Here is a 115,343-nt window from a genome sequence, read left to right as displayed (position 1 = left end):
CCGAAGAAGCAGAACGTGCCACCCGTGCGCTTGGACACGAATTATCTGACGTACTTGAAGCTGAAAACGATGCCGCTCTTGGTAACGGCGGCTTGGGCCGCTTGGCTGCATGCTTCCTTGACTCTGCTGTCACCCAAGATTATCCAGTAACCGGCTATGGCATTTTGTACCGTTACGGTCTGTTCAAGCAAAATTTCGATAACGGTTTCCAAACAGAAGAACCTGATGCTTGGAAAGAAGACGGCTATCCATTCGTCGTGCGTCGCGAAGATCAGCAGCGCATTGTAACTTTCGACGACATGGTTGTTCGCGCAACACCATACGACATGCCAATCACAGGTTATGGCACCGACAATGTTGGTACGTTGCGTCTGTGGAAATCTGAGCCACTTTCAGAATTCGACTACGATGCTTTCAACTCGCAGCGCTTTACCGACGCTATCGTCGAGCGCGAGCGGGTCATGGACTTGTGCCGTGTGCTGTATCCAAATGACACCACCTATGCCGGCAAGGTGCTTCGCGTTCGCCAGCAGTATTTCTTCGTATCTGCTTCCCTGCAGGCCATGATCGATAATTACATTGCGCATCATGGTAAAGATCTTGCTGATTTTGGCAAGTACAACTCCATTCAGCTCAACGATACGCACCCAGTGTTGGCAGTTCCTGAGTTGATGCGTCTGTTGATGGACGAGCATGGTCTTGGCTGGGATGAAGCCTGGAAGATTGTGACTGAAACCTTCGCTTATACCAACCACACTGTGTTGGCTGAAGCCCTTGAGCAGTGGCCAACTTCGATTTTCCAGCAGCTGTTCCACCGTGTCTTCGAGATCGTCGTTGAGATCGACCGTCGTTTCCGTGAAGATATGCGTGCTCGCGGCATCGATGAAGGCCAAATTCATTACATGTCACCTGTGCGTGATGGTGTTGTGCATATGGCTTGGTTGGCTTGCTACGCTGCATATTCCATCAATGGTGTGGCAGCATTGCACACTGAAATTATTAAGGCAGAAACCTTAAAAGAGTGGTACGGCATTTGGCCAGAGAAGTTCAACAACAAAACCAATGGTGTCACCCCACGTCGTTGGTTGAAGATGTGCAACCCACGCCTGTCTGATCTGCTGACTCGCTTGACTGGTTCCGATGCTTGGGTCACCAACCTCGACGAGCTTAAGGCACTGTTGCCATATGCAAACGATGACGCAGTTATGCAAGAACTGTTGGACATTAAAGATGCCAACAAGCAGGACTTTGCAACCTGGATCAAGCAGCGTCAAGACATTGATGTTGATCCAACTTCCATTTTCGACGTCCAAATCAAGCGTTTGCATGAGTACAAGCGTCAGCTGATGAATGCACTCTACGTGCTTGATCTGTACTTCCGTATTAAGGAAGATGGCGAAACTGATATTGCACCTCGTACCTTCATTTTCGGTGCGAAGGCAGCTCCAGGCTATGTTCGCGCAAAGGCAATTATTAAGTTCATCAACGAAATTGCAACGCTGATCAATAACGATCCTGTGGTTTCCAAGACCTTGCGCGTTGTATTCGTTGAAAACTACAACGTCTCCCCTGCCGAGCACATTATTCCAGCTGCTGATGTTTCCGAGCAGATTTCTACCGCTGGTAAGGAAGCATCCGGTACTTCGAATATGAAGTTCATGATGAACGGTGCATTAACCTTGGGCACACTCGACGGCGCCAATGTTGAGATTCTGGATTCCGTTGGTGACGAAAACGCTTATATCTTCGGCGCGAAGGTTGAGCAGTTGCCTGAATTGCGCGCACATTACAACCCTTACCACGAGTATGAGACCGTTCCTGGCCTCAAGCGTGTGCTTGATGCGCTTGTCGACGGTCACCTCAACGACAACAATTCTGGTATGTTCCACGATTTGCGTTCCTCACTGCTTGATGGCGGCGGCTGGGAAACTCCAGATGTGTACTATGTTCTCGGTGATTTCGCTTCTTACCGCGAGACTCGCGACAAGATGGCGCATGACTTCTACGCAGATCGTCTGCACTGGGCACGCATGTGCTGGGTGAATATCTGTGAATCTGGTCGTTTCTCCTCCGACCGCACCATTAGCGACTATGCTCGCGAAGTGTGGAAGCTTGAAGCAACCAAGATCTAAACATTCAATCGCCTAGCGATATCAAGCGCGAAGTCCTTGGAAGGATTCTTCTTCCAAGGACTTCGCGCTTATTTCTTTACCTTTGTGCTGATGTGGGCTGTGCAGGCCACTATGCTCCATCACTCTGGTTGCTCCGATCAAAGAGCTGTCATGCACGCATGAACCTGCCTACGTGCAAGCATTGCGCCTACGTGCGCCACCTTTAAGGCAACAGTACTGTTTCTCTCACAGGCAATTCATGAGCATGTAATTCCGACAACAAACGCCAGTTTGTTATCGGATGTGTCATAAACACTGACACACCTTTTACAAACTGGCGTTGCTCTGCGTACGGATACGTTTATTCCGCGATTGTGGCCACTTCACCAAGCAAGTGCACGTGAATCATATTGGTATTACCGGATACTCCAGGAGGGGTACCAGCAACAACAACCATCAAATCATCATTATTGTAGCTATCCATAGCCAACAAGTGTGCGTTGATCTGGTGCAACATTTCATCAGTGTTGTGCATAAACGGCGTCAGGAAGGTTTCTACACCCCAGGTCAGTGCCAACTGGCTACGAACCTCTGGAAATGGAGTAAACACCAGCAGCGATTGGTGTGGGCGCAAACGTGCAACACGCTTTGCGGTATCACCAGAAGATGTGAAGGCAACCATTGCCTTTGCATTCAAACGGTCTGCAATATCGCGTGCAGAATAGGAAATAACACCACGCTTGGTACGTGGAATATGTGCCAGTGGTGGTACTTGGCCATCATGTTCTGCGGAAGCAACAATGCGGCTCATGGTGCGAACCACGTTGTGTGGATCAATACCAACAGAGGTTTCACCGGAAAGCATCACAGCATCGGCACCGTCAAGCACAGCATTCGCCACGTCTGATGCTTCTGCACGGGTTGGGCGGGAATTATCAATCATGGAATCGAGCATCTGGGTTGCCACGATTACAGGCTTTGCATTTTCACGGGCAATTTGAATTGCGCGCTTCTGCACCAATGGGACCTGCTCAAGTGGGCATTCAACACCAAGGTCGCCACGAGCAACCATGATGCCGTCGAATGCAAGCACGATAGATTCCAAAGCGTCGACTGCTTCTGGCTTCTCCAGCTTTGCAATCACTGGAATACGACGTCCCTCTTCGTCCATAATTGCATGGACAAGTTCCACATCCTGTGGGGAACGAACGAAAGACAATGCAATGAAGTCAACGCCAAGCTTGAGTGCGAAACGCAAGTCGATGATGTCTTTTTCAGAAAGTGCAGGTACCGAAATATCCATACCTGGCAATGAAACACCCTTGTTATTTGAAACCGGTCCGCCTTCGACGACTTCACAAACAACATCATTGCCGTCTACTTCTTTACACACGAGTGCAACCTTGCCGTCGTCGACAAGCAGGCGGTCGCCAGGCTTCGCATCACGTGCGAGGTTCTTGTAGGTGGTGGACACGCGATCGTGCGTGCCTTCGACATCATCAACGGTGATACGAACGATCTCGCCGTTTTCCCACACAGTCTTGCCTTCGATGAAGCGACCAAGACGAATCTTTGGGCCTTGGAGGTCAGCCAGAATGCCAACTGCGCGACCAGTTTCATCAGTCGCTTCACGAACCCAACGATAGTTTTGTTCATGGTCGGAATGGTCACCGTGGGAGAAGTTCATGCGGGCGACATCCATGCCATCTTCAACCAAGCGGCGAATGGCATCTTTACTTGCAACTGCAGGGCCTAGAGTACAAACAATTTTTGTGCGACGATTCATGCCCTTAAGATTAATCCGATCGAGGCAGCAATGCGAACAACACTACCTAGATCACACTTTTTCATCAGAAAAGTCCATGTATCTTTCACCTTCAGGCAAAGATACATGGACTTTTCTGATCCGGCTCCCTCAAATAAGAGAACTATGTCACAACAGTACCGGCGGTGCTAAGTTTCCCACCTTGTACGGCACTTGCGTCTTCTCTGCCTTTTGGCAATCGGAAAAAGACCAATGTGGCTACCGAACAGACAACAACTGCAACAATGGCGTTAATGCGCATGCCATAAATCATGGTGGCTTCATCAACTCGCATATTCTCGATGAAGAACCTTCCTAAGGTATAGCAGGCAACATACAACGCAAACACGCGGCCATAGCCCAGGCGTAAGATCGCATCGAGTCGAATAATGACCACGCATACCAGCACATTCCAGAGCAATTCGTATAAGAACGTCGGATGCACGGTCAAGAGAATCTCGCCGGTGGAATGACCCGTAATCGGTGCAAAGTTACCCTGCTCATCGACGCGACGATAAATCTCTAATGCCCACGGCACAGTAGTTTCTGCACCATAGAGTTCTTGATTAAACCAGTTGCCCAGCCGCCCAATGCCTTGAGCTAAGACCACACCAGGTGCAAGTGCATCTGCAAATGGTGCAAATGGCACACCTTTGAATCGCAAATATCCCCAAACGGCAAGGCTACCAAGGACTACTGCACCCCAGATGCCTAAACCACCGTTGGTAATTTTGAAAACGTCAATAGGATTGCAATCACTACAGAAGTATTTTTGCCAGTCAGTCATCACATGGTAGGCGCGCCCGCCAATAATACCTGCAGGAATAGCAACGATTGCAGCATCTAAAATCAGTTCAGGGTTACCACCTCGTGCTGCGTATCGACGCCGGCCTAACCAGATAGCAGCGAAGATTCCACAAATAATGCTTAAGGCGTATCCGCGAATTGGAACATAACCTAAAAACCACACGCCTTGTGGTGGTGACGGAATTGCGGCAAGGGTTGTGATGAGCACAAAAACTCCAATACAAGAAAAATTATCGACATTGCTGCCTATAAGTGTGCCGAAGAATGAGAGGTTTTGCTACCTACGTGGGCAAGCTGGATGCTGACCTGCTGAAACCAAGGAACGCGTAAACATTTGTGGCGAATGTGCAGTCATGAGCGATTCTCCCATCACCACGGCATCGGCACCAGCAGCTGCGTAATCATAAAGCTCTTTGGCCGTGCGCACGCCAGAAAGTGCAATTTTAATAATATGGCTAGGAATACCAGGAGCAATATCGCCAAACGCACTGCGGTTTAAGCGCATCGTTTCAAAATCACGAGCATTGACACCGATCACGCGTGCACCTGCTTCAATGGCAAGGGAGGCTTCTTGCTCATTGCGTACTTCAGATAAGGCAACCATCCCCAGTGATTGAATCCGATCGAGCAGGCTCACATATTGCGAAGGTTCTAATACCCCTACTCGAAGTGGCACCATATCGGCTCCATAACAGCGAGCTTCGTGAATTTGGTATGGATCAATAATAAAATCGCGGCATAAAATTGGCACACTGACATTGCGGCGAATTTCAGCCATTTCCTCTAACGATCCATGAAAATTGCGCTGATCAGTATGGCAGGCAATCAGTGCTGCTCCACCGGCTTCAAACTGACGAGCAAGATTCACAGCAGAATCAATTGCTGCAATCACGCCCTTATCAGGAGCAGCTTTTTTAACTTCAGCAATCAGTTGACATCCAGGCCTGGAAAGCACCTCGATGACGTCGCGAAGCTGCGGTGCACTGGTACGCGAGCGGTGCTTAATCTCTTGAAACGACACCACCGCTTCACGCGCTTGGACGTCTTGCTGCACGCCAGCAATAATGTCATCGAAAACTGCGCCCACGTAATTGTCCCTTTACTGCTGAACTAACGATCGGAAGATATGTGTAAAAGTATTACTACTCTTTAAGGCTAACGGTTGAAATTTTGATTAAAAAATTCGCGGGGGTAATTATATTCTTCCGTCCTGATCAGTTGGATCAATATCAGCGTCTAATGCATCCCACAGCACCCGCTCAGATTCAGGATCAGTCCGTAAATCTTCAGTTATATGATCTCGACTCACCGCGGCACGCTGATATTTATCGCGACGTCGTGTTTGTTCACGTTGTGCAGTTTGGTTTGTGCTTGCAAGACCTACTAATGCTGCACCAAAGCCAATCAGCGCGCAGATCACTGTCAGAATTGGTGGCGCACTCTGGACTTCTAGCTGCTCGATTGTCGCCCATGCCGACAGTCGATGCGTGAACTGCGAAGATGTCAAAAACGTTAAAATCTGGGCTTGATCTGGCTCATTGACAACACTCAACGCGCTGATAGCTGCCACCGCACCTGCACCCAGTCCTGCACACACGCCACTGATGCGTCGCAAGATAACCGCGCGCGAAAGCCCAATCACTCCAGCAACCATCAGCAACATGCCAATAGCCACAATTTCTGGATGCCATTGTCCACCGGTGAGGCTTAATTGTTTTGCACCGGATTTATCATCAAAGGCTGCAACAGTAAGCCATTGCATGCGCGTGAGCACCCATAATGCAACTCCACTCAGTCCAAGCACAATTGCGGCTTGCGCGTGTTTCATCCGATTACGACCTCTCTGTTTCCCACAACCTTGATAATCACCAGTCTGACAATTGCTGCAGGCGTATTCAACGGCCCGTTCCTCCTAGCAACAGCCACACGCTCATCTTCTCGTATGAAGCTTATCGACGCGCACCTGCACCACCTAGCTTCGTAATGCTTGCAAAATGCTGCGATGAATTGCAGGGCGGGCAACAATACTGCCACGAGAATCAAGTTGCCACGGGTTACCATATAAATCTGTCACTGTTAATCCTGCTGCTTGTGCAAGGACGACGCCTGCAGCATTATCCCACAAATGCGGACTAAAACTTACAGCACCGGTATAAATACCAGCGGCAGCATACGCAAGGTCAATGCCTACTGAACCTATCATGCGCACACGTAAATGCTCATGTTTGAGCAGTGGTTCTAAGCCATGCTCTAAGATTTCAGGCATTGGGGAATCATAGGTGGCAATGAGCGATGAAAGTCCGATGTGGTTACTGGTATCTGCTCGATCGGGGAATAACCTGGTGGCAGTGGTGCATGCCAATAATGGCGAATCAGTATAGGCTGCAAAACGCTGGCCGGTAGCTGGAATACTCGTGATGCCAAGGACAGGTTTGCCAGCATGAATCAAACTGATCAAGATTGCTGACATTGGATTGCCGACCGCGTAATTTGCAGTGCCGTCGATTGGATCAATCACCCACATTGATTGAGCTTGATCGCCGCCAAATTCTTCACCGTAGACAGGAATATTGGTGCGCTCGAACAAACTTTGCCGCAGGTAGCGTTCAATATTCAGATCTACTTGGGTGGCAAAATCGCCAGTTTCTTTCATCACCAGTGGATCTGCCCCCATACCGGCTGAAAACATGGTTTCAGCTTCGGTAAGGATCTCGGTGGCAATGTGATAGTACTGCTCGAGTTGCGAGATTGGTATACACATCATAGGCACGCGAACGCTTCTACGAGATTCACTTGCTGATTCGACCAATTTTGGCGCAGCAGTGCCGCTCGCACACCTTCGTGCGCATAGGATGCGACTTGTTGGATGTCTGCCACATTTGTCATTCCACTGCCAGCAACAATTGTGGCCTCTGTTGCAGCAGCTGCATCGCGTAATAGATCGCAATAGTCATTGGTGATGCCACCTGAATGCTCTGGTTCGGTGAGAATAAACCGCCGACATCCATAAGCATCCAGGCGTTCGAGTACCTCCCAGAGGTCACCACCATCGGGTAATACAGCAGTGCTGCTGGTTCGCCACTGTCCATCGCGCTGATGCACGGCTAATGCAACGGCGAGTTTGTCTGCGTGTCGCTGAAAAATACCAGGTAACCAGTGCGGATTTTCTAGCGCAACCGCACCAATGACAATTTGGTGTACGCCAAGTGCTAGCCCGTTGTGTATCGCTGCTTCATTGTCGATGCCGCCAGTGAGTTCTACCTGAACATTGAGTTCTTGCATGATTTTGGTCAGCAGCTTAGCGTTATTGCCGCGATGCTTGGCTGCATCGTGATCAACAATGTGCAGCCAGGTTGTTCCTTGTGCTTGCAACTGTGATGCGGTGGCAAATGCGCAAGCAGATTCTTGGTTTAAGTCTGCTGTACCACGCTGCAGATCTAGGGTGTGACCTTGCGAAACATCAACTACAGGAAGAAGAGTAAACGTCATGCACACCAGTGTATCAATGTCTTATCACCCACGGGCAAGATTGTTCTTCCGTCGCTTCTTTCATGGGGTATTCACGCGTAGTTAAATATCCGCATCGTCGTATGAAACTTCAAGTGCCGGCACTCCCCTTGCTTGCGTCACGTTGCCCGCATCACTTCGGCAGGGACAGGTTGCCCGCCCCCTTGCCGGCACTCCCCTTGCTCGCGACATCTTACCCGTGACTCCGATTGCCTGTGCCACCAGCTGTCCGCAACTCGCATCGACCTCAACTGCACCCTGCAGGTTTGAAACTACTGAACAATCCCCACTTATCCCTACCGATGATCCGGATTCCGCACTCGATCACTAATTTCTGCGACCAGACCTATCAGCACCAATCCCGCCGCCACACTAAAAGCCATGTTATAGCCACTAGCTGCGGCAACAATACCAAGTGCAATTGCGCCAACACCCGTACCAGCATCAAATGAAGCATTCCAGATCGTTGAAGCATGGCCAATTTTGCCACGTGAGACGCGCATAAACATTTCGAGCAGAGCTTCATTGGCAACCGCACCAAAACCAGCCCCGAATAAAAAGGCTGGCACAACCAACCACCACAAATTCAGCTGATACGACAACACCACTACAATGCCCGCAAAGCCCACCATCGCAGCGCATAAACCAGGCAGCATCATGCCTCCTGGTCGATTGCGTCGATCAGCAAGTGCGCCTGAGAAGTAGCGGAAGATCATCTGTGCTCCGCCGCCAATGGCTAATAAGATGCCGGCAATCGAAGCGCCTTGGACAGGGTCGACGTCGCGTAGTGCTGCTGGTAGAAAACTTTGCACGGCACCAAAACCCATCGACACACTCGAAATCGCGATCGCAGGAACAATAGTCACTGCTAATCCGCGCGTACGTGGTCTGCGATAAATCCGTGACGTAACGTTTGCAAAGATTCCTTCATCGCTCGGTGGCAGTGGTGCTGGTTCATAGGAGGATGCAGCATTATCATCCTCCCACTGCTCTTGTTCGAGCGGGGGCGACGGCAAGAAATACGCCAAGCCTGCTGCGAGTAAGGAAATCGCGGTGCCTAATATGAACACCAACGTGTAGCTTCCGGTGATATCTACTAGCCATAAGCCAATTGGCACGGCAATCATTTGAGAAGCGCCAGTGAAAAATCCGATAATGCCACTTGCTCGTCCGAGTTGCCCGGGTGGGCTTAATTGCGCGATTAAGGCGAATTGTGCGACACAGAGCGCGCCGAAGCCGCAGCCGCGAATTGCAGCAATTCCTAGCAAAGGCGCCGGTGTCATTGTGATGAGGTAGCCCAAGGTGGGAAGGCCGAGCAGAGCTGATGACGCAATCATCACACTGCGATAGCCGAATCGGAGGATGAGCTTCGTGGTAATGAGCTGTGTCAAAACTGTCGCAACCATAAACACTGTGGTGGTTGCTCCGGCAAGAGTTTTACTTCCGCCTTCAGCGATAACTGCCAGTGGAATCACCGGTAGCATGAGTGCTAAGGCGCCGAATGCTGCAGCGGTTGCGAGCGCAAGTGGGAATAGTTCTGGAGCTTGTGAAAAAAATGATTGCGAACGTGCCATAAAATCTAGTGCATTTCTCCTACTAGCCACATGATTCCGGCAAGTAGTGCCATGAGTGCAAGTACTGCGAAAATGGCAGCCATCATGGTGTTTTCGTTTTTATACAGTGACCATGCGCCGCCGAAAAATAGCCCAGCGATTGGAAATAATGCGTAGGCGAAGACACCAAATGTGGTTGTGATCACTGAAGTACTCCTTTGATACTTAACCAGCGAGACATTTTTCATTGCATGCGATTGCCAGCCTAACACGATTCCAGCAGTGTAGAAGCAAGAAGCATGCCCGTTGCTGCGAACTTAGCGTCGAAAAGCTTGACGACGCCGCATCAACCGCGTGATACAACACTTCGCACCTTATCCTGACACAACCTAAGCGCCGTACCCATCCAGCGCTTGCCGAAGTGCGCGCCCTACGGCGCAGAACTCAGCTTCAGTAATATGCTCCGGTTCGTGACCATAGCGACAGTTCAAATGCAAGGTCATGTGTGCATGCATTGCCAAGCATTCAAAGAACGATTCATTCACAGCAGTTGCATAATGGCTCATAACAACGGCAGTCGCCATCCACTCTGGTTCACCGTTGACCACAGATATAGGAATACCGAAAAGATCCACAACTGCTTCACAAAGCGCTTCGCCTATCGGCACCAGCGCAGAGCCGAGCTGCTTGATGTTTCGCCGTACGGTGACTGCCTCAGCAATCGCTTCGCCAAGCGCAATACCTACGTCTTCGATTACGTTATGCTCATCCACATCTGGTGCCCCGACGGCATGAATCTCGAGATCAAACTCGCCACGGCGAGCAAACAAGGTCAGCACATGATTAAAGAAAAACACGCCAGTTTCAATATTGACGTTGCCAGTACCGTCAAGATTAATGGTGACTGAAACATCAGATTCTTGTGTATTGCGAGTTATTGTGCCGATTCGCGGCTGCATCTGATCCTGCCCTTTCATCTCAAACACGTGCGATTTCGTAAGTGATACTGATAGTAAGTGTACGTCGCCAAGCATAGCGACTCTACTCAGCAGCCTCCTGTACCCGCTGCCTTGGTGGCTACGCGCTCAAGTTTTGGCTTGACGACGCACACCTCGTTCCTAAAAATGCCGCATCGTTGCAGAATTTCGACGCAGTACTATACCAGCACTTCCCTGCTAAAACATCAATGTTTTGGAGCTATAAAAATTCTTCAATCAAGCATCACTGAGCCAAACGTTTGTACGAATTTTTTACAGTTTTTATACCTTTGGAGTTTAGAAGCATTCTTGTGATAGTGCAAGAGATATACGCCACCAATTTTGAGATGCTTACCAACGTTCACGTGATTGTTTAATGCTCACATACAGCACTTTTGGCGATAGTAATCATGCGGATACTCGAGCCAATTTGTAAATTTCAACGCCGAAGTTTCACCGGAATATTGACCAATACCACATGCAATGCACGCTTTTTTGTTCGTACATATTTTTGATTGGATGCAAAATGAGAGCGAATAGGAAAACTGAAGTTCTATAGTCATGCTGACACAACAGTTACATCTGTGTGAGCGTCTGGCACAGATCACATATGAAGATATTGCGCAGAAAGGAGCTGCTCATGTTCAGTCAAGTATCAGTAGAGGCGATGCTGTACCGTTTATCGGGAGAGATTCCAAGTAAAGAAGCAGTGAACCAAAGGTATCGCGATTTGTTGGAACTGAGGGAATCTTTAGTAAAAAAGCACTATCGGCGCTTGATAAAAACCCAGCCCCATGCCGATACAACAGCGAAGATAGCGTTGTATAAGTGGTCAGAGGAGTTCGTGGATGAGCAAATGACCGAACAGTACATCAATGGGCTAGTACGCGTTGCTGTAGGAAAACCGTCAGAATGGTGGGAATCACAAGCGCTGACCTTTTCGCTTCAGGAAATTTATGCGATGACAGATAAGGAAGTCGCCGCGACGGGAAAGACTAGGGCGCAGCTGATCGAAGAAGATATAGTTGGGCCACTGCGAGAAGATCCGATACAGGAGCTTCTCGAGAGAGATCCGATGATGCCAGAGGATCCCTATCATTATACGGATCCGGATGAGATGGATGATGATTTTTTCGAGGACTATATAACCGACGAAGATCTCACTGAAGAAGAATATAAAGCAGAGTTAGAGTGGGCTCGCAACTGTTATGAGCTCACACAACTTAAGTCTAGTTTCCAAATCAATGTTTTGATTCCTTCACCATTAAAAAGGGTATTGCATTTTATACAGACTACCGAGAATCGGTCTGAACGAGATGTTGTTACTGAAGCTCTGGCACATTATTTGCGAGAGCATTTCACAGAGGATGAAATTTGGTACTTAGGGACATTTATTCCGAATTACTCCAAAAATCAACAGAAGTAATTGCCTCGCTGAGATTGAATCTGAACGTTCAATTCTTGAATCTTGGTGAGAGCATCACAGCAGAATCATAAAAATGAACATCCGTTTCAGCTGTTCACAGCTCTAGCGGAGGCTACGTGGAAGAATAATACGGAAGAAAGGCATTAGCCATGATTAGTCCAGTATCAGTGCGAGCAATGATGTACAAGTTGTACGGGGAGCTGCCGAGCGAGGAGGAAGTGAGCAAGAAGTATCATCAGATGTTGGAGATGGTGGACTCTTTGGCACAGACTTACTATCAAACTTGGATGCGCAACGATCCTCCAGCCGACGAGAAGGCGGCAGCGGCGTTGTTGAATCAAGCAACGGAATTAGCGACCGAGGAAGTCATGGAATCGGAGATCAGCGAGCCGATTCGACGCTATATGGAACATCCGATGTCGTGGGACGATCCGATTCAGGAGATTCTTCGGATGGACGACGACGAACTCGAGATGATGGGAACAACTCGCGCGCAGCTGATTACCGAAGCGATCGAGGAGGATATCAAGGTCGAGACGATGACGAACGAGGAATACAAGGAGTATCTGAACGAGATACTAGTTTCAGTGGACAAGACACTTCTGCGGTATTACCTAGCGCAGCAACCGGAGACGAACTTCGGATGCGAGGATCTTCTAGAACAGACGGTGGAAACCTTTTGGGAGATGATTCAGAAGGATCCGTCGTTGGATCCACGTCCAAAACGTTGGTTGAAAAACCGTTAAGATTTGACCCAAATCTTAAGCCGCCAGCGCCAACGACTGCGTTAAAACGTGCAGAAGCTAATATTGAAGCTTTAGAGTTGTTGAATGCTCTTGAAGACGCACAGCGTTGGCCGACTGCTGCTGAGCAGCAGATTCTTGCAGGTTATCGTAGTTGGGGTGGTGCGGCGCAAATTTTCGATCGTACTCGACCTGAGTGGGCACCACTTCGACAGCGATTAGAAGCAGCAGTGTCTGCTGATGTTTATCATCAGTTAGAAGAAACCACACTGACTGCATTTTTTACAGGTGATGACATCATCAAACCTGTATGGGATGCATTAGGACAGGCGGGATTAACTACTGGAACTGTGCTTGAACCTGGCAGCGGTACAGGCAATTTCTTTGCGCATGCGCCAGAAGATGTCCAGATGGTTGGTGTCGAGCAAGATGAAATTTCTGCTCGTATTAGTCGGCTGCTATATCCAGATGCAACAGTGATACAGCAAGGTTTTGAAGATGTAGCTACCCCACCGGATACGTTTACCGCCGCTATTGGAAATGTGCCCTTGACAGTTCCAATTGCATGTTTTACAAACATCCTATCACTGGAATGCCGTGGAAAAGCGATCTGATCGAGCTTACCTCTACCCACATACGTATCTTGTCAGCGTTGTGCTCAATGAAATGATGTACCCGATGATACAACCGAGACTCCACAGCAGATTATGGATGCGTACATATAAAACGTTCTGACTCAGTAATTTATTATACTCAAATGGCCATTAAGATCGATAAGCCGTTCTCAGTCATAAAAAACGCATCACAGGGAAATGTGTGCAACAAATAGTCAACGTTCCTTCCAAATCTCGATCGAACTTAATACTGACATATACATCCATTTTCGTAATTACAAACGCAAACTTTTACACTCCTCAACGCTCTGCGCAAACGCCACAAGACGTTTCATTTGTACAGCACTAAGCTTATTTTTATGTTGCTTCCTCCACTTACTCTCATCACTAACAAAATCTTAAATATCTTTTGCCATCTGCCGTTACAAACTCAATCCGCAGATGACGATGAGAAATGATGCTCAGTAGGAAGTATCAAATACTTCTTCTGCACAACATCTTGAGCAGAATATACACCCCATCGAGTAACAACCAACGAATTGCCTTAAAGCAAATACCACCCAAATCATGTTGTTTATAACTCAGCAGTCATGGTTTCAAGGCAAAGGACAGTTTCGCCTAACTTCACGCCACGTTGATCAGAATCAATTCGCATACCAAGTCTTTATTGTTCTAACTACAAATACAAATTTTCAAGCTCTGACACGATTTTCTACTGCAACACAGTAGAATCAAAAACAATCTCACATAAGTAGTCATGATGAATACAAGACCCTTATCAAGCAGAAAGTAACCAGTCGATCGAAAAACTGCTGTTGAAAAGTACTCAGCCTATTCAGCGCAGCTCTAAATGACAGAGTTAAAGCGAAAATACTGCGTTGTTCTTACGAAGTCCATTCGTCGATACAGAACTGTATCAGTCAGTTTTCATACACAGCAATATCTAGATCCCGGCTGTATATCCCAAATCGACAATTGCAATAGTTGGCTGATCCTTCATTCCTAGATTCTAAACGGTATCAAGGACCAACCAACTGCATAACTAACGATCAGAGACAACCTCCTAATTATCAGATGCCCGTCGAGGCTTCGAAGGTTTCTCGGAATTCGCTAATCCGTATTTCATGGTTGTAAAAAGGCAAACCAATGATGCGATAGTCGGTGTTGTCTACGTAGATAGTGTGTGGGACGGCATTCTCTTGAAGCGCGAGCAAAAAGTCTTGCTTCCACTTGTCGGGTTCAAGCAAATGTTCACCTTTCGGTTCCACATAGATCTGTTGTTGTTTATGCACCTGACCCTTCTTGCGTAAAAAGAGAAGATAGTCAGGCTCGAACCGCTCACCAGTTTCAAACGAGTAGATGGCAAGTGGGGCCAGTCGTTCGTTACGCACCAGATAAACCTCGTCGTAGCGTTGTTTCAAGTCGTCGACAACACTTGAGAAGTACTTGACAAAAAACTTTTCTTCACTGGTGCCATAGTTATCGTTATAAACGTACCAGTCTGCGATTTCGAGGTTAATACGGCGGTTAACGTCGGGGTCGTGGGTTTGGCTTGTGCCAAACCCACCCTCGATCGGATTCGCGATCTTGAGGCGCTTGTCACGAAGCACCTCACTCAGTCTCCTGGCTTCGAATTCATGCGTACCACGATATGCGACCGTAATACCTAACAAGTGGCTGGCTACGGTTCGGAACACCTTGTCCAGGCCTTTCCGCAATTTGTTCGCTGTAAGATCTTCATTGTAACTTTGGAAGATAATCTCGGTTTCACCGAGATAGTCTTTCGATGTGATGAACTCCCGTGACGATTTCAAATGCGGAAAATAGTGCTTCAGTGCCTCGAACCGTAGCGCGTCGTAACAAGCCAACGTCCCCAAGACCACATTTAACGGCATCGATCCGATCTTGCGGCGAATCGTATAAACCTTCTGATTCTCAGCCACGCCTATGTGCTTAGTGTCTGTATCAAACAGATTGATAAGCTGTGCGGGTGTATCGCGAACATCGAGTTGGTAAATTGCCGATTTTATTCGATTGTCGAGCTGGGTAACTTCATCACGACTAACTTCCTCGCGACTGTTACTGAACACCATCGCATTATGGTAAAAATCAGTCTGCCTGAACGACGGCTTCAGTTCGTAGATAACTTCAGTGACCTTATCAGGCAAAAGACCGGATTCTCGCAATGCCGTGCGGAGCTCAGTGATATATTTTGAGTCCTGCTTAGAGTGGTAGAGCAGGGTTTCAAGGAGCCGGTTTGGGCTGTCAAGGTCGTGATCGTATTTGCGGACAAACTTATCCTCTTGATCTCTGTACACGGAATCTTCGTTGAGCAGAAACGGAAAGTAGCGTGCTCCGCGTCCAATCAGCTGTGCTTCTTTGATTGTGTACGCACCAGGCTTTCCGGCCTTGCCACTTTGACGTGTTTCATAGAGTCGAACGATATCATAAAGGTTAAGGACATCCCAGCCCTCATTCAGCATGTCGACCGTAAAAATAATCCGATACGGGTTGGAGGGATCCTCAAGAGAATTTACCGCCAACTGCTTCTCAATCGAGTTATCGGTCTTGCCATTCATGATGATGGCGTTTTCTTCCGCAAACCCTTGCTGAATACTCGAACGCAGTGAGCGCAGACTCGGATCCTTCATTTTAAAATACTCGACGGCTTGTTTCATCAGACCATCGCTGGCTATATCTAGGATTTCAGACTCAGAGAGTCTTCGGAGTCGTTGAAAAAACTCGTTGTAGAAAGCTTTCGAATCTTCAATCCTTTGCGACTTCAAGAGCACAACGGGTTTCGAGTAGACACCACCATCTGCAAACAACGCACGCCGATATTCAGATAGGATCAGTGCTTGAAGGGTTCTTCTCCACGGTTCAAAAACTGACTGAAAGTTCTGAAAATCTTTCGTAAACCCTGACTCACGGAATCGAGCCAACGGGTACTCAAATACAATCTTATCTTTGTACTTATTGTGAATCTTTTCGTCGCGCAGATCGACAGTCGCCGTGAACTCTAGCAGAACATTGTCTTGATTACCCGAGAAGGCTCTGGCGACCGTATATTCCCACGAGCAGTCTTCGTCGTACTCAGCTTGCGTTGCTCTCTTAGTTCGTGTATTCACGTGGTGTGATTCATCAGAAATCATCACCAGCCGTGTGTCATGGAAGTCATCCTCTGTGAGCGCATTCTCCTTTGACTCGAGGAAGTCCATGTGTAACTTTTGCGTCGTTGAGAAGCAAAGGTTGATTGCGTTTGGATCCGCGGCTGAAAAATTACTGACTTCGTTGACAGAAACCCGCATACCATTGATCTCGATTGATTCAGCGAACAAATACTTCGCCGAATTTGAGTCCAAGAAGTTAGCTTTGGTTTTCTCGACAATGTTCGTCTGATTCACAAAGAAAAGGAAGTTACGGTAACCGAGCGAATAGTAATGAAGGATAAGACTAGCCATCATCACTGTCTTTCCTGAACCAGTCGCCATGTGATAAAGCAAGTGCGTTTTGCGATTCTTCGAGAGCTTTTTATTACTCAGATATTCAAGCGTGTTTAAGAAAGCATGCTTTTGATACTCACGCAAGACAATGTTCGGTGCCAAATTCTGCACAACATGAGGCGGTAAATTTTGCCGCTGACCAAGCTCATACAACGTGTCAAGTTGCTCGAACAAGAACATATCTTGGGTAGAGGATGTACTCATCATTCACCCTTCCGGTAGAACGACTTCGTAAACGCTATATCAGCTTCCGACAAGCCAAAGTTGATGTCTTCCACATCTGAAGCGTTCACGTACAGCCGGTTTTTATCGATCAGCTCAGCCACAGCCTGCTTCTGGTCATCTAGGGAGAGCTGTACAAACTCCAATGAAGCGGCCTCAAGTTGGTCAGGCAGAACCGAAGGCCGTAATAACCCACCTTCAGTAGCACGATCAAGTACCTTCTGAACTTCATAAGCAGTCGTTGCGTATTGCAAACTCCGCATCAACTTCTCACTTTGTTCGGCAAGTTCTACATAAACGAATGAACCACCACCCTCCCATTTTTGAGCTTTCGAGACACCACCTTGTTCTCCTGCAATGACTTGCTGTAAACGTGGGATCGTCACGGATGAGACATAATCCATTTGCTCAATTCCGACGTAACGACGCCCCATCTTGTGAGCTACCGCAGCAGTAGTTCCAGAACCAAGGAAAAAATCAAGAACGAGATCTCCGCTCTGTGTGGCAAATTCAAGAACTAGCTCAAGAAGAGCTTCGTTCTTCGGGTTATTGAACTGTAATTCCAGCTTTTTGTTTAGCTCCGAACTTGCACTTGAGGTCAACAGACCTTCATCCCACCATGTCGTAATAGTTTGTCGCTGACCCTCCGCCTTTGATTTGTAGTACTTTTGCTGAAGAGATTTGCCTTGCTTGACGATCAATCCATCATCATACATTTCTTGCATGGTTGACTTGGAGAATCTCCAGTAACCTTCCACACCTAAGAATTCATAATAAGGATTTCCTTTTCGCGCACCTCCGGGACCATCCACAGGCACAAGCTTGTAATACCCACGGTCATCCTTCAAAGAAAACGTAGAAGTATCTTTGGTTATCCCATATTTTTGCCGCTTGGCATAAACTTGTCGCTCATTCTTTGCAAACATAAGCAAGTGATTGTGACTGACTGAAATAATCTTGTCGTTTGAGACAGAAGCGCGCGCTTTGTGGCAAATATCGGCTACAAAGTTCTCTCTACCGAAAACTTCATCCATAAGAACCTTGCAGTAGTGCGCTTCTTTATCGTCAAGACTGACGAAGATTACACCATCGTCAGCCAGCAGCCGCCGAGCAAACAGCAATCGATTCTTAATAAAAGTCAACCACGTGGAGTGGTTGAACTTGTCATTATAATTAAAACCGTCATTACCAGTGTTATACGGTGGATCAATGTAAATGCACTTGACCTGCCCCTCATAATGCTCTAGCAGTGAGCTTAAAGCAAGCAGATTGTTGCCTTTGATAATCAGATTATCCTGTTCATCGAACTCAGTGACTTTTTCCTCTCCATTTGAGGTATATCGAGTAGCTTTACTGAAGGCTTTTGCGGCAAGGAGTCTGCCTATTTCATCAGGAGCGAGTGTTTCGTTGTAAAAAATTTCGACACGCTTTTGGTCTTCTTTGTCCTGTCCACCTTCGAGTACGCAGTCTTTGTATGGCCAGACAAGGGAAACTTCACTTGACGAAACGAGAAGATCGTGGTTGTTTGGAGACAACCCTATTTTGTTACGATAGATGGTGTAGTTGTCGGGTAGAAACTCTCTTGAGTTAACGACCCACATAAACCTTTCTTTGTCGAAAATTGTGATGCCTTCGATGTTCTTGAAGAAGTTTTCTTTCAGAATTGGCGAGTTCATGAGGTTACGAATTAACTGTGCATCGAGCTCGTTTACAGCATCCTGGACTCGTGGTTTAAGTAGTTGCCCATCGTCTGAGAGGAAGCGGTTATCACTTTTTAAGACTTTTTCGAATTCTTGAAGGAATCTCAAATTCTGGCCTCTTTCTTGATAGTTCGGCTATTATCTTGAACGCACTCATCTGTAATTCAAGCATAAATAGGAATGCACCAAATCTGCGACCTCTAAATGATGGAGGCGGGTCGATTGCTCAAGTAATTACAGTTTGAGTTGAACTGCTCACACAAAATCTTAGCAGCGTCACCCAACAAAGTTCCCTGGGCTCGCTTACACGTCTTCTTTCTTTTCTCTGAAAAATAAAACTCCGAAGATTGCTGCCGCCTAGAATCCAAGTGCCCTGTATATTCGAGTGAACACTTGTGTCGTCACGGTCCCATCATGCCTCTACCCGCTAGATAACGGTGACACTTGAGACTCTAGCCACCTTGTGTCGGTCTTGTTCAATCATGCATTTCTCAATGAGGTATTTTTGAAGAGACTTTTAGCTTCCCAATATTATGGCCATTCGAAATCGTCCTGTTTTACGAAGTTTAAATATCTTTAATATAACTGTAAAAACCTTTTTAATGCCTGTGGTGAATTCAATCAGATTGGTTTTAAGGATGCGATTAACTTAAGGTTTTATCGACGCTTTCTAAGATGGTACTTGCTGCCGGCCGATTGTTTGATCAAATAAATGACGAATCCTTTACACAGGTCTTTCAGCCTTCGCTCAGTCAGAGACGAAACCCTTCAGTGAGCACTAAATGACTAGGACAGCCAGGTAGGGGGTGCGTGCCGCAGTAGACAACTCTGCAAAGGCCACATGCGCACTGTGTTGAAGTAGGTTGAATATCCATTATCTTGCTCATCCTCCTTCATGTAACCGGCACCCTCGATATTAACGGTTTCTTTATCGAAGTAAACTCTGACAATTTACATGAAGTGCGCCGTCTGCAGAGTATATCTGTCATAATCTTTGTAGATTTTAGAAAAAGTCCAGTCGAACAAGAACTGCTTTCCATTAGTTGGACTGAGAAATCAGATACTAAATTTCGGGAGCAGTTCTGTGCATTTACGAAATTCTTTGAGTCAACGACAGCGTGAGTTGCTGCATTACCCAAACTTCCTCATCCGGGATCTATTTGTTGGTCGACATGATCACATAAAAGTCAGTGTGTAATCTGACTGTGAAAAGGGCCGATCGTATACTCCCCGTTGCGCGACAAGATCGAGAATCTGTGGCGTTTCTTGGTTCTATATTTTCAAACTGATCGAGTTTACTGTAGATAAAGCATCTGCTGCACGCCTACGGACACTGCGTTAAGCAAATGTTTACGACGATATCCTTTTCCAATTCCACGACGCCAGCAATCACGTAATCACCATCAAACTCTTAGACTACATCTATTTCTGTGCAACTATATCTGATAGGTGTCTCTCATATTCTCCAACACCTCGCGCAACGCAGCATTTGAAAGCTGCACGGTATCGATATATGTCGTAGCACTTGGCAAAAACAAATCCGCTGAAGAATCATGATCAACATTGAACAGGGTAAGCAACAACTGCAAACACTGATACAAATGTGGCCCTGCCGTGCTCGTCCTGAAACAGGTGAAGGAAGAAGTTGGTCTCGTAAGCAACTCCCCCATAGCCTTCGTCATGTTCTCTCGTGCTTGCTGGTAATATTTGCGACTCAGGAGAATGCTCGGCAAGCAACAAAACAAAATACCGCAACGACTGTTTCGCTAACTCATCACCAAGACTTAATACGCGGTGGCGTTGTAAAACATCATTGCCGATAGTCTCAGTAGATTGTGGAATGAAATGACGTAATTCAGTAGCCACATCCACTGCATGCCCACGAGACTGGGCAATAGTATCGAAGCACAAAATTGTATCATCTGTGTCTCTGTCAATCCTCAGACACTGCTACTTCCATCACCACTCGTAGCACGCATATCCTCAGCGCTCTCAGCACTCTCCCCTACCTGTTGCTCCGATCGCACTGCTGATTGCTCCGGTTGCATTGCCGCCAGCCGCTCAAAAGAATAGGCAACCATACTCATCAAAACCACTGCTAAACCTGGCACAACAAAATACCCCACCTGCGGATGCAAGCTTGGTAATAAGGTCAAAATTTCACCTTGCGCAGCCTGCTCTAAAACTTCTTCGGAAGCAGATCGCAGCGGTGTCATCCACGTACCGATAATAAAAAACACAATCGTTGCAATAACGCTCCACCCTGCAAGCCACACAATAAACCGTCTCGGATGCGTCACGCGTTCAGAATGAAATAACATCGGCACTATCACTGTTGCCAAAATGGTCGTTGCCAGCACAAAGCTTGCAAATCCAGCAAACTCCACACTTTCGCCACCCACCACAGCTACTTGATCAGCGCTCACACGTTGCACACGGTAGCCAGGGCGCAAGATTCCCCACAGCACTCCCCCAATGCTGTAGAGACTCACGATCACCACAACTGCTTGTGCCCAATAGCGAACTTGTTGTGATTGTCTGAGCATCCTTATATCCCTTTGCCACCAAAATATTCTTAAGTAAATTCTGCCACCGCATCCGCCTATGTGCCTGTTACAAAACTTTCCATACATCGGCACCAACGCACAAAGCACTACGTCGTAAAGCAATATACGCTGCTATCAGCGTTTGCAAGCGTTCATGCGCCTTGCTGGTTATGCACCCCTGCGTATGCTGCATTCAAGAGCACATGCTCCACAAGCACCTGCTTATCCTCTGCCCTCAACCTATTGCGGAGCATCGAGGCTCTCAATCAGCTGATCAAGCTAGGAACAAACAGATTTGAGAAGCCTTCTCGCGCGCTTGCGAGAAGGCTTCTCAAATTACACAAATGCTGTATCGCTGCTTGTATCAAACAAGATCATTAGTTACAGAACAACCAACGACCGTTTTCACGAGCGAAGCGCTGCACTGCGACTTCTTGCTTACCATCAACGTTGGTGGTCACATTTGCGCTGGCAGTTTCGCCATCGACAACAACGTCACCAACACCAACAATCAAGTTCTTTGCTTTTGCAAACTCTGGGTTTGCATCCAAAGGAATATCTGGAATCTGGTTGTAATCTAAACCTGAAACATCAACTTCAGCCAATGCCTTCGAACAAGCATTATCTGGAACATATCGCATATATGCACGCAAGGTTTGTGCATTGTTCAGCCCCATCACCAAGTTCGAAATTGCTGCTGTATCTTCTGGTGAAGCTGGCTGACCACCTTGGACAGGTGCTTGTGGAGTAACCACGATCTCTGGCAGTGGCGGCAAGGTTTCAGGAGCTGGTTCAGGCGCTGGAGCCGGTTGCTCAGGAGTTGCTTCTGGAATAGAAGACTTCGTGACCTCACTGCTTGGAGCTTCAGTGGTCGTCGTTTCTTTGGTCATCGCAGCAGTGGTTTTCTCCACAGTGGTGGCCTTTAGTGCAGCAGAAGGCGCACCAGAAGTTGCAGCAGTTTCAGCTTCAGAGCCACACGCAGCTAACACCAGAGCACTTGCTGCCACAATAGCGACCGCGGTCTTTTTCAAAGCGGTGGTACGGGACAGAACATTCATGAAATATGGCTCCTTATTAAAACATTGTCTTTCGCAAATTAAATTCAAGCTTAACACCTCAACAAACAAATACAACGCTTCACAGCCTTTTCCCAGCAACTTACCAGTGAGCACCGAAGATCACGCAGCTACTTTCCGACTTCCAAATTACCCACACGCACGCGGTATTCCTGTCGTAGAATAAAACATGTGCAATTGAGTAAGGACACCATCGTTAAAGCCAGCCTCGAACTTCTCGATGTTTTCGGTCTCGCAGATATGACCATGCGTCGCTTATCGAATCATCTTGAAGTTGCGCCAGCTGCAATCTATTGGCACTTTAAGAATAAACAAGTACTTATTGAAGCAACCGCTCGCGGTATGCTGGAAAAATTTTTAACCGCAAATCATACAGATTTCGCATGCGCGTGCCGGCACTTACGTCGAAGTTTGCTTCTATATCGCGATGGTGCCGAATTACTCTCAGCTGCATTGTTATCGACAAGCCTTCGCGAAGATATTATACGAGTACTTGGCGCCGATTTGGCCCCCGCACTACGCCACGATGCAGCCACCACTGCGTTGCATTTTATTGTGGGAGTAACGGTCTACGATCAACTCGAATACCAGCTTCATGCAGACGTCTTTGGATCTGTTTCCGACGACACCTTCGATCGGGGCCTTGACCTTTTAACTACCGGCATTCAACACATATCAGGCTAGAATAGGTCATCATGACTGTTTTCACACCTTCGACGACTCGTAAAATCTGGCCTGGCGATGCATATCCGCTCGGCTCTACCTATGACGGCGCTGGTACCAATTTTGCTATTTTTTCTGACGTCGCCGAAAAAGTGGAACTCTGCCTCATCGATGCCGATGGCAACGAAGAACGCATCCCGCTCGAAGAAGTAGACGCACAAACGTGGCACTGTTACCTGCCAGGTATTTTGCCTGGGCAACGCTACGGTTACCGCGTTCACGGCCCATATGATCCTGCCAACGGTAAGCGCTGCGATCCCAACAAATTACTAGTCGATCCATATGCGCGGGCATTTGATGGCGAGTTTGACGGCCACCCATCGCTTTTTAGCTACGACATCACCAAGCCGTATGACATGCACACGCGAAATACGGAAGATTCTTTAGGTCATACCATGACCTCTGTCGTGGTCAATCCATTCTTCGACTGGGGTTCAGATCGTTCGCCGCGTACCAGCTACCAGGACACTGTGATCTACGAAGCGCATGTCAAAGGCATGACCATGACGCATCCGGATATCCCTGAAGAACTCCGCGGCACCTATGCAGGTCTGGCCCACCCGGTCATTATCAAGTACTTAAAAGAACTTGGTGTTACCGCAATCGAATTAATGCCAGTACACCAGTTCCTGCAAGATGATCGTTTGCGCGATCTCGGCCTGCGCAACTATTGGGGCTATAACACGTTCGGCTTTTTTGCACCTCAAAAAGATTATGCTGCCGCCAAACAACCAGGCGCAGCCGTGAGCGAATTCAAAGGCATGGTTCGTGCCTTCCACGAAGCTGATATTGAGGTTATTCTTGACGTCGTCTATAACCACACGGCGGAAGGCAATCACCTCGGCCCAACCATTGCATTCCGTGGCATCGATAACGAGGCATATTACCGCCTTGTCGATCATGACAAGGCACATTATATGGATTACACCGGTACCGGCAATTCTTTAAATGTGCGCGACCCTCACCCACTGCAGCTCATTATGGACTCGCTGCGCTATTGGGTCACCGAAATGCATGTCGATGGATTCCGCTTTGATCTCGCTTCGACGCTTGCACGCGAGCTTCACGACGTCGACAAGCTCGCAACCTTCTTCGATTTAGTCCAGCAAGATCCAGTTGTGTCTCGAGTGAAACTTATTGCCGAGCCATGGGATGTTGGCGAAGGTGGCTATCAAGTTGGTAACTTCCCATCGTTATGGACCGAATGGAATGGTAAATACCGCGATACCGTGCGTGATTTCTGGCGCGGCGAGCCTAAAACATTGGGTGAATTCGCATCGCGTTTAACAGGTTCATCGGATCTCTACGCGCATAACGGTCGCCGGCCTTCAGCGTCGATTAACTTTGTCACCGCCCATGATGGCTTCACGCTGCACGATCTAGTCAGCTATAACGAAAAGCACAACAGTGCCAATGGCGAAGATAATCGCGACGGCGAATCGCATAACCGTTCGTGGAACTGCGGTGTTGAAGGCCCAACCGATGATCCTGAGATTAACCAGTTACGCGCCCAGCAACGTCGTAATTTCTTAACCACCTTGCTGTTAAGCCAAGGTACGCCGATGATTGCGCATGGTGATGAAATCGCGCGTACGCAACATGGTAATAACAACGTATATTGCCAAGATAACGAACTTGCATGGATGGACTGGGATCTTACACAAACGAATCGAGAGCTGCTTGAATTTACCAAACGGCTGATTCGTATCCGCAGGAATCACCCAGTATTTCGTCGTCGCTGCTTCTTAGCTGGCGGGCCGCTTGGCGAAGATGCTCCAAACCGCGATATTGCATGGCTGGTGCCAAGTGGCAAGTTGATGACGCAATGTGACTGGGAGTTTGCCTTCGGCAAGTCCTTAATGGTGTATCTCAACGGCAACTCTATTAAGGAACCTGATCGTCGCGGCCAAAAGGTCGAAGACGATTCCTTCTTAATGATGTTCAACGCGCATTACGACGACATCGAATTCACCTTGCCGGACGAAACATTTGGAACGAGTTGGAAGTTGATCGTAGATACCAGCGAATCGACTGGTTATCCAGTAGATGAGAAGCACCTTTCAGCTGGTGGTACCGTGACGGTTTCGGCACGCTCGATTATGATTTTCAGGCAGAAACTCCCACGTGAGATTGATCCGCTTGAATCATCTTCACAGCAGCCAGCGCAGATAACTGTGCAACCGCATGATGATTACGCCTGTGCCAATTTCGGTGTAGCGTAGGGAACTTCAAATACGTTTTGGGAGAGCTTCGTGACCACAACTTTTGCCATTCACGGCGGCCAAATTGAGCTTGCAAGCCATAGGATTCACATTATCCCTTCCCTGCTGCAACAATCATTGGGCGCGCAACCGCATACCATTGCATATGCAGCACCGGTTGTGCGGACAACCCCAACTGCGTATTTGGGCGGCAAAATCGAAATTAGTGGCGAAATCTTACAATTCCCACCAACGAGCATCACACTATTCGAGCAATGCGTTGCCGCTTTAGATGCGCGTTTTCACGGCACGCCAATAGCAGCTGTACCAGGGCTTCATTGCGTTGGTATCGACGTTGAAACTGCGAATGAACAATGGGGCTCTATTTGCCAAATTGGTGTCAGCAGAATACGCGATGGCGAAGTTGTGGCGCAGCAATCCTGGTTGTGCCAACCACCAATTCCTGGCTTTGATGAGTTCAATAAAAACTTTCATGGCATCACAGAAGCAACGGTTGCTGATGCCCCAACTTTTGTTGAAGTCTTAACCGAAGTGCAAGCATGGGTCGGCAACGATACTGTTGTGGCGCATAATGCACAATTCGATATGACAGCCTTTCGAGATGCCTGTGTAGCAGCGAACATCCCCACCCCGCGATGGCGTTTCGCATGTTCTCTGGCCGCATCGCGAGCAGCAAAACTCCCAGTTTCATCGCATCGCCTCAATAACATGGCCGAGTTTTTAGATGTCCCATTAGAACATCATCATCATGCGCAAGACGATGCAAACGCAAGCGCGCTTATTTTAGTCAAGCTTGCCCAACGCATTCATGCAGTCGGCAATATTGAACAAGTATTTCACGCACTTGGGTTTTCTCTTGGCACGCTCAGTGACGCTTCAGTCTTTCCAGTTACGGCGTTGCCGCCTTCGCATACTGCGACGCAAGCATTTCAGCAGAACTTAACTCCTACGACAAGCACGGCGGCAGTGCTCTCGAATGCTGCACCCGCTGATATAACAACAACGGCTGGTGCAACAACGACACAGACGCAGCCGCAGCGACGCTTCCGGAAATGGAGCAACGAGCCAACTCAGCTCCCAAGTCCGAATGAACAAGCTGATCCCACCAATGCATTATTTGGGAAAGTGGTGGTGATGACTGGCGATTTTGATCCTTATGACAAAGTTGATCTTTGGCAAAAAATTGCTGATCTTGGTGGCACGATTGCAAAAAATGTCACGAAAAAGACAACGCTCATCATCATTGGGCCGTGGGATTCTGTGACTACCAAGCAAAAACGCGCCGAAGAACTCAAAGAGAAGGGTCAAGATATTACGTTTTGGTCACGCGAAGATCTTTATCAGGCACTTGGTCTACAAGCCGCCGACGAACAGCCGCCTTTTTAACGCTTCTCCTTGGAGTATTGTAGGCGAGTTTGTGTCCAGCCCCGGCGCGGGAACTCGGTTGCTTTTCATTCTCGATCGTTGTGTCTGGCTCGTTGTGTCTGGCTCGTTGTGTCTGGCCAGGAAATTGTGGAGCTGATAGGCGTCGTCAAGCATCGTGTTTACCCCCGTTATTCCCCCACGGGAACCGTTTGTGCAATGTAAGCGTCTAATACACCAATGGAAGTTTTAAGGTGTAAGGGGGATTTGCGGTGGTTATCGGGAACACGAGTCTTGCAGTGGTGTTGCGTGCAAGAAGGCATTGCTTTGGTGAATGTAGCACCGGAGCACATATGCCGGCGACGCTTGCGTTAAGTTCGCATCTCGAGGTGGGGTTTACGGCGCGTGGTGAAATACTCAGCTGTGATGCATTGATGCATTTGGGAGTATCAATTCGAGAGATCTGGGATGGTGTTGCTACAAGTATGCTTGCTGCTGCGCGTGATGCCGATGGTCTTGTGCTACGTACTCGACCAGCAAGTGTGACATTGCCGCATGAAGGTCCAGGTGTGGAAGTGGATATGCGAGGCGCTTTGCCTGCCTCGTGGTTAGCGCATCCGCGTACGGCTACGGTTTTGTTGCAACATTTTGAAGTGAAGTTTCATCAACCGGTGCGATTTTTTAGCCCGGATGCAAAGCGCTTATTTGTGTTCCCGGCAAGTGTTGCGACCAAACATCTCACACGCTGGGCAGAAGCTACGTATGCGGCGCCGTTTGGGTTGGCGTATCCGTGTGAGATTGAACGTGGATTTCCAACGCATCATTATCTTCATCGTGTGGTTCACATGCCAACACGATATTCACAGCAGACGAAACAACCGTTGTACTCGTAGAATAGAAATCGTGAATTCATTACAAGAACTGCATCGAAAGTATCAAGAACTACTGCGTAGTCATCCTCAGCTGATTGCAGTATTTACTGATGCAATCAAAGACGCTTTGGACGATTCTGGTTTGTCGTACGATCAAATTAGTGTGCGCGTAAAATCCTGGCGTTCGTTGCGGACAAAAGCTCGCAAGCGTCGCAGTAGTGGTGAATTGATCTATCCAGATCCTTGGAACAATATTCACGACATTATTGGGGTGCGCATTACGACGTATCATTCTACGGAGATTCCGCAGATTGTTCATGCGTTAAAAGATGTGTTTCATATTGTCAAAAGTATTGATAAGACTGCAGAAACAAAGATCTCGGGGTCATTCGGGTATGGCTCACATCATTTACATGCAACAGCCCCAATTTTGGTTGGGTACGAGGATTTTCATTTCGAGATTCAGATTCGTACTGTTTTACAGCATGCGTGGGCCGAGTTCGAGCATGATATCCGCTATAAGCGGCCAAGTGGCAAACTCTCGCCAGAAGTCGATCGCGCTTTTACCCTAGCAGCAGGGTTGATTGAATTAGCGGATCAGCAGTTCGATAAAATCGCAGCGCTCGAGCAACCTGTTGAAACTACCGATGAGCAGCACGAGTTCACAGCCAATACGTTACCTGGCATTATCACCATGCTGCAGGGGACGAAGATTCCGCCATCGCGATTAGAAAGCTATTCCTGGATCGAAGAGTTGCTGCACGCGCATAATATCACCACAATTCAGCAGCTTCGAGCGCTTGTGACTGATAGCAATATCGCGCGCCTGCAACAGGCTATAAACTATCAGTTCCAACCAGGTCATGCGCGTATTCTCGACGATTTATTGTTGGCGAAGTTTGGGCAGGTGCATATTGAGAAAACTGGTGAGAATGATTCCAACCCGCATCGTCGTCGCAATCGCTTGCGCCGTCGCTTAGAACTTATTGAAGCCAGCCTAGAAACGCCCAAGTAGGCGGTCGATTTCGCGGCGTTCTTTTTTCGTCGGTCGTCCCGCGCCACGATCACGACGCGGTAATGACATGAGTACTTCTTTTGGTGGTGGCGGTGGTGAATGATCAATATAGCTGGTTGCAGCTATAGCAGCACCAACCCGCTTGCTGAAGGTAGTCACGACCTCAACTTTGCGTTCGCGATGCTCAATCCAAGCGCTCACCATATCGCCTGGTACTACCTGTGCAGATGGTTTGACACTGGCACCATTGAGTTTCACATGTCCGGCTTTAATGGCTTGTGCGGCAAGGCTGCGGGTTTTATAGAGCCGCACCGCCCAAATCCAAGAGTCGATGCGAACTGCATCAGCCATTAATATTGATCCTTATGGTTAATCACCCGACGCAGCTTCACCGCGTTGACAGCACCGACTGCGGTTGCAACTAAAAAGGTGATCATGAACAGCATTGATGTGGAAACAAAGCCTAAAATCACCAAGCTGACAAGAGCAATTGGGGTAGAAATTGCAATTGCACGTACATGCTCGCGGACTTGTTGTTTCCGTAATTCAATAGGATTAGTAGGACGAGGTTGCATAGTCATAATGCACCAAAGTTTACTCTACCCATTGCGTTCCTGCAGCAAGTACACGAGCCCCACCGGCAGTTAATGCTGCCAATGTGCCTGCCAGCTGTTCATAGGTGCCGGGATCAATACCAATTGTCAGTGTCACCCGATTGCTGTAGCTGACATCCACAATTTGGTAGCCGCGGCCACGCAATTCTGCCTCGATTCGCCCCGCATCACCGTGTTGTAAGGACACCGAATAGAGCTCTTTTTCCGCGCGCGTAACACTTTTCACTAGTGTTAAGCATTGCGAAACTGAGTCTGAGTAGGCATGTACTAACCCGCCTGCACCAAGTTTGATCCCGCCAAAATAGCGAACTGTTACTGCCGCAATATCTAACAAGCCACTGCCCCGCAGGACATCAAGCATGGGGGTACCTGCCGTACCCGATGGTTCGCCATCATCGGAGGAACGTTCAACCGGGTTTGCCCCTTCGACATGGTAGATGTAAGCAGAGCAATGATGCCGCGCATCGGGATAGCGCGATTTTAAGGAACCAATAAATGCCCGCGCTTGTTCTTCATTTTCCACACGGGTGATAAAGGTTAAAAACTTACTGCGCTTAATGTCAATTTCGTTGAAAAATTCAATATCGGCAACTGGACGGTTATACATAGTACGAATTAGTGTATGTCAAAGCTAGACTCAAACGCATGTCATTATTTTCAGTGTGGGCTCCGTATGCTCAATCTTGCGAGCTGGTAACCGGTTCTACCAGAATTGCCATGCAACGATTTCATGAATACTTCTTCGTGCGCACGAACGTCGACAAGCCCTATGGCTTTAGCCTCGATCACGGACCGGTTCGCCCCGATCCGCGCGGGCGAGAACTTGTTGGTGGCTTGGCTGGTTTAACGGCTCCACCAATTCCAAAGAAATCCGTTGATATAAGTTTGATCTATCAGCTTCATGTTGGCGCGTTCGGCGGGGATTTTTATGGATGCGCGGAAAAGCTTCCCTACCTGCACGCATTAGGGGTAACCGCTATTCAACTCATGCCGATTCAGCCTTTTCCAGGCGATCGAAACTGGGGTTACGACGGGCTCTATTGGCACGCGGTTGCTGAAAGTTATGGTGGTGTGCAGGGCTTGCGCGATTTCGTTGCGGCTTGCCACAGTTATGGCATTGCGGTGCTTGTCGACGTGGTCTATAACCACTTTGGCCCTGAGGATAATTATTTCCACGAGTTTGGGCCATACAACATAAAAAAGCGCACCCCATGGGGACGGGCAATTGCGATTAAGCATCATGAAGTGCGTTCCTATATTCTCGACAGTGCTCGCATACTGCTCGAAGATTACGGGGTAGATGGTTTACGGTTTGATTCCACCCATGCCTTTGCGGATGAATCACTGCTGATGGATTTTGCACGTTTACCAGGTGTGATGATTGCAGAAGATTTACGAAATCGAACTGATCTGCCATTTGACTATCAGTGGAATGATTCTTTGCACCATGCGATACACGCGCTGGTCACAGGTGAACGGTATCATCATTTTCAGCAGTATGGCGAAATTGCGCAGCTGAAGCATGAATTGCAGTTGCGGTATCCATCGATTGTGTATACCACCACCCATGATCAGGTTGGGAATCGTCCTCGTGGCGACAGGCCGGCTGCCTCATTAACGGTTGCCCAGCAATTATTTAAACTTGCCCTGGTGGCTGCTACCGGTGCACCACTGATGTTATTTATGGGTGAAGAGTATGGTGCTACTACCCCATTTCCGTTTTTTGTGGATCATCAATATGCAAGTACCAAGCGCGGCACTATTAAGGGACGTGCTCGGATGCTAGCCGAGTATGGGTTTACAGAAACCCAATTCGACCCAACTGCGGCAGATACTTTTGCGAAAGCGCGTCTTGATTGGCGCGAAAACCCTGAAGTAGTAGCTGGGTATCGCCAGATTTTGCAGTTGCGGAAAACCAAACCGCTTGGTGAATATCACGTAGAAACTGGTGAAAACTGGATTGCACTGCGCGGGCAGCACTACAGTGTGATTGCAAATTGCAGCGATCATGAGCTGCCGCTGCCGTTTGCAACCACAGTTGTCTATAGTTCTACGCCGACGCCAATGCAGGCGTGGGGTGTCGTGTGGTGTGAGAATATGTAACGCGTGCGCTCGGGTGCGGCAGAAAACGATAAGCCGGTGCTCGGTGCATGCCAAGGCGTATTCTCTCGCACACAGCGTAACGGCTTACAATATGCCAGCTAACACCGCACTAGCTCACCACAAATTCGTATTCAGGTGTGCCAGGTTCAAGGCGACGACAATCAATTCGTGATGCAGCCATGCGTTGCATCAAACCTTCAAGATCGCTGGCACGGCCAAGTTGCAAGCCAACTAGTGCTGTGCCAGTTTCGCGGTTATTGCGCTTGAGATATTCGAATAAGGTGATGTCGTCTTCTGGACCTAAAATATCTGACAAGAATATGCGTAACTGACCTGGTTCTTGCGGGAAATTGACCAAGAAATAATGCTTGAGCCCGCGGTGTACCAAGGAACGCTCTACTACTTCGGCATAGCGCAGTACATCATTATTGCCACCGGAGATAATGCAAACGATAACTTCACCTGGGCGAACATTAAGCTCGTGCAACGCGGTTGCCGATAATGCACCGGCTGGCTCAGCGATAATGCCTTCGTTTTGGTACAGTTCGATCATTTCTGTGCAAACGGCACCTTCGCTCACCGTTAATGGATGCAATCGACCCAGGTTTGCAGCAATGATGTCGTAGTTGATATCGCCGATGCGTTTGACCGCTGCACCATCAACGAATGGATCAACGCTGTCTAAAGTGACAGGTTTTTCAGCAGCCAAAGCAGCATGCAGGCTAGCTGCTCCTGCTGGTTCAACGCCGACGACTGCAGTGCGTGGTGATAATTCTGCCAAATAACTTAAAATGCCTGAGATGAGACCGCCACCACCGACTGGCACGACCACCGTATCTGGGCTTTTACCTTGGGCAGAAAGCTGCGCCAAAATTTCGGCTGCAACGGTGCCTTGGCCAATAATCGTATCTCGAGCAGCAAATGGCTCCACGATCGTGGCACCTGTTCGTTGAGCATATTCATGTGCTGCAGCATTGGCTTCATCAAAGTTTGCACCGGTAACAACCAATTCGACGTGATCGCCGCCATGCACCATAATTCGATCGCGTTTTTGTTTTGGCGTTGCCGCTGGAACAAAAATGCATCCCTTAATATTCATTGTGCGACACGCAAATGCCACACCTTGTGCATGGTTACCTGCAGATGCTGCAACAATTCCAGCTTTTTTCTGCTCAGCGCTTAATTGTGAAATTGAATTCACTGCACCACGAATCTTATACGAGCGAACGTCTTGTAAATCCTCACGCTTGACGTACACTTCTGCCCCAGTTACCTGTGACAGGCGCGCACAATATTGCAATGGGGTCGGTGCAATCGTGGCAGAAATTCGTGCTTGTGCAAGTTGAATGTCTGCTGCGTGAATCTGCTTCGACGCCATGCTAGAAGTGTGAGCTGCCTGTTTATCCATAACCAACAAGCATAGTCTGAAACTTATTAAAGTATTAAAACTTCTTTTATTCCTGCTTCTTTTTACCTCCAGTATTCTGCCTATTTTTCGCCAACAGCCTTCTCCCTTCTTTTGCCTACAGTATTTTCCTGATACGCTGATGGTCACTATTGATGACATTCCGTTAGCAGTTTTGTTGGTGCTAACACAAACTATCAGGAGAGTCCCTTGCGCCCATCCCGCATTCTTTATACAAGCTTGTGCGCCGCTACAATTCTTGCTGGTACGTCTGCTACAACTGTGTTAGCTGACGAACCAACAAGTACTACCACCACGGCTGCAACCACCAACGCTGCACCAGCGCCAACCACCACCGCGGCTGCAACCACCCCAGCGCCATTGCCAAATCCTCCTAAGGATAAGAGCAGCGCAAATGGCTGGATTCAGTTTGAAGAATCAGGCGCTGTCAAAGCAATTGGTTCCGTTGATTCAGATGTCGTGGGCTTAATTGCCGCAGTGTTTGCCCTGTTTGCCTCCATGTCCTCTGTTATTTTGGCATTAGTGAAAACCAATCCTTTCGTGACACAGTTCTTCCGTGATGTAATCAAGCGAGTAAAGTAGCATGGCAAAGCCTCACCGTCTTCTCACCGTTGCGTGCACCTGTCTGCTGCTGGTCACGCCACATACCGTGGCAGCACCACAAACACCTGTAGTGGTACAGACATTGCCTGCGCAAGGAGCAACCTTTCCGAGCCCAGAAAGCAATCCCCCTGTACAAAACGCCACCTCTACCGAACGCGGCTGGTCGTCTACAGGTAGCACCTCTTTGGATTTATTCGCCATCGGTGCAGGTTTCACACTTCTCGCTGCGGTGATGTATCGCGCGTTTACCGGTGGTGTGGAAGCCGTGAAGCAGCTGTTGTGGAACCTCTTTGGTTCCCAAACCAGCTCGCAAGGTTACACCTGGCTGACCAACCAGTTCCCAGCCTTGGGTTCCTAAACACATACCAGACAAGCGTCGTCAAGCAGTGGTGTTTGCTTGACGACGCTTGTCTGTTTCCTTAATAGGCTAAAAACTACCCGAGAATGCCCGGGCCCATCGTCGCCTTGAGATCACCCATGAGATTGGAAGATTTATTCACGCGCAGATGTTCGCCAAGAATCATCATGCGAGAGTGCTCCCCATCAACGAGGTTGAGGTACACATCAGAATCTCCGGCGTTGGCTTGGAGTACCTGCTTAAGCAGCGCAATATTTTCCATGGTGCATTGATCAGTGCGCATAGTCAGCCGCAACGGAAGCCCTGATCCATTGCCAGGGCCAAGATCTGGTACTTTCAGATCATCGCAGAATACACCGATGCGTTCATCGCGGATCGAAATATGTGCTTTCGCTACCACAATGGTGTCTTCGACAATTTGTGGACCAACGATGCTATAAAGCTTGCTAAAGATCAGCAGTTCTGCTTGCACACCGTGATGATCTTCGATCGTGACAATTGCCCAAGGCGCACCGTCTTTTTTACTTACGCGGCGATCAACTGCAGAGATAATGCCACCAATCGTAACTTGTTGATTACTGGTGACATCGCCTGCAGAAATCACTGATAATGGTGTATCGATATACTGCTCTAAGGCATCTTCATAGCCATCGAGCGGATGCCCTGAAACGTAGAGGCCAAGCATGTCGCGTTCGAGGGCGAGTTTATGCTTTTTATCCCATTCTTGATCCGGTACCGTCACGCTAAAGACTTGTGTCGCAGTATCATCTTCTTGCCCTAAGCTTGCAAAAAGGTCGAACTGGCCACGATCGCGGGCCTTTTTCGGATTCGTCGCTGCGTCAACAGCTTCTTCAAACACCAAGGTTAAGCCTTTTCGAGGGTGTCCTAATGAATCGAACGCGCCGGCTTTAATCAGTGATTCAGTGACGCGCTTATTGCACGCAATTAAATCAATTTTGTCTAAATAATCCGTGAAGTTTTGGAAGGTGCCTTTCGTTTGACGCGAAGCCACAATTGAATGCACAACGTCTTCGCCAACATTGCGAACCGCACCTAAACCAAAGCGAATATCCGTACCGACTGGCACGAAATTATAAAATGATTCATTCACATCTGGCGAGAGCACTTGAATGCCCTGGTGGCGACAATCGGCCAAGTAGATCGCCATTTTGTCTTTTTTATCTGACACAGAGGTTAAGAGTGCCGCCATATATTCAGCCGTGTAATTGGCCTTCAAATAAGCAGTCCAATAGGACACCAAACCATAACCTGCTGCGTGTGATTTGTTAAAGGCGTAGGCAGCAAATGGCTCGATCACGTTCCAAAGCGCATCAACGGCTTCTTTTGAGAAACCATTGGAAAAACATCCTTGCGAGAACTTTTCATACTCTGCGGCAAGCACTTCTGGTTTCTTTTTACCCATGGCTTTACGGAAACCATCAGCTTCACCAGCAGTATAGTTTGCCAATTTACGAGAAATCGCCATGATCTGCTCTTGGTACACAATCAAGCCATAGGTTTCATCCAGAATATCTTTTAAGGCGTCTTCCAACTCTGGGTGAATTGGGGTAATTGGCTTCTTGCCGTTTTTACGGTCTGCGTAATCAAGGTGAGCACCCACGCCCATTGGTCCTGGGCGATACAGTGCCAGCGAAGCGACGATATCATTAAAGCCGGTTGGCTGCATACGTTTGAGCAGTTCCTGCATACCACCAGAGTCAAGCTGGAACACACCTAGAGTTTCAGCTCGTGAAAGTAACTCATACACCTTTGGATCATCGGTGGTTAAGGCTTCCAGATCAATTTCTTCATTGCGGTTGAGCTTGATATTTTCTAGCGCGTCGCCAATAACAGTCAGGTTGCGAAGACCCAAGAAGTCCATCTTCAGCAAGCCGATTGCTTCACAAGCTGGATATGGCCAACCGGTAATTAGGGCACCATCGGCAGGGCGCTTCCACATTGGAATGCAATCGAGCAATGGCACCGACGCCATAATCACTGCACATGCGTGCACACCGGCTTGGCGTACCACACCTTCAAGCCCACGCGCGGTGTCGTAGATCTTTTTAACATCCGGATCAATTTCGATTAATTGTCTTACTTCACCGGCTTCGGCATAGCGTGGATGTGATTCATCCATGATACCAGCTAACGGAATATCCTTTGCCATAATTGCAGGTGGGAGCACTTTAGTAATTCGATCGGCAATCTGATAGCCAGGTTGTCCGTAAAGTGCACGCGCAGCATCTTTGAGTGCTTGCTTTGTTTTAACCGTACCGAAAGTAATCACCTGTGCAATTTTGTCCTCACCCCAGCGTTCGCTGGCATAGCGAATCATCTCACCACGACGGCGATCGTCGAAGTCAATATCGATATCAGGTGCGGATGGGCGCTCTGGATTCAAAAACCTCTCAAAGAGCAAGCCATGTTCCATTGGATCAATATTGGTAATGGTTAACGCATATGCCACGAGTGCACCTGCGGCTGAACCACGACCGGGTCCAACACGAATGCCAATAGAACGCGCATGCTTGACCAATTCCGCCACGATCAAAAAGTATGAAGGATAGCCCTTCATATCAATGACATTAATTTCAAATTCCGCACGTTCAATATATTCACGCGGTACTTCTTTGCCGCGGAAGCGCTCAGCAAGGCCTTCCATGACTTCATGATGCAACCACGATGTTGGGGTGTGACCTTCTGGCACATCAGCAATTGGCATTCGATCATGCGGATGTTCTTCCCACACCGAAGAATAATCTTGCACGCGCTCAGCAATCCATAAGGTGTTATCGCATCCGTCTGGAACCATGTGATCCCACAGTTCACGCATTTGTTCAGCGGATTTCACATAATAGCCAGAACCATCAAATTTAAAGCGATCTGGATCTTGCATGGTTTTTCCAGTTTGCACGCAGAGCATCACCTCATGCGGATGCGCCTGGGCTTCGACAACATAATGGCAGTCGTTGGTGACCAGCGGTGGCAAGTTGAGTTTGCGGCCAATTTCAAGCAGTTCTGACCGCACTCGGTTTTCGATATCAAGGCCATGATCCATCAGCTCAAGGAAATAATTATCCTTGCCATAAATGTCTTGCCACATTGCCGCAGCTTCCAAGGCTTTATCAAATTGCCCCAAGCGCAACCGCGTTTGCACATCCCCTGATGGGCAGCCGGTGGTGCCAATAATGCCAGTTGCATGTTCTGCAATTAATTCGGCATCCATACGTGCCCATTTACCCAATTGTCCTTCATACGATGCCATCGAGGACAAATAAAAGAGATTCTTGAGTCCTTCAGCGGTTTCTGCAATCAACGTTTGATGCAAATATGCGCCAGAGGCTGAAACGTCATCACTTTTTTGGTGTTCTTCACCCCAGCGCTGGCGCTTGAGATCAAAGCGGCTCCCTGGTGCAATATAGGCTTCGATACCAATAATTGGTTTAATATCGGCTTTGGTCATTGCGCGATAAAACGCATCGGAACCAAACATATTGCCATGGTCGGTCATTCCTACTGCTGGCATCTCTAAGCGCTTTGCTTCAGCTGCCAGCAGATCCACCTTCGCCATGCCATCGAGCATGGAATACTCAGTATGATTATGCAGGTGCACGAACGAAGATGATTTAGCCATAACTCACCATAGTACTAAGTTCCATCACGAGCCGCATACGTGGTGAACAATACTCAAAAACATTACTGTCGGTTTTCGTTTTCAGCATCACTTCAGTAGTATTTTCCCATGATCTTTGCACTCGGCGCCTACCTGCTGTGGGGATTATTCCCAGCGTTCTTCCCTTTGCTAGAACCTGCAACGCCTCTCGAAATTATCGCCCACCGAATTATCTGGACTGGCGTATTTATGGCCGCAGTGTTACTAGTACAAGGCAACTGGCGTCAGCTCCGCAGCATTTCTTTAGCTGTGTGGGTACGAGTTACATTTGCCGCAGTACTCATTGCTGCAAACTGGCTGATTTATGTCATTGCAGTCAATACTGATCATGTCGCCGATGCCGCCTTGGGATACTTTATTAATCCACTCGTCAACGTGGCATTAGGCTTTCTCTTTTTATCCGAGCGCTTAAGCAAATTGCAGCTTCTCTCATTAACCATTGCTCTTTTAGCTGTTCTCTGGTTAACAGTGCTTGCAGGCCAACCGCCTATTGTTGCATTGGGATTGGCATTGAGTTTTGGGTTCTATGGACTGATTAAAAAACGAATTCCATTGCCCGCAACAGTTTCACTGACTGCAGAAACACTGTGCTTAGCGCCACTTGCGCTCGGCTACCTCGTCTTTTTAGAAGCCACTGGTACTGGTAGCTTTGGGCATATCAGTATCGCGCACACGTGCTTGTTACTTTCCGCAGGTGTGGTCACCGCGATCCCACTTTTACTCTTTGGAGTAGCCGCCCAACGCATTCACTTATCGACGATTGGCATGTTGCAATATATGACGCCAACCATGCAATTGTTATGGGCAGTCTTCATTGTCCACGAAACCTTAAGTCCTGCACGCTGGCTGGGCTTTAGTTTCATTTGGGTGGCAGTGGCACTATTTTTCTTTGATATTTTCCGCAGGTACCGCAAACCTGCCGTTTGCAAGTAAGTACCACTGTTGGCACTCATGCATCTGCCGTAACTAGCACCAATCCCCTACAAAGGGCATAAAAATGCTCACTGCCTCAAACACGAGACAGTGAGCAGATATGTATTACTTGTTCAGTTTGCAGGTGTTAATGCCAAAGATTTGATAGAGCGGGCAGAACCCAAGTGCTGCTGTAAGTGCAAGAATTGCACCAACAACCCAAAATACGATAGAAATCGCACCAGTGGTCAAGAAACCAGCGATAATCAACAAAACACCAGCAACAGCGCGCAGCGCGCGGTCAATTTGACCTTCATTTTTCTTCATACCCTCCATGGTATGCGAAATGACTCGTTTAGACCACAAAACTGTCACTAAAGTGATTCATATTACACATCTGTGGCCACTACTGATTCCCGGCGCGCAAAACCTCTAATGCATGCGCTAAATCAGGAGAATACGGAGAGGTAATCTCCATCCAGCGACCATCAGCAGGATGGGTAAATCCAAGGTTCACAGCATGAAGCCACTGTCGCTGCAAGCCCAGACGTTGAGATAACGTTGGATCAGAACCATACATTGGATCGCCACAGCAAGGATGATGCATCGCAGCCATATGCACACGAATTTGGTGGGTGCGGCCAGTTTCTAAGTGGATTTCCAGCAACGATGCCTCCGCGAACGCTTCCAAAGTAGAATAATGCGTCACTGCATGCTTACCATCCGTGGTCACAGCGAATTTCCAACCAGCTGAAGGATGACGCCCAATTGGAGCTTCAATAGTACCTTGCAAAGGATCCATATGACCTTGCACTAACGCATGATAGGTTTTGGTCACAGAACGCTCTTTGAACGCACGCTTGAGCACTGAATAACCGCGTTCTGATGCTGCAACCACCATAACACCCGAGGTGCCAACATCTAAGCGCTGGACAATACCCTTGCGCTCTGGTGGGCCAGAAGTTGAAATGCGAAAACCTGCGGCAGCAAGTCCACCAACAACTGTTGGGCCTTCCCAACCAACGGTTGGATGCGCAGCGACACCAACAGGTTTATTCACCGCGATGACATCATCATCGGAATATAAAATATCCAGGCCTTCTACCAGCTCTTCTGTAGGCATTAAGGGCTTTTTCGGTTCCGGTAGAGTAACTTCCAACCAGGCGCCGTCGTGAAGCCTATCGGATTTGCCGACGGTGACGCCATCGACGCTGACGTCGCCAAGCATGGCAAGCTCGGCGGCAACAGTGCGTGAGATGCCAAATAGCTTGGATAAGGCGGCATCAACACGCATACCACTTAAGCCTTCTGGTACAGCTAATGAACGAGTATCTCGACTCATGCGCGCACCCCTTTAGCTTCACGTTGTTCTTCCTTGAACATAGCAAGAAGATAGACCACAACACCGATGGTAATGGCTGAATCTGCAACATTAAAAACTGCGAAGTTACCGACTGAAATAAAATCGACCACGTGGCCGAGGAAAAACTGTGGTGGACGGAAAAGGCGATCGATGAGATTTCCGAATGCACCGCCTGCTAGTAAAGCTAAGCCAAGTGCACTGGCACGATCGCGGACCTTGGGTGAATAGACCATGATGCCTAGGAAGAAGCCAAGCTGGAGGCAGGTAAAGATCCAGGTAGAGCCGGTTCCAAAGGAAAATGCGGCACCAGGATTAAATAGGAGTCGGAAGCGAAACCAGTCACCGATAAGGTACCAGGTACTGCCGTCGCTAAGTTTTGCCAGTATCCATGTTTTGGTTGCTTGATCGCACACGCCCACCGCGAAGATAATCGCGATCATGAATCCTACAAACCGTTGAGTCTTACTCCTATCTTGTTCAGTCACGCTTCCTATCTTTTCAAAATATTTCGCAATTGTGTTACTTGCCACGCATGGAGGTTCTAATTCCTAGCGGCTAAGCTTAGAATCTATGGTTGCTCATTTACAGTTTCGGCGTCGATTCGTGCTTGTTCTCGCACTCAATCTCGGCCTGATCACTAGCTGCGGCATTACTGATTCCACCCCGAAAGTACCAATTGAACAAGCCATTGGTGTAGAAGTTGTTGCACCACGGCTGACAGTTACGAATCCAGGTACCGCCCCCCTCCAAGTTTTGAAATTTGCCGATATTGAGCAAAGCCGGCAAAAACTTGAAGTGCGCATTGGCGAAAGTTTCACCCAAGAAGTCACCGATGTGGCGACAAGTCAACAACCACCTGTGCTAAACCCTGACGCCATGGAAGTTTTCCGCACCACGCTCACGGCCATGACAAAACCTGCAGCAGACCCAACTGTATCGTCGCGTTCGGTGTTCCTTGAGCTCGATACACCGAGCCATAGCAAGCCAAGCGTGAATCATGAATTAGCCTCCGCTCGCGGGTTCGCCTTTGGTTGGTTTGCCAATGAATCTGGCAAGATTTCCTCAGTGAATTTCTCTGCTCCGCAACAAGCAACTGACGACGCGCGGACCACAGTCGAGCAACATATGCTCACGCTCACCAGCTTGCCTGTAGTGTTTCCCGATACACCAATTGGAGTCGGTGCAAGCTGGACTGTGGAATCACGAGTGCAAACGGTTGCCCAAACCTTTTTACAAACGCTGACCTACTCTGTCGAAAACATTGCAGATATGGCTGTGACGTTGAAAGTTGATCTTTCACAACGCCCAACACTAGGGGCATTACGCACTGAAGAAGGCACCGATTTAGAAGTGCTCGAGACTTCCAGTACCACAACAGGTACTTTGGAAATTGATATGCGCCATCCCCTGCCAACTGCTGGCGAGTTATATTCAGTCAGTCGAGTGGCATATGGCACACAAGATTCTGAGACACGTGTGGTGCAAGACGTGGGTACGTCGTTAGTCTTTCAGAGCCAATAACAGCTGGTGATCGCAGGGTTTAAGAGCCTAAAAAACTGGTGTAGCTTCGTTGAGCCGCTACACCAGTTTTTGTTTTGTTATGGCGTTGTGCAACGCAATTATTTCGACGCAGCTTTCAGTGGTTCTACGGTTGCGTTCGTAATAATTACTGGCTGCTTTGGTGGACCATCAGGTTCACCTTGCGCAGTACCTGGATCCGTTACTTTTGCTAATACTTCTAAACCAGGTTCCTGAACTGTGCCAAATACTGTGTAATACGGTGGCAATGGAGAATCTTTGTAATTAAAGAAGAATTGCGAACCATTCGTATTTGCACCAGCGTTAGCCATGGCAACGCTTCCCTTTGGATAAAACGATCCACTTTCCTTCCCAACTGGGAATTCATCTGTAAAGCTAAAGCCAGGTCCACCAGTACCAGAACCAGTTGGATCACCGCATTGCAGAATGTAAATACCTTCATTCGTCATGCGATGGCACTGGGTATTGTTATAAAAGCCTTCGGTGGCCAGTTTTGCCAAAATTGCGGTAGTACATGGCGCTTGCTCAGTATGCAGAGTAATTGGAATATCCCCTGCATCCGTTGTCAATACCAATACCGCATCTTTTTCTAATACGTCTTCTGGCAAAGTCGCGACATCTTCTTTTGTGCTCTCAAATGTCACACCGCATTTTTCAATAAAAGCATCATTGGTCACTTCTGAGGTTGTGGCTGGTGCTCCTGTAGTGGTTTCACTGACAGGAGCAGTGACAGTACACGATGCCAAAACGCATACAGAAGATAATCCGACTAACGTCCGTAAAACAGCATTCATAGCGTTTAGCCTAGTCGCCAGTTGCACGCACGCGGTAATGCCACGGCGCCAGATTTGGGAAGTTCATTTGAATGTCGAATCCTGGCAAGTCTACGAACAGTGAGACTACAACCAAGATTTTCACAATGCATGTGCAGGCGACGCTTCGTGGAACAGATGACGTCGAAAAGCAAAAACCTTGGAATCTGCCATTTGATCCGGCAAGATACCAAGGTTCATACATATATGTTTGCGTAGCAATTAGCTTGCTGGCTTTTCAACTTCTTCCGCAGGTGGCGCTGGCGGCACTGATGCACCACACATTGCAGGTACTTGCTCTGGGGTCACCGTATTGGTAATCAACGTACATGCCCATGACTGGGAGAGCTTCCAAGTGCCATCTTCAAAGACGAATTCGACATTTTCCGCTAATTCAGCCTCTCGGTCTGGCAACATAACGTTCACCGTTGCAAGCAGCGACTCGTTAGTATAACCAGGCAAAATTGGCTGAACAACTTGGAAATTCGCACCAGATTCAATCTTCGCAGCTGTCATGACTTCAAAAAGTTCTGGAGCAGTTTCGCCACCTTGAACGGTACGAATCTTTTCTTCAATTGGCGCTTGTGGATCTGCAGCAAGCATCAGAATCTGATTGAGTTCTTCAGCTGTTGGCAATGCCACCTGAACAGCTTCGGTTGTAGGCGCTGCTGTTTGGGTGGAAGTCATCACTGGTGCAGCTTCCTCGGTTGCCGCGCAGCCAGTGGTCAAAAGCGCTACAGCGGCTGCAGCGAGTGAAAGCTGAATTTTGTTCACAACATTCTCCTTGTAACAGTGCACCTGAACGTACGAGGGGTTACCACCAACACCAAGTTTTCTGACATGAATGCCACTTAGTGCTAATACAATGTCGAGACAAGAGCACATTTTTATTAATCTAAAAAATACAGTTTACCTAATTGTTATGAATACGTCATCTTATAGCTTGATTCATCAGTTTATTACCAGCTGTAGGCAACGGTTGACACAGAGACGTACCTGGGTTTCGAGGTTTGGATGATAGGCGGTGTTCTCGGGGACGGTTGGGAGGGCTGAGAGGCGTCGCCTTTCATACGTACCGCTGGCGTAGATGAGTGGCTCTCCCCTGAATGCATGCCTCGCACACCAACGTTAGCCCTATATTTCTGACCTGTAAAGAAACGGTATACTCAACACCAAACTTTGCATGTTGATGATATACAGGCGATAACCGCTCCCCTTTGACCATGACATCGTGTGTATAAGCATGTATCTCTACACCAACACATTCAAAAGAATAAGGACATTGCATATGCACGCTGATGCAGCACCAAAAGTTGTTGTTATTACCACCGGCGGTACCATTTCTTGCACCACAGATGCCAGCGGTGCGTTAGTTCCAACGGTCACCGGTGAAGCACTCGTTGCAGCAATTCAACCACGGCTTGCTTCAACACTGCGTGTTGAAATTAACGAATTACAACAACTTGATTCTTCGTCTATGACATTTGCCGATATTGATGACATCGTCACAGCATGCCATCAAGCACTTGCAGATCCTGCAACAATCGGCGTGGTTGTCACACATGGCACTGACTCTTTAGAAGAAACTGCCATCGCATTGGATACCTTTCATCACGATTCTCGTCCGGTTATCCTCACCGGTGCGCAATTGCCATTTGATCATCCAACGTCTGATGGCCTCACCAATCTTCTCGAAGCCATCACCATTGCAACCGAACCAGCGGCACAAGACATTGGCGTGTTAATCGTTTTCGGCCATGCAGTGCTACCAGCACGAGGAGCTTTGAAGTGGCACACCACCGACGAGCTTGCCTTTGCGACGAATGGCCCAGAGGAACCAACACGCGCTGAACCAGTGCCTGTCGCTCCCCTTGCAGCAGTTCGAGTGGATATTATTCCAGGCTACCCAGGCGCACCGCGTACCCTGCTTGATGCTGCACTTGCCGCAGGCGCACAAGGATTAGTTATTGAAGGCATGGGCAGCGGCAATATCGGCACCGAACTGGCAGCTGCAGTTGCAGAAACTCTTGCTGCAGGTATTCCAGTAGTGATCTCAACCAGGGTGCCGCGCGGAAATGTCTCAGGCACTTATGGTGGTGCTGGTGGTGGAGCTACCTTGCATAGTCTAGGAGCCATTGGATCAACATATTTCCGTGCCGGGCAAGCTCGAGTTTTATTGGCGATCGCAATTGCAACAGGCGTACATCCACAAACATTGTTCTAGTCTTTAAAAACGGTGATTGATCTGGAAATATTCTCACAGTAGCGCTAATATTCTCATTTTTCGCATACGTGAAGCATATGCATTTCACGTCACGGATCAACTGAGATAGTGATGATGTTGCCGACCAGAATCAACCGCTGGTATCAGACGAATAATATATATTGAAAAGTCTTCTACCAGGTTATAGCTAAAGAAGAGTTCTTTCTATCATTAGCCTTTCTTGTTTGCTACTTTAGTTATCTAAAGGTTTTAACATTTGTAATACCGAAAAAGGAACTAAAAAACAATGAGCCAAGGACTCAAAGAATTCATAAAAGTTATTGCGCTAGGCTGCATTGTTGCAGCTGTGATTATTGCTTCGCGCTTCATTTCATTATCAAACGTAATTTCGCTGCAAACTGAGGGCACATCTGTAACCACAGCAGCAAGCCCAGGAGACACATCTGCCGCACCACAACCCGGCAGCGACGCAGATGTCAAAACAGAGCCTTCACAGGACACAGCTGCCGCACCACGACTCGGCAGCGACGCAGAGATCGCGGCAGAACTCGCAAGCAGAATTGCCAATATGACTCCTGAGGAAAGACAAGAAGCAGAAAGGCCACCACATCCAGGAGAAGATAAAGCGCAATTAGTCAATCCCAATGGAGAAACGCTCTATCAACAATATCGTGGCAGCTATTTCCCAGAAACAGGACTCACCCGTTACGGAAATCTCTTTAGCAGTGACAATCTTCCAACACGACATAGCTTTGAAGGAATTGTTCCTGCTCCACAAGTGGTTCCGCTTCCTGGCTCACTTGAGGATCCCGATCTCCACAAAAAAGCAGCTGAAGTGGTCACAAATATGTTTTCAATCCGGACCCAAAACTATGCTAGTTACCAATGCGGAGTAGCAAGCTTCAAATCAGAAGATACAGTGCCTTACGTCACTAGTAAATATAGTTTCCAATGCGATCTTGATCCGAATCCATATTCAAATTGGATTGAGCTCATGGAACAAGATGCTTACGTTCGTATCGAGAACTTACGTGAAGTACCCAAAGCGCCAGACTCTCCTTTTAATGTTGCAGCCGATTTTGATAATGAGCACGTGGTCATAACCTACAACTTTGACTTCGTTTTTTATGACAAAAACAATGTAGTTATTGATCGTTCCAATCTTGAAGAGTTCTCTACTTACTGGAAGAAAATAGATAATGATTGGAAATTGAGTTATATGATCCCGATATACTTATAGCTAATCGAATCTCATGTATAAAGTGCAACGATCTTATTTCTTCTACATAACGCTACTTGTAGTGCTGTAATTGCGTTGAACTAACACCATCAAATTATTTGTCGGCTTGCTTCACAAGGATTATTGAAGATAGAACCATCACCATTAAACTTCGAGGTGATGTATCTCAGGCCTACTCATGACGCCTTATTCAATTACCAGTAGCTACACAGTTCACAGTACTTTTACAAGCACATTCTTTAAACGACGCTCCACTGCTCTTCTTGATGGCAGTGGAGCGTCTTTGCTAAAACAAGATCCAATGTGAGCCGTTCGCATCATAATCACCCTCACCAACATTGATGACAACTTTACAATAGCGAAGTATGTGTGTGGAAGGCTTGGACAGCTACGGTGACACTGACTACAGAGCTATCTTACATAGGTTTAGGAACCATCGGACCAACATTTTCCTAGCATGGCACGCCAGAGTGTTATTCGCAATTGCAACAGGCGTACATCCACAAACATTGTTCTAGCCTTTAAAAACAGTGTTGTATCTGCGTATATTCTCGCATTAGCACAAATACTCTCATCTTTCGTATACGCGAAGCATACAAATATCACGTCACGGATCAACTGAGATAGTGATAATGTTGCCGACCAGAATCAACCGCTGGTATCAGACAAATAATATATATTGAAAAGTCTTCTACCAGGTTATGGCTAAAGAAGAGTCTTTTCTATCATTAGCCTTTCTTGTTTGCTACTTTAATTATCTAAAGGCTTAACATTTGTAATACCGAAAAAGGAACTAAAAAACAATGAGCCAAGGACTCAAAGAATTCATAAAAGTTATTGCGCTAGGCTGCATTGTTGCAGCTGTGATTATCGCTTCGCGCTTCATTTCATTATCAAACGTAATTTCGCTGCAAACTGAGGGCACATCTGTAACCACAGCGGCAAGCCCGGCAGACCCCTCAAGCGGCGCAGCCGCCGCACCACAACCTAGCAGTGACACAGTTGCCGCTCGACAACTCGGCAGCAATGCAGAGATCGCAGCAGAAATCGCGAGCAGAATTGCCAATATGACTCCGGAAGAAAGGCAAGAAGCAGAAAGGCCACCACTTCCCGATGAAAACAAAGCCCAATTAATTTATCCTGAAGGAGAAACACTCTATCAACAATATCTCGGCAACTACTCCTCAAAAACAGGACTACCTCTTTACGGAAACGTTTTTAGCGCTGACAATCTTCTCACACGGCGCAGTTTTGAAGGAGAGGTCCCCAATCCAAGCGTATTCCTACTTGCTGACTCGACTGCGGATCCTGGTCTCCACAAAAAAGCAGCTGAAGTTATTACAAATATGTTTTCATTCCGAACCCAAAATTATGCTAGTTTCACATGCGGAGTAGGAAGCTTTAAATCAGAAGATATAATGTATGAGTCAGCCAATAGCAAACAACGCTACCACTGTAGTATTCATCCGGATCCACTTGAATACTGGCTTGATTTCATGAAACAAGATGCTTATATTCGTGTAGATAGTTTACGTGAAGTAATCAAAGATCCAGAGCCGTATTATTTTGAGACACTCAATCCTAATGACGATCGTGAAGTAATAACCTACGATTTAGTCTTAGGCGTTTATGACAAAAATAATGTACTTCTTGATAGTATCAGCTTCAAGCAATTCGCTACTTACTGGAAGCAAATAGATAACGATTGGAAATTGAATTATATGATCCCACTGTACATATGAGATCTATAGCTAATCGAATCTCATGTATAAAGTGCAACGATCTTATTTCTTCTACATAATGCTACTTGTAGTGCTGTAATTGCGTTGAACTAGCACCATCAAATATTTGTCGGCTTGTTCAATTACCAGCAGATACACAGTTCACGGTACTTTTGCAAGCAAATTCTTTAAAAAGACGCTCCACTGCTCTTCTTGATGGCAGTGGAGCGTCTTTGCTAAAACAAGATCCAGCATGAGCCGTTCATATCATAATCACCCTCACCAACATTGATGGCAATTTTACAATAGTGAAGTATATGCGTGGAAGGCTTGGACAGTTACGGTGATACTGACTGCAGAGCTTTCTTACATAGGTTTAGGAATCATCGGATCAAAATTTTCTTAGCATGGTACGCCAGAGTGTTATTCACAATCGCAATAGGCGCACATTCACAAACATTGTTCTAGACTCTAAAACAGTCTTCTACTTGTGCACTTTTGCATATCAGCAGATTTATTCTCATCATTCGTATACGTGGAGCATACGAATTCCATGTCACGTATCAACTGACATGTTGTACTCCATGCAGCACTTGTATGATGTTGATGTTGGCGGTCAGAAATAATCTCTAACATCGTACCAATAATATATATTGAAGAGTTTTCTACCCGGTTATGGCTAAAGAAGAGTCCTTTCTATCATCAGCCTTTTTTGTTTGCTACTTTATATATTTAAAGGTTTTAACATCTGCAATAACAAACAAGGAACAAAACAATGAACCATAGACAAAAAGAAATAATGAAATTTATTACACTAGGTTGCATTGTTGCAGTAGTGGTTATCACTTCACGATTCATTCCATTATCAAAAATATTTTCTCTCTATACTGGCGGCACATCTGTAAGCACAGAAGCAAACTTCGCAGAACTCGGCAGTAATGCTGAAATAGCGACAGAAATCACCAGCAGAATTGCCAATATGACTCCGGAAGAAAGAAAAGAAGCAGAAAGACCACCACTTCCCGATGAAAACAAAGCCCAATTAGTCAACCCTGAAGGAGAAACACTCTTCCAACAGTATCGCGGCAACTACGATTCTAGATATGACGTAACTCTTTACGGAGATGTCTTTATACATCCTCCAACACGGCACAGTTTTGAAGGAGAAGTTCCTAATCCACAAGTATTCCCGCTTGCTGGTCCACCTACGGATCTTAGTCTCACAAAAAAGGCAGCTGAAGTTATCACAAATATGTTTTCATTCCGAACCCAAAATTATGCGAGTTTAGGATGCGCACTGGTAAGTTTTGAACCAGAAGATCTAGTACCTAGTCTCAATAATGAAGGCAAACACGTATGTGCTCTTGATGGGACTCCACAACCAATCTGGATTAAGCTCATGGAACAAGATGCTTATGCTCGCGTAGATACATTATCTGAAAGTTTCCAAGGGCAATCTATAATTTATGATGATTCAAAGCCATCTCACAATGGTACCCTCGGGAGAGCCTATACTTTAGAATTAGGTTTTTACGATAAAAACAATGTACGTATTGGGCATGTCAGATTTCCTTATATTGTTACTAGCTGGCGGAAAACAGGGGATGATTGGAAAATGGTTAGCAGGGACATACACTGGCCACTAGAAAATATAGAGTTACTCTCTCCGCAACCATAAATCCCACAATCTCACTTCGTAAACGAGCACTACAAGTATTGCTGTAATCACCTTGCATCATCAGAATCAAGTATGCGATGCCACTCCTGCACGAACTTGCAAGCAGCGCACAGATGCTCATTACTGTCTGCACCATAGATCACATGTCTATGGTGCAGACAGTAACTCACAATCCGGCATTTACTCGAACCATAATGTGCATATGGTAATTTCCAATCCCCTATCTTTGCCAACATCAGGCTTCAACGCTATGTGTCTCGCGCCAACGCTGGGATTTTATTAATAACCAGCAGATACACAGTTTGTCGTAGTTTTTGTATACTCGTTCTCAAAAAACAAGACGCTCCACTGCTCTTCTTCATAGCAGCGGAGCGTCTGGTGATAGTTCAAATTCTATGTGTCAGTCCATCGTTTCGTGATCGCCTTCGCCAACGTTGGTGGCAACATTTGTAACCACCGCATCAGCAGAATCAGTGCTTGAACGTATAGCTAAATAATCGTCCCATTCTAAGCTGGCAACAGGATCTGCTGGCACTAATTGGTCAGTATCAATCGGAAAGGTGCGAGAAAAACTTTTCTCGGTAGTTCTTGTTTCAAACCGGACTGTCACAATGCCATGTCCAGAGCCTTGCACCCAGCCATGACCATATTCTGCGTGATACACGTCTTCGGTGTTACGCCAATTCCTCAGCTCCCGGTGCTCTCGGTGCTCCCGGTCTTCCTGATGTTCCTGGTCTTCCTGATCTTTGCCAGAAATCCCTAACAAAGGATTTGCCTGAACAGGATCTCCCAAGTTCGGCACCTCTGATTCAACCTGGAGTGGTAAGAATTGATCGACCTGCTGATCTTCGGTCACAATATTGTGCCGAATCAACGTTTCAGGGAATAACGTAGTTTGGCTTGGCATTTCCAAGTTGCTAAACGAAACGCCAACTAACCGAATCGCACCTAAATCTGCAGGTGATTGCACCAGTGCATCAGCCAGCGCCTTTAATACGTTCGCATCATCACTGGCATACAGCAAGGTTTGACTTCTAGTATTCACCCGAAAATCAGCGGTTTTTAGCTTCACACTCACAGTTCGCGCACCACGACCATCTTTGCGCAACCGCTGTATCGCCGCTTCAAATGCCTTCTCAAGCGCTTGCTGCACTTCGCTGGCAAGGAGCAGATCGTGACTATAGGTAAATTCTGCACCAACGGATTTCGCTTCACTTCTTGGCTCTACTGCTGCAGTATCAAAACCATTGGCCACCAACCATAATCCCACGCCAACCGTTTTGCCGAGTAGTTGTTCAACTTCACCGCGTTGCAAATTCGCAAACTCTGCAATTGTTTCGACTCCGTAGCGATGCAGTTTCGTTTCAGCAACTGGCCCAACGCCCCACAGTTTTCGCACTGGCAGCGGCCCTAGAATTTCCGCTTCACGTTCCTTCGGAATTACATACACACCATTTGGTTTGGCAAGACCAGAACCAATTTTGGCAGCTTGCTTGCCACCTCCTGCACCAATCGAGCTCATTAAACCAGTCACAGCAGCAATTTCTTGTCGCAGGTGTTCTGCCCAATCGTTCACCTCAGTAACAGAGGCCCCTTGTAAACCATCGGGTTCCAAAAACGCCTCATCAATACTGACTTGTTCAATCAGGCCTGCATATTTCCGCACGATTTCAAACACGCGTCGTGAAGCAACGGCATACACGCTATGGCGCGGAGCAACGATAATGCCGCGGTAGCCAACCAGTTTTTTCGCCTGATGCATGGGCATCGCAGAGTGGGCGCCAAGTTTACGCGCCTGATACGACGCTCCTGCGACAACTCCTCGCCCACTCGTGCCTCCCACAAGCACCGGCCGTTCGCGCAGGGTTGGGCGGGTGAGTTGTTCCACGGATGCGAAAAATGCATCCATATCTAAATGTAGAACCCAGCGCCTTTCCATGATCTCTCAGTCTAATCGATTGCACTGAGATGCAATCATGCTTCACGACGCAGCAACACAGCACCTACGATCAACAACGTGCCTGCAACTTCGATGCCAGAGAGCACTTGCCCTAACATCACTGCCCCGCACAAGGTTGCCACCAGTGGCATTAAGGCGGTCAGGATTGCATACAGCTGAGGAGACGCTAAACGCATGGCGTTGAAATCGCAAATACTTGGCACAACTGTAGCCAGTAACGCGAGCGTTAATGCAAGGCCTACAACACTCATTGGTGCAGTACCAAAACTGTCAGGACGCACTAGGTAGGCAATTGGTGTTGCGGCAAGCGCGCCAATACATAACGCGAGTCCTAAGATCTGGCGAGTTTGTTGTTGGGTGCCGTTCATATGCTGCGCTAAACGCAAACCAATTGCAATATATACTGCCCACCCTGTTGCTGCCCCTAAGGCAAAAAGAATGCCTGATGCGTTTTGCGTCCACTGCGCGCCAGAAATACACAGCACACCACCTGCAGAACAGGCCAGCGCAATCAAATGCTTGGGAGTCCGCGATGCTATCGCACCGACGACAATTGGGCCAAGAAACTCAATGGCAACTGCGGTTCCTAATGGGATTGAGTCAATGGCGTTATAAAAACACACGTTCATAGACACCATCGAGATGCCGTAGGCGATAATATATTTCGCTTGCGGACCACGTAACAGTTGCGGTTTGAATCCAGAAATCAGAATCAGAATCAACCCTGCACACAGTACTCGTAACCATGCCACAAAACTTGGTTCGAATAAGGCAAATAAGCTTAATGCCAAAGCAGCACCGGTATAGGTACTTAAGCCAGAACCGATGGTATACAGTGCAGGCGCGATCACTTGAGGACGCTGTTTCAAAGTCACTAAATTAGTGTAAACGCAATTGCCCTAAATCAGCATATTCCCTTAGCCTGCATTCCAATTATGCAGTTCAAGGTGAGTATTGCTGAATGTTTTTCTCCGTCATGCTTCACTCTTGTTGGCACAACCAATGCGGCAAAGCTGTAGGACCCGACACGTACAAAGTAACGTCGACAAGCGTCTCGATTGACCACAAATGCGAGGATTACCTCTGTTTTTTATAGCCTCTAGCTGCGCAGAAATCTCCCATGACTACTAAAATCATGCTAGTATTAAGACAGTAGCCGCATTCATCAGAAATAGTTATCGTTCTGAATTATTTTATAAGGATTGATTGAAATGAAAAAGTTACGTTCTTACGTTGTGGCGATCATGGTGATACTCGCCAGCATGACGAACGTTGCTCCAGCAACTGCTATTCATTTCTTAGGCGCAGAAAATATTCCTGCTGGCGGTGCAGAATACGTTGCACTGGGCGATTCTTATGCCGGTAACCCCACTACGAAACAGCAATACGAGCAACTCCCGACGGATCAAAAATGTCGTCATGGAGAAAACTCATATCCAGTTCACATCGCCCCTTATTTCCGTTCATTCGCTAATTACACCTGCTCTGGCGCTGTCATTGAAAAAGACACCGACGCGCAACCACGCATTTCTAATATGGCAATGCTGCTCGATGCCGCCGAACGCGACGGTGCCCTTGGCCCGCAAACGAAAATTGTCACCTTAACGATTGGAGGCAATGAAGCCTGGATCGGTTTCCGCGATTACGGCTTGTTCGGTTCCCCTGAAATTGTCACGCCCGATGAATACCAACGTCGTTTAGCTGCATCAATGGATCGCATCCATCAATTGGCACCACATGCTCGGGTGCTCTTAGTTGGGTATCCAGAATATGTTGGCGCAGATAATTTGAACTGTCTTGTCGATACCAATCGCTTTGGCTTCCCAATTCGCATCGCCGTACCAGCAGCTGGACAGCGTATCTATCTTCTTGCGCTGAACGACGCAATGAAAATCACTGCACCTCTGATGGGAGCAGAATATGTTGATATTTATACCGGATCTATTGGGCATGGCTCCTGTGCCCCAGATTCCATGCGCTATATTAAAACAATCCTTGACGCGCCTGAGCGCGATAAATACTTGCCGTTGCACTTAAACGAAGCAGGTACCAAATATCAAGCTGAAACCATTTTGAAATTCTTAGGTATACAGCAACGTTAAGTTTTTCAATATCGCTGAAGACATAGCACAACGCCGGTCCTGACAAAAAGTTCAGGACCGGCGTTTTAATGCCTCAACGACGTAGAGTGTTATGCCTTCTTCAGTGTTGCGGTCACACCAGCGATGATTGCAACGTCGAGGACTTCGTCTACGACAACGTCAAATGCAGTTGCCAAGACTTCTTGGGCAATCAGGCTTGCATGGCGCAGTGCCCATTCTTGCTTCTCAGCTGGAACGCTTAAGACCACAGTAATGCGATCGGAAACTTCCAATTCAGCTGCCTTACGTGCGTCTTGCAAACCACGAATGACATCGGCAGCCCAACCTTCAGCTTCAAGTTCCTCGGTTACCTTGGTATCGAGCACAACCAAGCCACCAACACCATCAATTTGGGCGGTGGACTTTGGATCAGCTGCGACCAGACGCTCGCTGAATTCCTCTGACTGCAGCTCAATGCCGTCGGCAAGCACGGTGCCATGGTCGGTACGCTCATAGTTACCAGCCTTGACTGCTTTAATGACACGCTGTACGTCGCCGCCAAGACGAGGGCCAGCAACCTTTGCATTGACCACAACTTCGAAGCGGCCAACGGAATCAACGTCATCGGTAAACTGAACGTCTTTGACATTAACTTCATCGCGCAGAATTGCCGCAAATTCGTTCAATCGTGCTGCTTCTGGCAATGCAACGGTCAGCTTTGGCAGTGGCAAACGGTTACGCAGCTTATGTGCTTTACGCAAGCTGGAAGCCGAGGAGCATACGCCGCGTAAATCGTCCATGGTGCGTACCAGTGCATCGTCAGCTGGGAATGCTGCTGCATCAGGGAAATCTGCCAAGTGAACGGAACGCTCACCTGTCAGGCCACGCCAGATCACTTCAGAGATCATTGGCAACAGTGGAGCGGTCACACGCGTGAGGGTTTCTAATACGGTGTAGAGCGTATTAAAGGCCTCAGGGTGCTGATCGTCACCAGCCCAGAAACGATCGCGGGAACGACGCACATACCAGTTGGTCAGCGCATCGCAGAAGCTACGAACCTCATCACAAGCACGTGCAATATCGGTACCGGTTAATGCTTCGTTGGTATTGGCAACCAAGTTATGCAGCTTTGCCAAGATATAACGATCGAGTGGATCGGTGGAATCAACTGACCAGGTTGCTGGCTTGGAGGAATACAGCTGCAAGAAGGAATATGCATTCCACATTGGCAGCAATGCTTGACGTACACCTTCACGAATACCTTGCTCGGTGACAATCAAGTTACCGCCGCGCAAGATTGGTGAAGACATCAAGAACCAACGCATCGCATCGGAACCATCGCGATTAAAGACTTCATTGACGTTTGGATAATTGCCCTTAGACTTACTCATCTTCAGGCCGTCGTCGCCAAGCACGATGCCGTGGGCTACAACCTTCTTATAGGAAGGTCGATCGAACAGTGCCGTTGCCAGCACGTGCATGGTATAGAACCAGCCACGCGACTGGCCGGAGTATTCCACGATGAAGTCTGATGGCGAGTGGGTATCGAACCACTCTTTGTTCTCGAATGGGTAGTGCTTCTGCGCGAATGGCATCGAGCCTGACTCGAACCAGCAGTCCAATACTTCTGGAACACGACGCATCATGGACTTTCCTGTTGGATCGTCTGGATTTGGTCGTACCAAGGAGTCAATATATGGACGGTGCAACGAGGTTGGGCGCACACCAAAATCGGCTTCTAATTCATCGAGGGAGCCATAGACATCCACACGTGGGTAGTTTTCATCATCGGATACCCATACTGGGATTGGGGAACCCCAATAGCGGTTACGGGAGATATTCCAGTCGCGGGCGCCTTCGAGCCACTTGCCGAACTGACCATCACGAATATGCGCTGGCATCCACTCGATCTCGTTATGGTTCAGTTCAACCATGCGATCACGGAATTTCGTCACTGCCACGAACCACGATGGCAATGCCATATAGATCAGTGGCTGGCCAGAACGCCAAGAGTGTGGATAGGAGTGCTCGATGGTTTGATGGCGGACCACACGCTGCTTGGCTTTGAGATCACGAATGATGTCTTTATTGGCGTCAAAGACCAGCTGGCCTTCATATTCTGGAACCAAGCTGGTGAATTTACCATCCATATCAACTGGGATCACAACGTCGATACCAGCTGCTTGGCACGCGATCATATCGTCTTCACCGAATGCTGGTGCCTGGTGCACGATACCAGTACCGTCTTCGGTGGTGACGTAATCAGCAGCGATGATTTGGAATGCATTTGGATGGTCCAAGAAATACTCGAACACTGGCTGATACGTCAGGCCGACGAGTTCGGTACCAACGTGGGTGGACACAACCGTGTACTCACCAAGTTCTTTCGCATAGGCACCCAGGAGATTCTCGGCGAGCAAGAAACGCTGTCCGACGAATTCTGCCAAGCCATCAGCACCAACTTCGACCATTGCATAGGTCACAGTTGGGTTCACAGCCAATGCCAAGTTCGATGGCAAGGTCCAAGGTGTAGTCGTCCAGGCCAATGCGCTTGCACCAACAAGTGCAGGATTTGCCGAAGAGCCTTCCTTGACACCAGTAATTGGCAAGGTGACGGTCAGCGTTGGATCTTGACGCATCTTATAGGAATCGTCAAGACGAGTTTCCTGGTTGGACAATGGAGTATGCTCAGCCCACGAATATGGCAGCACGCGGAACCCCTGGTAGATCAAGCCTTTGTCATACAAAGTCTTAAACGCCCACATCACAGATTCCATGAAGTTCATATCCATGGTCTTGTAGCCGTTTTCAAAATCTACCCAACGAGCCTGGCGAGTCACATACTCTTTCCACTCCTCCGTGTACTTCAGCACGGATGTTGCGCAGTACTCATTGAATTTTTCAAGGCCCATCGCCTCGATTTCGCCCTTATCCTTGATACCAAGCTGCTTTTCAGCCTCCAGCTCAGCTGGCAGACCGTGGCAGTCCCAACCAAAGACGCGACCCACGCGGTTACCCTTCATGGTGCGGAAACGTGGAATGATGTCTTTAACATAGCCGGTAAGCAAGTGACCATAGTGTGGCAGACCATTAGCAAATGGTGGGCCATCATAGAAGACGTATTCTGGAGCGTCGTCACGCTGATCTAAGGAAGCTTGGAAGGTGCCGTCTTCAGCCCAAAACTTCAAAACTTCTTGTTCCATATCAGGAAAACGTGTTGAGTTTCCTGTGAGGTCTACTCGTGGATAGACCTTGCCGATGTCAGTCATGACATGACTCCTTTAAAAACGTGTATTGCTGTGTGTGAACTGCAGGGACGCTCAATAGCGCGGTACCACCCTGCTTGGATATTCAACAACGAATATCCCACTTGTTTTTAAAGGAATTAACGATCCCACCCGTTCGGTTCTAATAAAAATGCCTCTTGGCATTTCGTTCTTCCGAAAGATTCCCCTAGTGATAGCTAGGATCAACACCTGTAGTAGCTAAAGTATAACCTATCTGTCAAATGAGTAAAAAAGCATCCACGAGGTAGTACACACCATCTCGTTGATTGCGAGCAGAGACTGTAGATCGCCTGCAGACTGCGTGATTCGCATGCATGTGCTGTGCTGCGAGATTGAAGTTGTGGTTGATGCACTTGAACTGACATTGCAAACGCAAAAGCCATATCAAATTCATGTGAATCTGATATGGCTTCGAGTCTACGAACGAATGCGGATTTTACTCGCCGGCGTCGTTATGGCCGGAAGTACGCGATTCCAGTTCTTCAAGCTGGGACTGCAACAGAGTCTTCAAACGAGTACGGTACTCGCGCTCGAAGGTGCGCAGTTCAGCGATACGTGCTTCCAGAGCATTCTGCTGCTGCTTGACAGTTGCCATGATTTCAGTGTGCTTGCGTTCAGCATCTGCCTGCAAAGCATTTGCCTTTTCTTCGGCAGCTTTCAGCTGTGCAGTTGCACGAGTAGCAGCATCGGTGAGAGTCTTATCGGACTTCTCTTGTGCCTCAGCAACCAAACGACCTGCGGTTGCTTCAGCATCGGCAACCTGCTTCGCTGCATTCTGACGAGCATTTTCCAAGGTAGCCTTTGCAGAAGCTTCTGCATCAGCAACTTGCTTTTGTGCAACCTTACGTGCATCGGTGAGCAAGGATTCAGAATCAGCCTTCGCCTCAGCGGTCAGACGATCAGCCATCTCTTGCGCCATACCCAAAACCTTTGCAGCCTGAATATGAGTATCAGGAGTTGCAGCACCTGTAGGGGCTGCTGCACCTGCAGGAACAGCAGCAGCGGCAACTGGCTTCTGAGCATTCTTCAGCTCAGCCTTTGCAGCATCAGCTTCAGCCTTTGCAGTCTTCGCTTCCGCAAGAGCCTTTTCAACACGCTGCTGTGCTTCTGCAAGCTGCTTGTCGTAGGAGGCCTTCAGTTCTTTTTCAATCGCTGCACGATCAGCAGTCGGCACTGCTGCCGGTGTAGCTTGTGGCTGGCCAGAACGTGCCTGAGTTAGTTCAGCATTCAGATCTTCAATCTGTTGGCGCAGATCATCGTTCTCATCTTGAATTTCCGCGAGCGTATCCTCAACGAGATCCAAGAATTGATCTACTTCGTCCTCGTTGTAGCCGCGCTTGCCAATTGGCGGCTTGCTGAACGCGACATTATGCACATCGGCTGGAGTCAGCGGCATGGAAGTATTCCCTTCAAGATTCGACAGACGCCATAACTACTGTTACGGCTGTTACTAACCTAACGTTGGCGCAGAAATGGCAAGTGCATGGGGTCACTTGTCACAAGCGTCAATTTCATAATAATCGCAGAAGCGACCAAACACCTAAAGTTTTTGTAAAAAATTACAAATATTTTGCACCATTTCAACAGGCAACTTCATGCTTTATCGCCTTGAACTGGGTTTTTGAGTATTTTTAACCAAATATACTCTCTACTATATTCCCGATATTTTCCCACAAATTACCACCATAAATACCCCATAATGTATCGACAATGTTAAGTTTCCATACCCCCTACCCACCTACTCAAGGGTCTGCCGCAGCTTCCGAGGCTGCCGATGAGGAGTCTGCCACAGCTTCCAGCGTGGAGTCTGATTGCCTCGCTTCTCGCCGCACCTCTCATGTCTCGTCGCGCCTCTCGCCGCTCGCCGCACACTGGGTCAATTTCCTACCGCGTCACAATTGCTCGCTGGCAGCGCGGTGTAATCCTCGAATATGAAACTCAGGCGGTATGTCCTAGGGCTACAATATGATCGTTCTACAATGAAGAAAGCAAGACTAACACAACGCTGAGTAGCACGAACAACACCAAAATAGAAATATCAAGTGCAACATTTCCGACCTTTAATGGTGGAATGAGTCGACGCATGAGCTTCACAGGTGGATCGGTAATCATGAACATGATTTCAGCAGTCTTGTTAAACCAGCTCGGCCCAGTGTAACTTCTGGACATTGTGACAATCATCTCGATAATGATGCGCGCAATCAAAATCTTGATAAAAATATCAATGCCTAGGAATAACGCAAGTTTTATCGCTTCCACAGTTCAACTTTCAGTCGGTAATATTAGATGTTCATCCACAATGAGCTTCGTACGCAAACACTCCGCATCATTACTCTAATGGTAACGAAACGGAGTGCATAAAAGTTCCATGCATTTTCAGGCGTACGACCTGCTCTCGCATGTTTGACGATACAAAAAGTCCACAACTACAGCATCGCCGGCACTGGCTTAATGCCCACGTACGGCTTGGCGCAATTCCTCAAGAGTAACTCTGGAATGCTCTGGAGCAACTGCAAATACGCGATTTTCCAGCTTTTGCATCGTGCCGCGCAATGCGAAGCACAAACCTGCCACGAAATCCACGATTCGCTTTGCGTCTCCTGCAGAAAGTGCGCTGAGATCAAAAACAACCGCATCGCCGTCGCGGAATGGCTCGCCAATTCTTACTGCATCGTTGTATTCAGTTATCGTTACAGGCACGATGGTGGAGCGATAGTTCGTACGCTCAGGGTGATAGCTATAGTCGCTGCGCGATTCAGCTTCACGAGCGTTATATCCAGAATGCGTCTCGTAGCCAACAGATTCTTCATAATATGCATCATCAGTTTCGTAGTCGATCGGACCAATACCAAAAAACTGCTTTGCTTCGTTTGTAACTTTTCCTATTAAAGACATTTTCTCGTTCCCTTCGAGCAGTGCATAGTACGTGTAGTTGTGGAGAGTTTTGTAAGTGTAAAGTGGCATTTGCCACTATAAGTAGGTTTTATTGTAACGGCCATGTACGCGCTATCTGCCTGCAACACGCAAGTAAATTACATCTTTGGCATTTACGATTCCGGTAACCAAATCACTCCAGCTTGTCGGCCAGTTTTGCCTTCGCGACGATAGGAGAAAAACGATTCATCGGTGATAGTGCAGCGTGGATCGGCTTCGATATTGCGGACCCCCAGTGTCAAAAGTTGGCGTACTAAACCAGCTCGAATATCAACACCAGTGGTACCTTTTGCGGTGGTTGTCAGCGAACCAGGCAGGTGCTTTTCAACATCCAGTGCCATCTCGCGCGGCAACTCGTATTGTGTACCAGACGCTGCTGGCCCTAATAAGGCTTGCATTGCGTGAGGCTGTGCCCCAAGCTCAATCATGGTTGCAACAGTTTTTGCCACAATGCCATTGCGCGCTCCAAGACGTCCTGCATGGACTGCCGCAATGACACCGGCTTGGACGTCGTGAAGCAACACTGGCACACAATCGGCGACAAGTACGCAAAGTGCTAACCCCGGAGTTTGGGTCACCAGCGCATCGGTTACCGCGACAGGTTCTGATTGGCGGGTGTTGACCACGCTGACATTATGGGAGTGGACTTGTTCCATCCACACAAATTGTGCTGGATCAAGGCCTAAAACTTGTGCCAAGCGGGCACGATTGGCCTGTACTGCTTGGGGATCATCACCAACATGATCCCCAAGGTTAAATGAGCGAAAGCTCCCAGTTGAATGTCCGCCAGCACGCGAAGTAAACACTTGCCGCACTGGACGAGAAAACTGATCGGTCATATGACTTCCCTTAGTATGACTGAAAATTACTTCGCACTCATGAAAGAGGACAGGCCCCTGCGCGCCTAGAAACGCATGAAGTCTGGTATATCCAGATCATCGTCATTGCTTGGCGACGCTGGTTGCTCTGGTGTACGTTCCCGATCGGTGAACAAACCGCCACGACGATCATCACGATAGGTAGGCGTGAATTCTGAACGATGGCGTGGTACGTACTCACCAGTTTCACGAGTTTGCTCTGCGGTAAAGAATGAACCAGATTCGCTTGGTGCAGGAGTTGGTTCAGCCGCTAGTGCAGGCTTTGCCGGGACAATCGGCTTTTTATTGGCAGAATCGAAACCAGTTGCGATCACGGTCACGCGAACTTCATCGCCTAGGTTATCGTCGAAAATCGTACCGAAGATGAGGTTTACATCCGGATCAGCCTTTTCTTCCACCATCGAGGCAGCCAAATTGACTTCCATCAGACCTAAGTCAGAACCACCGGCGACAGAAAGCAGCACGCCCTTTGCGCCTTCCATGGTGGATTCTAATAATGGGGAGTTAATTGCTTGCTGAGCAGCTTCCATCACACGGTTTTCACCGCGAGCAGAACCTACACCCATCAGCGCTGAACCAGCGTCAGCCATCACAGAGCGCACGTCTGCGAAGTCGACGTTGATCAAACCTGGAATGGTGATCAGATCAGTAATACCCTGCACACCGTTATGCAGCACCTGATCGGCAGCACGGAAGGCTTCCATCATGGTGAGATTTTCGGAATCAAGCTGCAGCAAACGATCGTTTGGAATCACAATCAAGGTGTCGCACACTTCGGAAAGCTTCTCAATGCCTTCGAGAGCCTGACGCGTACGCTTTTGACCTTCGAACTTAAAAGGACGAGTCACAACGCCAACAGTGAGCGCACCTTGCTTTTTCGCAATAGCAGCCACAACTGGAGCCGCACCGGTACCGGTGCCGCCGCCTTCACCTGCAGTCACGAACACCATGTCCGCGCCTTTGAGGCTGTCTTCAATCTGACTCTTGGCATCTTCTGCGGACTGACGGCCAACTTCCGGATTAGCACCAGCACCAAGACCACGGGTTGCTTCGCGTCCGATATCAAGTTTGATATCGGCATCAGAGAACATTAACGCTTGGGAGTCAGTGTTGACTGCAATGAACTCAACACCCTTGAGTCCTTCTTCGATCATGCGATTCACAGCATTTACGCCGCCACCGCCAACGCCAACAACTTTGATAACGGCGAGGTAGTTATCTTGGGAAGTCATGAATTCAGACTCGCCTTTCATTTCAATCTTCGGAGATGGTTCTAAACGTTTGCAACCACCATGCCAACCGTGAAGTCTCCAATGAAACTATCGAGGCATGAATGTGCGTTGCTTCTATCTTTCCCAACACAACGATATTTTCGGGGATATTTTTCTTTGGCGTGTCGATACTCTCAAGCTGAACTTTAAAGTTTTGACATGCAGTTATAGGCGTTACATGGAGTTTTTCTCGACGCTGACTCACCTGTAAACAACCGCCACCGCACTGACTACCCCCTTGAACTACACCCGCTACTTTAGGCGCGTCGTCAAGCATCCAGAATCGGGCATAAAAAAACTAGGTGGCATATGTTGTTCCACCTAGTTTTGTCATGGGTTTAGTTAGGGGCGAGCTGCAATAATTGGCGCGCCTGAAATATCCAAGTGTCGCTCTGGGCGAGTGATCGCTGCAGTTAAAGCCACTGCTTTGTCATGATTGTTTTCAAATGCTCCCCAGAACACTTCCCTACCGTCTTTGAGCACAAAATTCACGCTCACCCGATTCGGGGCATGGACTTCCGCGATCTGTTCACGATTGCCAATACCAATTTCTTTCATAATGACCAAAATATCCTGCAACATTTGTGGATCATCATCGGGTGCGTCAAATACCGCCAATGTTTCTGGTGGATGCGGGGCGGTTAAGAAAATATTGCCCTTTTCGTTGACCAGATAATCGCCGTCTTCCCGCGGAATGTACATCACTGCCACATGTTCCTGAAGCTCAACCGTGACTGTACCGAAAATATTTTTACTCACATGAGCTTCTGCCACCCACGGCAGCTGAATACATTGCATTGCCACCGCATTGGTATCAACATGCAGCAGATTTTGCTCCATTAAGGGATCCAAAAAAGTCGCAAGTTCTTCTTCATTGGTCTGTACCATTCCGGTGGTCTCCACAGATTTTACCGTGAGCAGCGGGTAATACCATGCGGTTATACCAGCGCTCATCAGCAATACCAAGGTAATACCGACACTGATAAAAATGCGCTTCATCATACGGTTTGGTCATCTTGCGGTTGGAGGCACTGCAGAATCTCTGGTGCCAACATCGTCACGGAACCGGCACCCATAGTAATGACAATGTCGTGCGGTTCGACCAGTTCTTGCACGCTAGTTGCTGCATGTGTGAAGTTTGGATCGAAAACTGCAGGAATTGTCATTTTTTCAGTAATAATACGAGAATCAACCCCTGGCACTGGTTGTTCGCGAGCACCAAAAATATCCAACACCACAACAGCATCGGCTAAGCTCAAGGCTTGCGCAAATTCCGTTGCAAATTCCATGGTGCGCGAATAGAGATGCGGCTGGAAAGCTACAATAATGCGACCGTGCCCCCTGGCCTGTAATTTCTCTCTTGCTGCAGTAATTACTGCATGCACTTCCGTTGGGTGATGCGCATAATCATCATAGACCTCAACGCCAGCATATCGGCCTGTTCCGATCGCACCTCGGAACTCAAAGCGACGACGCACACCGGTGAATTCCGAAACGCCTTGTGCAATGCGCTCTACCTCGCCACCAGCAGTCACACCAGCGGTTAACGCAGCAGCAGCATTGAGAACCATATGTTCTCCTGGAATGCGGATGAATACGCTCACCGTCTGCTCACCGATTCGGATTTGTGCTTGTGTACCACGTTGTGTGACTGTCATTTCAAGAATTTCAGTATGCGCTAAGTCTGGATACTGCTGACATGCAGCTTTGGTGCCATAGCCAAGTACCCGAGTGGTTGCTGCATGGCGTTGTCCTAAAGCTGCCGCGTGTGGATCGTCAAGGCAAACAATCAGCACTCCATGCGGGGTGATTCTTTCGACGAATTGATCAAACACGTTAAAATAGGCATCTGGTGTGTGAAAAAAGTCGAGGTGATCCGGCTCGATGTTGGTCACAACAGCAATATCCGGCTGATAGCGTAATAATGAAGCATCAGATTCATCGGCTTCTGCAACAAAGCAACTTCCGGTACCTTGATGTGCATTGGTGCCGGACTTGTTCAGCTGGCCGCCAATGGCAAAACTTGGATCCATCCCGGCATATTGCATCGCGACAACCGTCATAGAGGTGGTCGACGTTTTGCCGTGTGTACCGGCAATCAGCACTTGGGTATTACCAGCAAGCAATTCTCCAAGCAGATCCGAACGGCGAATCACGGGAATCCCGTGTGCCTGCGCTTCGAGCAGTTCTGGGTTATCTTTTGGAATAGCTGCGAAAGAAGTCACAACAACTGTTGGTAGCTGACCTGTGAGCATGAGGTTTTCAGGAGCATGTCCAACTGCTACGACTGCGCCCATCGCTCGCAGGGCCATGACAGGACGTGAGTCTTTGACATCGGATCCAGAAACGACTGCCCCACGGCTCAGCAAAATACGTGCCACACCGGACATACCAGCACCACCGATGCCGACGAGATGGACTCGTGAAAGATCAATATTTGCTGGAGTCTGCACCAACTCTTGTGCTCGATTCTGTTCTGGATTCGATGTCATAGGAGTATCCTTTCTTGAACAACCTTCTCGCCAACCTACAACATGTAGTAACTATTTGCGATGCTTCTTGGCCACGCTGATGACAATATCAGCAATTCTTTCAGCTGCATTTCCAACACTAGATGCTCGTGCGGCTTCACGCATCTTGGCTAATTCTTGAGTATCTTGCATGATTTCTAATACTTGCGGAATCAGATCATTTAATACTTCAGCATCTGACACGATCCGCGCTGCGCCGGCTTCGACTACAGCTGCTGCATTTAAACCTTGCTCACCATTACCATGCGGCAATGGCACATAAAGTGCCGGAATGCCCGCAGCGGTAACTTCAGCAACTGTCATGGCACCGGATCGACACACAATCAAATCTGCTACCTGGTAAGCGGCGGCCATATCATCAATATACGGAACAGCATGTAAATGTTCACGAGGCGTTGGTGGTTGATTCTTTGGACCATACGCAATTAATACTTGATAGCCTGCGTCGATAAGCCTATCAGCTTGCAAATTAATAGCATTATTCAACGATTGCGCGCCTTGGCTACCACCAATAATCAGAATTGTTTTCCGCGTATGATCCAAGTTCCACAGCTGCATTCCACGCTCGCGAGCTGCAGTAATATCCGCATGTGCGGTTAAACCAGATCGAATTGGAATACCAACAATCTCACCTGGCATACCAGAATTCGCAACAGCATTTAATCCTAATCCGCCAAGGCGTGCGCCAAGCTTATTCGCCATTCCTGCACGTGCATTGGCTTCGTGCATCACAAATGGAATCTGCAAGCTTTTCGCCGCCAGATAGCCAGGTGCTGCGACATACCCACCGAAACCAATCAACACATCAGTATTGTGATTCTTCAAAATTTGGCGAGTTTCCCGCAACGTTTTGGAAAGCTTCAGGGGAACTTTGAACAAATCCCCTGTGAGTTTGCGTGGAATTGGCACTGGGGTAATCATACGTAACTCGACACCGCGCGCTGGTACGAGATCTTTTTCTAAACCTCGCGGTGTGCCAAGGGCGATAACATTGGCACCTCGCTTCCGTAATTCCAGCGCCACGGCAAGGGCAGGTTCGATGTGACCTGCAGTTCCTCCACCGGCAACAACAACATTGAGATGGTCGATAGTCATAGTCTTCTTTTCTGTTTCTCAAACGGCCAAGATTCAGTGTAGTCTCACTTGGCATTTTGCGGTGACTGCAAACAAACAATACTGTTTTTGTACACTTAGCCACGCGGCGGGTAGCTGCGCTGCTGATCGCGCATCGTGCGGCGCGGCGCTGGCAATTCCCGGCGCGGCACTGCTTTTCGACGTTCACCGCGAACGAATGATTGACCAGCATGATTCATCCGTTGGCCACGCTGCACAATTTCATCCACCGGTGTTGGTTCAGGCAGCATGAATACAGCGTCGATCGTTGGACGACCATTACTTTGCATTGCCGAGATTGCTTCTGGTTCATAGCGTGCGGCATTGGCAATCAGCCCCATTGCACCAAGGGTGATCAGTGCAGATGTACCGCCTGAGGAAATCATTGGCAATTGAATACCGGTAATTGGTGCTAAGCCCAATACGTAAGCGACGTTATAGAAGGCCTGGAACACAATCGCTGAGGCAAGCGTTGGTGCCAGCAGACGGAGATATGAGGACTGCGAGCGCTTGGCTATTCTTAATCCGACAATAGCAAGCCAAGCAAACAGTGCAACTACGACAAAGGCACCAATGAGCCCAAGTTCTTCACCGATAATGGCGAAAATGAAGTCGTTTTTTGCTTCTGGGAGATAGAACCACTTTGCACGTGATTGTCCAAGACCTACGCCGAACAGTGAGCCGTCGGCAAGCGAAAGATAGCCTTGATAGGACTGATAGCCGATGTCGCGAGGATCATCGAAGTATCCGAAAAATGCGCTCTTCCAGACTGTGATGCGTTCGCCGCGGAAGCTATTTTGCAAGATGAAATAAGCTGGAATCAACGCGATTGCAGCAATGGTCGCGAAAGCTTTGAAGAATACTGTGGGAAGTCCTGCGTAGAAAAACAGCAGGACTACTACGAGTGCGAAGTTCATTGCCATTCCGATGTCGCGTTCAGCGACGATCAAGGCGAACATCGCGAGACTGACAATCGCGAGTTTTTTATATGGATCAACTTGCCACGGCAGATTCTGGTAGCCACGTGCAGACGCCAACATGTGTGCGCCCCAAATTACAATTGTCATGCGCGCGATTTCAGAGGGCTGAAAGCTAATGCCGGCGAATGCGATCCAGGACTGGGAGCCTTTCGAGGCAAGGCCGGTACCAAGTGGTGTGAGCACCAAGATCAACGACGCAAACGACAATATCAGCAATCCTGAGACGTATTTACGCACGGTTGTTGGACGCGTACGAATTGCGAGCAACATAACAACGAAACCAATTGCCACCATGATGAGCTGGCGACGTGGTTGGCTCCACACGCTACCGGTTAAGGCCATGGAGGTTGCCATAGAGGCGCTCATGACCATTGCAACACCAATGCCGGAGAGCAAGACGGTAATAATAAGGACACTGAAGTAGTCAAAATATGGCCGGCTTGCGATGTCTTTGAGATAAGACCTGCCACGACTCATTGGCGAGGGCGAACGCAACGGTTGCGATGAGTTCTTCGTGGTGGGAGCAGTCATGTTCCAGCCTGTCTGTGATTGTGCAGCAAACGCGAGTACCTACGGGCGTCACTGAAGTTATCAAAGGATATAGAAGTGACGTATGTGAATTACTAGTCTAATAGATTTGCACACCTGAATGGTGAACACGTCAGTCGAATAGGCCGGAAATTTTCTTGTCTCGCGGTTACTTGCATGACTTCAGGCTCCGTGAAGGGGCCGCGGTCACGCGATCGCTGCATGCATGACAGCACAGACGATTGCGCGTGGATCCGTGTGATGCGTGTGATGCGTGTAGAGAGCATCCATGAGAAAGCATCAAGACACAGCATCATGTACGACAGATATTGCTGATAAAAATGGCAGTGGTGGTACATCGTGTGCATGTACCGCCACTGCCATCACGGCAGGTATGATCACCTACCTACTTTCATACGCTGATATGTCTTGCCACATCACACGCAATAAGGATCGTTGCATCACAAGTTTGTATTAGAGAACTGGGCCCTCGGTTACCGTGGCCTCAACGCCCTTTTCAGTATTCCCAACTGTAAAGACCAACAGTGGCTCGGTTGTTGGCTGCGGTGATCCATCTGCTGGTTCTAAGGTAATGAGGATTTCTAACCCTGGCATCGGCATAGCATCAATAAAGGAAAATAATGCACCATTATCGGGTGTATAGAATCCTACTGATGTGACTTCTCCTGCAAAGCGCTTCCAAACCTGTAGTGCATAGCCTTTCGGCGTATGCAGGGTTGCTGGGAGTGTGACAGCCGCCATCTCCATCTGCGATGACCATGTCAGCGTCGCCATATTTCCATCATTCATCATGGAATCCATGCGGGTGACATCTTGCGCTGCGTTCAAATGCGCATAATCCATCTCGTCTGACATGGAATCAATCACTGTCCAGCGTCCAATCCCAACACCCACAACGAGCAACGCAACTGCGGCAACCGATCGAAGTGCCACACCACCGACGCGACGCCACAATGGAAACTCCACTACAACAGCGTCTTGAGAGGCGTCTTCGAGAGGCTCTGGTGTAGCGTCTGGAACGGCGGCAAGCACGGCGGCGTCGTCAAGCTTTGCGACGCTGCTAGGTGCTGGCGCATCGCTGGCAGTCGCAACTTCAGGTTCTGCAACCGGCCCAACTTGCAACTGTTCGACGTCACGAATTGCCTGCATAACATTGAAACGAACATACTCTGGCACAGGCAGTTCACCCAATGCATCAGACAAGAACTCACCGCAGGTTTCATCAAGCAATGCATCAAGCTCAGCATCAGAGAGATCATCTGCACGACGTCCATTATGCATGTTCATTCTGCACCTCCATCACGGCTCGTAGCTTCTTTATTCCTTGAAAAATTCGGGTTTTGACTGTTCCTACCGGAATCCTGCATTGGTGCGCGATTTGAGAATGAGTTAGCCCTGTAAAGTACGACAAAATGATCGCGCTTTTCCACGGCTCACCTACCTCGTCTAACGCTTCACGCACGTGTTGGCCGGAGAGACGTTCTTCAACCTGTATAACTGTTGAGTCTGCGTCAGGCATATATTCCGTATACGCAGCCTCTCGATTCTTCGCGCTTTGCGAAGAACGGACTCGATCGATTGCTCGGCGTCGTGCAATTGTTGCCATCCATGCCATCGCATTTCCTCGAGTCGCATCGAAACTTGGTGCTAGCCGCCACACTTCAACAAAAACTTCTTGGAGCACCTCTTCGCTTTGTGCATGATTGAGAAGAATCTGCACAATTAGAGCGAAAAGGCGTCCGCTTGTTCGAGAATAGAGATCGTTAAACGCTCGTTGATCCCCTTGTGCTGTTGCGGCCAACAACTGGTTCTCAGGTGTTCGATCAGGGAAATTCACAGGATCCATTCTAAGAGACTGTAGTCCTGTTATCTAACTGACCGAACAAGCACGCGCGCTGATTATCCAAAGGTGAAGGAATACAGTTCAAGTCCTGGTGGGACATCGAACTCAACGATTCCTTTGGAAAGATCGTCGGTTTTCACAACTTCTAATGCATTTGGAACACCGCTGATCTGATATTTCTTTACCTCATCGCCGCGGGTAACGGTTAAGGTTCCTTCACCAGCGATCACCAGATTCACCTGACGACCGTGATAGTTCAGACGCAGCTTGGCAGGCTTATTAGCAGGAGTGATGTGCTTGCTTTCAATAATCCAGTCGCCTTCGAGGGCAAAGGTATCAGGCTGTTGTTTTGCTGGGAACGTGAAGGTTTGTTGGCCGACAACAAGAACTTTCCCATCGAAATGATCTGCACGCCACGCACCTAGATAGGTCTCTGGGCTGCGCTCACCTTGCACATCGACTTCGTCAGTGGTGAATACTGGCTCAGGAAGTTCGATGGTTGGATCCTTTTCACGCAACAGGGTACGGATGTGGTTTTCGGTGGTTGCATTGCCACCTTCACCGTAGGAAAATGCGCGAAGCTTTCCGTCCGTGCCCTTAATGTAGTGAGCAGGCCAATAGTGGTTATCGAAATTGCGCCAGGTGATTAAGTCGGAATCAATAGCAATAGGGTACGTCAGACCGAATTCATCAGCGGCATGCTTAACATTGGCAGGTTCGCGTTCGAATGAGTACTCAGGAGCGTGAACACCAATTAAGACAAAACCAGCGTCTTTATAGGTTTCATGCAACTTTTGCAGGTGTGGCAATGTGCGCTGGCAGTTGATGCAGGAGTATGCCCAGAAATCAACTAACACAACCTTATCTTGCAGCTCTTCAGCCTTCAGAGGCTGATTACCTGGAGTATTAAACCATGCGTATTCACCTTCGATATTAGGGAAGGTACCGCAATCGCCCAATGCCGAGCTACCTGGAACACACGCTTCTTCTGTCGAGCCCTGTCCCCCGCCGCGTTGTTCGTTACCGTAGAGCAAGACGTTAGTTTTTTCGCTCAGACCAGCAGTCCAGTCCGGCAGTGCTCGCTGAATCACTGCTGGAACATTGAATACCAAGCCCAGCGAAAGTCCGATCAAGCACAAACCTGACACAATGCGAATCATGCGCTGGCGTGCACGGAACGCTGCAATACGCTCAGTCATTTTACGTCCGGCAAGTGCGAAGAAGAGCAGTGGAATTGCCGTACCAATTGCAAAGGAAACGGCCAGGATCACTGTGTCTACACCAATTTCACCAGTGGTACCAGCGACAGACACTGCTGCAAGGACTGGTCCAGCGCATGGCACATAGGCAGCACCAAGGACAAGACCCAAAAGGAAGCCGTTATCGCTTTGGTGATTTCCAGCCTTGCTGAAGCGACTAAATGGCTTTTCAAGAATTTCCATGACAGATGGGAACAGCATGCCAACACCGATCAGTGCCAGCAGGATAATACCAACCCAACGGATAATGTCCTGCGGCAAATGCAGCAGCGACACAAGTGCGGATCCAAGCAAGGTGAAGAAGGTGAAGGATACGACCAAACCTGCTACCACAAGATATGGACGCCAGCGGGAAGGTTCTGCGGCAACCGCTTTTGCCTTCTGTTGTGCTGCAGGAGGAGTAACGGCTGCGGTTGTTGATTTATTACCGGAGAAATTGCCGAGCGCAAGATTTCCTGGCGCAAGGTCTAATCCTTGGATGGAAAGTTCAGGGCGCGGTTTCTCAGAGGTGTCATTTCCCACACGCGCGCCGGTTGCGCCGCCTGCGAAGAAGATGACCGGTAGGACGGGGATAATACACGGGGAAATACCGGTAATAAAGCCGCCGAGGAGACCGATGATAGCAAGGAACAAGAGGCTTCCCTTTCTTTATTCGTATTGAATGGGTTTACCTAGTATTCGGAGCCACTTCCCTGCTTGGTTTTATCCTCCTCCAAAAATACAAGTGAAATAAATCACATCGCCTGTTCGATGCTGTTCCTCTTCAGATCACTGTATATGCCAATGTCGGAGCTTTACGACGCTTTTCTCGCGGGTGTATATGTAGGAAGAACACAACAGCCAGTGCATGTTTTTGAGCAACACAGCAAGCAAAACGGGCTTGCATCGTTTTTTACGACACAAGCCCGTTCCAGCAACTTCTCTACAAGTATTAAGAAGTTTCAAATTCAGCGTTTATCGCTGCAGCGAAGATATCGCCGCGTTGCCCCATACCTGTATACATATCCAAACTTGCTGCTGCCGGCGCTAAAACAATGGCATCTCCTGGCACTGCTCGTGCGACTGCCCAGTGTGCCAGTGCGTGCATGGCTGCATGTGGATCTTGCGAATCTACCGTGAAAATCTCAGCGTGTGGCGCATAGCGTTGCACAGCTTCAGCGATCATCGCACGGTCAACGCCAAGCAAACCAACCGCTTGCAGCTTGTCGGCATGGCGTTGCACAAGTTCATCAACTTGCGCGCCTTTGAGCTGGCCTCCTGCAATCCAAATCACTCGATCATAGGCTGCTAATGCAATATCAGCTGCGTGCGGATTTGTGGCTTTGGAATTATCAACGGCAACAATCGTGCCTTTCGTCGCAACAATTTGTCCACGGTGAGCAGCTGCCTGGAAATTGGCTAATGCTCGTGCAATTGCAGCAGGTTCAACACCTTGGGAACGTGCAGCTGCAACTGCTGCCAATGCGTCATATAAGCCGGCTGGTCCAGGTGGTTGAATACCTACGGCTGGTGCGACCACTAGGTTGTGATCGAAGGCAGCGTCGATAAGCATATGTTCGACAATGCCAACTTGACCAGGCTTTGGTGGTGCAAGGGTAAACCCATAGGCTCCAGGTGCATATTCCCGAACCATTGCATCGTCAATACCCGCGATCGCAATTGGCGCTTGCAGCACTTTTGCTTTCGCTTCAGCATAGGCTTGCATCGAACCATGCCAATCCAGATGGTCTTCTGCCAAGTTCAGCAAAATGCCCACATCTGGGCGTAACTGACTGCTCCAGTGCAATTGGAAACTGGAGAGTTCAGCAACCAACACATCAATGCGATTCTGCTGCTGGAGGGCTTCTGCGATTGAAACACCAATGTTGCCAACTGCAGCTGCTTGCACGCCAGCTTCTTGCATCATTGCGGTGAGCATTTGCGTGGTGGTGGTTTTACCGTTGGTACCAGTAATCACCATCCAGGTACGCGGTTGTCCGAACACTTCTGCTCGATCGAGACGGTAACACAGCTCGACATCACCGATAACCTCTACGCCTCGAGCAGCAGCGGCTTCTAAGAATGGGGTTGTCGGAGGCCAACCTGGTGAGGTCACCACGAGGTTAGCGTCGTCAAGCAAATCCTGCGCTTGAACCGTGGTGCCGCCGCTTGCACCTGTGACTTCTAGTGCTCTGGCGAGGGCAGTTTCATTATCGTCGGCAATAAAAACGGTGTTGCCAAGTGAGACAAGCATCTTTGCAGCGCCAACGCCGGCAACACCAGCGCCAGTGACAATTACATTTAAGTCAGAATATTGCATGGTTTACATGCCTCCGTAGCTTAACCAATCGCCATAAAACAGCGATGTACCCAGCAATGCCGAAACTGCAGCAATCAGCCAGAAACGAATCACAACGGTCGTTTCTGCCCAGCCGCCGGCTTCGAAATGGTGATGGAATGGCGCCATGCGGAAAATACGAATCTTCTTCGTTTTATAGCCTGCAACTTGAATCACCACGCTGGTGGCTTCCATCACGAACAAAGAACCGACGACGATCATGAGTAGCTCGGTGCGCGATGCGATCGAAATGCCTGCGACAAGTCCGCCTAATGCCAAGGAACCAGTGTCACCCATGAAGATTTTTGCAGGTGCAGCGTTCCACCATAAAAAGCCCATGCAGGCGCCGAGACCGGCCACGGCTAACACCGCAATATCCAGTGGATCGCGCACATCGTAGCAGCCTGGTACTGCTGCAATGGAGCAAGAGTTACGGAACTGCCAGAAACTGATCGTGGCATAGGCACCAAGCACAATGGTGGTCACACCGGCGGCAAGACCGTCGAGGCCATCGGTTAAATTCACACCATTGGACCATGCAGCAATGACAAATGAAATGAACAGCAAGAAGACGATGAGGCCAACGATGCCTCCACCAAGTGCAATATCAATGGTGTCGAAATCACGCAAGAATGAAAGATGGGTGGATGCTGGGGTTAGGCCATCTTTGTTCGGGAAGGCCAAAATGGCGACGCCAAAGACTAAGGAAACACCTAATTGGCCAAATATTTTCGCCTTTTTGTTGAGCCCTAAATTGCGACCCTTGTAGAGTTTGATGAAATCGTCGGCAAAGCCTAATGCGCCAAGGCTTAATGTTAATGCTAGGACTAAAACACCAGAGGCACTAAAGCCACCTTTGCCAGTGATCTCACCCATAATTGCGGTGATGACATATCCCAGTGTGAATGCCAGCAAAATTGCGATGCCGCCCATAGTTGGGGTGCCGCGCTTTTTAAAGTGAGAGGCTAAGCCTTCTTCACGGATTTCTTGGCCGATACCTTCTGCAGAGAACTTCCGGATCAGCACAGGTGTGAAGAAAATAGAGACGAGGAAACTGATCGCTCCTGCCAAAATCATTTGTGTCATGATTAGTTCTCCTCTTGATTCGTATTGTGCTCGAGTCGTTCGCAAGTCTGCCCGCTCTGACCGTTCGACCCGCTTGGTGTAGCAGCACACTCGAGTAACCCAGAAGCGATCGTCCATAATTGCGCAGCATTGGAGGCTTTCACCAATACCACATCATGCGGTTGGATATATTCGCGTAGAGCCGTCAAACCTGATGCAGCATCACCTAGCCATTGGCATGGAATGCCCAACTGCCGACTGCGCGTGGCATAGGCGTGAACATCCGGATGCTCACCAATTGCCATGACGGCATCAACACCAAGGTCATGAGCATATTCAATCACTGCTTCGTGATCATTTCTGGCTGTGACACCTAATTCGCCCATCGGCCCGAGTACTGCGATTACACGCCCTTGCGGCGTGCGCATATTCACTGCAGCTGTTAATGCAGCACGCATGGAATCTGGATTAGCGTTATAAGAATCGTCAACCACAGTCAGCCCGTCAGCTCTGACCTGAACGTCCATCCGATGCTCTGAAGCTGCGGTGTGGGCGCTGAGTTGAGCTGCAACAGTTGCAAATGGGATTCCGGCAGCCAATGCTGCTGCGGCTGCGGCAAGCGCGTTCGAGACTTGATGCTCGCCGTGGACTTGTAATGCAATAGGTGCGGTCGCATCGTTGAAGTGCAGAGTAAAGCGTGCTCTGGCACTTTCATCAAGCACAATGTCGCTCGCATAGACATCGACCGGCTGGGTGGTTGAATAGTACAGCACACGCGCTTGGGTTCGAGACGCCATCGCCGCAACAAGTGGATCGTCAGCATTTAAAACTGCCACGCCATCGGCAGGCAAGGCTTCTACCAACTCGCCTTTGGCGGCGGCAATATTTTCCTGCGAACCAAACTCACCAACATGTGCACTACCGACATTTAGCACAACACCAATTGTTGGTGGCGCAATCTCGGCAAGTTTTGCAATATGGCCTTTGCCGCGCGCGCTCAATTCTGCAATCAAATATTGCGTTTCATGTGTGCATCGTAAGACGGTATATGGATGCCCAATTTCATTATTAAAGGATCCAGGTGGAGCAACGGTTGGGCCAGCGGCTGCAAAGACCGTGGCCATCATATCTTTCGTCGAAGTTTTACCCGCCGAACCTGTCACTCCCACCACTGTGACATCGAGAGTATCAACCACATGGCGAGCAAGTTTCGACAATGCAGCTAACACCGCCGCAACTGAACCATCAGTATCGTGGGCAAAGGCATACGCCTGGTTGTGTTCGGATGCAACTGGTGGCACCACAATCGCGGATTCACCAACCGAACGTGCCGTTAATGCAGCAACAGCGCCTTGTTCGATAGTCTGTGCCACGAAATCGTGTCCATCGACTCGCGCGCCAGCGAGTGCAACAAACAGATCCCCGGCATGAATCTTGCGAGAATCAAATTCAACGTTTCCTGTCACAACGGTATCACTTGAGCCATGCTCCAGACGACCGGCGACAACTGCTCGAATCTGCTCGAGTGTCAGCGGAATCATGCTTGTTCCAACTTTCCAGCTAGCAATAATTGCAGCGCGTCGCGAAGTTCATCACGATCATCAAAGTGATGATTCACGCCTTGAATTAGCTGCCCAACTTCATGGCCTTTACCAGCAATAATGATGGAGTCTTGCGACTTCGCCCACGCGACCGCCGCACGAATTGCTTGACGACGATCACCGATTTCCAAAACTTCCGCATCAGTCTCAATAGCCGCGATCCCCTCAAGCATGGCTTGACGAATCGTCGCTGGATCCTCGCTGCGCGGATTATCATCGGTGATAATCACCAGATCCGCACCACGAGCTGCGTATTCACCCATAATTGGCCGCTTGGATCGATCTCGATCACCACCGCAACCAAGCACAATTGCAACACGATTCTTGGTTTGTGCGCGTACCGTTTCTAATACTGCCGCAACAGCTGCTGGCTTATGGGCATAATCCACCACAGCTAAGAAATCTTGTCCCACTGCAATCGATTCCATTCGCCCTGGTACGCCAACATTGGCAAGGCCTGTAATCATTTGGTGAATATCCCCCCCAACTGCGTCGCCAAGCGCTAAGGCAAGAGCGGCGTTGGCCACATTAAAGCGTCCTGGAAGTGGCAAATGAACTTTTTGGCCACTGAAAATAAAGTTTTGTCCACCTGCTGGGTCAATAGCAACATCAGTGACCACGTAATTTGCTAATTCACCGCGAGTGGCCATGCTCTTTGCCTGCGCGCCGGCACGGTCGAGCATCTCGCGGCCCCAGCGATCATCAATGCAGATGACCGAGCGAGCAGCCGCCAATGGTGAGTCCGGTTCGAACAGCATGGCTTTGGCTGCAAAGTATTCCTCTAAGGTTGCGTGGAAGTCGAGGTGATCTTGCGACAGATTTGTAAAGCCTGCGACGTCAAAGTCCACGCCTTGGACGCGTCCAAGGGAAAGTGCATGAGAGGAAACTTCCATCACAACATGGCTAACTCCAGCATCGCGCATCTGGGCAAAGAGTGCTTGTAACGTTGGTGCTTCAGGAGTGGTTAATGAAGTTGGAACGCTTCGACCTGCAATGCGAGTACCAGTAGTGCCGATCAACCCAACAGTACAACCTGCTGCAGTTAAACCAGCTTCGAGTAAATAACTCGTTGTGGTTTTACCAGAGGTACCGGTAATGCCGATAACAGTCATAGCTTGCGAAGGATTGCCATACACCGTGGCAGCAACCGTGCCAAGAACGTCACGAACATTCTCAACTACCAGTACCGGACGGGTTTCCCCCGCTTCTTCGAGGATGCGCCAACCTGCTTCGTCGGTCAGAACCGCTGCAGCTGGGGTTGCATGAGCAAAGGTAGCGCCGTGAACTTTGGTGCCTGGCATGGCGGCAAAAAGTTGCTGCTGCCCCACCGTTTTGGAGTTCAGATCAACACCTGTAATCACACAATCATCGACAGTATCTGGAACAAGCCGTGCCTGCGCAAGTTCAGCGAGTTGATGAAGCGTCACACGCGGTAGTCCTGTGCTCGAAACGTTCATGGAGGTCCTTTCGCCAGATACTGACTATCAAAAATCTTATGATTCATAGGCGGCTTGCGCCACTAGATGACGCACGACGAGCCGTTGTGATTCTACCGCGTTATCGGTGAAACACTTGTCTCTATCACAGGATACGCTTCAAGCTTAGACAGCACAGTACCGCTTCCACCACCTATTGGCGTTCCTGCGAATATGCGTTGTTATTCAGGCACTTGTAAAATCAATTGTCCTTCTTGCGGTGGCGATAACGGCACATTGTCTCGATCAAGCAACCAACTTGCGATGTCTTTAAACAAAGGCGCAGCACTTTGCCCACCTCCACCGTGCACACCGCGCTGTGGACGGTCTAACATTAGGGCCACCACAAACTTCGGATTATCAGCAGGTGCAATACCTGCAAAGGTAATCCAATAATTCGAGTGTGAATATGCCCCAGTGTTTGGATCAACCTGCTGAGCAGTGCCAGTCTTACCGCTGAGCTGATAGCCCTCGATGGCAGCGTCGGCACCGGTACCTTGTTGAACACCAGCTGGATCCTTTTGGATCACGGCACGGAACATGTCAATCACAGTTCGTGCAGTTGCAGGCTTGACGACGCGAATCTTCTTCGGTTCAGGTTGTTCAATAATAGTGCCTTGTGCGTCTTCAACCTTGGCGATAATGCGAGGCTGAATGCGTTCGCCTCCATTGGCTAATGCCTGATACACGCTGGCCATTTGGAGCAAGGTTAAACTCATACCCTGCCCAATAGGTAGGTTTGCGAATGTGCCACCCGACCATTGCGAAAACTCTGGACGCAAACCTTGGGATTCACTTGGCAATTCAATACCAGTTGCTTCACCGATACCGAATTTGGTTAATAGATCATCAAAACGCTGCTCACCTAAGCGTTGTGCCAACATCAAGGTACCAACGTTCGAAGACTTACCAAAGATACCGGTGGTGGTGTATGGCACAGGTCCGTGGGCCCATGCATCACGAACATTCACACCTGACATGTCAATCGAACCTGGCACGGTGAGAACTTCATCAGGTGTTGCCAGATTGTCTTCAATCACACCAGCGGCAGTAATAATCTTTGCTACCGAACCTGGTTCAAATGGTGCAGAAATGGTGGAATTACCAAAGTCTTTCCCCTGATCTAACTGTGCTTGAATATCACCAGTTGGATCGATGGTATCGGTGTTTGCCATGGCCAGCACTTCGCCAGTTTCAACATCCAATACAACTGCAGACGCAGATTTCGCCAAAGAATTAGCTTTTGCCTGCTCGAGTTGTTGCTGGACAAAGGTTTGTAAATCCAGATCCAGGGTGAGAGTCACCGCAGCACCATTAATCGCAGGGATTTTATCGCGTTGCGTACCAGGAATGACGCTGCCAATGCGTGACACATCAATGGTCGACCGACCATTGATACCAGAAAGTAAGGAATCGTTCGAAGCCTCAAATCCGAATTGGCCTTGACCATCTTGGCTAATTTTGCCAATCACGTTTGCACCGATGGCACCATTTGGATACTGGCGCAGATCTTGATGGTCTGAAGCGATCCCATAATATTCACGCGCAATATCAGCAGCAATATCAGGATCGACATTGCGCACCAAAACTGCATAGCTGGCATCCGAACGCAGCTTTTCTAATACCTCTGCCGAATCAATGCCATCAGTCGAAGCTCCGGTGCTGCCAATGATATTCGGGATCTCCGAGGCATACCGGATCAGTTCTTCATCGACTTTGCGCGCTGCAAGTTTTTCTCGTTGCTCAGGGGTTAACGACTCCCCTTCGCTGGAATATAGCAGACTGTTGAAAAATTCTTGCTGGAGTTCTCGGCGTAACACATTGGGCGATACTGTCAGCGATCGTGCTTGCATCGTGTATGCAATTGGACGGCCTTGTCGATCTCGAATCTCACCACGGCGTGCCGGATCGACGAATACTCGCGTACGCTGTTCGGCAGCTTGCTCAGCAAATTTTGGCTGAATGGCAATCTCAAACCATGCCATGCGCATCGCAATCACACCAGTCATGCCAAGCACTGCTACTTTTAGCAAACCAAAACGATCAAGTTTCTTCCTTGACGTTTTCGCTGGTGCTGGCAAAGATTGATCCGGGTTTGAACGGTTGCCGCTGACGCCAAGTGCTGGCGATAATCCGCGCGATGCTCGAGAATCTCGCGAGCTTCGTGGATTTCGCGGATCGAATGCATCTGCATTGAGCGCTTCGCGCCGCTGCTGTTTTTTACTTTGGCCACGTCGAAAGGCCCGAGGGTCATCAGAATCTCTCCTCGGGCTTCGGGAACGTGGTTGCTTCACTGCTTATTCGACCTTTACCTAATTGGCATTGATATACGGCGCTAGACGTGGCGTCGTGACCTCCAATTGTGGAGTTGCATTCAGCGAGGATACCACTTCTGCGGTGGCTTTCGGGTCACTTGTTGCCACGTTTGGCTGAATTTTTTGGCCATTGACATCAATAATCGGACGAGTACCTTCGCCAGCTGGCCGAATTTCCTGGATACTACCATCGGCCAGGCGCGCCAGAACACCGGTTTGATTTGGAATGACCATGCCCATCTCTTGTGCTTGACGCGCAATCTCTGCTGTCGACGAGGCATTTTCCAAATCTCGACGCAAGGTTTCTAGCTGATTGTGCAGAATGATCTCTTGCCCACGCAGTTCATCAATCTTGAACGCATTTTCCGTCGCAAGACCGGAATAATACAAGCTCATCCACGCGCCAAACACCACGGCGAGAATCAACATGATCGCATGATTTCGCCTGGAAGTGTCTACTTGTGGGCGCTCAACACGCCTGCCACGATGGACAATAACTTGCTGCGACCCCAATTGACGTGCGAACCGGCGCTTTGCAGGGCGCACGGAACGTTCCGGTGGAGCAATTTTCGGCTCGGCAGGTTGCACCGTGGCAACAGAAACTGCGCTACGAGTAAGCGTTCGACGCCTGTTCGATTCTTCAGGTGAACTAGGTCGCCGGGTGTGAAACTCGGTGGTAGTTGCACTCATGACCTATTGCGCTACTTTCTTTGCTTCAATTGCTCGAACTCGCACAGAGGCCGAACGTGGATTTTCTGCTATTTCGTCTTCAGTGGCTTTTTCAGCACCACGAGTTACCAGACTGAATTTGGCAGCAAACTCAGGAAGATCCACTGGTAACCCAGGAGGAGTTTTAGAAGTGGTTAAGTCGGCAAATATGCGCTTGACAATCTTGTCTTCTAAAGATTGGTAGGCCATAAACACCGCACGTCCACCAGGATGTAATGCATCTGCGATACGCGGCACAACCTGCTCAATCGCCTCAAGCTCGCGATTCACTTCGATGCGTAATGCCTGAAAGCTTCGCTTCGCTGGGTGTCCACCGGTGCGGCGTGCAGCAGCAGGAATAGTGGCATACAGCAATTCGACGAATCGTTGCGAGGTGGTAAACGGCTCACGTTCGCGTTCTTTGATCACAGCTGATGCGATTTTCCCAGCGAAACGCTCATCACCATAGTTTTTGAGCACTTTGGCGAGTTCACCATGAGAGTAGGTATTCAAAATATCCGCCGCTGTAAGACCTTCGGCATCATTCATACGCATATCAAGCGGAGCATCAATGCTGTAGGCGAAGCCACGCTCTGGCTGATCCAACTGCATTGATGAAACGCCAAGGTCGAACAGAGCGCCGGTTAAGCCATAGTCAAGATACCGCTGACAAGCCTGATTGCCTGCAGCTGCAGTTTGTTCAAGAACCGGCAGATACTGATCAAAACGGCAGTGTAACCCCACAAAACGATCGCCGAATTTTTCCAGTCGTGCACGCGCCTGGCCAAGTGCATGGGTATCGCGGTCCAAACCAATAACTGTTGCGAGGGGAAACTGCGTGAGGAAATACTCAGAATGTCCACCTGCACCCAAGGTGCCGTCGATAATCACAGCATGTTCGCCTGCAGCGGTCACAGCTTCGGCAAGCAATTGTGTCACTCGCGCGCGCATAACTGGTACGTGCCCGTGATTGGCACGCAAATCAGCTTGCAACTGCGCTTTGTCTGCCACGGAAGCCCCCAAGAAAATTTGTTGAAACACGCCCTGTAATCAGCTGGTATTAAGCCAAGCGTGCTGCAGGTTATCAGTTAATGAACATCTTGCAATGTGCATAGAGCTCCGTTACCATGCGCGGATTCCCTCATGCTGCTCTGATATCGGGGAAGTACACCAGAACGCGATGATTGTTGTCGCACGCACAATAACGGAGTTCATACGCACACTCCATTGTGTGAGTTAGAGCAGGCCACCCAAGATGTCATCATTCGCCGCAGCAAATGCAGCTTCAGTTTCTTCTTGATATTTCGCCCATGATTGCGCGTCCCAAATTTCCAAAAAGTCCATCGAGCCAATAACCACGCATTCTTTCGTCAATCCGGCATAGTCTCTATGCGCAAGTGACAGCGTAATGCGGCCTTGACCGTCAGGGCGTTGTTCATCCGCACTTGCAGCAAGATTACGAATGAACGCACGTGCTTCAGGATTTGTACGAGAAACTTCGGCGGCCTTGCGAGCGCGTCGAACAAACTCATCTTTGGGATACACCGCCAAGGAGTGATCCTGCCCTTTGGTGACCATCAAGCCTCCAGCAAGTTCCTCACGGAATTTTGCTGGAAGTGTCAGTCGACCTTTGTCGTCAAGTTTTGGAGTGTACGTGCCAAGAAACATCTTGAAAGCACCCACCTTCCATTACTGACAACACTGACGGAACCAATGAGCACCCGCGTTTTCACGACCACCCACAGACATGTTCCTTGTCCACCACAATACCCCACTTTGCCCCACCAACAACATAGCAACACAAAATTTTTCTCAGAGATTTCTAATATTGCAGTCCTGACCAGCTAAAATAAAAGTGGGGAGGATTCATACACACGATCAAATATCAAAGTTTTTTGCCCCCGCCCTGCCCCTTATATGCTTTTCACACGCATATTCAAGTATCACTTGCTTCCCTTTATTCACAGATATACGGCGTACACTAGGCAAATAATCAATTACTCCACTCCCCTTGCATATAAAGGTGGGGGAAAGTGGGGAATTTTAGAAACATAGATCTTCGGTACTTATATTCTTGCTCGACGAGGCACTCAACAGCCGTGATCGTTCCAACAACTCCGATTACAGCGCAACACATATCTCAGTAATGGTGCGCAAACGCTAGCGTGGATGCATACGGTGTCACATTCCCCCTCTCTCGGCGTGAGCAATCTCCATTCCCATCACATTCAGATTTGCCCAGTACTTGCGACACATCTACCACCGGTTCCAGCTACTTCTCACTCACACACAACGACGCGCATCCAAGTTAAGCAAGCAAAAGGCTCATACATCGCTTTGATGTATGAGCCTTTTCCAAGCAGAATATGTAATTAGTTTGAGAACCTATTCTTGAAATTATCCTCTAGGCGATCACCGAAACCGCCACCTTTTCCACGTTTTTCTTGCCGCACGCGACCACCAGCGGCGGCTTTCATCGGTGCATCATGAGAAGCACGCAGCATCCAGACACCAGCTGCAACCATCACCAAGAATCCGAGGACACTCACAGCCACAAATGCAAGAGAAATCTGACTCAATGCAACACCTGCCACCAGCAGGACCAGGCCAACGGTGATTATTGCAACACCTCGCAAGGTTAGCAACCCTTGTGGTCGATCCTCTGTAACTTCTTGTACAGTAGCACCGAACTGTGGGTCATCCGCTAACAATGACTGTTCGATTTCACGAAGCAATCGCTGTTCATACTCGGAAAGTGCCACAATGTCTCCCCTTTTATATAAGTGGTATATTGCTGAGCGCGTGAGGCTTCACAATAAAATTGTATGATTCACTAGATATAACGACAAGGGTAATAGGAAAGTTCCCTCCCGATAAAAATTTTCCTCTTTGCTTGTCAGTATCCTTAAGTTTCACCATACCAAGGGTGCTCTCCTATCGTTTGCAATTTTAGGAAATCCCAAGAAGTGCGGTTTCATAATTCACACTCCCAAGCACCAAGCAATGCACCATTATAGATGGATACCTCAGGACCTATGCTGCAGATTCTGTATCTGACAAAGATCCAATCTGTATACTTTCACGCAGTTCTAGCGCCAACGCATACACTGCGCGAGCAGCATCTTGGAAAAAGAGTGGGTCATACCCAGCCATCACGCGTGAACGCAATCGTGAATATTGCCCGATTCGTTCAGCCCAGTCTTGACCGGATACCCCAGCGTGGCGAAGCTGATCGATAATATTGACACGCGCTGATCGTGCTTTCGCAACACCTTGGACATCCAGCCACATACCGGCCAAGCGCAAAAATGCTCGGTATGATGATTCGAGAGCGAGATCGAATCGACCTTGACGCAAATAGTCGTCCGCTTCTGCAAGCGAAAACTCTACACTATGCCACGAACGTGCAGCCTTTCGATCCCCTTTGGCATATGACGTCATGTGCAGTCCCCCAAACCGCGTAGATGCTGAGACTACTACGTTCATCAGTCAGCTCCTTTCTTATTCTTGTGGCTTCGATTTCAAAAGAATACGCAGCCACTGTTCCCCCTTGAACATCAATTTAGAACAGATGTTCGAACATGTCAAGAGGTAATACACTTGGCAAACACTCAACAACGTGATTGCATAAAGAATGTGACCTTGCATATCCAATCTTTAGGCGCACCTGAATTCAGCGCGCTTGCACCGCAGTTTGTCGAACTCTATATTGCTGCGATGAACTATGCGCCCAAAATGAAACAACAACGCGTCATTGGATGGCGCAGCGCAGTTCGAGAACGCAATTTTCGGTGTTTTATTGCCCACGACGACCACCAACTCCTTGGTGTCACCTATGGGTATCACGGCCGGCCAGAACAATGGTGGCATAGAGAAGTACAACGTGGACTACGCATGCAACAGCAAGATCTTGCACTATCGCACGTGATGAAACATCAGTTTTATTTATCTGAGATTCATGTTCACCCACGTGCGCAAGGACAAGGCATTGGCACAGCCTTATGCACCGCAATTATGCAAGAAGCGAATAGCCCCTATACTGTGCTTTCCACCCCAGAGGTGGCAAATGAAGCAAATGGAGCGTTTCGTCTTTACCGAAAATTAGGTTTTCAGGATCTTTTACGCGACTTCCATTTTCATGGCGATTCACGTGCCTTTGCACTTCTGTATCGTGACAACACATTGGGCTAAACATTCGCCATCACAAAAGACTCGCGTGTAAACGTGTAGATTGGTATAACTTGTTGGATTGAAAAGTCATCTACAATAACATTCACATATCGGCTTCCGTGACGTACGTACACGTCCGTATTTTCGCAACGCTTAAGGATGCACACAGTGGCACAGCTTGGATATACCCTCCCGTTAGAGGACATCATCGTGCAGGTAGAACGCAACTTGCAAGATTTTTTTACCGAGCAACGTGAACCGATCGCTGCCATTGGAACACCGGTGAGTCGTGCCGTCGAGATGCTCGAAAGTTATGTGCTTGGTGGCGGCAAGCGTATTCGACCGTTGTTTACCTGGGCTGGTTATCTAGCTACCAATCCTTCCGGCGAACATGACGAAGCTGTGTTGCGTGCAGCTTCATCGCTGGAGTTCATTCAAGCATGCGCGTTAATTCATGACGATATTATCGATTCCTCTGATACCCGGCGCGGCCAACCTACTGTGCATCGTGTGGCTGAATCCGTGCATACCAACGCGAAATGGACAGGTGTAAGTTCGCATTTTGGTGTGTCGGTTGCAATTTTAATTGGTGATCTTGCCATGGTTTGGGCAGATGATATGTTGCATAATTCCGGTATTGATAGTGCCGCGTTGCAGAGAGTCCTCCCAGCATGGCAGCGAATGCGCACTGAGGTCATTGGTGGACAATTGCTCGATATTACCAATGAGGCTTCCGGCAATGAAGATCCCGTGTTGGCGCATACTGTCAATCGTTTCAAGACTGCTGCCTATACTATTGAGCGCCCTTTGCATATTGGTGCAGCTCTCGGCGGTGGTGACGCCACGCTCATTCAACAGTTGCGCAATTTTGGTACCGATATTGGTTTAGCATTCCAACTTCGTGATGATCAGCTTGGTGTGTTTGGCGATCCTGCTATCACAGGCAAACCAGCAGGTGATGATTTACGTGAAGGCAAGCGTACTGTCTTGCTGGCGACTGCTCTTTCCTTGGCTGATGCGCATACTGCATCTGTGATTCGTGAACGTGTAGGCAATGTGAGTGTCAGCAACGAGATTGCCGAATTAACTGAACTGATTCGGAAAACAGGTGCTGAAGATGCAATGGAGGCAAAAATCCAGGAATTAACCACTTCTGGGTTGCGCCAATTAGAGGCAATGAAAATTCCAGAGCATGCGCGTGAATTGCTGAACTACCTAGCGCATCGTGCCACGAAGCGGAAGTACTAATGCGTATGCTTGCTATTCGTGAACATGACCAGCCCCATGCAACCCGCGCACTGCGTCTAGGGCTGATTGCCACGTGTGCCATGTTGTTGGGTTCTTTCGGCGGTGGTGCGTTTCAGCGGCGTGGTGGTGTACTTGACCTTCTCGGGTGGGAGTTTTTGTCCTTCGGTCATGGTGCTGCTTTTTCCAATGTGACCTTATGGATTGGCACCATCTGCTTGATTGTGGCCTGGGCGATCTTAGGACGCGCGCATATTACGGCCGCTGAGCTACAACGCATCTTGTTCATTTGGATTGTGCCGCTAGTATTCGCTGGCCCAATAATGTCGCGGGATGTGTATTCCTACCTCATGCAAGGCACCCTACTGCGCGATGGTTTCGACCCGTATACCCAGGCAGCCGCATTGAATCCGAATGCAGTGTTGTTTGAGGTTTCACACGATTGGCGCACCACAACTACTCCCTATGGGCCGTTGCATTTGTGGTTGGGAAAGATCGTCACGTCGATAAGCGGCGATCATGTGCTCGTTGGCACATATATCTTTAAGCTCCTCGCGGTTGCAGGATTTGTCGCAATCATACTGCTTGTCCCAAAACTTGCAAGTGAATTGGGGCTGGATCCGCGATGGGCGCTTTGGATTGGTGTGGCGAATCCGGTGATGATCATTCACTTGGTTGGTGGGATGCATAATGAGGCATTGATGGTGGCGCTGGTATGTCTTGGCTTGTTGCTCATTGTGCGCGCGGAACGGCTGCTCATGGTACTCGCAGGCATTGGGCTGATTGCGGTAGGTATGGCGCTGAAGGCAACCGCCGCGTTTTGCTTGCCATTTGTGATTTGGATTTATGTGTATAAGGCTTCTACCCGCAGTGAAGCTTTTCGACGCTGGTGTGTGTCCGGCTTCTTAGGTGCAATCACCACTGTTGTGACCTTATGGATCATCACCAAGCTTTCTGGCAGCACATGGGGCTGGATTGCTGCATTAACGGGCAATTCAAAGGTGATTAATCCTCTTTCGGTACCGTCACTGATTGCAGATACGCTGGCAAGTTTTGGAAGTTTGTTTTTTACTCCGTTTCCTTATAACGAGATACTTGCAATCACTCGTGTAAGCGCATCAGTAATCATGCTGGTGGGTTTTGTAAGTTCGTGGTGGTTCTTGCGCACCCAACCAATGCTTGGCATGGCAGTGATGTACATGGTGATGTTTAGCTTTAATGCCGTCACACTGCCTTGGTATTACGCAAGTGTGTTTGTGTTATTAGGGCTATTCCCGCTTTCACGACGCTGGGCATATGTCATTATTATTGGCTCGATTGTGGTGGCAAGTGCTTTTACCGGTTCGGGGAACCATCAACTCTATAACCCCGTGTGGATGAGTATTGCCGGAGTTGCGAGCTGGTTCGCGGCGACCTGGATATTACAGGATGTTTCGATCCAACAGATTCTTCGTTCACGACACGACACTGCGACCAAGCAGAATAGTGAAACGCAAAGTTTGAGCAGCTACTAATACCAACCTGTGCGGTCATTGCAGCACAATACTACTCAAGCAACGCGATCCTCCTGCTATATTGCCACGCAACAAAGTGTGACCGGCGGCGCGTCGTCAAGCAATACCGCACACGTACGCGGGTGCACACCACCATGTTGTGCACCCGCGTCTTGAATCTTCAGTCGACCTTTACAATCCCATTGCCTGTGCGCGACGCATCACTTCGCGCGCGAGATGGCCGTGAAGTGCATCAATTGGTCGCCCCGGCAAGGAATCATCTTCGGTGAACAAGAACCTAAAGATTTCTTCATCGGTATAGCCGCCATCGCTTAAGACAGCAATTACGCCTGGGACAAACTTATTCGTTGTGCCTTTGACTGACAGGAAATTTGCTGGAATGCGTTTTTTGCCTTCAGCATAGACACAGATCAGTTTGTGCTCGCCCAAAAGGTCGAACACTCGGGTCACAGGAACGCCAAGACGCTCTGCATATTCAGGGACACTGAGCAGTTCAGTGTCAGCGGGCAAAATAGATACTGGTACTTGTTGTGAACTCACATATGCAAACATAGCAAGACTTTTTCGTGGTGCGTAGCTGACGCGAACATATTTTTTCAGTCATACTGGTAAGTATGCAGCTTTCCAACGGTTATCTTTTAGAAAATCGCTACCGCGTCGAAGCCACAATCGCCCGCGGCGGCATGTCGTATGTCTACCGCTGTGTTGATCTTCGACTTGGCAGATTAGTGGCAGCAAAAGTCATGACTGAGCAATATCAGCAAGACCCTGTGTTTCAGCAGCGATTTCGCCGTGAAGCGCGCTCATTAGCGAACTTACGACATCCAAATTTAATTGATGTCTATGATTTCTCCGCGCAAGGCGATGAAGTCTTTTTAATCATGGAGCTGATCACCGGCGGAACGCTGCGTGAATTATTAGCAGAACAAGGCCCATTGCCAGTTGCAGGTGCGGTTGAAGTGATGCGCCAGATTTTGCAGGGATTAGCAGCCGTGCATGAAGCCGGCATGGTACACCGCGATATTAAACCTGATAATGTGCTGATTTCTGCCAGCCGCCAAATTAAACTTTCCGATTTCGGCTTAGTTCGCGGCGCACGCGCTGATCACAACCAATCTTCACAAATTATTGGCACGGTAAAATACCTTTCCCCAGAACAAGCCCGCGATGATGTCATCACCCCAGCAAGTGATGTGTATTCTGCTGGCATTTTGTTATTCGAATTGCTCACCGGTGGTACTCCTTTTTCCGGAAACACCCCATTAGAGCATGCCCGCCAGCGCTTGAGCATGGATGTTCCTGCACCAAGTAATTTCGTTGCCGGCATCCCACCGCTTGTCGACGAATTGGTGGCAAATGCCTGTAATCGTAACCCACAGCTGCGGTTTGAAGATGCTGGTGAATTTTTAGCCGCACTTGACGATATCGCCGCTGCCCTAGCGCTTGGAAGTTATCAGATTCCGCTACCTGTACATTCAGCTGCGGCACGTGCTGCACATGTGGCTCCAAACACTGGTGAATCGCCAACCGAGATGTTTACCACTGCTATTGACGCAACCAGCATGATTGCATCAACTCCAGTCACAGAAAAGTTTGTCGGCAGTGACAGCACAAGCGTGTTCCCGAGCACGGAGAGCACAAGTGTATTCCCGCGTGCTGAAAGATACGAACCAACATATCCACCACAACCACCTGCACCTGCGCCCCCTCACCTATCGCCGCAGGCGTCGTTAAGCGCTCGAACCCCACAAACCATCACTCAGGCACCTGTACGCAATTCCAATCGCTTAGGGCTGGCTCTGTGGCTGTTTTTCGTTGCATTGTGCACCGGCGCAGTCCTCGTTGCGGCATGGTGGTTTGGATCTGGGCGATACGGCGAAGTCCCACAAGTACTTGGCCTTGAACGAACTGCGGCAGTGGCATCGTTAGAAGCCGCAGGATTTCAACCTGCAGTTGTCGAACAGTATCACGATGAGCTGCCGCCCGATGTAGTCATTGATACTCAGCCTAGTTCAGGAGAGCGAGCCGCATTAGGGCAATCTGTCAGTGTGATGGTTTCCTTAGGAAAGCCGGTGGTGCCGGATTTTCACGCAATTGAGCACTACGATCAACTACTGGCAGACCACACCTTGGTTATGAACGTTGGCCCAGCCGAATATTCCAATGATGTGGAAGAGGGCCAAATTGCGCGCGTTGAGCCACCGGTTGGCACTGAGGTACTGACTCAATCCGCGGTCACGGTATTTTATTCACTTGGCCCGGCGCCTGTGCAGGTTCCAAGCGTCTATAATTTACCGGCTGACAAGGCACGACAAATTCTTGAAGATGCAGGTTTTAAGGTCAGCGTCGAAAAGCTTTTCGACGGCAATGTGCAACAAGATCATGCAATTAACTCACAACCAGATGCAGGTACTGAATTACCATTTGGTGCCGATATTGTTCTGCGTGTTTCAACGGCCAAAGAAGTTCCAGATGTAACAGGCCTCACTGAGCAGCAAGCACGTGAGACTTTAGCGCAAGCAGGTATTCAATTGGCGACAGTGAAGCGTACTGATGACAAATCTGCAACAGGTCAGCGTGCTGATGAAATCTACACGCTCACGCCTGCACCTGGCACGCTTATTGATGCTGATCGCACGAAGGTGACGTTGGAGTTAGTGAATAAAGTTCATGTTCCAAATGTGATTGGACAACGAGTTGATGAGGCAACTCAGATGCTGCAGGATGCAGGTTTTAAGGTCAAAGTTGAGGATAAAGAGGCGAAACCAGAAGATACCGTGTTGTATCAATCGCCTTCGTTCCTTAGTAGTCGACAAGCTGGCACAACAGTTTCATTAAGCACGTTCTAAGCGTTTGGTGATCACTGCCTGCACAACGCAGGTGCTATCATCAATGTTCGCAGTAATAGCTGATCTGCTTAAGACTTGAGCTCGTGAACAACATCTAAGACCTGCACTGGTATGAGAAATCAGTGCAGGTCTTGTTATTAGAGAAAATCTTCCTGACGTGTGTGCGGCAGAGCGTGAAGCAGGTGGTACTGGATGGGCGGCAGAGTGCCGAGCTGGCGTGAACGCCAAGCAGCAAAAAATTGCCCTTGGGCAGTCTCACAACGAGTCTCCTCAAGGGCAAATTTTTCAAGCTAGTTACGAAGCATCTCTGCGACTAAGAATGCCAATTCCAGCGACTGTTCAGTATTCAGACGTGGATCGCAAGCAGATTCATACCGACCTGGCAAATCAATATCCGTAATATCGGCAGCACCACCAAGACACTCAGTAACGTGCTCGCCAGTAAATTCAATATGGATGCCACCTGGATGGGTGCCAAGTTCACGGTGTACTTCGAAGAATCCTTGCACTTCATCAATGACCTTATCAAAATGACGGGTCTTGTAGCCGTTCGATGAGGTAAAGGTATTGCCGTGCATTGGATCAGATTGCCAGATCACTTTGTGCCCAGATGCTTCTACTGCGCGAATGATATCTGGTAAAACAGTACGAATCTTGTCATGACCCATGCGTGCGACAATCGTGAGACGTCCTGGTACATAATCAGGATCAAGTTTGTCGGCATACGCCACAACTTCTTCAGGGGTCACAGTTGGACCAATCTTAATTCCCACTGGATTTGCGATCAGAGCTGCAAAATTCACATGGAAATCATCAATGCCGCGCGTACGCTCGCCGATCCAGAGCTGATGGGCAGAAAGATCATAAAGCTTGGTTTCGCCTTGTTCATCTTTGGCCAAACGCAACATTGCACGCTCATAATCCACCAGCAAGGCTTCATGGGACGCATAGATTGTTGCACTGCGGAGAGAATCATCTTTGACGCCACATGCACTCATGAAGTCTAAGCCGCGCTCAATTTCTTGAGCCAAAGCTTCATAGCGGGCACCTGCTGGCGACTGTGCGACGAACTCACGATTCCATTCTGTAAGTCGTGATAAATCTGCAGTCCCTGAGGTGGTCAACGACCGCACCAGATTCATAGCAGCCGAAGAGTTGGCATAGGCGCGAATCATACGTGCAGGATCATGTCGACGGCTTTCAACAGTAGCTTCAACACCGTTGACAATATCGCCGCGATAATTTGGTAAACCGTGATCATCAAGATCAGCAGATCGAGGTTTTGCGTATTGCCCCGCAATACGCGCCATTTTCACCACTGGCGTAGACGCACCATAGGTTAGGACCACAGCCATTTGCAGCAAGGTGCGGATATTGGCACGAATATGTGGCTCTGTGTTGGACTCAAAGGTTTCCGCACAGTCACCGCCTTGTAACAAGAAGGCTTTCCCTAATGCAACATCTGCCAATTGTTGTTCGAGCAGACGGATTTCTGGAGCAACCACAATTGGTGGAACCGACTCTAAAATTTTGCGCACATTAGACGCAATTATCGGATCCCAGGTTGGTTGTTGCTTTGCTTCACGGGCAATGACGTCATCGAATTGCTGACGAATACCATCAGGTAATGGCGGCAAATCCGGAAGGGCTTCTTTAGGAATATCTACTGTCCAACTCACACCACTATGCATAGCACGAATTACTAATGCACAAAAATCTTAGCGGTAATATTGCACATTTCAGGAAGAAAGCAACACAAATATTGCCGGTTGTGAAGAAATCAGGAAATTTTATTGCGTTCGTCCAGTGGTAACAGCTCGTGGCAAACTTTGAATTTCACGAGGTTGTGACGTGCGTCGACAAGCGCATCGTGATTGCCGGCAGGGATCGGCGGAAGTTTTGGTCGGCCAGCGAATTCCCAGTATTGCTTCAGCTCATGGGTATAGCGTGGAATCTCGCGTGGCAGTGCCGCCATATCACCCCACAACTGCACGAGTACAAGGTGATCGTACGCGCCCACCCATGCCCATAGTTGTGGTTGCGTTGGTGCAGCGGTCAGGAATGCATAAACTTCATCACGGATTGTCTCATTGCTGCGCCACACTGGAGCTGAAGGATTCGGCAGTTGATTCAGGACGTGCGTTTTGACCCAGTTATTTGCATTGGAATGATCCGTTGTGGTGGAAACAGCGTAATATTCGCGCCCGTCTTCAGCGACAATGCCGATAGAGACGAGTTCGATTGTTGAACCGTTTTCGATGAACTCGGTGTCATAAAAATAACGCACGCAGATTTCCTATCAGTTATTCGGCAAAAAGTTTAGACTCAAGTATTTCTCAAATCATGCTGACATCTTCGAAGTTATTGTACAAAAGTGTGCACGTGGAATACAGGTTCCTGAACGCTTGGAGTATTGGACGTCATCTGTATTGATGCACGATGCGTCCTTGCTGCATCACAGTGAGGATATGCAAAGATTCGTTACTGCTTTATGCTTGGCCAAAACAATACTCCTGCCAACACACCACAACATAATGGGCCAATAATATGACCAGGCACATTAAACGCCGCCAACAACAAATAACTGACAATGATGGCAATTGCAACTATGAGTTTCGTCTTCACAAATATCAACCCTTATGTTTGTGACACTCGTGCTGATGCAGTGGCAATCGGAAGTTCTGGTGGGAAGATTGCCCACCTAAACCTACGTGTATGGGTTAAACCATAGACTGCGTAGGAACCGAGTGCGGCACAGAGCATACCTACGAAAACGATCAAGGTAATTGGAAGCTCACTGCCAATCATACCGGTTATCACCATTGCGACAATTCCTATATTCAAGCCCACTGCGTGACCCAAATAGATCACCAAAGTGTGCCGGCCGACAAGTTGAATTGCAGACCCAAGCACCGCTACCATGCTCAGCGCAACTGCCACTGTAATACCAACTGGCATATAGATCATGCTGATCAGCGTAGTTTGAATCGGAGTAAGGAATTCAGGTACCACAAGGTGTTCGAACCAATATGCTGTCACCGCCAACAGCAACGATACTGCTATTCCAAGTGGGCTAAGACACCAGGTTGCATACTTCGTGATGAATGGACGTAAATATGCACCTAAGAGGAAAATTGGGAGATAGTAGAGTAAACGCGGCACAAAACCGATTGGGATCTGGATCAAGATTGGTGTCAGGACCACGATCATCGCAGGAATCAATAGTTGTAGATGCCAGGCCAGTGTTCGAGTTGTCCACAAAATGATGGTGAACATAATCAGCATGTACAAAAACCAGTACATGTTTTGGCTGGAAATGACATTTGAAACAAAATAGAACCAGCTCGGGAAACGCGTGTCATGTAGGAAATGACCGCGCAGCGCCGAAGAACATAGTTCGATAGGAACCCAAATCACGTATGGAACTGCTAAGAACCATAAGCGACGGAAGAACAGCTCTTGAAAACTGAAGCGATAGACTTTCACCGCGAAGAATCCAGCGACCATGAAAAATAGTGGCATGCGGATGTAACTAATGAAGTGATTGATTGTAGCAAAGAAAGTATCATTACCACCTGGGATCTCACTCGTGGAGTGCAAGACTACAACACCGATAATGGAAATTCCGCGTGCCACGTCAGGCCACGCGAGTCGTGTTTTCTGTGGTGTAGTGTTCATCTTGAATAAGTGTTTCCAAAGATCCAGCAGTACAATTGAGAAATATGTGGCTGGTTGCCAGTCGATGTCTTAGGCGCCTTCGGGGTATCCCTTTCCTGCTTCGAGTGATGCTTTCACGGTTTGTGCGTAGATATCAACATACGGTTTTTCTGAAAGTTCTGTTAATACACGCATAACTTCATCGGTTAATACACGTGCGGCTTCATGGCTGAGTGGATCAAGTCCTTGAGCAGCAACAAAGGCACGTGCTTGAATTGGCTCACCAATGCGGATGCCAACTTTAACTGGTCGCAGCATGACAGTTCCTGGAGGATTTGCCTCACGAGCACCGAGCATTGCCACTGGAATCACCGGAACGTCGTAATGCAGCGCAACGCGCGCCATACCAGTTTTGCCGCGATACACGCGACCATCTGGCGAACGAGTGCCTTCTGGGTAGATGCCGAGCAAACGCCCCTTGGTTAAAACTGATCCAGCAGCTTCTAAGAGTGAGTCAAAGGCGTTTTTGGCGGTACGATTCACTGGAATTTGGTTGAGTGATTCAAAAAACTTGCGCTTAAGCGTACCTGCAAAACCTTTTTGCGTGAAGTATTCACTTTTCGCTAAAAATGTGATTTGGCGTGGACACAACAGCGGTAGATAGAAAGAATCGGCAACTGATTGATGGTTCGAGGCTAAGATAGCCGCACCAGTGGCAGGAATACGCTCAACGTTTTCGATAGTAGGGCGGTTATAGAGCCGCAGAAATGGGCCAATGAGCACATACTTATATAGCCAATACCATTTATTTACCATGATCGCTGATTGCTCCTTTGAATCTCACTTGGCTTTGAGGAATATCTATTATCAGGTTGATCACGCCTAGTGATAGATATTGCTGCGGTAGCACCACGAGCAACATATTAGTTAAAGTGCTTGACGCGCGAGGTTTGCTACTCCGATCATACCTGCATCAGCGCCAAGTTTTGCTGCGGCGACTTTCGGCAATGGTCGATAGCCAGCACCGACAATACTGGAAGCCATGACAGCCTTCGCGTCTGCTAAGAACAAATCGTGTTCCTGGGAAACCCCACCACCAAGCAAGATCAATGGTGGATCCAACACATCAGCAACAATTGAAAGACCAATACCAAGCCAATATGAAAAGTCTTTGACAACTTCCAAGGCAAAGGTATCACCGGCACGAGCATGTTGTACGACAGTTTTTCCTGAGATTCGCTCATTTCGCAGCGAAGTTTGAATACTTGGATTTTCCGCCAACCGTTCCTGCGCGGTGTGCTCTAATGCGGTTCCCGATGCGTAGCGTTCTAGGCATCCCTGTTTCCCGCAAGCACAGTGACGTCCGTGCGGAATAACCGGCAGATGCCCAAACTCTGGCGCTGTGCCCATGCCCCGATAAATTTTCCCATCACTGACAATGGTCGCACCGATACCTGTGCCAATGGCGAACAATACCCAGTTGTCGTAACCTTGTGCCCCACCAAAGACATATTCACCCCATGCAGCTGAGTTCGCATCATGTTCAAGACGCACTGGGAGTTCAAGTAAAGATTCCAACCGTTGCCGCGCGGGATATTCGCGCCACGGCAAATGCGGTGCAAAGCGAACAATTTCGCAATCTGGATCTAAAAAGCCAGCAACAGCAACGCCAACGGCACTCACGTCGTGTCGTGATCGCAAGGTATCGACCATAGTTTTCATACCACGCTCGAGATCATCTGAGGTGTGCGGAACATCGACTTGCAAGGATTCAACAATCGTACCGGCCGCCGTGACCACTCCAGCTCGCATATTGGTTCCGCCAATATCGAAGCCGATAGTGACTGTTTCCGCCATCAATTTCTCATTACCTTTAGTTCGCATAGTCTCATCGCAAACCACAATTGTGGGCCGCTATTTTTGCATGTATCGCAATTCTGCCATTATAGCCAGTTTGCACATTCTAGGTATAGTTGAGAACCTCACGCAGACGTTGTCCCATACGTTGCCAGGACCAATGCACCATAACATGTGCCCGGCCAGCTTTGCCCATGTTGGCACGCAAGGATGCGTCGTCAAGCAGTGTAAATAAGGCTTCGCGCAACTGCGGAATACTTGTCCCTTCGACCACGATTGCAGTGTCTTTTGTCACGGTTTCAGCCGAGCCACCGGAATTGCCAGCGATTACCGGTAAGCCGACAGCTTGCGCCTCCAGATAGACAATGCCAAGGCCTTCGACGTCGAGTCCATTGGCGATGGTTCGGCTTGGCATAGCGAAAATATCTGCAGCTTGTAAATACTGCACCATTTCAGTGTCGCCAATGCGCCCAAGCAAGTGAATACGGGAATCTTTGAGACCGCTTTTTTCAGCTAAGGCCTCAACGGTAGGCAAATACGAGCCGGTGCCAACAATAAGCAAATGTGCGTTCGGGTGACGTGCAAGAATACTTGGCCAGACTTTAATAAGCTGGTCTTGTCCTTTACGACGCACGACCCGTGAAATGCACACCACGATCAAACTCTCCTGCTTCAGGCCAAGTGTGTCGCGGATGTGTGCACGCTGCGATTCCGAGACCGGATGGAAACGCTCGATATCTACGCCCGATGGCAGCCAGTAGTATTCTTTAGCGTTGATTGCGCGTGCGAAACGATTGCGTGTGTATGCAGAGATGTAGGTAATTGTATCGGCGTAACGTCCGATGATGTTTAAAATTTGCCGTGCAATTGGCAGCATTGACCACCCGACTTCATGTCCATGCGTCGAGGCGATCACTTTGGTTGCGCCTGCTTGCTTGGCGGCACGGCCTAAGATTGCCAGCGGTGCGGCTGCAGCAAACCAGACGGTGTCAATGTTCTCAGCACGAATAATGCGCTGCATTTCGCGTCGCATGTTCAGTGTGGGGAGCATCAAAGCGTGCGGGTAGCGATAGACGGTGTATTCAACGCTTGCGTCCCACTGTTGCGCTGCTGCGGCATCTTGGGTTGAGGCGAATACCACGACATCTTGGGCGGGTAAGGTTTCAAGATAGTCGCGAATATACGACTGAATCCCGCCAATCGTGGGCGGGAAATCATTCGTCACAACCAAAATGCGCATTAGTACCGGCGGGCTCCATAAAATGGCATACGTCCCATGTCTACAACTTGCACGGGGATTCCATAGTCAGAGGAATGCAGGACCTTATTATCGCCAGCGTAGATACCCACATGGGTTGCCCCTGGATAAAACGCAACGACATCACCTGGCTGCAGCTGATCACGCGGGATCGGAACACCACCGAGCATTTGAGCTTGCGACGTACGCGGAATTGTCTTACCAATTTGTTGGTAAGACCAGACTACCAAACCAGAACAATCAAACTCATTCGGACCGGTTGCACCCCAGCTATATGGAGATCCAACCTTGGTCATACCAGCCTTAAGCGCTTCCAAACCAGCTTCATTGGTGGATGTGATATCGCTTAACGTGTATGTGACTGGCCCATTTTTCGTCATCCAGCGCAAGCGGTCTTCGGGACTTAATGCGCTGACTTGTTCTTGAATCTTGAGAATCTTAGCTTCGAGCTCTTTACGCTCACGCTCGAGTTTTTCAAACTCTTGCTGAATCTCGTCACGCTTTTGCTTGGCGACGTCGACCTTTTCCTCAGCTTGCTTATGCAAACCATTGGCCTGCTCAGTTTGTTCAGCCAAACGTTTTGCAGCGCGTTCGTTGGAACGAGCCAACATGGATAAATACGAACTACGATCAATCGCCAGTTTTGGATCCTTTGATCCAAGCACATGGAAGACAGGATCTTTGGCTGCACCTTGATATTTCACCAGTGCAAGCTCATCAATTTTATCTTGCTGAAGTGCTTGGAGCTGCTTCGTTTTCGCAGCGGCGGTGCGCTTTTCTTCAGCATCTCGCTCGATATCCACGAGTTCGGTTTCTGCTTTTTCCAGATCTAACTCGAGTTGTTTAACTTCTTCATTCTTTGCACTTGCTTCTGCTGAAGTTGCCGACATCTCGGCAATCAGCGTCTCGAGATCTTGTGCATACACCGAAGAAATGCTGGTTGGAAATGCTAACGTGCCACAAATCGCGACAACAACACACTTTCGAAAAATGTTCATACTACCCTAACTACTGCAAAGACTTCACAAAACTGAGAAATCACTATCTCCAGTATAGCTGTTTATCACTTAACTCATATAACTATTGCATTTTACTGAGAAACTTTTAGTCCTGCCCATGATATCCATTGTGAACATTCATTATTGACAGACATTATTATTACCTTCTCAGGATGCAGATTTGCTATACCCATACCCACATGCGTTCAAAGCGAAACTTCTGTGGTGTACAACTTTCATCTACCTGGAGTTCTTATTGCAAAGCTCGCTTTTCTCCTGTCAAGTTTCGCAAAGCTACGATACGTACCGCTTAGCATCCATTAACTTCAAAATCTGCGTACAAAAGTACATCTGTGAAGTTTGTAGATACTGAATAAGTAGATGAAATGTTTCTCCAACATCTAAAACAGTGCAGATCATCTGGAGACGATAAATACTTCAGCAATTTCCAGACGACTACAAGCGTTACGGCAGGCACAAGATGCCAATATGTGGCGAATATACCAAAGCGCCTCACAGAGTGAGGCGCTCAAGCACAAATTCACTTAAAAACGTACTGCAGAGTGGAATGGCATCCGGCTCATCGGTACCTCTGAAAGCGGCACACCATAGTCACTTGCATGAATAACCATGCCATTACCCGAATAAATGCCCACATGGGTTGCGCCAGAATAGAACACAACAATGTCTCCTGGACGCAAGTCCTGATATGCAACGCGCTGTCCTTGCGCTGCCTGCGCATAGGATGTACGTGGGATTTGCTTACCGACCTGCTCATACGCCCAAGTCACAAAACCTGAGCAGTCAAAAGCGTATGGACCCTTTGCACCCCATGCGTAAGGAGCACCAATCTTGGTACGTGCGGCTGCAACGATCGCGTTACCTTCAGTTTGAACTGGAATTTGCTGTTCAATCACAGGTTCTACAACCGCACTATAAGCAGCAGCCGTGTTAGCTTGACCAGTTAATACTGGCACCAGTTTTTGCAAATCTGGAACTGCTGGCAGCGAAACATTTGGCAGTGATTGAGTGGTGACCGCTGGAATCCATGTCTGAATGCCAGGAACGTACGTAAGTTCGCGAACATTTTCAATGCCTGGAACATCTACTGCGAACGTCGTACCTGGCACCACTACCTGAGCAGCCTGAGCAGCCTGTGGAACTACCGTAGAAGCAGCAGCTACTGCTCCAAGAACCGCAGTGGTACGCGCTTTGCTCTGACTCTGACGACGATGCTTAGCCACGAATAAACTCCAATACTTGTCTGTTCGCGAAAAACGATTTTCGATTTCCGCAATACTTCTCACCCTTGCGTTTCACAAGAATGCGAATCAACAACTTTCTTGTACCCATGTGAGCACGATTAACTTCATTAAGATTACGAAATGGTTACGAAGATTTCTAGTTTTTCACAATTGTGTCGCACACAGACCTCTACCACGATATACTGATGCCGCTCATTCCTGAGAAAAATGTTCTTGCATCTCACAGTTAGGTTTCTATAACGCTTTGTTACCAAAAAGGTCGCCTACCACGAATTTTAGCGTTACAAAAACGTTATAAATAGACCCGCAAACAACCGTCATAAATGTCAGATTCTCAGGTTATTGCCACATAGTTCTTTTAATGTGACGTTGCTCACGTTATTTAAAAATGAGTATATATAGGTGCCCAATACCTATTATCACTACACAATTGTGAATACTTTTCGTGCCATGCTTTGTTTCAAGTAGCTACCGTCGCCATTGCTATGTTCATGAACACAGCACGCTGTATTCAAGAGAGAAAAACGCAGCATTGTTTCTTGTCGAACTTGTGGTGACACTCAGAACGCTGAACTGCCACCAGCCAGAAATGCTGATCCTGAATGAGGACTTCTGTCGTGTTGTGTTATCTGTCGTGTTGTTCGTAAACATACACCGATAATGTTCGTCTGGAACTCGTTCATAATTTTAGCGCCACTCGTGTGCTTACTATGCAAGAAGCCAGTGCAGGTGTGCGAATACACGTACGCAGCAGTATATTGCGCAGCAAAGGCAGTATAGATGCAGAACATAGTTACCGTATATAAGTATCGTGCGAAGCAAACATGACGAGATTATTCGTCGATCCTGAAATAGACAGCTACGCAAATATCTGCGCAACCTACACATGCTTGGAAGTCCTACAATTGATATGTGAAGTCAGGCATCCGGTATCTTGGCATCGAGGATTCAACGATGTGCAGCACTATATTGCGACAACCGTGATTCCTGTACTCACACTTACCACCTGCGTGACGCGCCAATAGGGCTGAAACTACAGGTCGACTGATAACCAATCGATACAATCACCGGAATCAACGGTATACCGAGCATTTAAGCGTGATCAAGCGTGATCAAGCGCCTACTTGCTCAACTATCTGCTAGAGCTATGCGCAGACAGATCATGTTGAAAACATATGCGAGTGAGAACCTTATATATAGGAAAGCCACTCATATATACGACATCAAAGCAAACGCAAAGGCCGCCTCGCAGATACGAGACGGCCTTGTGAGCGCTTATGAAAATCTGATACTAGATCAGACCCTTTTCTTCATCCGCTGCACGGTTGGCAGCGTTGAGATTTTCAAACATTTCTTCTTGCTCGCGATGATTCTCATGCTCGATTGCAGCAGCCTTGTCTGCAATCTCCTTGGAATCAGGAGTAAAGAAGGAACCACGGCCTGGCAGACCAGAGAAACCAAGCTTGTTGAGCTGGTTTGGCACTGGTGCGCCTGCGTATGGCAATGGAATTGGATGTCCGTGTTCATCGACTGGGCCAAGTGGCTGGTGAACTTCGATGAATGCACCGTTCGGCATGAACTTGATGACACCAGTTTCGATACCGTGCTCGAGAACTTCACGGTCCGCACGCTGGAGACCAAGGCAAATGCGATAGGTGACGAAGTATGCCAGTGGAGGCAGGATGATCAAACCGATGCGGCCGACCCATGTCATAGCATTCAAGGAAACCTGGAAGTGAATAGCGAAGAGGTCGTTACCACCAGACAACGTGACCAAGAAGTAGAAGGTAATTGCCATAACACCAAGTGAGGTACGAACAGGCACGTCACGTGGGCGCTGCAGCAGGTTATGGTGTGCATCGTCGCCGGTCAGTTTTGCTTCAATGAATGGGTACGCAATCAACAGTACAACCATCAAACCGCACAGCATTGCCACCCAGAATGCACCTGGGATGGTGTGGTTGCCGATGTACAGCTCCCATGCTGGCATGACACGAGCAATACCATCAGTCCACAGCATATAAATATCTGGCTGGGAACCAGCAGAAACCTGTGCTGGGTTATATGGACCCAACAGCCAAATTGCATTAATGGTGGTCAGGCCGGCCATCAAAGCAAGTACACCTGCGGTGATCAAACCGAATGCTGCTGCCTTGATACCGAACATAGGAAGAATGCGGATACCAACAACGTTGTTTTCTGCACGACCTGGTCCTGGGAACTGCGTGTGCTTCTGGTACCAAACCAGTGCCAAGTGAGCGGCGATCAGACCAAGAATAATACCTGGGATGATCAACACGTGAGCCACGTAGAAACGATCCAGCATCAGTTCAGATGGGAAGTCGCCACCGAAGATAAGCCAGTGCAACCAGGTACCGATGATTGGAAGACCAACGATGATTGCAGACATAATGCGCAGACCAACGCCAGAGAGTAAGTCGTCAGGCAAGGAGTAACCCATGAAGCCTTCTGCCATACCCAGCAGCAACAGCACACAACCGATGATCCAGTTTGCTTCACGTGGGCGACGGAATGCGCCGGTGAAGAAGATGCGCAACATGTGTACGGTCATCGAAACCATGAACATCAGTGCAGCCCAGTGGTGCATCTGTCGAATGAACAGACCACCGCGAACCTCGAATGAAAGATTCAGTGCTGTCTCGTATGCACGAGACATTTCGACACCATTTAATGGCAGGTATGCACCGTCATAGATGACTTTGGTAATCGAAGGATCGAAGAACAGCGTCAAATACACACCGGTCAGCAGCAAAATAATGAAGCTATAAAGTGCAACTTCACCGAGCATGAATGACCAGTGGGTTGGGAATACCTTATTAATCTGACGACGGATACCCGCACTAGCGGTGTATCGAGAGTCAATATTGTTTCCGATTTCAGCGAGTTTCGTGCTCATTATGACTTACGCTCCCAGAATGCCGGGCCGACAGACTCAATAAAGTTGCCTGCGGCGATGAGGTAACCCTCTTCATCAACGGTGATCGGCAGCTGTGGCAATGCGCGTGCGGCTGGGCCGAACACAGGCTTGCCGTACTGCAGAGCATCGAACTGCGACTGGTGGCACGGGCACAGAATACGGTTAGTCTGAGCCTCATACAAAGAGGTTGGGCAACCAATGTGCGTGCAGATCTTCGAATATGCGTAGTAATCGCCGTAGTGGAAGTCTTCCTGGCCTACACGCTCGATGACCTTGTCCGCGTCAGCTGAACGTAAACGGATCAGCATAACTGCGTTACGAGGGCCGTGAATGGAGTGCATCTGTGTTTCGTACACATCTGCAGTTGGATCGTACAAGTCACCATCATTGACCAAGTCAGCAGGCAATGGGAAAACAGTTTCCATTGCAGCAGCTGCCAAATCTTCTGGACGCATACGTACCAAGCGAGTGACACCTTGAGTGGTGTAGTGCTCACCAGCAGAAGTCTCGTGCTTCACAGCAAGAGCACCAGTGTCACGACCCAGGTAAACCTTGACGTCATGCTCGGTCAAAGTCCAGCCAGAGGTCCAAAGAGTACCGTCACCTTGAATGGTGAGCTTGCCCTTCTTCCAAGGATTCTTCACCATACCGCCAAGTGGAAGTGCAACCACTAAGCCAGCGAGTACGGCGGAGCCACCAAGCAGGCCTTGCAGCACTTTACGACGACCCAAGGTTGAGGTTTCCCAAGAGTCATTCAGCAGTGCCACGATCGTACGGCGGTCAACTTCCTCAGAAGGGCCATCATGACGACGCTGAACTGCGATTTCTTCTGGGACGAAGCTCTTGACATACGTCACAACGCCGATGCCCAAGGAAAGAATCGACAGGCCGGCAGTCACACCAAGCAATGGTGTGTAGAAGGTGTACATCCACAGACCTTCATCGCCGTGGCCTTTATATTGCCATGGCCATGCAAGGTATACCGCGATAAACCCAAGAGCAGTCAAAATTGCCAAGATGAACCAGATTGCAACGGTGCGTTCTGCGCGCTTTTCAGCTGGGTCATTCGGAATCGGGAAGCGCTCCTTGCGGTACGCAACCGTGACGTCGTCAAGCTCAGTACCAAGACGCGCGAGCTCTTCGTTCGTCATGGCGTTGAGTTCTTTTTCAGAATATTGTTTTGCGTTGTTATTGCTCATGAGCGAGATCCAATCCACAGAGCGGCGGCCACGAGGACCACAATTCCAACAAGCCACATGAACATACCTTCAGCCACTGGGCCGAGACCGCCGAGGCTCCAACCACCTGGAGAAGGTGTTTCTTTCGCAGCCTTGATAAACGCGATGATGTCTTTCTTCTCGTCAGCAGAAAGCTGGCGATCAGAGAACTTCGGCATGTTCTGAGGACCGGTCAACATAGCCTGGTAAATTTCCTGCTCGTTTGCAGGGTCCAAGTATGGTGCGTACTTACCGGAGGAAAGTGCGCCACCACGACCGGTGAAGTTGTGGCAGGATGCACAGTTCAAGCGGAAAAGATCAGAACCGCGAGCGATGTCAGCTGGATTGATCTTGCCATCGAAGTGAGAGCCACGCAGGCTCTCTTGTGCAACGCTACCGTCTTCGTCACGCACGATGGCAGGACCGCCACCATTGGCTGCAACGTATGCAGCAATGGCCAAAGTCTGTGCCTCGGTGTAACGAGGAGTCTTGCGAGCTGCCTGTGCGCCGTTGCTCAGCATTGGCATACGACCAGAATGAACCTGGAAATATACCGCACCTTCGCCAACACCGATCAAGGAAGGACCGCGATCCTTCACACCTTGGAGGTTAGCGCCGTGGCAGGTAATACATGCAACGTCATACAGATCTTTACCGGTCTGAATCGTTGCTTGCTCGTCCGCTTGTGCGGTGGCGAGCTGGGCTTCTGGGGTTACGGCGTTGAGTAACAAACCGGAACCTGTCAGTCCGAGTGCCAAAGCGACAGCGCCTGCGAAAGTACGACGCGCCTTACGGCGTGCCTTTACCTTCTTAGCATCCATCGCCGAAGCGGCCTCGCGGGCCATCTCGGGATTCTGTGGGTTGGTATCCATCATTTTCCTTATGTCTCGATCATGGAAAGTGAAGGGCTGTAGGCCATTCGCGTGACACTTCCAATCCAAGGCCGTGCATGTTGGGGACCTTCCCCGCAGTTCCTTTAGATTTTGTGTCAATGTTGGCGGCTACGGCCTACTTAATGAAGTAAATCGTGATGAACAGGCCGATCCAAACAACGTCGACGAAGTGCCAGTAATAAGACACAACCATCGCCGCAGTTGCCTGAGCCGGAGTGAACTTTGCCTTTGCGATCCTGAGCAGTACAACCACGAATCCAAGAACGCCACCAAGCACGTGTGCTGCGTGGAATCCTGTTGTGATATAGAAAGTAGAGCCATAGACACTACTTGGGATCGTCAGACCATGCGTTACCAAGTGGTAATACTCGTATGCCTGACCTACAAGGAACACAGTTCCGAGAAGAATCGTTAGCGTGTACCAACGACGAAGTCCGAAGACGTCTCCTCGCTCTGCGGCAAAAACACCCCACTGGGCTGTAAAGGAAGAAGAAACCAGGATAACCGTAATCATCAACGCATAAGGCACGTTGAGGTGATGGGCACCCTCTTTCCAACTTCCATTACCAATACCGTTGGCTCGCGAAGTGAAGTACATCGCGAACAGACCGGCGAAGAACATCAATTCCTGAGACAGGAACACGATCGTGCCGACACTGACCATATTAGGACGGTTCAGTGCCGCAACACGTGGTGTTGCTGCCTTATCTGGGTTTCCAATTGCGCTCGTCACATCTTCTAGTATGACGGTTCGTCCCGCTCAAGTCACGTCACGCGCATGACTATTTTTTGCCCCTCAGCGAAAGAATTTTTTAATCTATGGGAACTTTTTAAAGAATATTGGTCAGACAAGCACACACATGTTATTGCCACCAACATTCTTTAACAGTAGATACCGCAGGTCATATGACACTTTTTACGCCATACCAAGAACACTACAGCCTTCTAAATAAATGACTAGATTCTTTTCAACTACGAGACACTTTTCTTTTAGTGAGACCCAATTCACAGTAAGAAAATGACTTCATCGCCAAAACTCCAACTTTCGGTTGCCCCTCGACTACCAGCAGTTATTTATATTCACCACCCCCGCCAAATGCCCCCACTTTCGCGATTTTTTAATGGCGTGGAACTTTTTTAATTTTTATACGACGAAAGCCGCTTCCTGAAGATCATCAGAAAGCGGCTTGTGCCGAAAAGTTAGTGTTTAACCTTATTTAATGCTTTTCCTTTGGCAGACCATACTGCAGGTTGAGCATTGTGGTGGTGTAGATCAAGGCAACTGCACCGATTGCGATCAGCCAGTAGTGCATGAAGATAATGCCAAAGCCGAGCAGTGCGATTGCACCGGACATAGCTGCTGGCCAAATTGAGAATGGAGAGAAGAAGCCATAGGTACCAGCACCATCAGCAACTTCTGCTTCTTCCCAGTCTTCAGGCAAAACGTCGATGCGCTTTTCAGTGAAGTGCAAGTAACCGCCGAGCATCAAGCAGAGCAAGGTTGCCAGGAACATCGAAACGGCGCCTGCCCACTCTAGGTTGTAGCTCGTAGAAACACCTTCAGTGACGAAGCGGTTGCCTGAGTCGTTCACGTACATGGTAGCGACGAAGTAGATTGCAGTCATGATTGCCAAAAAGACCGTCATGCCATACATGATTTTTGCAGAGCTGCGCATGTTATATTCCTTCCTCTTCCCTAGACGCCAGTCTTCGCACGTGCGTTGTCGCCACCGCGAGTGTCAAGACGTCCACTGTTGAATGGAGAGGTTGAGGTTGCATAACCTTCCTCGCCGATAGCTTCAAGAGCCTCTGAGTTTGCAGCCTCAGGATTCTTCATGCGGTAATCGAGATACTCGGTGAACTTCTCAGGAGAAACCGCACGGATTTCAAAGTTCATCATTGCATGATACGTACCGCACATTTCGGCACAACGTCCAACGAAGGCACCTTCTTTTTCGATCTTCTCGATCTGGAAGCGACGCTCTTGCTTGTTAGCCTCTGGGTGGTTGTAGACGTCACGCTTGAACAAAAATTCTGGAACCCAGAAAGCGTGGCTAACGTCTGCAGAAGCTAACTGGAATTCAATTGCCGTATTGGTTGGAAGAACCAAAACTGGAATTTCCTCAGTGGTACCCAGAGTCTCGATCTTATCGAAGTGGAGATAAGAAACATCCGATTTCGACATATTGTGAATTGGGTTCTTGCCGCCAGCAGCTTCGTCTTCAACCTTAGAAGCCTCAGCCAACGCCTGACGCTCCGCATCAATGCCGTCGTAATCCTGATCGTTCTTGGTCAGCTCACCATCAACAGCACGGTAACCAAACTTCCAGTTCCACTGATATGCAGTTACGTCCACTACAACCTTTGGATCTTTATCCAAAGCAGTTGCCTTGTCTTGGGTTTGGACTGTGAAGAAGAACAGACCCATCACAATAACAATCGGGAGAATGGTCAGTACCAATTCAAGTGGGATGTTGTACTGAGTCTGGCGAGGGAACTCACCCTTGCCATTCTTCTCAGCACGCTTTGCTGACCATGCGAACATGCCATAAATAAACAGGCCCCACATGATAAAGCCAATAATCCAAGCAACTGCCCAGACCCAAACCCAGAAGTTGTACATTGCATGAGCTTCTGGCGTAACACCCTTTGGCCAGCCCATAGCTAAGAAGGTACCCAAAGCACCTTCTGGAGCTGCGACATCACAACCGGAAAGTGCCATGCCACCAAGAGCGACGACACCACCGAGCAAAGCCTTACGACCAAAGCCACGCTTGTGTTGCTGTTCCACGCGCGTCTGCCTTCCTTTAAACACTAGTTCTTTTCAATAGTGCGAGAGCCATGAATCACAGATTGCACGCATTTTTCTCACACATATTCTCTTTCGCAGAATAGCGCATGAGATGTCATTTTCCCTACTGATCCAGCATCTTTTTTTACTGGCTGGATCCTTGAGTTTTCAATTCAACTTGCAACAACCTTGCCGAATCATGTCCGAATGGCAATTTCCTTTCCACCACAATGTAACTCATTTCACAAAATAGTAGCTGCGTATCATCCTTTTGTATGCCCTAAATTTTTGGCGTGATTCACCCCCGCGCCACTACCCCACATTGCTGAATATTCATGTCCGATCACCTCACGGCGTTCACCCAGTTTCATTTCGTTTCAGAGTATGCTGGTTTCAACCTTTGTTTCTTATGATATTTAGGAGGCGTTCGCCCTCAATGTGTGGTCTACTCGGCATGATTACTGCCAACCCAGCGACATCAGGCTTTGTTCCTGCAATTACTGATGCACTGCCTGATATGCGCCATCGAGGTCCCGATGAGGCCGGTTCTTGGAACGATGAAAATACCATCTTTGGTTTCAATCGCCTCGCGATTATTGATATTGAGCATTCTCATCAGCCTTTACAGTGGGGGCCAGCTGATCAGCCAAACCGCTATGCGATGACCTTTAATGGTGAGATCTACAACTATATTGAACTGCGCGAAACCCTAGAAGCTTTGGGGTATACCTTTAATACTTCTGGCGATGGTGAAACCATTGCAGTCGGCTATCACCATTGGGGTGCTGATGTGGTTGAGCACCTGCGCGGCATGTTTGCGTTCGCCATTTGGGACTCAGTTGAACAACAGCTCTTTTTAGCACGCGACCAGTTCGGTATTAAGCCGTTGTATTATGCAACAACTGCAGCTGGCACTATCTTCGCCTCGGAAAAGAAGTGCATTTTGACTGCTGCGGAGGCACTTGGTCTGGATCTCAGCCTTGACCGACGCGCAATTGAGCACTATATCGATTTGCAGTATGTTCCAGAGCCTGAGAGTCTGCACGCAAATATTCGACGTTTGGAATCAGGCTGCTATGGCGTTGTCACGCCAGGGCAGGCATTAAAACAAACCCGCTATTTCCGTCCGCAATTCCAGGTACAACCTGTGGCAAAGGGCAAGGAACAAGAATTATTTGATCGTATTGCCCGCGCCCTTGAGGACAGCGTCGAAAAGCATATGCGCGCAGACGTGACCGTCGGTTCGTTTTTGTCTGGCGGCATTGACTCGACGGCAATTGCGACCTTGGCGAAGCGTCATAATCCGAATTTGCTGACATTTACCACCGGTTTTGAGCGCGAGGGCTACTCAGAGGTGGATGTGGCTGCGGAGTCGGCGGCGGCGATTGGCGTGGAGCATATCGTCAAGATCGTCAGCCCTGAAGAATATGCGGCGGCGATTCCGAAAATTATGTGGTATTTGGACGATCCTGTCGCTGATCCTTCGCTGGTACCGCTATATTTCGTTGCACAAGAAGCTCGTAAGCATGTCAAGGTCGTGCTTTCAGGCGAAGGTGCCGACGAATTATTCGGTGGTTACACAATTTATAAAGAGCCATTGTCATTGGCGCCATTTGAAAAGATTCCGTCACCGTTACGAAAAGGTTTGGGCCAGCTCTCCCGTCTCCTGCCAGATGGCATGAAGGGTAAGTCGCTGTTAGAGCGCGGTTCGCAAACAATGGAACAACGCTACTACGGCAACGCGCGCTCCTTTAATTTCGAACAGATGCAACGCGTGATCCCGTGGGCGCGACCAGAATGGGATCATAAAGAAGTTACGGCACCGATTTACGCGCAAAGCCAGCATATGGATCCAGTCGCGCGGATGCAGCATTTAGATCTGTTTACGTGGATGCGCGGCGATATTTTGGTCAAGGCAGACAAAATCAATATGGCGCATTCACTAGAACTGCGTGTGCCATTTTTGGACAAGGTTGTCTTTGACGTGGCGCAAACAATTCCACATGATCTCAAGATCGCTCATGGCACCACCAAATATGCGCTTCGCAAGGCAATGGAACAGATTGTTCCACCACATGTGTTGCACCGGAAGAAGTTAGGCTTCCCAGTTCCAATGCGGCATTGGCTCGCTGGTGATGAACTGTTTGGTTGGGCACAAGAGACCATTCGTGAATCGCTGACCGACGACATCTTCGACAAGAAAGCCGTGCTTGAGATGCTCAACGAGCATCGTGCAGGTACTAGTGATCATTCGCGCCGGTTGTGGACCGTACTGGCATTTATGATCTGGCATGGCATTTTTGTCGAGCATCGCATCGATCCAGGCATCGAGCAACGCGACTATCCGGTATATCTGTAAGAATCCGCAAAAAAGGGAGCACCTGTAGCAATAGGTGCTCCCTTTGGTGTTGGGCGTGTTGTGGTGATATCGCGGTGACGTACGGCAGGTGCAAGCGTGTAAGGTTTGCATGGCTGCACACTTACTGTTTCAGCGCCATGTTTCCAAGCCATGGTTCCAAGCCATGGTTCCACGCGGCGCCTCCACGCGATGCTGATAAGCGTTTCAACAGCACTGGATAAATCGTCAGATAAGCGCATATAAGCTTTGCGACGCTCCCCCACCTTCTCCAACAACACTGCGCAGCACAACACCACACGCGCAGATAATAGACGTCATGCCCTTCTTGCAGATATATCGTGCAAGAAGGGCATGATGTCTATGGTGAATCGTTACAGCTGAAGATTCAAACCGATATTGACGGCTTCTAGGATGGCTGAGGTAGTTGTGCCATCAACCTCAGAGCAGCTAGCTACACAGCGGCAACTGCTACAGGCTATGCATCTTTAGTTAAAAGAATCGCCACAGGCGCAAGAACCAGAAGCGTTTGGATTATCGATGGTAAAGCCTTGTGATTCGATGGTATCGGCGAAGTCGATACGTGCACCGTTGAGGTAAGGAACGCTCATCTTATCAACGACAAGACGGACGCCGCCGATAATGTCTTCTTTATCGCCATCCAAGCTACGATCATCGAAATAGAGCTGGTAACGTAAACCAGCACAACCACCTGGCTGAACTGCGATACGAAGTGCGAGATCTTCGCGACCTTCTTGTTCGAGTAATGCCTTCGCCTTTGCTGCAGCAGCATCAGTAAGAATCACGCCGGTATTAGTCTCTGGTGCAGTCATAGTATGGATACGTCTCCTTATACATTGTTGTCGTGTTCACATAACCTACTACAAAAAATAGTTACTGGCCACCATTATGCACCCTTGCTCACATTCTGCGCTACATAGTGTTTCACAATTCCAGTTGCACAATTGAAACAACGTGGTAGTTGCTTGTTTCTCAACAGAATATATACCCATCATAAGAGTCGAGATAGACACATTCAAAGGTGCACAGTGTCAGAAAAGTTCAGTTCTGTTTATAGAAGATTTGCCTCTAAAATCAGCCTTGCCAGTGGTGAGGTGTTCGCACAAGAGGTATGAAACTAGGTAATCTATTCAACGTGAACTCTCAACATGAACAACAACCTCGTCAATCGAAAGCGTTTACGCCTAAAAAGGGGCACGCAACACCGCGTCGCAAAGAAGCTGCTCATCGCCCTGGCACGTTTTCGGCAAAATATGCACCAGCCAAAAGCTGGAGTGAAAGTCGTCAAGAGCGAAAAGCCCTCAAGGCTTCGATGACTCCAGAGGAATGGAAGGCTCATAAAAAAGCGCAAAAACAGGCTCGTATTGAGCGCCAGAACGCAACACGTCGTGCAATGGACGATGGCGACGAGCGTTATTTGCTTGAGCGCGACAAAGGACCAGAACGGGCGTATATCCGCGATATTGTCGATGCCAAGCGTCACCTGCTGTCGTTTATGATGCCGTTTGCATTATTCTTGCTATTCACCATGATCGCGACCTCTGCCTTGCCACAAGTTGCCAATATTATTTCAATTATCGCAATGGCAATTTTGATGGCCTTTGTCTTAGAAGCCATCATGCTCGGACGCAAGGCAAGCCAAATGGTGCGCGAAAAGTTCCCGCATACTACCCAAAGTGGCACTTCCATTGGTTTCTACGCATTCAACCGCGCGACCCAACCACGCCGCTGGCGTTCACCAAAGCCACGCGTTGAACTTGGCGCGAACGTCTAAGCTGCCCTTTATACTAGGGGCATTGCTGTGCGACCCGCAGTATCACCGGCCAAACAGATAGACGCTCACCACCATAGCTAGCTCGATATCTGCCCTGTTCACTTACTATAAGGAATCACCAGAGTATGCATCCATCAGATTTTTTCCCACGTGTTCAAGCACCACTCACTGATCTGGCAGACCAGGCTCGTGCATTCCAAAATAACTTGAACAAACCTACTGGCTCACTGGCAGTCTTTGAAGACCTTGGCATTTGGCTCTCCTCCTGCCAGGGCGTTGTGCCACCGAAAAAGATTCAACAGCCACGGCTCGTGGTCTTCGCTGGTGATCACGGCATCGCGAAACGTGAGTTATCCACCTATCCAACAACCGCATCTCCTGCCCTCGCAGAGGCGATTCGTACTGGTGGTGCAAGTGTAAACGCACTGGCGGCGGGTTCAGATATTGGGATTCGTGTTGTCGATATTTGTCTCGATCACGATGTCTGGGGTGACGAGCGCGTATCGCGTAGCTCCGGTTGCATCGACATCGAAGATGCCATGACCGAAGAGCAACTACTGCGAGCTGTGGAAATTGGCAAACGCATTGCCGATCAAGAAATCGATGCCGGTGCCGATCTGTTACTCGTCGGTGATCTCGGCGTGGGCGGTACGACTATTGCAGCGGCGCTGATTGGCTTGATGACTAACCAAGAACCAGTTGTTGTCACTGGCCGTGGCAGCGGTATTCATGATGAACACTGGAAGCATAAAGTCACTGTTGTTCGCGACGCAATGTTTCGAGCCCGTAATGATCGTGGCAATGTTTTCACGCTCATGCGCAAAATTTCTTCCCCAGAAGTTGTTGCAATGGCAGCATTTTTGGCCCAAGCAGCAGTCCGGCGCACACCGCTGCTTCTCGACGGTGTCTTGACAGCCGCTGGAGCAATGCTCGCCGATAAGTTAGCACCTGGTGCTCGGAAATGGATGGTTGCAGGCCATCAGTCCACCGAACCGGCGCACAGTTTCGCACTGCGTTATCTTGGTTTAACACCACTGCTAGATATGCATTTGCGGATGGGTGAAGGCGCTGGTGCTGCCGCCGCATTCCCATTTATTACAATGGCTGCCAACATTATGAATGATATGGCAAGCCTTCCTGAAGAACCTGAATATCAGGAAGCAACAGAACAGTAAACAAATACAAACAACCCAGTAGGAAGTGTATGGTTCCTACTGGGTTGTTTGTATAAGGCGGCGTCGTCAAGCAAATTATGCAGACACTAATGGCACCATCCAGCCATGTGTATCAGCAATAATGCCGCGCTGAATACCGGTGAGGTGCTCGCGCAAGCGCAGGGTCACATCGCCTGGCTGGTTGTCATTGATGATGAACTCGCCATGCTGGGACTTTACCTGACCAACTGGGGTGATCACTGCAGCCGTACCGCAAGCAAATGTTTCAATCATCTTCCCGCTTGCCACATCAGCTTTCCACTCATCGGTGCTAATGATCCGCTCGGAAACCTCATAACCAAGATCCTGTGCTACCTGCAGCAAGGACAGACGCGTAATGCCTGGGAGCAAGGAACCGGACAGCTGTGGGGTCACAATCGTTGGGGTTTGACCACCATAGACGAACATCAAGTTCATGCCGCCCATTTCTTCGACATACTTATGCTCATGGGCATCCAACCAGACCACCTGATCACAGCCCTTTTCAGCGGCTTGTGCCTGTGCCAACAGCGATGCTGCATAGTTACCTGCGAACTTCGCGGCACCCGTGCCACCTGGTGCTGCGCGCACATAGTCTTCCGAGAGCCAAACGGAGACAGGACGAATGCCACCGGCGAAATATGCACCTGCAGGCGATGCGATCACCATGTAGGTGTACGAGGCGGAAGGATGCACACCTAGGGTGGTTTCAGTTGCCACCATGAATGGACGCAAATAAAGCGCTGCTTCGCCGCCGTGAGCAGGAACCCATTCTTGATCGATCTCTACTAATTGGCGCAAGGACTCGAGAAACAGCTCGGTTGGCAGCTCAGGCATGGCCATACGACGCGCAGAGGCTTGAAAGCGTTGTGCGTTTGCCTCAGGGCGGAAGGTTTGAATCGAGCCGTCAGCGTGACGATATGCCTTAATGCCTTCAAAAATTGCTTGTCCATAGTGGAACACCGATGCAGAAGGATCCAAGCTTACTGGCGCATAGGCTTGAACCTTGGCATCATGCCAACCGTGTTCTTGATCCCACTGAATGGTGACCATGTGATCGGTGAAATGATTACCGAAACCTGGATTTTCTAAAATTTCAGCGATGCGATCCGCAGGAGTTGGCTGCGTGGTTGGGTCAATTGTAAATACAAGATCTGTCATACCCTATGAATGTACTCGTTGCGACTCACTGGTGGAAGTATTTCATCACAGTTGCAAGCATATTTATCATCATTTTCAGTATTTCAGCGCTGTGGCGAGCCAGGTCAATTCAAAAACGCCCATTGCTGACAAATATATTCACACCATCAACTAAACAAATACGGAAATGTGCCCTACAGTGGAATGCGTTAACAATTGTCGATGATGTTTTGTGAAAGGTATTTTTGTGACCAATTTTGCACTTCCTGCAACCGGTGCAGCTACGACTGTGCGCTTGGCAAAGAAGCTCCCTGAAGATTTTGATGCGCTGATCGTTCCAGTTTTCAAAGGCGAAGAAGGATTGATTCTGGCTGCTTCTGGCCTATTTGAAGACGATATTGAGTGCGCTATTTGGGAGCTGCTCAGCGCTGTTGGCGCAACCGGTGCGCTTGAAGAAGTTGTTCGGATTCCAGCCATCGAAGGCATTGACACCGATTTTATTCTTGGCGTGGGCTTGGGCGACGAAGATGACCTCGACGACGAGACCCTGCGTCGCGCTGCCGGTGCTGCAGCACGTAACTTGGCAGGTCTGAATACCGTTGTGACCACCATGAGCGCTTTCGGCGTGGCTGCTGTTGTTGAAGGTTCCATTCTTGGTTCGTACAACTACACCGGTCAAAAGAACGACGCAGGCAAAGCCCCTGTGAAAGAAATCGTTGTATTAAGCAAGTCTAAGAACGCTGAAGAAGAGTTCAACTACGGACGTATTGCAGCTGAGGCTGTCAATTTAACTCGCGATCTGGTGAATGCGCCTTCTTCTCATCTCTACCCAGAGTCATACGCCAATATTATTCAGAACTTGGCTGAGCACTATGGCTTAGGCATTCATATTCGCGATGAGAAGCAACTTGCTGCTGAGGGTTTTGGCGGCATTTTGGCAGTTGGTATGGGCTCTGCTCGCAAGCCACGTTTGGTGCAGCTGCGCTATACCCACCCAGAGGCAAAGAAGCACGTGTCCTTTGTTGGTAAGGGCATTACCTTCGACACCGGTGGCATTTCCATCAAGCCAGGTGCTGGTATGGATCTGATGATCACCGATATGGGTGGCTCAGCAGCAGTTGTGGCAACGATCATTGCAGCATCGCGCTTGCAGCTGAAAGTTAATGTCACCGTCACGGTTTCGCTTGCTGAAAATATGCCAGATGGTGAAGCATACCGTCCCGGTGACGTGGTTGTGCACTATGGTGGCAAGACCACAGAAATTTTGAACACCGACGCTGAAGGCCGCATGGTAATGGCCGATGCACTGGCATTGGCTTCTGAAGAAAAGCCAGATGTGCTCATTGATGCTGCAACCTTAACTGGTGCACAAATCGTGGCATTAGGCGATCGCACCTCAGCAATTATGGGTACTGCGAAGCTGCGTGACAAGCTTGCCAAGATTGGCCGTAAGGTGGGCGAAAACGCTTGGTCGATGCCACTGCCAGCTGAGCTAAAAGAAGCAGTGAAATCCCCAATTGCTGACCTGCGCAATGTCACCAGTGGCCGTTCTGGCGGCATGCTCAGCGCCGGCTGCTTCTTGCGTGAATTCGTTGGTGAGGGCATTTCATGGGCACACGTTGATATTGCAGGCCCATCCTTTAATGGGGCAAGCGCCTATGGTTACACCCCTGCGCGTGCCACCGGTGTTCCAGTTCGTACCTTCCTAGCATTCCTTGCTAAGACAGCTGGCTAATTACAAGCTACGCACAGGTACCACCTAAGACTCGTTGATATTCGCAATCGTGCGGATTATCAACGAGTCTTTTCTATGCTGGCGGGTGACGAGGTTGCTATTCGAATCGTTCGCCCTTTTCGAGTGCTTCACGACGACGCCGTTGTTCTTCTCGTTTGCGAAGCATTCGGTCCCGCTCAATCTTTTGACGCATTCTTTGGGGGTAACCGGTTTCTTCAACGTCGTAAAGCGGAATCTGGAGCGCCTTGGCAATCACATCGATACCTTTTGGGCCACCAATCGGGCGCCTGGTGAAATCTCCGACGGCATCAACCAGACACACACTCATTTCATTCACGAGTGTTTCTGGCTCGATATACCCCTCCACACGTGCACGTTCAGCTACCCACTGTTGTAAATACGCTAAATCAGGCTTGCGGACAGTTTCCCCTGGCCCACGTGCGGGTTTCAAGTTTGAGCGAGTGCCTTTTCGGCCAAAAAATTTGAACACAATTGACAATTGTAGGGGGAATTTTTCCCAGAAGTTATTTTCGAGGTCACATTTTTTCTCCAAAACAGGTACGCTCATAGGGTATTAAGACTTTCAACCCTTAGATGAAACGTAGGAGTCAAGACAACAATGGCGCACTCTGTTGTGATGCCCGAGCTGGGCGAATCTGTAACCGAAGGTACTATCACTCAGTGGCTCAAAGCTGTCGGCGATACCGTCGCAGTCGATGAGGCATTGCTTGAGGTCTCCACCGACAAGGTCGACACTGAAGTACCTTCCCCAGTAGCTGGCGTAATCCTTGAGATCCGCGCTCAAGAAGATGACACCGTAGAAGTCGGTGAAGTCATTGCCATCATCGGCGAACCTGGCGAAGCAAGTGCTGCACCTGCAGCTGCTGCAGCTCCAGAACCAACCCCTGCACCAGCGGCAGCACCAGCTCCTGCAGCGGCTCCTGCTCCAGCAGCAGGTGGTGCAGCAACTGACGTTGTTATGCCAGAACTCGGCGAATCCGTCACCGAAGGCACCATCACCCAGTGGCTCAAAGCTGTCGGCGATACCGTCGCAGTCGATGAGGCATTGCTTGAGGTCTCCACCGACAAGGTAGACACCGAAGTGCCTTCCCCTGTCGCTGGCGTGATCCTGGAAATCCTGGCACAAGAAGACGACACCGTCGGCGTTGGCGAAGTCATCGTTCGCATCGGTGAGCCAGGTGCAGTCCCTGCACCAGCAGCAACCCCAGAACCAACCCCTGCACCAGCAGCAG

96 protein-coding genes (1 of these 96 running past the window's edge) are annotated in these 115,343 nt (G+C 48.8%); 28 read left to right on the top strand and 68 right to left on the bottom strand.

What is annotated here, in order from left to right:
• Positions 1–2,132, top strand: partial view of a glycogen/starch/alpha-glucan phosphorylase gene (locus tag NXS99_RS07785; RefSeq protein WP_259288099.1) — the 3' portion only. It extends 256 nt beyond the left edge of the window; only the last 2,132 of its 2,388 coding nucleotides appear in the window; its start codon lies beyond the left edge, outside the window; its stop codon occupies positions 2,130–2,132.
• A 340-nt stretch (positions 2,133–2,472) separates the two neighbouring features.
• Here NXS99_RS07785 and pyk read toward each other — a convergent pair whose 3' ends face one another.
• The 9 genes from pyk to NXS99_RS07740 all read right to left on the bottom strand — a co-directional run bounded on the left by pyk (position 2,473) and on the right by NXS99_RS07740 (position 10,759).
• Positions 2,473–3,897: a pyruvate kinase gene (gene pyk / locus NXS99_RS07780; protein WP_259288098.1), complete on the bottom strand. Its 1,425-nt coding sequence runs from the start codon at positions 3,895–3,897 to the stop codon at positions 2,473–2,475.
• A gap of 142 nt (positions 3,898–4,039) precedes the next feature.
• Positions 4,040–4,930, bottom strand: a complete 891-nt coding sequence (gene lgt / locus NXS99_RS07775; protein WP_259288097.1) for a prolipoprotein diacylglyceryl transferase — start codon at positions 4,928–4,930, stop codon at positions 4,040–4,042.
• Between the two features lie 69 nt (positions 4,931–4,999).
• On the bottom strand, positions 5,000–5,809 hold the full coding sequence (locus NXS99_RS07770; protein WP_259288096.1) for an indole-3-glycerol-phosphate synthase: 810 nt from the start codon (positions 5,807–5,809) through the stop codon (positions 5,000–5,002).
• A gap of 108 nt (positions 5,810–5,917) precedes the next feature.
• Positions 5,918–6,550 (bottom strand): TIGR02234 family membrane protein, encoded by a 633-nt coding sequence (locus NXS99_RS07765; protein WP_259288095.1) that lies wholly within the window; start codon positions 6,548–6,550, stop codon positions 5,918–5,920.
• 144 nt (positions 6,551–6,694) lie between these two features.
• Positions 6,695–7,486, bottom strand: coding sequence for an inositol monophosphatase family protein (locus tag NXS99_RS07760; RefSeq protein ID WP_259288094.1), 792 nt, complete (start codon positions 7,484–7,486; stop codon positions 6,695–6,697).
• Positions 7,483–8,211, bottom strand: coding sequence for a HisA/HisF-related TIM barrel protein (locus NXS99_RS07755; RefSeq protein WP_259288093.1), 729 nt, complete (start codon positions 8,209–8,211; stop codon positions 7,483–7,485). The genes NXS99_RS07760 and NXS99_RS07755 overlap by 4 nt, the downstream gene beginning before the upstream one ends.
• 314 nt (positions 8,212–8,525) lie before the next feature.
• Complete coding sequence (locus NXS99_RS07750; protein WP_259288092.1) at positions 8,526–9,803, bottom strand: MFS transporter; 1,278 nt, start codon at positions 9,801–9,803, stop codon at positions 8,526–8,528.
• Positions 9,804–9,808: 5 nt separating this feature from the next.
• Complete coding sequence (locus NXS99_RS07745; protein WP_259288091.1) at positions 9,809–9,988, bottom strand: hypothetical protein; 180 nt, start codon at positions 9,986–9,988, stop codon at positions 9,809–9,811.
• A gap of 183 nt (positions 9,989–10,171) precedes the next feature.
• Complete coding sequence (locus NXS99_RS07740; protein ID WP_259288109.1) at positions 10,172–10,759, bottom strand: imidazoleglycerol-phosphate dehydratase; 588 nt, start codon at positions 10,757–10,759, stop codon at positions 10,172–10,174.
• Positions 10,760–11,399: 640 nt separating this feature from the next.
• On the opposite strand from NXS99_RS07740, the gene NXS99_RS07735 reads away from it, so the two are divergent.
• The 3 genes from NXS99_RS07735 to NXS99_RS07725 all read left to right on the top strand — a co-directional run bounded on the left by NXS99_RS07735 (position 11,400) and on the right by NXS99_RS07725 (position 13,542).
• Positions 11,400–12,185: a PX domain-containing protein gene (locus NXS99_RS07735; RefSeq protein ID WP_259288090.1), complete on the top strand. Its 786-nt coding sequence runs from the start codon at positions 11,400–11,402 to the stop codon at positions 12,183–12,185.
• 149 nt (positions 12,186–12,334) lie between these two features.
• Positions 12,335–12,931, top strand: a complete 597-nt coding sequence (locus NXS99_RS07730) for a hypothetical protein (protein ID WP_259288089.1) — start codon at positions 12,335–12,337, stop codon at positions 12,929–12,931.
• The gene (locus tag NXS99_RS07725; protein WP_259288088.1) at positions 12,865–13,542 is read left to right on the top strand and encodes a hypothetical protein; all 678 of its coding nucleotides are present in this window, start codon (positions 12,865–12,867) and stop codon (positions 13,540–13,542) included. The genes NXS99_RS07730 and NXS99_RS07725 overlap by 67 nt, the downstream gene beginning before the upstream one ends.
• A gap of 1,070 nt (positions 13,543–14,612) precedes the next feature.
• Here the strand turns inward: NXS99_RS07725 and NXS99_RS07720 are convergent.
• From NXS99_RS07720 to NXS99_RS07700, 5 genes are all read right to left on the bottom strand, one after another.
• On the bottom strand, positions 14,613–17,249 hold the full coding sequence (locus NXS99_RS07720; protein WP_259288087.1) for a DEAD/DEAH box helicase family protein: 2,637 nt from the start codon (positions 17,247–17,249) through the stop codon (positions 14,613–14,615).
• Positions 17,249–19,075 (bottom strand): site-specific DNA-methyltransferase, encoded by a 1,827-nt coding sequence (locus NXS99_RS07715; protein WP_259288086.1) that lies wholly within the window; start codon positions 19,073–19,075, stop codon positions 17,249–17,251. The genes NXS99_RS07720 and NXS99_RS07715 overlap by 1 nt, the downstream gene beginning before the upstream one ends.
• A 1,449-nt stretch (positions 19,076–20,524) precedes the next feature.
• Entirely contained in the window at positions 20,525–20,833 is a 309-nt protein-coding gene (locus NXS99_RS07710; protein ID WP_259288085.1) for a hypothetical protein, read from the bottom strand.
• A gap of 74 nt (positions 20,834–20,907) precedes the next feature.
• The gene (locus NXS99_RS07705) at positions 20,908–21,513 is read right to left on the bottom strand and encodes a hypothetical protein (protein ID WP_259288084.1); all 606 of its coding nucleotides are present in this window, start codon (positions 21,511–21,513) and stop codon (positions 20,908–20,910) included.
• Between the two features lie 377 nt (positions 21,514–21,890).
• Positions 21,891–22,571 carry a hypothetical protein gene (locus NXS99_RS07700; RefSeq protein ID WP_259288083.1) on the bottom strand — a complete coding sequence of 227 codons (681 nt, stop codon included), beginning with the start codon at positions 22,569–22,571 and terminating at the stop codon, positions 21,891–21,893.
• 189 nt (positions 22,572–22,760) lie between these two features.
• Between NXS99_RS07700 and NXS99_RS07695 the strand changes: the two genes are divergently transcribed.
• The 5 genes from NXS99_RS07695 (at position 22,761) to NXS99_RS07675 (ending at position 28,783) form a co-directional block, all read left to right on the top strand.
• Positions 22,761–23,273, top strand: a complete 513-nt coding sequence (locus NXS99_RS07695) for a TetR family transcriptional regulator (protein ID WP_259288082.1) — start codon at positions 22,761–22,763, stop codon at positions 23,271–23,273.
• Between the two features lie 11 nt (positions 23,274–23,284).
• Positions 23,285–25,534, top strand: coding sequence for a glycogen debranching protein GlgX (glgX, locus tag NXS99_RS07690; protein ID WP_259288081.1), 2,250 nt, complete (start codon positions 23,285–23,287; stop codon positions 25,532–25,534).
• Between the two features lie 30 nt (positions 25,535–25,564).
• Positions 25,565–26,920, top strand: coding sequence for an exonuclease domain-containing protein (locus tag NXS99_RS07685; RefSeq protein WP_259288080.1), 1,356 nt, complete (start codon positions 25,565–25,567; stop codon positions 26,918–26,920).
• Between the two features lie 329 nt (positions 26,921–27,249).
• The gene (locus tag NXS99_RS07680) at positions 27,250–27,789 is read left to right on the top strand and encodes a hypothetical protein (protein ID WP_259288079.1); all 540 of its coding nucleotides are present in this window, start codon (positions 27,250–27,252) and stop codon (positions 27,787–27,789) included.
• 10 nt (positions 27,790–27,799) lie between these two features.
• Positions 27,800–28,783 (top strand): GTP pyrophosphokinase family protein, encoded by a 984-nt coding sequence (locus NXS99_RS07675; RefSeq protein ID WP_396124837.1) that lies wholly within the window; start codon positions 27,800–27,802, stop codon positions 28,781–28,783.
• Here NXS99_RS07675 and NXS99_RS07670 read toward each other — a convergent pair.
• The 3 genes from NXS99_RS07670 to NXS99_RS07660 are packed head-to-tail and all read right to left on the bottom strand — an operon-like array spanning position 28,766 to position 30,004.
• The gene (locus tag NXS99_RS07670; RefSeq protein WP_259288078.1) at positions 28,766–29,134 is read right to left on the bottom strand and encodes an RNA-binding S4 domain-containing protein; all 369 of its coding nucleotides are present in this window, start codon (positions 29,132–29,134) and stop codon (positions 28,766–28,768) included. The genes NXS99_RS07675 and NXS99_RS07670 overlap by 18 nt on opposite strands.
• Positions 29,134–29,364, bottom strand: a complete 231-nt coding sequence (locus NXS99_RS07665) for a hypothetical protein (RefSeq protein ID WP_259288077.1) — start codon at positions 29,362–29,364, stop codon at positions 29,134–29,136. The genes NXS99_RS07670 and NXS99_RS07665 overlap by 1 nt, the downstream gene beginning before the upstream one ends.
• Before the next feature lie 13 nt (positions 29,365–29,377).
• Positions 29,378–30,004, bottom strand: a complete 627-nt coding sequence (locus tag NXS99_RS07660; protein ID WP_259288076.1) for a YigZ family protein — start codon at positions 30,002–30,004, stop codon at positions 29,378–29,380.
• A 38-nt stretch (positions 30,005–30,042) separates the two neighbouring features.
• Here NXS99_RS07660 and NXS99_RS07655 point away from each other — a divergent pair, with 38 nt between their 5' ends.
• Positions 30,043–31,500, top strand: coding sequence for an alpha-amylase family glycosyl hydrolase (locus NXS99_RS07655; protein ID WP_259288075.1), 1,458 nt, complete (start codon positions 30,043–30,045; stop codon positions 31,498–31,500).
• 109 nt (positions 31,501–31,609) lie between these two features.
• Here the strand turns inward: NXS99_RS07655 and ilvA are convergent, their stop codons facing one another.
• Positions 31,610–32,908: a threonine ammonia-lyase IlvA gene (ilvA, locus tag NXS99_RS07650; protein WP_259288074.1), complete on the bottom strand. Its 1,299-nt coding sequence runs from the start codon at positions 32,906–32,908 to the stop codon at positions 31,610–31,612.
• Between the two features lie 207 nt (positions 32,909–33,115).
• On the opposite strand from ilvA, the gene NXS99_RS07645 reads away from it, so the two are divergent.
• The gene (locus NXS99_RS07645; RefSeq protein ID WP_259288073.1) at positions 33,116–33,508 is read left to right on the top strand and encodes a hypothetical protein; all 393 of its coding nucleotides are present in this window, start codon (positions 33,116–33,118) and stop codon (positions 33,506–33,508) included.
• A gap of 1 nt (position 33,509) precedes the next feature.
• Complete coding sequence (locus tag NXS99_RS07640; protein WP_259288072.1) at positions 33,510–33,887, top strand: hypothetical protein; 378 nt, start codon at positions 33,510–33,512, stop codon at positions 33,885–33,887.
• A gap of 76 nt (positions 33,888–33,963) precedes the next feature.
• Here NXS99_RS07640 and dnaE read toward each other — a convergent pair whose 3' ends face one another.
• Positions 33,964–37,524 carry a DNA polymerase III subunit alpha gene (gene dnaE, locus NXS99_RS07635; protein WP_259288071.1) on the bottom strand — a complete coding sequence of 1,187 codons (3,561 nt, stop codon included), beginning with the start codon at positions 37,522–37,524 and terminating at the stop codon, positions 33,964–33,966.
• Positions 37,525–37,632: 108 nt separating this feature from the next.
• Between dnaE and rarD the strand changes: the two genes are divergently transcribed.
• Positions 37,633–38,496, top strand: coding sequence for an EamA family transporter RarD (gene rarD, locus NXS99_RS07630; RefSeq protein WP_259288070.1), 864 nt, complete (start codon positions 37,633–37,635; stop codon positions 38,494–38,496).
• Between the two features lie 105 nt (positions 38,497–38,601).
• Here rarD and NXS99_RS07625 read toward each other — a convergent pair whose 3' ends face one another.
• The 3 genes from NXS99_RS07625 to lspA all read right to left on the bottom strand — a co-directional run bounded on the left by NXS99_RS07625 (position 38,602) and on the right by lspA (position 40,323).
• Positions 38,602–38,802, bottom strand: a complete 201-nt coding sequence (locus tag NXS99_RS07625) for a DUF2892 domain-containing protein (protein WP_259288069.1) — start codon at positions 38,800–38,802, stop codon at positions 38,602–38,604.
• Positions 38,803–38,881: 79 nt separating this feature from the next.
• Complete coding sequence (locus NXS99_RS07620) at positions 38,882–39,817, bottom strand: RluA family pseudouridine synthase (protein WP_259288068.1); 936 nt, start codon at positions 39,815–39,817, stop codon at positions 38,882–38,884.
• Positions 39,814–40,323, bottom strand: a complete 510-nt coding sequence (lspA, locus tag NXS99_RS07615) for a signal peptidase II (RefSeq protein WP_259288067.1) — start codon at positions 40,321–40,323, stop codon at positions 39,814–39,816. The genes NXS99_RS07620 and lspA overlap by 4 nt, the downstream gene beginning before the upstream one ends.
• A gap of 85 nt (positions 40,324–40,408) precedes the next feature.
• Between lspA and NXS99_RS07610 the strand changes: the two genes are divergently transcribed.
• A complete protein-coding gene (locus NXS99_RS07610; RefSeq protein WP_259288066.1) occupies positions 40,409–41,359 on the top strand; it encodes a hypothetical protein in 951 nt (316 codons plus the stop codon).
• Between the two features lie 98 nt (positions 41,360–41,457).
• On the opposite strand, the gene NXS99_RS07605 is transcribed toward NXS99_RS07610, so the two are convergent.
• On the bottom strand, positions 41,458–42,171 hold the full coding sequence (locus NXS99_RS07605) for a peptidylprolyl isomerase (RefSeq protein ID WP_259288065.1): 714 nt from the start codon (positions 42,169–42,171) through the stop codon (positions 41,458–41,460).
• A 240-nt stretch (positions 42,172–42,411) separates the two neighbouring features.
• On the bottom strand, positions 42,412–42,963 hold the full coding sequence (locus tag NXS99_RS07600; protein ID WP_396124836.1) for a hypothetical protein: 552 nt from the start codon (positions 42,961–42,963) through the stop codon (positions 42,412–42,414).
• Between the two features lie 514 nt (positions 42,964–43,477).
• On the opposite strand from NXS99_RS07600, the gene NXS99_RS07595 reads away from it, so the two are divergent.
• From NXS99_RS07595 to NXS99_RS07580, 4 genes are all read left to right on the top strand, one after another.
• Positions 43,478–44,413, top strand: coding sequence for an asparaginase (locus NXS99_RS07595; RefSeq protein WP_259288064.1), 936 nt, complete (start codon positions 43,478–43,480; stop codon positions 44,411–44,413).
• A gap of 286 nt (positions 44,414–44,699) precedes the next feature.
• The gene (locus tag NXS99_RS07590; protein WP_259288063.1) at positions 44,700–45,653 is read left to right on the top strand and encodes a hypothetical protein; all 954 of its coding nucleotides are present in this window, start codon (positions 44,700–44,702) and stop codon (positions 45,651–45,653) included.
• An 803-nt stretch (positions 45,654–46,456) separates the two neighbouring features.
• A complete protein-coding gene (locus NXS99_RS07585; RefSeq protein ID WP_259288062.1) occupies positions 46,457–47,395 on the top strand; it encodes a hypothetical protein in 939 nt (312 codons plus the stop codon).
• A 754-nt stretch (positions 47,396–48,149) separates the two neighbouring features.
• Complete coding sequence (locus NXS99_RS07580; protein ID WP_259288061.1) at positions 48,150–49,052, top strand: hypothetical protein; 903 nt, start codon at positions 48,150–48,152, stop codon at positions 49,050–49,052.
• A 400-nt stretch (positions 49,053–49,452) separates the two neighbouring features.
• On the opposite strand, the gene NXS99_RS07575 is transcribed toward NXS99_RS07580, so the two are convergent.
• Both NXS99_RS07575 and NXS99_RS07570 read right to left on the bottom strand, forming a co-directional pair.
• Complete coding sequence (locus NXS99_RS07575) at positions 49,453–50,991, bottom strand: DNA polymerase IV (protein ID WP_259288060.1); 1,539 nt, start codon at positions 50,989–50,991, stop codon at positions 49,453–49,455.
• Between the two features lie 35 nt (positions 50,992–51,026).
• Entirely contained in the window at positions 51,027–51,887 is an 861-nt protein-coding gene (locus tag NXS99_RS07570) for a DMT family transporter (protein ID WP_259288059.1), read from the bottom strand.
• 387 nt (positions 51,888–52,274) lie between these two features.
• On the opposite strand from NXS99_RS07570, the gene NXS99_RS07565 reads away from it, so the two are divergent.
• Positions 52,275–53,114: an SGNH/GDSL hydrolase family protein gene (locus tag NXS99_RS07565; protein WP_259288058.1), complete on the top strand. Its 840-nt coding sequence runs from the start codon at positions 52,275–52,277 to the stop codon at positions 53,112–53,114.
• A gap of 89 nt (positions 53,115–53,203) precedes the next feature.
• On the opposite strand, the gene ileS is transcribed toward NXS99_RS07565, so the two are convergent.
• The 23 genes from ileS to NXS99_RS07450 form a co-directional block, all read right to left on the bottom strand.
• Positions 53,204–56,362, bottom strand: coding sequence for an isoleucine--tRNA ligase (ileS, locus tag NXS99_RS07560; RefSeq protein WP_259288057.1), 3,159 nt, complete (start codon positions 56,360–56,362; stop codon positions 53,204–53,206).
• Positions 56,363–56,816: 454 nt separating this feature from the next.
• Positions 56,817–57,776: a DivIVA domain-containing protein gene (locus NXS99_RS07555; RefSeq protein ID WP_259288056.1), complete on the bottom strand. Its 960-nt coding sequence runs from the start codon at positions 57,774–57,776 to the stop codon at positions 56,817–56,819.
• Positions 57,777–58,354: 578 nt separating this feature from the next.
• Positions 58,355–58,639 (bottom strand): YggT family protein, encoded by a 285-nt coding sequence (locus NXS99_RS07550; RefSeq protein WP_259288055.1) that lies wholly within the window; start codon positions 58,637–58,639, stop codon positions 58,355–58,357.
• Positions 58,640–58,828: 189 nt separating this feature from the next.
• Positions 58,829–59,275, bottom strand: a complete 447-nt coding sequence (locus NXS99_RS07545; RefSeq protein ID WP_259288054.1) for a cell division protein SepF — start codon at positions 59,273–59,275, stop codon at positions 58,829–58,831.
• Between the two features lie 152 nt (positions 59,276–59,427).
• A complete protein-coding gene (gene pgeF / locus NXS99_RS07540) occupies positions 59,428–60,153 on the bottom strand; it encodes a peptidoglycan editing factor PgeF (RefSeq protein WP_259288053.1) in 726 nt (241 codons plus the stop codon).
• Positions 60,154–60,218: 65 nt separating this feature from the next.
• Positions 60,219–61,424 carry a cell division protein FtsZ gene (gene ftsZ / locus NXS99_RS07535; RefSeq protein WP_259288052.1) on the bottom strand — a complete coding sequence of 402 codons (1,206 nt, stop codon included), beginning with the start codon at positions 61,422–61,424 and terminating at the stop codon, positions 60,219–60,221.
• 381 nt (positions 61,425–61,805) lie between these two features.
• Positions 61,806–62,465: a cell division protein FtsQ/DivIB gene (locus NXS99_RS07530; RefSeq protein ID WP_259288051.1), complete on the bottom strand. Its 660-nt coding sequence runs from the start codon at positions 62,463–62,465 to the stop codon at positions 61,806–61,808.
• On the bottom strand, positions 62,462–63,955 hold the full coding sequence (gene murC / locus NXS99_RS07525; protein WP_259288050.1) for a UDP-N-acetylmuramate--L-alanine ligase: 1,494 nt from the start codon (positions 63,953–63,955) through the stop codon (positions 62,462–62,464). The genes NXS99_RS07530 and murC overlap by 4 nt, the downstream gene beginning before the upstream one ends.
• 51 nt (positions 63,956–64,006) lie before the next feature.
• Positions 64,007–65,083 (bottom strand): undecaprenyldiphospho-muramoylpentapeptide beta-N-acetylglucosaminyltransferase, encoded by a 1,077-nt coding sequence (gene murG / locus NXS99_RS07520; protein WP_259288106.1) that lies wholly within the window; start codon positions 65,081–65,083, stop codon positions 64,007–64,009.
• Positions 65,084–65,184: 101 nt separating this feature from the next.
• Positions 65,185–66,618 carry a putative peptidoglycan glycosyltransferase FtsW gene (locus NXS99_RS07515; protein WP_259288049.1) on the bottom strand — a complete coding sequence of 478 codons (1,434 nt, stop codon included), beginning with the start codon at positions 66,616–66,618 and terminating at the stop codon, positions 65,185–65,187.
• A 471-nt stretch (positions 66,619–67,089) separates the two neighbouring features.
• A complete protein-coding gene (locus NXS99_RS07510; RefSeq protein WP_259288048.1) occupies positions 67,090–67,923 on the bottom strand; it encodes an anti-sigma factor in 834 nt (277 codons plus the stop codon).
• Entirely contained in the window at positions 67,910–68,482 is a 573-nt protein-coding gene (locus NXS99_RS07505; RefSeq protein ID WP_396124835.1) for a sigma-70 family RNA polymerase sigma factor, read from the bottom strand. The genes NXS99_RS07510 and NXS99_RS07505 overlap by 14 nt, the downstream gene beginning before the upstream one ends.
• Before the next feature lie 53 nt (positions 68,483–68,535).
• Positions 68,536–70,371: a cytochrome c biogenesis protein CcdA gene (locus NXS99_RS07500; RefSeq protein ID WP_259288046.1), complete on the bottom strand. Its 1,836-nt coding sequence runs from the start codon at positions 70,369–70,371 to the stop codon at positions 68,536–68,538.
• Between the two features lie 298 nt (positions 70,372–70,669).
• Positions 70,670–72,037: a UDP-N-acetylmuramoyl-L-alanine--D-glutamate ligase gene (gene murD / locus NXS99_RS07495; RefSeq protein WP_259288045.1), complete on the bottom strand. Its 1,368-nt coding sequence runs from the start codon at positions 72,035–72,037 to the stop codon at positions 70,670–70,672.
• A 3-nt stretch (positions 72,038–72,040) separates the two neighbouring features.
• Positions 72,041–73,141: a phospho-N-acetylmuramoyl-pentapeptide-transferase gene (mraY, locus tag NXS99_RS07490; RefSeq protein WP_259288044.1), complete on the bottom strand. Its 1,101-nt coding sequence runs from the start codon at positions 73,139–73,141 to the stop codon at positions 72,041–72,043.
• 2 nt (positions 73,142–73,143) lie between these two features.
• Entirely contained in the window at positions 73,144–74,661 is a 1,518-nt protein-coding gene (murF, locus tag NXS99_RS07485; protein ID WP_259288043.1) for a UDP-N-acetylmuramoyl-tripeptide--D-alanyl-D-alanine ligase, read from the bottom strand.
• Positions 74,658–76,178, bottom strand: a complete 1,521-nt coding sequence (locus NXS99_RS07480) for a UDP-N-acetylmuramoyl-L-alanyl-D-glutamate--2,6-diaminopimelate ligase (protein WP_259288042.1) — start codon at positions 76,176–76,178, stop codon at positions 74,658–74,660. The genes murF and NXS99_RS07480 overlap by 4 nt, the downstream gene beginning before the upstream one ends.
• A gap of 200 nt (positions 76,179–76,378) precedes the next feature.
• The gene (locus NXS99_RS07475; RefSeq protein WP_396124842.1) at positions 76,379–78,187 is read right to left on the bottom strand and encodes a peptidoglycan D,D-transpeptidase FtsI family protein; all 1,809 of its coding nucleotides are present in this window, start codon (positions 78,185–78,187) and stop codon (positions 76,379–76,381) included.
• 321 nt (positions 78,188–78,508) lie between these two features.
• Complete coding sequence (locus tag NXS99_RS07470; RefSeq protein ID WP_259288041.1) at positions 78,509–79,201, bottom strand: hypothetical protein; 693 nt, start codon at positions 79,199–79,201, stop codon at positions 78,509–78,511.
• A gap of 3 nt (positions 79,202–79,204) precedes the next feature.
• Positions 79,205–80,230, bottom strand: a complete 1,026-nt coding sequence (gene rsmH, locus NXS99_RS07465) for a 16S rRNA (cytosine(1402)-N(4))-methyltransferase RsmH (protein WP_396124841.1) — start codon at positions 80,228–80,230, stop codon at positions 79,205–79,207.
• A 225-nt stretch (positions 80,231–80,455) separates the two neighbouring features.
• A complete protein-coding gene (gene mraZ, locus NXS99_RS07460) occupies positions 80,456–80,887 on the bottom strand; it encodes a division/cell wall cluster transcriptional repressor MraZ (RefSeq protein ID WP_259288040.1) in 432 nt (143 codons plus the stop codon).
• Positions 80,888–81,591: 704 nt separating this feature from the next.
• Entirely contained in the window at positions 81,592–81,981 is a 390-nt protein-coding gene (locus NXS99_RS07455) for a DUF3040 domain-containing protein (protein WP_259288039.1), read from the bottom strand.
• 271 nt (positions 81,982–82,252) lie between these two features.
• A complete protein-coding gene (locus NXS99_RS07450; protein WP_259288038.1) occupies positions 82,253–82,705 on the bottom strand; it encodes a hypothetical protein in 453 nt (150 codons plus the stop codon).
• Between the two features lie 150 nt (positions 82,706–82,855).
• On the opposite strand from NXS99_RS07450, the gene NXS99_RS07445 reads away from it, so the two are divergent.
• From NXS99_RS07445 to NXS99_RS07435, 3 genes are all read left to right on the top strand, one after another.
• The gene (locus tag NXS99_RS07445; protein ID WP_259288037.1) at positions 82,856–83,410 is read left to right on the top strand and encodes a GNAT family N-acetyltransferase; all 555 of its coding nucleotides are present in this window, start codon (positions 82,856–82,858) and stop codon (positions 83,408–83,410) included.
• A 189-nt stretch (positions 83,411–83,599) separates the two neighbouring features.
• Entirely contained in the window at positions 83,600–84,637 is a 1,038-nt protein-coding gene (locus tag NXS99_RS07440; RefSeq protein WP_396124840.1) for a polyprenyl synthetase family protein, read from the top strand.
• 5 nt (positions 84,638–84,642) lie between these two features.
• Positions 84,643–86,148, top strand: a complete 1,506-nt coding sequence (locus NXS99_RS07435) for an alpha-(1->6)-mannopyranosyltransferase A (RefSeq protein ID WP_396124839.1) — start codon at positions 84,643–84,645, stop codon at positions 86,146–86,148.
• 171 nt (positions 86,149–86,319) lie between these two features.
• Here the strand turns inward: NXS99_RS07435 and NXS99_RS07430 are convergent, their stop codons facing one another.
• Positions 86,320–86,688, bottom strand: a complete 369-nt coding sequence (locus NXS99_RS07430; protein ID WP_396124834.1) for an Rv2175c family DNA-binding protein — start codon at positions 86,686–86,688, stop codon at positions 86,320–86,322.
• A 74-nt stretch (positions 86,689–86,762) separates the two neighbouring features.
• On the opposite strand from NXS99_RS07430, the gene pknB reads away from it, so the two are divergent.
• Positions 86,763–88,997, top strand: a complete 2,235-nt coding sequence (gene pknB / locus NXS99_RS07425; RefSeq protein WP_259288034.1) for a Stk1 family PASTA domain-containing Ser/Thr kinase — start codon at positions 86,763–86,765, stop codon at positions 88,995–88,997.
• A gap of 290 nt (positions 88,998–89,287) precedes the next feature.
• Here the strand turns inward: pknB and NXS99_RS07420 are convergent, their stop codons facing one another.
• From NXS99_RS07420 to NXS99_RS07350, 15 genes are all read right to left on the bottom strand, one after another.
• Positions 89,288–90,676 (bottom strand): class II 3-deoxy-7-phosphoheptulonate synthase, encoded by a 1,389-nt coding sequence (locus NXS99_RS07420; protein ID WP_259288033.1) that lies wholly within the window; start codon positions 90,674–90,676, stop codon positions 89,288–89,290.
• Positions 90,677–90,777: 101 nt separating this feature from the next.
• The gene (locus tag NXS99_RS07415; protein ID WP_259288032.1) at positions 90,778–91,284 is read right to left on the bottom strand and encodes a polyadenylate-specific 3'-exoribonuclease AS; all 507 of its coding nucleotides are present in this window, start codon (positions 91,282–91,284) and stop codon (positions 90,778–90,780) included.
• Between the two features lie 194 nt (positions 91,285–91,478).
• Positions 91,479–91,622 (bottom strand): hypothetical protein, encoded by a 144-nt coding sequence (locus NXS99_RS07410; RefSeq protein WP_259288031.1) that lies wholly within the window; start codon positions 91,620–91,622, stop codon positions 91,479–91,481.
• A gap of 12 nt (positions 91,623–91,634) precedes the next feature.
• Positions 91,635–92,675: an acyltransferase family protein gene (locus NXS99_RS07405; protein ID WP_259288030.1), complete on the bottom strand. Its 1,041-nt coding sequence runs from the start codon at positions 92,673–92,675 to the stop codon at positions 91,635–91,637.
• A gap of 69 nt (positions 92,676–92,744) precedes the next feature.
• A complete protein-coding gene (locus tag NXS99_RS07400; protein ID WP_259288029.1) occupies positions 92,745–93,470 on the bottom strand; it encodes a 1-acyl-sn-glycerol-3-phosphate acyltransferase in 726 nt (241 codons plus the stop codon).
• Between the two features lie 111 nt (positions 93,471–93,581).
• Positions 93,582–94,511, bottom strand: coding sequence for an ROK family protein (locus NXS99_RS07395; protein ID WP_259288028.1), 930 nt, complete (start codon positions 94,509–94,511; stop codon positions 93,582–93,584).
• A 106-nt stretch (positions 94,512–94,617) separates the two neighbouring features.
• Positions 94,618–95,751 carry a glycosyltransferase family 4 protein gene (locus tag NXS99_RS07390; RefSeq protein WP_259288027.1) on the bottom strand — a complete coding sequence of 378 codons (1,134 nt, stop codon included), beginning with the start codon at positions 95,749–95,751 and terminating at the stop codon, positions 94,618–94,620.
• Entirely contained in the window at positions 95,751–96,767 is a 1,017-nt protein-coding gene (locus NXS99_RS07385) for an NlpC/P60 family protein (protein ID WP_259288026.1), read from the bottom strand. Before NXS99_RS07385 ends, NXS99_RS07390 begins: the two co-directional genes overlap by 1 nt.
• A 545-nt stretch (positions 96,768–97,312) precedes the next feature.
• On the bottom strand, positions 97,313–98,011 hold the full coding sequence (locus tag NXS99_RS07380) for a C40 family peptidase (protein WP_259288025.1): 699 nt from the start codon (positions 98,009–98,011) through the stop codon (positions 97,313–97,315).
• 1,312 nt (positions 98,012–99,323) lie between these two features.
• Complete coding sequence (locus NXS99_RS07375) at positions 99,324–100,949, bottom strand: cytochrome bc complex cytochrome b subunit (protein ID WP_259288024.1); 1,626 nt, start codon at positions 100,947–100,949, stop codon at positions 99,324–99,326.
• On the bottom strand, positions 100,949–102,169 hold the full coding sequence (locus NXS99_RS07370) for a ubiquinol-cytochrome c reductase iron-sulfur subunit (RefSeq protein ID WP_259288023.1): 1,221 nt from the start codon (positions 102,167–102,169) through the stop codon (positions 100,949–100,951). Before NXS99_RS07370 ends, NXS99_RS07375 begins: the two co-directional genes overlap by 1 nt.
• Positions 102,166–103,062 carry a c-type cytochrome gene (locus NXS99_RS07365; protein ID WP_259288022.1) on the bottom strand — a complete coding sequence of 299 codons (897 nt, stop codon included), beginning with the start codon at positions 103,060–103,062 and terminating at the stop codon, positions 102,166–102,168. The genes NXS99_RS07370 and NXS99_RS07365 overlap by 4 nt, the downstream gene beginning before the upstream one ends.
• Before the next feature lie 133 nt (positions 103,063–103,195).
• Positions 103,196–103,813 (bottom strand): heme-copper oxidase subunit III, encoded by a 618-nt coding sequence (locus NXS99_RS07360; RefSeq protein WP_259288021.1) that lies wholly within the window; start codon positions 103,811–103,813, stop codon positions 103,196–103,198.
• Between the two features lie 484 nt (positions 103,814–104,297).
• Positions 104,298–104,756, bottom strand: a complete 459-nt coding sequence (locus NXS99_RS07355; RefSeq protein WP_259288020.1) for a cytochrome c oxidase subunit 4 — start codon at positions 104,754–104,756, stop codon at positions 104,298–104,300.
• 20 nt (positions 104,757–104,776) lie between these two features.
• Positions 104,777–105,871, bottom strand: coding sequence for a cytochrome c oxidase subunit II (locus NXS99_RS07350; protein ID WP_259288019.1), 1,095 nt, complete (start codon positions 105,869–105,871; stop codon positions 104,777–104,779).
• A 436-nt stretch (positions 105,872–106,307) separates the two neighbouring features.
• Here NXS99_RS07350 and asnB point away from each other — a divergent pair, with 436 nt between their 5' ends.
• Positions 106,308–108,230: an asparagine synthase (glutamine-hydrolyzing) gene (asnB, locus tag NXS99_RS07345; RefSeq protein ID WP_259288018.1), complete on the top strand. Its 1,923-nt coding sequence runs from the start codon at positions 106,308–106,310 to the stop codon at positions 108,228–108,230.
• A gap of 485 nt (positions 108,231–108,715) precedes the next feature.
• On the opposite strand, the gene NXS99_RS07340 is transcribed toward asnB, so the two are convergent.
• A complete protein-coding gene (locus tag NXS99_RS07340; protein ID WP_259288017.1) occupies positions 108,716–109,060 on the bottom strand; it encodes an iron-sulfur cluster assembly accessory protein in 345 nt (114 codons plus the stop codon).
• Positions 109,061–109,383: 323 nt separating this feature from the next.
• Between NXS99_RS07340 and NXS99_RS07335 the strand changes: the two genes are divergently transcribed.
• Both NXS99_RS07335 and cobT read left to right on the top strand, forming a co-directional pair.
• Positions 109,384–110,022 carry a DUF3043 domain-containing protein gene (locus NXS99_RS07335; protein ID WP_259288016.1) on the top strand — a complete coding sequence of 213 codons (639 nt, stop codon included), beginning with the start codon at positions 109,384–109,386 and terminating at the stop codon, positions 110,020–110,022.
• A 125-nt stretch (positions 110,023–110,147) separates the two neighbouring features.
• Positions 110,148–111,197, top strand: coding sequence for a nicotinate-nucleotide--dimethylbenzimidazole phosphoribosyltransferase (gene cobT / locus NXS99_RS07330; protein ID WP_259288015.1), 1,050 nt, complete (start codon positions 110,148–110,150; stop codon positions 111,195–111,197).
• A gap of 75 nt (positions 111,198–111,272) precedes the next feature.
• On the opposite strand, the gene NXS99_RS07325 is transcribed toward cobT, so the two are convergent.
• Positions 111,273–112,376 carry a branched-chain amino acid aminotransferase gene (locus NXS99_RS07325; RefSeq protein WP_259288014.1) on the bottom strand — a complete coding sequence of 368 codons (1,104 nt, stop codon included), beginning with the start codon at positions 112,374–112,376 and terminating at the stop codon, positions 111,273–111,275.
• Between the two features lie 226 nt (positions 112,377–112,602).
• On the opposite strand from NXS99_RS07325, the gene NXS99_RS07320 reads away from it, so the two are divergent.
• A complete protein-coding gene (locus NXS99_RS07320; protein ID WP_259288013.1) occupies positions 112,603–114,090 on the top strand; it encodes a leucyl aminopeptidase in 1,488 nt (495 codons plus the stop codon).
• A gap of 97 nt (positions 114,091–114,187) precedes the next feature.
• On the opposite strand, the gene NXS99_RS07315 is transcribed toward NXS99_RS07320, so the two are convergent.
• Positions 114,188–114,580, bottom strand: coding sequence for an oxidoreductase (locus NXS99_RS07315; protein ID WP_259288012.1), 393 nt, complete (start codon positions 114,578–114,580; stop codon positions 114,188–114,190).
• 129 nt (positions 114,581–114,709) lie between these two features.
• Here NXS99_RS07315 and NXS99_RS07310 point away from each other — a divergent pair.
• A partial coding sequence (locus tag NXS99_RS07310; RefSeq protein WP_310593309.1) for a biotin/lipoyl-containing protein occupies positions 114,710–115,343 on the top strand: 634 nt, incomplete at its 3' end.

The organism is Corynebacterium sp. HS2168-gen11 (genome assembly GCF_024834075.1).
In the GTDB taxonomy this organism is placed as follows: domain Bacteria; phylum Actinomycetota; class Actinomycetes; order Mycobacteriales; family Mycobacteriaceae; genus Corynebacterium.
The sequence above is the reverse complement of the archived record's forward strand: the minus strand, read 5'-3'. Positions and strand labels throughout refer to the sequence as shown.

Bases quoted from the DNA above. Each gene is read 5' to 3' on its own strand.
- pyk (WP_259288098.1), bottom strand. From the start codon at position 3,897: ATGAATCGTCGCACAAAAATTGTTTGTACTCTAGGCCCTGCAGTTGCA.
- NXS99_RS07765 (WP_259288095.1), bottom strand. From the start codon at position 6,550: ATGAAACACGCGCAAGCCGCAATTGTGCTTGGACTGAGTGGAGTTGCA.
- NXS99_RS07760 (WP_259288094.1), bottom strand. From the start codon at position 7,486: ATGATGTGTATACCAATCTCGCAACTCGAGCAGTACTATCACATTGCC.
- NXS99_RS07755 (WP_259288093.1), bottom strand. From the start codon at position 8,211: ATGACGTTTACTCTTCTTCCTGTAGTTGATGTTTCGCAAGGTCACACC.
- NXS99_RS07750 (WP_259288092.1), bottom strand. From the start codon at position 9,803: ATGGCACGTTCGCAATCATTTTTTTCACAAGCTCCAGAACTATTCCCA.
- NXS99_RS07740 (WP_259288109.1), bottom strand. From the start codon at position 10,759: ATGAAAGGGCAGGATCAGATGCAGCCGCGAATCGGCACAATAACTCGC.
- NXS99_RS07735 (WP_259288090.1), top strand. From the start codon at position 11,400: ATGTTCAGTCAAGTATCAGTAGAGGCGATGCTGTACCGTTTATCGGGA.
- NXS99_RS07730 (WP_259288089.1), top strand. From the start codon at position 12,335: ATGATTAGTCCAGTATCAGTGCGAGCAATGATGTACAAGTTGTACGGG.
- NXS99_RS07720 (WP_259288087.1), bottom strand. From the start codon at position 17,249: ATGAGTACATCCTCTACCCAAGATATGTTCTTGTTCGAGCAACTTGAC.
- NXS99_RS07705 (WP_259288084.1), bottom strand. From the start codon at position 21,513: ATGCTCAGACAATCACAACAAGTTCGCTATTGGGCACAAGCAGTTGTG.
- NXS99_RS07700 (WP_259288083.1), bottom strand. From the start codon at position 22,571: ATGAATGTTCTGTCCCGTACCACCGCTTTGAAAAAGACCGCGGTCGCT.
- glgX (WP_259288081.1), top strand. From the start codon at position 23,285: ATGACTGTTTTCACACCTTCGACGACTCGTAAAATCTGGCCTGGCGAT.
- NXS99_RS07680 (WP_259288079.1), top strand. From the start codon at position 27,250: ATGCCGGCGACGCTTGCGTTAAGTTCGCATCTCGAGGTGGGGTTTACG.
- NXS99_RS07670 (WP_259288078.1), bottom strand. From the start codon at position 29,134: ATGGCTGATGCAGTTCGCATCGACTCTTGGATTTGGGCGGTGCGGCTC.
- NXS99_RS07665 (WP_259288077.1), bottom strand. From the start codon at position 29,364: ATGACTATGCAACCTCGTCCTACTAATCCTATTGAATTACGGAAACAA.
- NXS99_RS07660 (WP_259288076.1), bottom strand. From the start codon at position 30,004: ATGTATAACCGTCCAGTTGCCGATATTGAATTTTTCAACGAAATTGAC.
- NXS99_RS07655 (WP_259288075.1), top strand. From the start codon at position 30,043: ATGTCATTATTTTCAGTGTGGGCTCCGTATGCTCAATCTTGCGAGCTG.
- ilvA (WP_259288074.1), bottom strand. From the start codon at position 32,908: ATGGATAAACAGGCAGCTCACACTTCTAGCATGGCGTCGAAGCAGATT.
- NXS99_RS07640 (WP_259288072.1), top strand. From the start codon at position 33,510: ATGGCAAAGCCTCACCGTCTTCTCACCGTTGCGTGCACCTGTCTGCTG.
- dnaE (WP_259288071.1), bottom strand. From the start codon at position 37,524: ATGGCTAAATCATCTTCGTTCGTGCACCTGCATAATCATACTGAGTAT.
- rarD (WP_259288070.1), top strand. From the start codon at position 37,633: ATGATCTTTGCACTCGGCGCCTACCTGCTGTGGGGATTATTCCCAGCG.
- NXS99_RS07625 (WP_259288069.1), bottom strand. From the start codon at position 38,802: ATGAAGAAAAATGAAGGTCAAATTGACCGCGCGCTGCGCGCTGTTGCT.
- NXS99_RS07620 (WP_259288068.1), bottom strand. From the start codon at position 39,817: ATGAGTCGAGATACTCGTTCATTAGCTGTACCAGAAGGCTTAAGTGGT.
- NXS99_RS07610 (WP_259288066.1), top strand. From the start codon at position 40,409: ATGGTTGCTCATTTACAGTTTCGGCGTCGATTCGTGCTTGTTCTCGCA.
- NXS99_RS07605 (WP_259288065.1), bottom strand. From the start codon at position 42,171: ATGAATGCTGTTTTACGGACGTTAGTCGGATTATCTTCTGTATGCGTT.
- NXS99_RS07595 (WP_259288064.1), top strand. From the start codon at position 43,478: ATGCACGCTGATGCAGCACCAAAAGTTGTTGTTATTACCACCGGCGGT.
- NXS99_RS07590 (WP_259288063.1), top strand. From the start codon at position 44,700: ATGAGCCAAGGACTCAAAGAATTCATAAAAGTTATTGCGCTAGGCTGC.
- NXS99_RS07585 (WP_259288062.1), top strand. From the start codon at position 46,457: ATGAGCCAAGGACTCAAAGAATTCATAAAAGTTATTGCGCTAGGCTGC.
- NXS99_RS07580 (WP_259288061.1), top strand. From the start codon at position 48,150: ATGAACCATAGACAAAAAGAAATAATGAAATTTATTACACTAGGTTGC.
- NXS99_RS07575 (WP_259288060.1), bottom strand. From the start codon at position 50,991: ATGGAAAGGCGCTGGGTTCTACATTTAGATATGGATGCATTTTTCGCA.
- NXS99_RS07565 (WP_259288058.1), top strand. From the start codon at position 52,275: ATGACGAACGTTGCTCCAGCAACTGCTATTCATTTCTTAGGCGCAGAA.
- ileS (WP_259288057.1), bottom strand. From the start codon at position 56,362: ATGACTGACATCGGCAAGGTCTATCCACGAGTAGACCTCACAGGAAAC.
- NXS99_RS07555 (WP_259288056.1), bottom strand. From the start codon at position 57,776: ATGCCGCTGACTCCAGCCGATGTGCATAATGTCGCGTTCAGCAAGCCG.
- NXS99_RS07545 (WP_259288054.1), bottom strand. From the start codon at position 59,275: ATGTCTTTAATAGGAAAAGTTACAAACGAAGCAAAGCAGTTTTTTGGT.
- pgeF (WP_259288053.1), bottom strand. From the start codon at position 60,153: ATGACCGATCAGTTTTCTCGTCCAGTGCGGCAAGTGTTTACTTCGCGT.
- ftsZ (WP_259288052.1), bottom strand. From the start codon at position 61,424: ATGACTTCCCAAGATAACTACCTCGCCGTTATCAAAGTTGTTGGCGTT.
- NXS99_RS07530 (WP_259288051.1), bottom strand. From the start codon at position 62,465: ATGATGAAGCGCATTTTTATCAGTGTCGGTATTACCTTGGTATTGCTG.
- murC (WP_259288050.1), bottom strand. From the start codon at position 63,955: ATGACATCGAATCCAGAACAGAATCGAGCACAAGAGTTGGTGCAGACT.
- NXS99_RS07515 (WP_259288049.1), bottom strand. From the start codon at position 66,618: ATGACTGCTCCCACCACGAAGAACTCATCGCAACCGTTGCGTTCGCCC.
- NXS99_RS07510 (WP_259288048.1), bottom strand. From the start codon at position 67,923: ATGAACATGCATAATGGACGTCGTGCAGATGATCTCTCTGATGCTGAG.
- NXS99_RS07505 (WP_396124835.1), bottom strand. From the start codon at position 68,482: ATGGATCCTGTGAATTTCCCTGATCGAACACCTGAGAACCAGTTGTTG.
- murD (WP_259288045.1), bottom strand. From the start codon at position 72,037: ATGCAATATTCTGACTTAAATGTAATTGTCACTGGCGCTGGTGTTGCC.
- mraY (WP_259288044.1), bottom strand. From the start codon at position 73,141: ATGACACAAATGATTTTGGCAGGAGCGATCAGTTTCCTCGTCTCTATT.
- murF (WP_259288043.1), bottom strand. From the start codon at position 74,661: ATGATTCCGCTGACACTCGAGCAGATTCGAGCAGTTGTCGCCGGTCGT.
- NXS99_RS07480 (WP_259288042.1), bottom strand. From the start codon at position 76,178: ATGAACGTTTCGAGCACAGGACTACCGCGTGTGACGCTTCATCAACTC.
- NXS99_RS07475 (WP_396124842.1), bottom strand. From the start codon at position 78,187: ATGCGCATGGCATGGTTTGAGATTGCCATTCAGCCAAAATTTGCTGAG.
- NXS99_RS07470 (WP_259288041.1), bottom strand. From the start codon at position 79,201: ATGAGTGCAACTACCACCGAGTTTCACACCCGGCGACCTAGTTCACCT.
- mraZ (WP_259288040.1), bottom strand. From the start codon at position 80,887: ATGTTTCTTGGCACGTACACTCCAAAACTTGACGACAAAGGTCGACTG.
- NXS99_RS07450 (WP_259288038.1), bottom strand. From the start codon at position 82,705: ATGAACGTAGTAGTCTCAGCATCTACGCGGTTTGGGGGACTGCACATG.
- NXS99_RS07435 (WP_396124839.1), top strand. From the start codon at position 84,643: ATGCTTGCTATTCGTGAACATGACCAGCCCCATGCAACCCGCGCACTG.
- pknB (WP_259288034.1), top strand. From the start codon at position 86,763: ATGCAGCTTTCCAACGGTTATCTTTTAGAAAATCGCTACCGCGTCGAA.
- NXS99_RS07405 (WP_259288030.1), bottom strand. From the start codon at position 92,675: ATGAACACTACACCACAGAAAACACGACTCGCGTGGCCTGACGTGGCA.
- NXS99_RS07400 (WP_259288029.1), bottom strand. From the start codon at position 93,470: ATGGTAAATAAATGGTATTGGCTATATAAGTATGTGCTCATTGGCCCA.
- NXS99_RS07395 (WP_259288028.1), bottom strand. From the start codon at position 94,511: ATGGCGGAAACAGTCACTATCGGCTTCGATATTGGCGGAACCAATATG.
- NXS99_RS07390 (WP_259288027.1), bottom strand. From the start codon at position 95,751: ATGCGCATTTTGGTTGTGACGAATGATTTCCCGCCCACGATTGGCGGG.
- NXS99_RS07385 (WP_259288026.1), bottom strand. From the start codon at position 96,767: ATGAACATTTTTCGAAAGTGTGTTGTTGTCGCGATTTGTGGCACGTTA.
- NXS99_RS07375 (WP_259288024.1), bottom strand. From the start codon at position 100,949: ATGAGCACGAAACTCGCTGAAATCGGAAACAATATTGACTCTCGATAC.
- NXS99_RS07370 (WP_259288023.1), bottom strand. From the start codon at position 102,169: ATGAGCAATAACAACGCAAAACAATATTCTGAAAAAGAACTCAACGCC.
- NXS99_RS07365 (WP_259288022.1), bottom strand. From the start codon at position 103,062: ATGATGGATACCAACCCACAGAATCCCGAGATGGCCCGCGAGGCCGCT.
- NXS99_RS07355 (WP_259288020.1), bottom strand. From the start codon at position 104,756: ATGCGCAGCTCTGCAAAAATCATGTATGGCATGACGGTCTTTTTGGCA.
- asnB (WP_259288018.1), top strand. From the start codon at position 106,308: ATGTGTGGTCTACTCGGCATGATTACTGCCAACCCAGCGACATCAGGC.
- NXS99_RS07340 (WP_259288017.1), bottom strand. From the start codon at position 109,060: ATGACTGCACCAGAGACTAATACCGGCGTGATTCTTACTGATGCTGCT.
- cobT (WP_259288015.1), top strand. From the start codon at position 110,148: ATGCATCCATCAGATTTTTTCCCACGTGTTCAAGCACCACTCACTGAT.
- NXS99_RS07325 (WP_259288014.1), bottom strand. From the start codon at position 112,376: ATGACAGATCTTGTATTTACAATTGACCCAACCACGCAGCCAACTCCT.